Source organism: Ochrobactrum quorumnocens (assembly GCF_002278035.1).
Lineage (GTDB): Bacteria > Pseudomonadota > Alphaproteobacteria > Rhizobiales > Rhizobiaceae > Brucella > Brucella quorumnocens.
In genome coordinates this window covers 1,262,429-1,375,514 of sequence record NZ_CP022604.1, presented here as the reverse complement: position 1 = coordinate 1,375,514, position 113,086 = coordinate 1,262,429, and the positions used below count along the sequence as shown (strand labels likewise).

Below are 113,086 nucleotides of genomic sequence, written 5' to 3'. Positions count from 1 at the left end.
GCTCAATGCCCGCCACGCAGATAAAATGCGCAAGAAGAAGGTTGCACGCGACAAGATACAGGCCACCAAGACTGAAGAAAAAGGGCTTGTGATTATCAATACCGGCAAGGGCAAGGGCAAGTCGACGGCTGGTTTTGGCATGGTTTTCCGCGCGCTTGGCCATGGTATGAAGATAGGTATTGTTCAGTTCGTCAAAGGTTCATGGGATACCGGCGAACGTTGGGTGCTGGAGAAGTTTCCCGAGCAGGTGACGATTTCTGCGCTTGGCGAAGGCTTCACGTGGGAAACACAGGACCGTGTCCGCGACATTGAAATGGCGCGCGGTGCATGGGAGCAGGCCAAGGCGATGATCATGGATGAAAGCTATGACATGGTGTTGTGCGACGAACTCAACATCGTGCTGCGTTATGATTATCTGCCCGTTGAGGAAGTGATCGATGTGCTGAACGCCAAGCCGGAAATGAAACATGTCATTATCACTGGCCGCAATGCCAAGGATGAACTTATCGAAGCGGCAGACCTTGTCACCGAAATGGAAATGATCAAACATCCGTTTCGTTCGGGCGTGAGAGCACAAAAAGGTATCGAGTTCTGATTATGGTAGCGAGCTGGCAATTCTGGGCATTGATGTCGGCAGTCTTCGCGGCATTGACCGCGATTTTCGCGAAAATCGGTATTCAGGGCATCAATTCAGATTTTGCCACACTGGTCCGTACGCTGGTCATTATCGGTGCATTGTGCCTGTTCCTGACCATCACCGGACAGTGGCAAAAGCCCGGTGATATTTCCGCAAGGTCATGGCTGTTTCTTGTGTTGTCGGGCTTAGCCACCGGCGCGTCATGGCTTGCCTATTTCCGCGCCTTACAGATTGGTGATGCAGCGCGCGTTGCACCTGTCGATAAACTTTCGGTGGTGCTTGTTGCGCTGTTTGGTGCTGCCTTTCTTGGCGAGCGCATGACGGCCATCAACTGGTTTGGCATTGTGCTAATCGGCTGTGGCGTCGTTCTCGTAGCGTTGCGGGTTTAAAGGCCAAGCCATTGGCGTAGAGGATTGGTTCCGTCCATCAGCAGACGAACCGCGAGTGCTAAACTGACGACAATCAGCAATGGCTTGATGATGCGGGAGCCGATCTTCATGGCAAGGCTTGCGCCAATCTGCGCGCCTATGAACTGCGCAATGCCCATGCAGATGCCGATTTTCCAGTTGATGACGCCCACAAGTGCAAATGTGGCGAAGCCGCCGACATTGGATGCGCAGTTAAGTAGCTTTGTGTGGGCGGTGGCTTTCAGGACGCCAAAGCCCGCCAGCGCCACAAATGCCAGCATGAAAAACGAGCCCGTGCCGGGGCCGAACAAGCCATCATAAAAGCCGATCAGCGGGACAATTGTAACGCCAAACAGAAATGGACCGATGCGACGCGCGCGGTCGACGTCGCCTAAGCTTGGTTTCACGGCAAAATAGATTGCGATGGCAATCAAGAGCATTGGCAATGCAGCACGCATGATATCGACCGGCAGCACCGTCGCCAGCAATGCGCCAAAGATTGAGCCAATGAGCGATGCGAGAGCTTCCGGCCATAGCTCCCTGATATTCACGTGCCCCTTACGGGCATAAGCGATTGTTGCGGACGACGATCCAAACAGACCTTGCAGCTTGTTTGTCCCGAGTGCTTCAACAGGTGGAATGCCAGCTAACAGTAAAGCCGGGATCGTAATCATCCCGCCACCGCCTGCGATAGAATCGATGATGCCCGCAATAAAAGCGGCCATTGTCAGAAGGAGCGTTAAGGTGTCGAAGAATTCAAGCATGGGGGGATTCCGGGATGAGATGGCGCAACATAGAACAGACAATCCTGTTGCGCCAGCCGGAGTGCGACATAGAGCATTTCTGGATTAAAGGATTTCCAACAAAAAGTGCGAAGCGATTTTGCGTTGAATAATGCGTAAAAACAAACAGTTATAGCGGTTCCAACGATTCAGTCTTAACTGGAGCCGCGGTAAGTTTATTCATTATACCAAGGCGGCTCAAGATGCTGACGCATCACGCCTTGAAAAGGTTCAATCGCCACACGGGCTTAACCAAAGTCCGATGAGTCTTACTCAATGAACTTTGATATTAGAAATGCTCTATCTATTTGTTTTACGCACATCTCGGTCCGAAAACCGGTTCCCACTTTTCCGGATGTGCTCCAGGCGTTTCCGAAAATCCTTGGCTGTTGCATCGTGACGCTTGCGTTGTTTACTGGTTCGGGCATCATTAGAAAAAGTTGCTACTGCACAATTTAAACTGTTAGAGCTGCCTTTGTGCGCCCAACATGCGCGTGACGCTCTGATGCAATACGGGAGACGGTAGTCCATGAGTGAAAGCATTTTCGAACGCATCTCTGCGTTTCTCAGCAAAAAAAGCGCTGTGCAGCGTGTGGCCGAAGATCCGGCTCTCGCTTCGGAATTGCTTCTCCTGCTTCATGTGGTGTTCGCAGATGGCGACCGTCATCCAGCTGAAATCGCAGCTTTCAAAGCGATTGCTTCAGAGAGTTTCGGGATTTCGGCAGAGGAATTGCCGGAAGTGACTGAGTATCTGAAGGATTTCGGATATGAAACCACGACAAAGCAGGCGGCCAGTATGTTGGCTGAAATGGCACCTGAGCGCCGTGCTTCCTTGCTGCGCGATTTGATGAGAATTGCCTGCGCCGATAACCATATTGATCAATCTGAAACTGCAATGATCAAGCGTATTGCCGATGTTCTTGGCGTCACGGCTGATGATTTGCGTCAGGCGCAGCAAGCATCGCCCTGTGGCCTCTGACGCAACGCGCATTTTTTTGGGAATGGGCAGCTCCTCGGGTGTGAACCTTGAGGAGCTTGTTTCATTGGCGGACAGTGTTCTAGCGGCTGTAGGCGTTACAAAGCCCGATATGATTGCAACACTGGACACGAAACGGCGTGAGCCGGTGTGGTTGGCTCTTGCAGAGCATTACGAATGTAGTTTGCGCTTCTTTGCTGCAGCTAGGCTCGAGGAAGAAACATCTCGGATCAAGAACCCGTCGAAAGTGCCTTTCTCCGCAGTCGGTTGCCATAGTGTAGCGGAATCGGCCGCACTGGCTGCCGCCGGGCCAGAAGCTGTGCTTATGGTTGAAAAGACTGTAGGTGGCCGTGTCACCGCAGCGTTGGCGGCGACACGAGCCTAAAGCATGTCGCAGTTAAATGGATTCATTTGAGCCCCCCGCGAACATGCGACAATTAAACGAATCTAGAGCGAGCGCCATGGGTGCGATTAAGCGCGACACGCTCGAGTTAAAGCGGATCCAGTCAAGACTAGTTCGTCGGAACCGCTCTAACTATTTGTTTTTACGAGTTATCCTACGCAGAACCGATTCGCACTTTTGCTGGAAATGATTTAATAATCACACTATTTCGGCTTTGCGGCGTTGCACGATGTAAGTTGCAATGGTCGCAAAGATTAGCAGAAGAGCCGTTGCTAAGATCACTGCGACATAAGCATTCTCAAAAGAGGACGCCGCAAGTTTGGTCAACAAACTTGCGTCTTCAGGTGGCAATGATTGAGCCGCCAGCAATGCCTCATCAAGGCTGTCACGAGCGATGATCGGGATATTTCGGCCTGCCGGCAGTACGAGGCTTGCCGTGTAGAATGCCGAAAGAATGGTGCCGAAAATCGTCACACCCAGCGCATTGCCGAGTTCGAATGATACTTCTTCGACAGACGCTGCCATACCAGCCTTCTCTGCAGGGGCATTTCCCATGATAGAGGACGATGCACCGGTCATGGCACAACCGACGCCAAAACCGAGAACGGCCAGTCCCGCAAGATAGAACGGGGTGGAGAGCTTATAGGTCAGGATATAGATCACCACGCCAAGCGCTGTAATTCCAAGCGATGCCCACAATACCCTACCTGCGCCAAGGCGTGGCAATTGCATGCCAGCAATTGGACCGGCAACGAAAGCAGCCAGCGGGATAGGCAGGATAACAAGGCCAGCTTGCAAAGGGGACATGCCCTCGATCAACTGCATGCGCTGGCTGAAAACGAGTTCCATACCAGTCATTGAACCAGATGCGACAAGGGCCGCGAACACGCCCATTGAGAATAGCTTCGTCTTGAACAGTGAGAAATCGATCAGCGGTTCTGCGCTCGTAAGCTGCCTGCGGACGAAGACCGTCGTGGCGATAAGGCCAATGACGAGGGCTGCTGCGAAAATTGTCATGGATGCATCGCGCTTGGCGAGTTCCTTGACGGCATAGGTGAGCGCGATCAGGCCGATCATGATCTGGATCGAGCCGACGAGGTCCCATTTGCGCTTTGAGCCGAGTGGACGATTTTCAAGGTTGAAGGCGGACAAAGCGAAAGCCACCAGAACAACGGGCACGTTGATCAGGAATACTGAGCCCCACCAGAAATATTCGAGCAGAACACCGCCCGCGACAGGGCCGATGGCTGCACCACCCGAAGCGATTGCAGCCCAAATACCGATTGCAAGCGAGCGTTCTTTCTCATCAGTAAAGGTCAAACGAATGATCGACAGCGTGGCTGGCATCATCATTGCAGCACCGCAGGAAAGGAATGCACGGGCAGCGATCAGGACTTCGGGATTGGGCGAATAGGCTGCGCAAAGCGACGCAAGGCCAAACACGGCCAGACCATTCATGAACATGCGCTTGTGGCCGAGCTTATCGCCCAGCGTGCCGAGACCTGGCAAAAGGCCAGCCACCACCAACGGATAGATATTCATGATCCAGAGCTTTTCCGAAGCGCTGGCCGCCAGATCATGGGTGAGGCGTGGCAGTGCCGTGTAAAGGACCGTCATATCGACAACGATCAGGAACAACGCGCTGGAAACGATTGCGAGAACGAGCCAGCGATTTTGCGGCAACATCGAATTATACCTTTTCAATACGAGCGTATTCAAACTTGTCAGGGTGGCTGACATAATATAAATCCGCTCGTATGGAAAGTAAGAAATTGCAAAAAACTGGCCGTCCGCGTTCGATTGATCGCGACCATGTGCTGGATATGGCCGAAAAGATTGTGACAGAAGGCGGTATCGTCGCGCTGACTATGGATGCCGTCGCGCAGGCATCTGGTGTCACCAAGGGCGGTGTGCAGTATTGCTTCGGCAATAAGGATGGGCTTCTGAAAGCGATGATCGAACGGTGGGGCGATCGGTTTGATGATCAGGTAACAGCCCGCAAGCAGAATAAGAACGACGCGATTTCCCACATAGCGGCGCATATCGGCATAACCCGCCAGAGCAATGCTGAAGACGATTCCCGCTTTGCGGCGATGATGGCCAGCCTTATTCCAAATACTGAGTATCTCAATGAAACCCGTGCCTGGTATCGTAAGCAATGGGACGGTCTTGATGTGACGACACCGGAAGGGCGCAAAGCCCGTCTTGCCTTCATTGCCAATGAAGGTGCGTTTTTGCTCAGGAGTTTTAACTTCTTCGAGCTGACGCAGGAAGAGTGGCAGTCGATCTTCAATGATATTGAAGGGCTTTTGCCAAAAAACACCTGAAAGCAATTGACTTGTCTGCCACCTGACAGGCATTCGAAATGCCTGAATAGAGGAATAAAGTGTGACAGTTCACTTCATTGGAGCCGGCCCGGGTGCTGCCGATCTTATTACCGTTCGCGGTTTGCGATTAATCGAAAGCTGCCCGGTCTGCATTTATGCAGGGTCTCTGGTGCCAAAAGAAGTGGTCGCCTCAGCTCCCAAAGATGCCCGTCTGGTTGATAGCTCAGCACTTACGCTTAATGAAATCATCGCCGAAATAGAAGCGGCGTATGCAAAAGGTCATGACGTTGCGCGGGTCCATTCCGGTGATCCGTCAATTTACGGCGCGATGGCCGAACAGATGCGCAGGCTTGATGCGCTTGGGATTCCCTATGATGTCACGCCGGGTGTACCTGCATTTGTCGCGGCTGCGGCCGCGATGAAGCAGGAATTGACCATTCCAGAAATCAATCAAACTATTATTCTGACACGCACGTCGGTAAAATCTTCCGCCATGCCGGAAGGCGAGGATCTCGCCACACTTGGCAAATCTGGCGCGACTTTGGTCATTCACCTGTCGATCCGTAACCTTGCGAAGATCGAAACGGAGCTGACGCCGCTTTACGGTTCTGACTGTCCAGTGGTCGTTGCATACCGTATTGGGTGGCCAGATGAGCAGATTTTGCGCGGAAAACTGTCGGACATTGTGGCGAAAGTGGGGCTTTCTGGCGTCAAAAGAACGGCGATGGTGTTCGTTGGGCGCGGACTTGATCCAAAGAATTTTCGCGATTCAGCGCTTTATAATGATGCGCATAGCCATATTGCGCGATCAAAGCTTGAGGGCTGAGCGGGTAAAAGCTACGGCCTCTTCAATCGTCGCAATAACGATTTTGGCTGCGACTGGCGGGCGGGCAATCATCATGACAGGCACTGCGAGATCGCGCGCTGCTGTGATTTTGGCGTAGGATATGTTGCCGCCGGAATTGCGGCTGACAATCAGACCAATTTTGCGTGCAGCGAGGAACTGCTTCTCTGATTCATAGTTTCCGGGTTTTGCCAGAATAATTTCGCAATTTTCTGGCAGCTTTAATTGTGGTGGATCGATCATCCGAATGACGAAGTGAACATCATGCCGGTCAGCAAATGGCTCGATATGTTGTCGACCCAATGCAAGGAATACCCGCTCGCCTGCCGGGATCAGCGTTGCTGCCTGCGCTTCACTTGAAATACTAATCCAGTTATCGCCGCTCTGTATTTGCCAGGCAGGGCGTTCCAGCCTTATTAGCGGAACATCTGCTGCCTTGGAGGCTATGACTGCATTTAGCGAAATACGCGTCGCATAAGGATGCGTTGCATCGATAATGAGGTCGATGTGCTCTGTTGCAAGATAGGCTGCAAGACCTTCTGCGCCGCCGAAGCCGCCAATCCGAACCGCGCAGTTGATTGCAGCGGGGTTCGCCGTGCGACCCGCTAATGAAGTGATGGCATCGACGGGGAGGGCCTGTAATACGGAAGCAAGCTTTGAAGCCTCTGCCGTCCCGCCAAGAATGAGTATCTTAGAGGCGGGCAAGGATCGTCCCCTTGCGGTCCGTCACGATGATTTCGACTTCAACGGGTGCACCGCGTAAGGTTTCGAGTGCTGTTTCTTTGGCTTTTTGTGCGATGGGTGTCGCCATGTCGATGTCGATTGCTTGAGTCAATTCAAGCACTTCCATTGCAGTGTTGGCAAAGAGAATCCGATCCTTCATGTCCTCCGCAGCACCGGCCTTTTCGGCGATAGTCCACAGGAAGCTTTTGTCGACCTGCGAGCGCGATGAATGAAGATCGAGCGCACCCTGCGCAAGCTTTGTAAGCTTGGCAAAGCCACCGGCAATGGTAAGTTTATCGATAGGGTGTTCGCGCAGATATTTGAGCACGCCGCCTGCAAAGTCGCCCATATCGAGAATGGCAAAATCGGGCAGATCGTAAATAGCCTGCGCTGCATCTTCCGAAGTTGAGCCCGTCGCGCCAAGAACGTGTTTCTGTCCTGCCGCACGCGCAACATCAATGCCGCGATGGATCGAATGAATCCATGCCGAGCAGGAAAATGGATGCACAACACCTGTTGTGCCGAGAATGGAAATGCCGCCAACAATGCCGAGGCGAGGGTTCCACGTCTTTTGGGCAATCTCTTCGCCCCCCGGAACAGAAATCGTAATGACAAGATCGGCTGGCAGGCCATATTCCGCACAAATCTGCTCACAGATTTCTGTCATCATGCGGCGCGGAACGGGATTGATAGCCGCTTCGCCCGGCTGAATTTGCAGGCCCGGCCGCGTAACCGTGCCAACACCTTCGCCAGCCCGGAACAAAATACCGGTGCCGGGTGGGGCAGGGAAAACGGTGGAGATGATTGTGGCGCCATGGGTGACATCGGGGTCGTCTCCCGCGTCCTTGACGATGCCTGCCATGGCATAGCCATCACCAAGACCTTCATAGGCAAGCTGAAAATAGGGCACGTCGCCTTTGGGCAGGATAATGCCAACCGGGTCAGGGAATTCGCCAGTGATGAGCGCTGTCAGAGCTGCCTTTGTGGCTGCAGTGGCGCAAGCACCTGTCGTCCAGCCGCGACGCAACTCGGCTTTTTCTGGTGCTTTATTCGTTGGGGCGGTTTCATCGTTCATGGACGCCTTATAATGTATCTGATAGCTGTGCCGCTAGTGGATTGAATTTGACGTTTGTATTCCGACCGAAATAATTGCCGTATCAAACGTCAAATTCGAAAAATCCACTAGATTCATAAAGATGCTAGTGGTCCTTAACATTCCGAAAGTTGCTCAATGCCAGCAACTGAGGCATGCAAGTTTCGTAATTAGACAACTAGAGAGTGTCGCGTTTGATCGCACCCATGGTGCTCGCTCTAGATTCTTTTAATTGTCGCATGTTCGCGAACGTTAAATGAATCCATTTAACTGCGACATGCTTTAGATAGAATTATGGTTGATAAGATGAACAAGCGTGAACAAACGACTGCTTGCATTGTTTCGAGGAGCAAAGTGAACTTGCCTTCGATGCAGGCAGGGCATGTCTGGCTTGTCGGAGCTGGTCCCGGCGATCCCGGATTGCTGACACTTCATGCTGTCAATGCACTGCAACAAGCCGATGTGATCGTTTATGATGCACTGGTCGATGATGCCTGTCTTTCGCTGAAGCGAGATGATGCACTGATCGAATATGCAGGAAAACGTGGAGGAAAGCCTTCGCCGAAGCAGCGTGATATTTCGCTGCGATTGGTTGAACTTGCTAAGGAAGGCAAGAAGGTCTTGCGCCTGAAGGGTGGCGATCCTTTTGTTTTTGGGCGTGGGGCAGAAGAGGCGCTGACACTTGTTGAGCATTGCGTGCCCTTCCGCATCGTCCCCGGCATCACTGCGGGTATAGGTGGTCTAGCCTATGCAGGCATTGCCGCCACGCATCGTGATATCAACCAGTCCGTCACCTTTCTGACAGGGCATGACGCCACCGGATTGCTGCCTGACCGCATTAATTGGGAGGGCATTGCGCAGTCCTCTCCGGTTATTGTTATGTATATGGCGATGAAGCATATCGATCTCATCACATCGCGGCTGATGGCTGCCGGGCGCTCCCCTGATGAACCGGTAGCCTTTGTTTGTAATGCCAGCTTGCCGGAACAGGTGGTTCTGGAGACAACACTGGCAGGCGCCGTTGCAGATGTGGAAGCGGCTGGCCTTAATCCACCTGCAATCGTCGTTGTGGGTGAAGTTGTGCGATTGCGCTCTGGCCTCGATTGGCTCGGTGCTGAGGGCGGGCGTCAACTCATAAGTGATCCGCTTCATCTGAATCACGAAAAGCGTGGAGTGCAAAGCGCATGAATGGCTTCATGATTGCAGCCCCGGCATCGGGATCGGGTAAAACAACCATCACGCTTGGTTTGCTACGGGCGCTCAAGCGACGCGGCGTGTCTCTTGCTCCCGTCAAGGCAGGACCGGATTATATCGATCCTGCCTATCATAAGGCTGCGAGCGGGGCAGAATGCTTTAACCTTGATCCATGGACGATGCGGCCTGAACTTATCAGCGCGCTTTCTTCGCGTATGACCGAAGGTGGCAAGCTGCTTGTTGCTGAAGGCATGATGGGGCTGTTTGATGGGGCTATGGATGGCAAAGGCTCGTCTGCTGATCTTGCAAAAATGCTTGATCTGCCGGTGGTGCTGGTCGTGGATTGTGCAAAACAATCGCATTCCATCGCGGCGCTTGTTTCCGGATTTAGCCAATTTCGCAAGGACGTGTTGATAGCTGGTATCGTGCTGAACCGTGTGGGCAGTGCGCGTCATGAAATGATGCTGCGCGAAGCATTGAAGCCGCTTGGCATTACCGTTCTGGGTGCGATTCCACGCGATGAGGCACTCGTTTTGCCCGAACGCCATCTTGGGTTGGTGCAGGCAGGCGAACATGCCGACCTGGAGCGTTTTCTCGATCACGCTGCTGATGTTTTGGAGACGCGCATCGATTTTGCGGCTCTGACGCATATCTGGTCAGCGCCGAAACGTCATGCGGCGATGGCCAATGTGCCACGTCTCAAGCCATTGGGCAGCCGAATTGCAGTAGCGCGTGATGATGCATTTGCTTTCGCCTATGCGCATCTCTTTGAAGGCTGGCGCAGGCGTGGGGCTGAGATTTCGTTTTTTTCGCCGCTGGCCGATGAAGCACCGGATCAAAATGCCGATGCGATTTATCTACCCGGCGGCTATCCCGAACTTTTTGCGGGCAAACTGGCTTCTGCGAAAAACTTCCAGCTGGGCATGAAGGCTGCGGCAACGAAGGGCGTTGCAATCTATGGCGAATGCGGTGGCTATATGGTGCTCGGTGAAGCGCTGGAAGACGCTCAAGGCATGAACCATTCGATGCTCGGGCTTTTGCCGCTGGATACAAGTTTCGCCCAAAGAAAACTTCATCTTGGCTATAGATCGCTCACGCCGCTTGCCGGTTCGCCTTGGCAAATGCAGCTCAAGGCACATGAATTTCACTATGCGTCGATTGTCCGTGAAGGTGATTCAGAGCGACTTTTCAAAGTGCGCGATGCAGCGGGCGAAGATCACGGAGAGGTGGGCTTACGTGTTGGTTCCGTTTCGGGCTCATTCATGCATGTAATTGATTTCAGCGGAGATGATGCGTGAACACGCATATTGAACATGGCGGTGCGCTGGATCGTGCTATTGCGCGCTTTGGTGGCAAAGCCGAAGAGTGGCTTGACCTTTCGACAGGCATCAATCCTGAACACTTTCCTCTCCCGGATTTCACGCCAGCCCTGTGGAACCGATTGCCGGATGAGGGGCTTCTGCAGCGGGTTCTCGTGTCGGGACAGCGCTACTACAGTGTTGCGGATGAAGCGCCTATTGTGGCTGCGCCGGGAACACAGGCACTTATTCAGCTCATTCCGACGTTACTCGAACCTTCAACTGTCGCTATTTTAGGCCCGACCTATCAGGAACATGCTGCTTCTTTTAAAGCCACGGGCTGGAAGGTGGTCGAATGTGCGACGCTCGAAGATATTCCGCACGACGCGCGCGTTGTCACAATCGTCAGTCCAAACAACCCAGATGGACGAATTATCGCGCGTCCCGATCTGCTTGAGCTGGCAATGAGACTTGGCGAGCGCGGTGGTTTTCTCGTTGTTGATGAGGCTTTTGCTGATCCGCATGTCGAAGTCAGTGTTGCGGCCTATGCTGCTACAGCACCGATGATTGTGCTGAAGTCTTTCGGCAAGTTTTTCGGCCTTGCGGGCGTAAGGCTTGGTTTCTTGTTGTCAAGCGCGAAGATCGTGGAGAAGATAACTGAGCGGCTTGGTCCATGGGCGGTATCTGGACCGGCACTGGCGATAGCCGAACATGCTTTTGAAAGCGATGCGGCGTTAAAAGACTTTCGTGCGCGCATTGATTGGCGGCGGGCGGAGCTTGCCACCGTCCTGACGCGATGCGGTTTAAAGGAAGTGGGTGGCACAGCACTCTTCGCTTTGGTTGCGCACAGCGATGCTCATGCGATTTATGACGCCCTTTGTGGAAAACATATTCTGGTACGAAAGTTCGCCTATGCACCTCAATGGTTACGCATTGGACTTGCTGCCGATGAAGAGGCATTCGCGCGTCTGGAGCAGGCATTGCGTGAGATTCTGTGCTTGAAAGATTGATTCAGGGAAGTCTTGCAAGACTATGGAAATAAAGCTGATTGTTCTTTCATTAGCGCTTGTTCTGGATCGCATCGTCGGCGACCCGCCGCAACTTTGGCAAAGGTTCACGCACCCGGTCGTATTGTTCGGAAAAGCAATTAGCTGGGGTGAAAAGCGCTTTAACAATAATCACCTTTCGGTTGAATCACTGCGCCGCAACGGCATGTGGCTTACAATCGGGTTGGTGGCTCTTTGTGTGCTAATCGGATTGGCAATTGAATATTTTTTGCCTTTTTTGGGCAGCGCTGGCGCATTGATTGAGATTGTCATCGTTGCTGTGTTTTTGGCGCAAAAGAGCCTAGCCGATCATGTGAAAGCCGTGGCGAATGGTCTGCGTGAAGACGGTATCGAAGGTGGCCGCAAAGCGGTTTCAATGATTGTGGGACGCAACCCTGAACAGCTTGATGAAGGTGGTGTCAGCCGGGCTGCGGTTGAAAGCCTCGCTGAGAATGCGTCGGATGGCATTGTTGCGCCTGCGTTCTGGTTTCTCATTGGCGGGTTGCCGGGTCTGTTTGCCTATAAGCTCATTAACACCGCTGACTCGATGATTGGCCATCTGAACGAACGCTATCGTCATTTTGGACGTTTCGCAGCGCGCCTTGATGATGTGGTGAACTATATTCCCGCGCGGCTGACTGGCTTGTTGTCTGCTTTGGCTGCTGCATTCACGCACAATAGGGAAACGGGAAAGCGAGCTTTTGTTGTGATGTGGCGCGATGCGCGACTGCATCGTTCGCCGAATGCCGGCTGGCCGGAATCGGCTTTTGCTGGTGCGCTTGGATTGGCGCTTGCTGGTCCCCGACAATATGGGGCAGAGAAGGTCGAAGGGCCTATGCTCAATAGCGACGGTAAGCGCGACGCGAATGCCGAGGATATCGACGCGGCGATTCAGTTATTCTGGACAGTGATGAGCCTGATGACAGGGCTCTTGATCATCGCGAGCCTGATCGGGCTGATTAGTCAGCTGATATGAACTGTGTTCCATCATAGCGTTGCAGACGATTGGGATTGTCTGTCCGCATACCATTACCATCAAAATTGAGCGTACCAAGCGATGTCTCGAAAGAATTATCGCGCAAAATATCGATCAAAGGCTGCTTCTGGTCCGTCGCCTGTCTGATGGCCGCTTCTGCAAGTTCAATCGTGGCAAATCCGTTGATTGAATAGGCTTCAGCTAGTTTTCCAGCCTGATTGATTGCATCGACGGCTGTTTTTGCGGTCGAAAGATCTTGCGGCTTTAACGGCGCGATCATCAATGTGTCAGCGCTTAAAGGCTGCGTGCCTGGTGCAGCATTCAAAACACTGCCACCCGCGATCACCAGCGGATATTTAAGCGTCGTAGCGCTCGCACCAATGGCTGCAATATCATCACGCTCTCCGCCGACATATACATGCGTCGCGCCCGCACGGCGCAGACGGGCAACGAGTGCATTCTGGTTTTCGAGACCCGGTCGATATGTATCGGTAAAAACCGGCTGAAGCTGTTGTTCCCTGAGACTGGCCAGAACATGCGATGCGCGTTCACGGCCTTCAATCGTGCCGTCGTCAATGACGGCGAAGGGCTGGGAGCGCCAGAGGCTACCTAAAAAGCTACCGGTGGCGCGCGTTTCTTTATCCAGACCTGTGGTCAGGCGAAACACGGGGGGCGGAGTGGAAGAACGCTTTTCTGTCAGCGTTAAGTCACTGACACCGGAGGTAATGACGGGAATGTTGCGCCGGTTCAATAAAGGCAGCGCCGCTTCCAATGCTTCAGAGCAAAGAAAGCCAGTGGCTATCTGCACATTGTCTTTAATGAAGGTTTCTGCAGCCGTTTTACCACCTTCAGCATCACAGCGATCATCCGCGACGACAAGTTCAGCATTCTTGGCTGTTGCCGCCACACGTGCACCATCGACGAGCTGATTTCCGAGTGGAGCAAATCCACCGCTCAGAGGCGCTGCAATTCCAATGCGTATTACTGTTGAATTTTCCTGCGCCATGGTCGGCAGGCAAAGCATCGTGAAAGCCGATAAGGCCGTAGCAAATATCTTCGTGAAGTTGTGCATGCGCAATTCCGGGCGGAGAACCGCTTTATGTTTTCCCGGTAATGGCACTGGTTTGATCACGCGATTTATCTTCTTCAAACATTTCATGGCTAATTGAACGAAAAGTGGGTAGCGGTTTCCTCGCCTTTGTGCAATGCCCGTATATGTATACAGGTAAACAGACATTGGTCTGCGGAAGCCTGTCAGACAATACGGATGCTTGCTGACGTGCAAACAGATAAAAACATCATCTCAAATACTATGCCGGTAGAACCGAAGACTTATCGTGATGCGATGAGCCATTATGCGGGTGCGGTACAGGTTGTAACCACTGCCGGTTCTGCAGGAAGACGTGGACTTACTCTGACCGCTTCCTGCTCGGTCTCGGATAATCCGCCGACCGTTCTGATCTGCTTGCAGAAGACTCATGAAGAAAACCAACTGTTCATCAAGAACGCCGTGTTCGCGGTCAATACGCTGGCTGGATTGCACCAACAGCTTGCAGATGCATTTTCGGGCCGTATCGGTCTTACGCAGGATGAGCGCTTTGAGCTTGCTGCGTGGGACGTTCTCGCGACAGGTGCGCCAACGCTGATAGGTGCATTGGCCGTTTTCGACTGCCGCGTTATTAGCGTTCAGGATCATTCCACACATCACGTCCTGTTCGGTGAAGTGGTGGGATTGCGCTCGAATGCGGACGAAGAGGCTCTGATATATCTCAATCGTCGTTATCATACGCTTGAGCTTTGAATGTGCTTTTTGGGAGGGGCAATGCGCAAACGTGTAGGAATAGTTACAGCGTTTTTACTGGTATTTTCCAGTTCGGCGCATGCGCAAGGTCCACTTCCGCCTTTCAAAGACAATTATTTTGCCTATCCGGGTGTGTTGAGCAGCGCTGATAATGGCGATTATAAAGTCATTGATTACAACGAAATGCGCGACATCAATGGTCGCGATGCTGTTCCCGAAAAGCGCGTGAAGGATGCCTATGTTTCGCTGAAGGCGCGGGCCTATCAAAAAGATCTCACGTTTCAGACCGCTGCTGGTCCGGTAAAGGCGATGGCGGCCGGAAAGCAGCAAGGTGCGGCTTTTATCGTCATTTATCTGCATGGACGCGGCGGTAATCGTCTGCAAGGCATGAATGATTTTACCTTCGGCGGTAATTTCAACCGTGTGAAGAACTTAGCCGCACTCAATGGCGGGCTTTATTTGACGCCGGACTTCAAGGATTTTGCGGCTACAGGCGAGGCGCAGATCGCGGGACTTATTGAAGCTGCGAAGGTAATGTCGCCATCCGCGCCGGTTGTTCTTGCTTGTGGCTCACAGGGGGGGGCACTTTGCTGGCGGATCGCTTCGAATGATAAAACGGCTAATCAACTTTCTGGCCTGATCCTGTTAGGATCATTATGGGACAATGATTTTTTCAAATCACCTGCATTCAAGAAGCGTGTGCCGGTTTTTTTTGGACATGGTAGTCGCGATCCGGTTTTCGCAATCGACAAGCAGGAAGCTTTCTATCGGGATATACGCAAGAAAGCGCCGGGTTATCCGGTGCAGTTTCGTCGTTTTGAAAGCGGAAACCATGGAACGCCTATCCGCATGAGCGACTGGCGGGAGATGTTGAACTGGATATTCACGAAACAATGATGACGCTGTTGGGGATGCCCAACGAAAAACCAGCATTGTGGCCTTCCTGCCACTCGACAATCGGCAAAAACCGAATAGTTATCTCAGTTAAAATTTTACCTAATCAGCAGATCGTAAGAGGTTGATCATGTACGGACGCACCCGCATCGGAGCCCGTTTCTTTGTCATTGCTATGCTGGCTCCACTGGCTGCCGCTTGTACGACGACCACGCAGAATGCGACGGTTCCCGGCAAGTCCGAGGCACCGGTCACTGCATCAAGCATATCGCTGCCACGTTTCGTTCCGACCTCATCGGTAGATTCTTCGCTGGCTCAGCCATGTATCACTGCAGCTGCCAACAAGTATTTCCTGCCTGAACGCGTCATCAGCGCGGTTAATTCCCGTCCGGGCGCTGGCGGCGGTACGGATGTTGACCTGAAGGTGGATCTGCGCACGGCGGTTTGTCAGGTTTCTGCAAACGGTTCGGTTCGTTCGGTTATCGATACTTCGCCAAAGAGCGCAGACCAGATCGCAGCCGAAGCCGCTGCAGCTCAGACCGCATCGGCTGCTCCAGCTACACCGAAGAAGTCGAAGAAGAAATGATTCAATAAACGGATCTAAATTATTAAAAAGGCAGGGATTTCCCTGCCTTTTGTTTCTGTTTATTTGTCCGGATTCTCGCCATACCATCGCGGCGTATAAACCCATTCGCCGCCGTCCACGCGAGAAAAGCGCTCAGTATGGGACGAGCCGACAATCACCACAGTTCGCATATCGACGTCTTTGGGTGTGAGTTCACCCAGCGTTGTGACACGCGTAGTTTCGGCGGGCCTGCCAATATCGCGACCGAGCACGACTGGCGTTTCAGCAACACGATACTGCCGGAGAATTTCCAGCGCGCGACCGAGCTGATGCGGACGGGCTTTGGATATCGGATTGTAGAAAGCCATGGCGAGATCAGCTTGTGCTGCGAGCGCCAGACGCCTTTCAATGACATCCCAGGGCTTGAGATTGTCAGAAAGCGAGATAATGCAGAAATCATGCCCAAGTGGTGCGCCGATGCGGGAAGCTGCAGCCATAGCGGCTGAAATCCCCGGCTGAATCACGAGTTCAACACTATGCCATGCCGGATCAGACGATTCATGAAGCGCTTCGATAACTGCCGCTGCCATGGCAAACACACCGGGATCGCCTGACGAAACCATTACCACATCACGGCCTGAAGCAGCGAGTTCGAAGGCATGACGCGCGCGCTGCATTTCCTCGCGATTGTCAGTCATGTGGATGATCTGATCATCGCGAAATGGGCCAGCCATGCGCACATAGGTTTCATAGCCAAGCACATCTTCGGCGCGTTCCAGATCGCGCTGAACGGCTGGTGTCATTAGGTCTCGTGCACCGGGGCCAAGGCCAACCACAGTCAGCTTGCCGCGATTGCGTCCGATGAAGAGAACATCGGCTGGTGTTGCTGCAATGGCCAGTGTCAGCCTATCGGATTTGATAAGGTGCTGCGGGTTTTCGACGGATACCGTTGCCAGATCATCCACGCCCGAAACAATGCGCAGCGGTGCTTTGAGTATTTGTGCTGCCTGATGAATATGGGGTGAAGCGCAGTCTTTCTCGTGGACGAGAAGAAGAGCAAGTGAATCCTTTGATAGCTCTGAACTATCAAGTGTTTGCTCGATAAGGCTTACGAGGTTTTCGCCGGGCTTATCAATCGCCACGGCAACCGTTCGCGGATGGTATATCAGCTCGTTAGTCTGCGGCGCACGCGTTTCAGGCGTGATGCTGATTGTCAGTTGACCATTGTCAGATAACGGTAGTTTTGATGCGGTGAGCCAGCGCGAGCTGCCATTGACGCGCAAGTTTTCTCCCGCCAGCAGATTGGACATGAAGGTCTTGGCAGCTTCGGGATTGGCGAGGGTCAATTCAGCCGGTGGATGGAGCAGATTGATGCCAAACCGCAATTCGCCCGTCGTGGTGATAGCAGGGGGCACTTCAAGCGCCTGAGCGATGGTTCGCGCCAGATCATTGACGCCGGAAAGGCCGCCAAGCAATGGCACGACAGCGCTACCATCTTCTGCAACGGCCAGAACCGGAGGCTCTATCCGTTTGTTTTGCAAAAGAGGAGCGAGTGCGCGGATGATGATACCAGCGGCGCACAGCGCGATTATCGGACGACCTTCCTCATAGAGCGCACGTATCGTGTCGCCGAAATGTGTGAAATGCTTGTCTGCGCTCGTAACGCGATTTTCCAGCCCCAGAATTTCAGCATTTCTAAGTCTAGATTGTATGTTGCGTGCCGTGGAAGTTGCAGCTTCGCCAAGAACGAGAATGGCTGCTTTCATGCACCGTTCCACTTTTTGCCTGGAACCAGAATGATCGAGAAATAAGGACAGTCGCCGCCGCTGACTTCTGCCAAAGGCGCAATACGCTGGTTCTGCATAGTAGCACGCTCGATATAAAGCGCACGATCCATCAACCCAAGCTCGCTCAGAACATCGCGAACCTTGTCCAGATTTTTGCCGAGTTTCATGATGGCAGCGGCTTCACTGCCGGCGAGCCGCTGTTTCAACTCCTCAGCAGTCATAACTCCCGAAAGGATTGAAAGCGTCTGATTGCGATAGACGAGCGGTGCGCCAAGCACGGCAGCGGCACCCAAGACCGAGCAAACGCCCGGCACGACTTCGGTTTCGTATTTTTCGGCCAATCGGTCATGGATATACATGAACGAGCCGTAGAAGAACGGATCGCCCTCGGCGATTACAGCGACATCGCGGCCAGCGTCGAGATGGTTTGCGATTGTTGCAGTGATCTCTGCATAGAAATCGCTGACGATCTGCTCGTAATCCATATGAGCGGGCAGTTTTTCCGTCGTCACCGGATAGATGAGCGGCACCAGCGTCTGTTCAGGCGACAGATAGGTTTCCACAATCGTCAGCGCATTGCCCTTTTTACCCTTTGCCGCATGATAGGCGACTACGGGCGCGGATTTAAGCAGTCTGAGTGCCTTAAGCGTGATAAGTTCAGGGTCACCGGGGCCAACGCCCAGACCATAAAGCTTCCCTTTTGGCGCCATTATTCGCGCTCCGAAGCAAGTGCATTGACAGCGGCTGCGGTCATGGCGCTGCCACCGCGACGTCCGCGCACGATAACAAAGGGTACGCCACGGCTATTTTCAGCAAGCTCATCTTTGGATTCGGCTGCACCCACAAAACCGACCGGCATGCCGATGATGAGGGCTGGTTTAGGGGCACCATTGTCCAAAATTTCAAACAGGCGAAAGAGGGCGGTGGGCGCATTGCCGATGGCAACGATGCTGCCTTCAAGATGTGGAAGCCAGAGATCAAGGGCTGCGGCAGAGCGCGTGTTGCCGATCTTCTTCGCCAGTTCCGGCACGGACGGATCATTCAGTGTGCAGATAACTTCATTGTTGGCTGGCAGGCGTGAGCGAGTGATGCCTTCTGCGACCATGCGTGCATCGCAGAGGATTGGCGCGCCTTTAAAGAGTGCATCTCGCCCGGCTTGCCCTGCGCCATCCGAAAAGACGAGGTCTTCAACGATATCGACCATGCCGGATGCGTGAGCAACACGTACGGCAAGCTTTTCGAGATCGGGGGGAATGCGGCTCAAATCGGCCTCAGAACGGATGATGGCGAAGGAGCGGTCATAAATGGCCTGTCCATCGCGGATATAGTCTGTCATGGCGTCCGTTCTACCTATTTGTTTAACGCATATCTTGCCCGAAAATTGCTTCACACTTTTCGGGATACGCTCTTATAGATTTCGGGCGTTTAAAATAAACGCAGCCTCGTCAATGGTGATGTTTGAGGCCAATAGCTGCCCGAAACGCAATGGTCCAGCGCTGTCTTGCGAAAAGAGATCATAATGATCATCCGAACGCGCCAAAAGCGTGTGAGGCAGGGGAGAAAGTGCTGCGCAGGATTTGGCGCAACCCGTAATATGGACCTGCTTGTTGCCTGCGATGAGCATGCCAGCGAGACGCTCAGCATCGGTTAAAGTGTCCGCAAGGGCGGAAGCACAGCCAGCAGAGCCGGAACAGGCCCGAAGGCGCGCCTGTGGCGCTTCTGGCAATGTTGCCAACCCCAGTTCGTCCAATGTGGTTGTGATCCGGTTGCAGTCTGCCTGCTCGATGTTTGGCAGGAGAACGCCTTGCCATGGCGTGAGGCGAATTTCGCCGCCATTCGCGCTCTCCGCAAGCTGGGCCAGCTTATGCAATTGTTCCGTCTGCAATCTTCCGAGAAGTGGCATTGCACCTGCATAGAAGTGTCCACCCTTTTGCGAATGGGTTCCAAGCCATGAAAAGGGTTTTGGCGGCTTTCGTTTCCAAGTCGGAGCGGGGGAGAGTTCAAAAGGCAACTCTCGCAGAAATTGCTCTTGTGGCAAGGTTTCAAAAAGGTGCTTCATCCGCGTCACACCCGTTGCCGCGAGGCTCTGAAACAAATCAAGCAGCGCTTCGATCAAGGAAAGCGCTTCCGCTTGTGCGACCGTGCCGACAGGCGGGGTGTCTGGTGACGATGCCAGACCAACGGCATAATGGGCGCCGCCTTCCAGTGATGAGAGCCAGATATCTCCGGTATGCGAAATCATGGCACAGTCTTCGCCACCATCAATCTGGAAAGAAAACTTCGGCGATAGCGCGTGATATTTTTCCGTGCCTTCAAGCATTTTCAGCAACGAGGTCGCAAGGCGGGAGGTATCGGCAAGCTGTGTGCGATCGATTGATGCGGTGGGGCTTACCATTACATTGCGAATGTCATCGGCCGACGGATTATCCGCGCCAAAACCTGCATCATAGAGCGCTGTTATCGCTTTATCCCAATTGGAGGGCGCGATGCCGCGTATCTGGATGTTGGAGCGAATCGAAAGCTCGATAGTGCCGTTTCCAAACTCTTTTGCAATTTCGGCCAACGAACGTGCTTCGGTAGCATTGATCCGTCCCAAGGGAAGCTTGACGCGAGCGATTGCACCATCTTTTGCCATGACCATGCGCGATAGGCCGGGGCAGGCATTGCGCCTGTCTGCTCTCAAGGGAACGGTTGGGGCTGTTTGCTGGCTTAACATGACGGTCTTATACGCCTTCCTGCTTGCGCTTGCTACTGCGCCGCCATACGAACAGGAAAAAGGAGCAATGCTTATGGGCTGCTGGCTTACAGTTATCGGTATTGGCGAAGACGGTCTTGCAGGGCTGGGCGAGACAGCACGGAACGCCATTGCCAATGCGGACATCATTTTTGGCGGCAAGCGGCATCTGGCTTTTCTCGATGATGAGGTCAAAGCCGAGCGAGTTTCATGGCCAGTACCTTTCGATAATGCATTTCCAATGATCGAGGCGCAGCGCGGCAGACAGGTTGTGGTACTGGCAAGCGGCGATCCGATGTTTTTTGGCATGGGCGCATCCCTAAGCCGTCATTTCTCGTCTCAGGAAATGCACGTCATGTCATTTCCATCCTCATTGTCGCTGGCCGCAAACCGTATGGTTTGGGCATTACAGGAGGCGAGAACGGTCAGCGTGCATGGGCGTCCGTTTGAATTGCTAGTACCGCATATTTTACCGGGAGAGAAAATTCTTGTGCTCAGCAATGATGGCACGACACCTGCAAAAGCCGCCGCCCTTCTGAAAAACAAAGGCTTTGGTCAAAGTCGCCTGACGGTTCTTGAGCATTTGGGCGGACCAAATGAAAAGTGCATCAGCGGTCGGGCGGAAGACTGGTCGCATGTAAACTGTGCAGATCTCAACGTGATGGCAATTGAATGCATCGCCGCGTCAAATGCTGTTGTTTTCTCACCCGTCAGTGGATTACCCGATGCAGCTTTTGAAAATGACGGACAACTGACCAAACGCGATATTCGTGCTGTGACGCTGTCTCGGTTGCAGCCCCTTCCGGGGCAGCTTCTTTGGGATGTTGGCGCAGGTTGCGGCTCTATTGGTATTGAATGGATGCGTGTTCATCAGTCTTGCCGCGCCATCGCTATTGAGACCGATGAAAACCGGCCGAGCGTGATTGAGCGCAATGCACGCGCGCTGGGTGTGCCTGGCTTACAGCTTGTAAAAGGCGAAGCGCCGGGAGCGCTAGATGGCCTTGAAACGCCGGATGCAATTTTCATCGGTGGCGGTGTAACGGATGCCGGTGTGATTGAAGCCTGTTGGAATGCACTGAAGCCCGGCGGGCGTTTGGTTGCCAATGCGGTGACATTGCAAAGCGAAATGCAGCTTTTCAGCTGTCATCAACAGCATGGCGGTGAACTTACCCGCCTGCAGGTTGCACAAGCAGGCGTTCTTGGTTCTTTTGATGCATGGCGTCAGGCGCTGCCTGTCACAATTTATTGCGGCATCAAACCGCGCTGATCGAAAAAAGATGACTTGAATTGTCATCTTAAATTCAGGTAAGGCTTGCTCACCGTTAAAAATAGGAGAGCAGGCATGTCTGATTTGGGCCTGAACGCCAATACCCGTATCGCACTCAACAATCCTGATCGCATCGTTAATCAGTTGCTGGATCATTTTGTTGAACATGCTGACGTTGAACGCCAGGTGGGCAGCGCAAAGCTGGTTCTTAGCTTCGGTCAGGCAGATGTGCAGTGGGACGACGAGACTGTCAGTGTGGACGTAAAGAGCGGTGACGAAACCGGTCTTGCCTATATGAAATATTCCATCGCTGAACATGTGCTTGAGTTTCTTGAGAAGGGAAGCCCAAAGCCAAAGATCATCTGGGAAGGTGATGGTGCTGCTGGTTTGCCGCTGCCCTATTTCCGCGAAATGCAGGTTGTTGCCGTCAGCAATGTTACACCGCACATGCGTCGCGTACGGCTGAAGGGTAGCGAACTGGCTCGCTTCGCTCATACAGGCTTGCATATTCGCCTGCTGTTTCCTCCAAAGGGCCTTGCCAAGCCGCAATGGCCAGTCTCGGGCGAAGATGGTCGCCCTGTCTGGCCCGATGGTGATGCCAAGCTTGCTACCCGCGTTTATACGATCCGCCAGATTGATGCGAAGGCAGGCTGGGTTGATATCGATATGGTTGTTCATGGCGATGATTGCGATGCGCCGGGTTCCGGCTGGGCGATTAGCGCCAAGCCGGGCGATATTGTCGGGATGACAGGCCCCGGCGGCGGTGATGCAGCCGATGATGCAAATTGGTATTTGCTGGCCGGTGATGAAACAGCACTTCCGGCGATTGGCCGCATTCTTGAGCGATTGCCAGAAGGTGCCAAGGCAGTCGTCCGCATCGAAATCGACAGTGAGGCGGAAGAACAGGCGATTAAGTCCCGCGCCGACGTGGATATGCAATGGCTGCACCGCAAGGGAGCGGAAGCAGGCACAACGACCCTTTTGCAGGATGCGGTTCGTGCCGTGGAGCTGCCGGAGGGCGAAGAGAGCATTTATGTGTGGGCTGCTTGTGAGTTTAATGCATTCCGCTCGATCCGCACCTATATGCGCAAAGAACGGAACATCCCGAAGGATAAACAATTGATTGTTGCTTATTGGCGGCGCGGTCAGGATGGTGACAATGCGCGCCGCGGCTCAGACGAATAGTAAAAAGGGGACCTTCTGGTCCCCTTAATGTTTAGCGTCTAAAGCCTTCACTGGCTCGCATCAGGTTCTTGGTATAGTCGGCATTGATTTTGCCGCTTACCAATTCAGAAGCCTCCAGTTGCTCCACAACTTCGCCATTGCGCATGACCGCAAGCCGGTCACACATATGAGTAATGACTGCAAGGTCATGACTTACCATGACGAAAGTCAGCTTGCGATCACGACGTACTTGTTCAAGCAGGTTCAACACTTCCGCCTGAACAGAAGCATCAAGTGCCGAAGTTGGTTCATCAAGAAGCAGGATGGACGGTTCAACAATCAATGCCCGCGCAATTGCGATACGCTGACGTTGACCACCGGACAGCTGATGGGGATAGCGGAAACGGAAGCCTGAACCCAAGCCCACTTCATCCAATGCGCGGACAATACGTTTTTCGCTGTCTTCCACGCCATGAATGGCGAGTGGTTCGAGCAAAAGACGGTCGACTGTCTGGCGTGGGTGAAGGGAGCCGTATGGGTCCTGAAACACCATTTGAACAGTGCGATAAAACGCCTTGTCACGCGGTGTTTTGAGCAAACTCCCATCAATGCGGATTTCGCCATCATCAACCTGTGCAAGACCTGCGACTGCGCGCAGAAGGGTGGATTTACCCGAACCGGATTCGCCAACGAGCCCATAGGATTCGCCACGCGCCACATCAATGCTGACAGATTTTAACGCGTGGAAATGATCGAAGAATACATCGACCTTATCAATGCTGAGTGCTGATGCTGTGCTCATAGCCGCCATGCCTCCTGACGCTGCAAGGTAGGCAGGGGATGTTGATCCGCTCCGATCTTGGGCATGCAATTCAGCAGTCCTTGTGTATAGGGGTGTTTTGCGTTGGCGAGATCGCTTGCTGCAATCTCTTCAACGATCTTGCCCGCATACATCACGATGACGCGGTCGCAGAAGGACGAGACCAGACGCAGATCGTGGCTGATGAAGATCAGCCCCATGCCGCGTTCTGCCACCAGCTTGTCGAGAATGCCAAGCACTTCAAGCTGAACCGTCACGTCGAGTGCTGATGTCGGTTCATCGGCAATCAGCAGTTCAGGTTCTGCAACGAGCATCATGGCGATCATGACACGCTGTCCCATACCGCCCGAAACTTCGTGCGGATAGAGCTTCATGACGCGTTCAGCGTCGCGAATTTGTACCGCTTCAAGCATTGAAATCGAACGCTTGCGAATTTCACTGCTGCTATATTTGCCGTGGGCTTTGAGGGTCTCGGCGACTTGCTTGCCGATGGTCATTACCGGATTAAGCGAATATTTGGGGTCCTGAAGCACCATGGCAACGCGGCCACCGCGCAATGCGCGACGCTCGCGAGCCGAGATGTCCAACAGATCGATACCATCGAACTGCAATGTTTTTGCGGTGATCTGAGCGTGTGGAGGCGTGAGCCCCATGATCGCACGCCCGGTCTGAGATTTGCCCGATCCGGACTCACCCACGATACCCAAACGTTCGCGACCGAGCGTAAAGCTTACGCCACGTACGGCTTCAATCACACCGGTACGCGTGGGGAAGGTGACGCGCAGGTCATCAACTGTCAGAAGTGGCTTCATTGGTTGTTACCCCGCGGATCGAGCGCGTCACGCAGGCCGTCGCCGAGGAAGTTGAAGCCAAGGCTGACGATGAGGATCGCGATACCTGGCATGGCAGCAACCCACCATTGGTCGAGGATGAAGCGGCGACCCGATGCAATCATTGCACCCCATTCTGGCAATGGCGGCTGAGCACCGAGACCAAGAAAGCCGAGGCCAGCTGCAGTCAGGATGATGCCTGCCATATCAAGCGTCACACGAACGATCAGCGACGAAGTGCAGAGCGGCATGATATGCCGCAAAACGATGCGGAAAGGCGAAGCCCCCATCAGACGAACAGCGGAAATATAATCAGAATTGCGCACGGTCAGCGTTTCTGCACGAGCAATACGCGCATAAGGCGGCCATGAGGTGATCGCGATTGCGATGATGGCGTTTTCAATACCCGGTCCCAATGCCGCAACGAAGGCGAGCGCCAGAATAAGTTTTGGGAAGGCAAGAAAAATATCGGTGATGCGCATAAGAACGGCATCGACCCATCCACCAGCATAGCCTGCAACCGTCCCGACCAAAAGGCCGATAGGCGCCGCGATAACCGCGACGAGCAGCACCACGTAAAGCGTGATGCGGGAGCCGAAAATCAGGCGGGAGAGAATATCACGTCCCTGATCATCAGTGCCAAGCAGATAACCCGGTGTGCCTGGTGGCAGGAGACGCGCATTGGCGAGATCGCCTTGAGTCGGCGAATGTGGTGCGAGCACGTTTGCAAAGGCTGCAACCAGAACCAGTGCGATGATAATCATCAGGCCAATTACCGCGAGTTTATTCGCGGTAAATCGACGCCAGATCATGTAGGAACGACCCATGCGGGCCTGCATGCGGGATTGTGGACGCTCGGAAAGCAACCATTCGCGCCATGAAAGATTTGAAGTGTCTGTCATTTGACTCATCTTACGCGCGTCCTCGGATCAAGGAGCCGATACAGGAGATCGGACACAAGGTTGAGCGCGATAAAGACCGAACCGATGATAATGGTACCACCCAGAACGGCATTCATATCGGCATTTTGCAGCGAGTTCGTGATGTAAAGACCAAGGCCGGGCCACGCAAAGATGGTTTCGGTCAGAACCGAACCTTCGAGCAGACCTGCATAGGAAAGCACAATCACTGTCACAAGCGGCACGGCTGCATTGCGCAGAGCGTGGCCCCAGATGATCCGCGTTTCGGAAATGCCCTTGGCACGGGCAGCAATGATATATTCCTGCTCGAGTTCATTGAGCATGAAAGAGCGTGTCATGCGGCTGATATAGGCAAGGCTGAAATAGCCGAGCAGTGCCGATGGCAGAACGAGGTGGGAGATGATGTTACGCAATGCTTCCCAGTCGCGCTGAATGATCGCGTCGATGACGTAAAATCCGGTAATCGGCGTGAACGTGTATTCAAAGGTGATGTCGATGCGACCGGGACCGGATGTCCAACCAAGGCGGGCATAGAAAATCAGCAAGGCCAGCATGCCGAGCCAGAAAATCGGCACCGAATAGCCAACAAGGCCAATGATGCGTACGATCTGATCGATGATGCTGCCGCGTTTGACTGCCGCAAGAACCCCAAGCGGAATGCCAAACAGCGCGCCGATTATCGTGCCGATGGTTGCAAGCTCCATGGTCGCCGGGAAAACGCGGCGAATATCGGTCATGACCGGATTTGTGGTCAGAACAGATGTTCCGAAGTCGCCTTGCAGCACACCTTTCACATAGAGGTAAAACTGCTGATAATAGGGCAGGTTGAAGCCCATTTCCTGACGCACACGTTCAACAACGTGCGCAGGTGCGCGATCGCCGACGATTGCAAGAACAGGATCAATCGGGACAACGCGCCCAATGAAGAATGTCACGGCCAGAAGGCCAAGATAAGTTGTTGCTACGATCACCAGAAAGCTGGCGATAGCTGCTATAAGGGTTGAGGAGCGCCTTTTGGCGCTCCTCGGCTTGGTAATGGTATTGCCGGTTATACTCAATGTTTTGACCGTTCTTCAGATCAGTCTTTGCTGACTGGTGCAAGATAGTTGGAATCGAAGGTTGGTCCGAGCTTGTAACCCTTCACATTACCCGCGATTCCTGCCACTTCGACCTGCTGGAACAGCATGACGAATGGGCTCTGGTCGAGTGCTTCCTGCTGCAGCTTCTTGTATTGTTCAGCGCGCTTGTCGCCGTCACGTTCCAGCAATGCTGCCTGCGTCTGCTGTGTCAGCTCAGGAATAGCCCATGCATTGCGCCAAGCCAGCGTCTTGTTGGATGCATCGTCGCCATTGTCTGGGTTGGAGGTGAACGCTTCGGCATTCGAGTTTGGATCCCAGTAATCCATGCCCCACTGACCTATATAGAGATCATGGTTACGAGCGCGGTACTTGGTAAGCGTCTGCTTGCCATCACCTGGAACGATGCTGATGTTAATACCTGCTTTGGCTGCGCTCTGTTGGAAAGATTCGGCGATGCCCGTGACGGGCTGCGTGTTGCGCACGTCGAAAGTGATCGACAAACCGTCTTTAAGACCGGCCTTGGCCAGCAGTTCCTTGGCCTTGTCGATATCCAGCTTGTATGGATTGGCATCCAGCGAGCCAAGTACACCCTTTGCTTGATAGGTCTGTCGGACTTCGCCAATGCCCTTGATCAGGGTTGCGCCAATTGCATCGTAATCAACGAGATACTTGAAGGCTTCACGAACTTCCGGCTTGGCAAGTTCCGCATTCTTCTGGTTAAGCGAGATGTAATAGACAGTACCCTTCGGCGCATTGACTGTCTGGAGCTTCTCGTTCTTCTGAACGGCTTCGTAATCGCCTGGCTCAAGATTACGCGCTACGTCCACGTCACCCGATTCGAGCATCAGGCGCTGCGTGGCGCTTTCCTTGACGTGACGGTAGAACACGCGGGCAAGCTTTGCCTTTTCGCCGTAGAAGTTATCGTTGCGCTCAAGAACCACGACTTCATTGGCGCGCCAGTCGCGAATCTTGAACGGGCCGGAACCTGCATAGCCGGTTTTCAGCCATGCATTGCCATAATCGGTGTCGTATTTGTAATCGTCCGAAGGGGTGACTTTAGCCGCATGTTCTTCGAGCAATTTCTTGTCGACAATCGAGCCAACGGTGGCGGTCAGGCAGTTGAGCACGAAGCTTGGCGCGTAAGGCTTGTCGACGGTAAGAACAAAGGTTGTTTCGTCAACAGCCTTGGCCTTTTCCGTAACGTTTTCGCCGGTGAGGCCGAACTGGGTCAGGATGAAGGCGGGTGCCTTGTCGAGACGAACGCCACGTTCAAATGTGTAAGCGACATCGGCTGCGGTAAGCGGATTGCCAGAGGCAAACTTGGCATCCTTGCGCAACTTGAACGTATAAGTCAGACCGTCATCTGAAACTGTCCAGCTTTCTGCTGCACCCGGAATGACCTTCGATGTATCACTGATATCCAGCTGAATCAGACGGTCATAGGCATTGCCGAGAACTTCGGCAGGGCTGATTTCAAACGATTCGGCAGGATCAAGTGTAATGATATCGTCGATAGCCCATGCTTGGACCAGCGTATCGGCAGGTGTTGCCGACAATGCCGGATTTGCGGCCATAACAGCAGCAAGAGCAGCACCGGCTGCGAGAATACGAAAACGTCCGAAATGCATCATTTTAGTTCCCTTTCAGTTAGATTATTTTTGGGATTTTGTATGGGTCGTCAGGCTGCTTCGTGCCAGGCCTGTTTCAAGACCCTTATCCAGTTTTCGCGGCAAAGCTTCGACAGTTCTTGATCACTATAACCTGCATTGCTGAGTGCCGTGACGAGATTCTGCGTACCCGCTGCATCACCGATTTCATTCGGAATAGTTGCTCCGTCGTAATCGGAACCAAGTGCTACGCAATCGATGCCCATGCGCTCGACCATGTAATCAACGTGGCGAACCATATCTGAAAGCGGCGTATTGGCGTTTTCTTTGCCATCGCTGCGCAGCATGGTGGTCGCGTAGTTGAGGCCAGCAAGACCTTTGCTGTCACGGATCGCATCGAGCTGACGGTCGGTGAGATTGCGCGCAACAGGCGTGAGGGCGTGCGCGTTTGAATGGCTGGCAATCAGCGGCTGGTCGCTCAGCTTAGCCACATCCCAGAAGCCTTTTTCTGTGATGTGTGCGAGGTCGATCAGAATGCCCTTGCGATTGCATTCTTTGACGAGCCGCTTGCCCGCTTCGGTAAGGCCAGGGCCGGTATCAGGGCTCATCGGATAGGCAAATGGCACGCCGTGCGCGAAAATATTGTTCCGGCTCCAGACTGGACCGAGTGAGCGCAGGCCGACAGAATAGAACACGTCGAGGGCGGCGAGATCAGCATCGATGGCTTCGCAGCCTTCCATATGCAATACGGCGGCGAACGTGTTGCTGTTAAGCGTTTCATCCAGCTCTTTACCGTTACGGCAAAGCTTCCAACCACCAGCTTCTTCAAGGCGCAGCGCTAGAGAAGCGAATTCCATCGCAATGTCGAGCGACGGTGCGCGCTCCAGCGGTTGTGAAAGCGGGGTTTCATAGTGACCGTTTTCATCGGCTTTACCGAGCTCGATATGATGACCTGCTGGAATATAGATCGCACAGATACCACCAGCCAGACCGCCCTTTTGCGACCGGGGCAGATCGATGTGACCGATCTTTGTGCCGTTGATAAATTCCTTGATCGGGTCACCGCCATTACGCTGGTTTTCCCAAAGACGCAGAAGGACATCGTTGTGTCCGTCAAAAACGCGCTGCATTTTACATTCCTAGCTGAACGGTTGGGTAAGCTCACCGCCCAATTGAAAGCCCGTCCGCAATAGGGTGCCGACGCAAACGGAATTCAATTCAGAATTGCGGATGATGAGCGCCCCACTCGAACTCGTGATATATAAGATGTTGCCCGCTAATGGAGTCAAGCTCTCTGCTATCGAAGGCGGTATTTCTCAATTGGGAAACGGTGCAAAAACAAAAGGCTGCACGGTGAGTGCAGCCCTTTATGCAAAAATTGCATGCTCTAATGCTTAAACAGAATGAACTCCACCCAAAAGATATTAGAAGCGGTAGTTTACGCCTGCCTTGATCGAATGATTCTTCAGGTTGTTATACTGGGTAACGCCGTTTACCTTGGATTTAACGTCGTTAAAGCGCTGGAAGTCATATTCGGCCTTGATCGAGATCGGGCCGGAAATCGCCTGCTCAACACCTGCACCGATCAATGCGCCACCTTCCCAACCGGGAGCGGAAGTGGTTGCGTCTTTGGCTTTGAACTTGGTTACGCCGTAACCTGCGGTGCCGTAAACAAGGGTCTTGTCGAACGCGTAACCGACTTTGCCTTTTGCATTGCCGTTCCATGACTGCTGAAGGCTGCCACCGTTACCGATGCGGTGTTCAGCCTCTGCGAAGTTGCCTTCCAGCTCACCACCGAAAACGACGTTGCCGCTCTGCATGTTCTTACCGACAACTGCGCCACCGAGGAAGCCAGTGCGGTTTGTGAATGGGCCTGGAACTCTGGACGAAGAAGCGCCGATCTGAGCACCAATATAGTTGCCGGACCAGTCGTGCGGGCCTGACGCAACGGGTTCATTGTAGGTGTAGTCGGATCCGCCCATCATGTCGGCCGCGAAGGATGGACCGGCAAAGGCGACAATTGCGGCACCGAACGCCGCGGCGATGTATGAACGCTTCAACATTTTTTACTCCAGTTTTCCCGTCAAAAACGCCGGCGGGAAATATGCTTGAACTCTTCATTGAGGAGGCGATTTGACCAGCCCTCAAGCTGTGTGCTTCGTCGCTTGTGATTGTGTCCAAATTTAAGAAAATTCGAGCTAATTCGTAGGGGGAGGACTGCGTTTTCGTTCATATGCTTAATGAAAGGTAACGATCAGCAAGTCGAAATCAGAGCAAACGCGCTCTGATTATTTGTGCTCAGGCTTTTTGGAACGCGCTCTAAATCAGTTTCAACCCACGCATGCTGATATGACCGTGTTTACCGACGATGATGTGGTCATGCACCGCAATGCTCAACGCCTTTGCAGCGTCAATCAGCAGCTTGGTCATGTCGATGTCGGCGCGCGATGGTGTGGGGTCGCCCGATGGGTGGTTGTGGACGACAATAATTGCTGTGGCTGAAAGTTCGAGCGCGCGGCGCACGACTTCGCGCGGATAGACCGGGGTATGATCGACAGTTCCTTGTTGTTGCACTTCGTCTGCGATGAGGCGGTTCTTTTTGTCTAGGAACAATACCCGGAATTGTTCGCGCGTTTCATAGGCCATCGCTGTCGTGCAATATTGCACGACCTGGCTCCAGGAGCCGAGCACTTCGCGTTCCATCACCATGCTTCGGGCAGATCGTTTGGCAATTGCTTCGACGATTTTAAGTTCCAAGGCGATTGAAGGGCCGACACCAGGTGTTTCAGCAATCAGTTTTTCAGGCGCACCAAGAACTTCGGCCAGAGATCCGAAACGGGTAAGCAAAGACTTTGCGAGCGGTTTAGTATCTGCGCGCGGGATGACCCTGAAAAGTAGAAGCTCGAGCAGTTCATAGTCTGCCAATGCATCAGGTGCGTTTTTAAAACGCTGACGCAACCGGTCACGGTGACCCAAATGGTGCGGCTTCTCCAGCGAAGCCGCCATTTGTATGCCTTCATTGAAGCCGGGAATGTCGAGACGTCCAGGCTTTTTGTTGTTTGATGCCATTCTGTTTAAACCCCCGCAGAAACAGACAGACAGTATGTAATCCCATTTTACCGCATGGATGGCGGGCCGAAAACATTCTTTGGCGACAGCGTGAAGATTTCACAGCCGTCTTTGGTGACGCCGACAGTATGCTCATATTGAGCTGTAAGCGAGCGGTCACGTGTGACCGCAGTCCAGCCATCGGCCAAAACCTTCACGCCCGGCTTGCCGAGGTTGATCATTGGCTCAATCGTGAAGATCATGCCTTCCTTGATCTCGACGCCCTCATTGACGGTGCCGTAATGCAATATATTCGGAGCATCGTGGAAAAGCTGGCCGACACCATGGCCGCAGAAATCGCGCACCACGGAGCAACGTTCGCCTTCCGCATAGGTCTGGATCGCAGCGCCAATTGCACCGGTTTTTGCGCCGGGTTTGACTGCGGCAATGCCACGCAGAAGGCTCTCATACGTCACTTCAAGCAGTCGCTCGGCAGCACGTTTGATATCGCCAACAGCATACATGCGGCTTGAGTCGCCGTGCCAGCCATCCAGCAGATAGGTGACGTCGATATTGACGATATCGCCTTCGCGTAATGGCTTGTCGTCAGGAATGCCGTGGCAAACGACGTGATTGATCGAAGTGCAGGTTGATTTGGTATAGCCGCGATAGTTCAACGTCGCCGGGAAGGCGCCGTGGTCCATGCCGAATTCGAATACGAAGCGGTCAATTTCGTTGGTTGTGACGCCGGGTTTTACGACGTCATTCAATGCATCGAGACAACGGGCGGTGAGGTTGCAGACCTTGCGCATACCTTCAAAGGCATCTGGGCCATACAGCCTGATTTGCCCTGTGTATTTCATAGGTGCGCTTGTCGCTTCTATATAAGTCACCATCTCGATCCGTCTTTCCAGAGCGCATTTCGATCTGATTGGATCAGATCTGCGCCCTATCGTTTATTTCAACGCGTATCTTAGTCCGAAAACCGTTCCTCACTTTTCGGGATACGCTCTAATATTCTATTGGCACCACAGTTTCAGCGTCGATGCCGTTTTCCGTTATTTGGCATCGAATAGCCCAAGCCTCAACCCCGGCGGCTCGTGCGCGATCAAATGCGCGTGCATAAGTCGGATCGAGATCGCCCGAGATGCTGAATCTGTTGCAATCGCTTCGCTGGATAATAAACACCATCACGCCCCGATAGCCAGCGGATACCATATCAACAAGTTCATCAAGATGTTTAGCACCGCGCGCAGTGACGGTGTCGGGAAATTCTGCAAGGGTAGGTGTGCGAATGAAGTGCACATTCTTCACTTCTACATAAGCACGGGGCTGATCTCCTTCATCGAGAAGAATATCAATGCGGGAATTGCGCCCGTATTTCTGTTCACGCTTGAGAAGCCCGTAATTTTGCAAATCGGGAATCATGCCTGATAGAATTGCTTCTTCTGCAATTTTGTTGGGCAGACCCGTATTGACCCCAACAAGTGTGTTGTCGGCTTCAACGATCTGAAGCGTATGGGGGTATTTGCGATTAGGAGCATCCGACACGCTCAACCAGACACGAGAGCCGGGAGTGGTGAGGCCGAGCATGGAGCCGGTATTGGGAACCGACGCAGTAATAAAACGACCATCGTCGAGCGTAACGTCGGCAAGAAATCTCTTATAACGCCGCTCTAAACGGCCCGTAACGAGGGGAGTGGTGAAAAGCATGAGCCGATGTAGGCTCATGCATGCTTTGTTGCAAGTAGGTTGGCCGTATGGATCAGAACAGAACCTTGGCCACATCAGCCCAGCTCATATCTGCACCAAGAACCAGCATTGCTGCGATAAGACCTGCGCTTAGCAAAGTGAGGGTTGTTCTCGTTTCACTGGTCATTTCATCACCGCCAAATCATTTATCAGTTGGTGAGAATTTCGCGTGGGATTTAGCCTGCAATGTGATGTGAAGATGGCTATTCGGGGCATTTTGCGGGCAATTTATCGGAGGCGTAAATAAGCGCAAACGGAGCGCGTCCTGAAAAGTGTGAAACGATTTTCGAAAAACAAACAATTGAAGCGTCGATCTGATTCAATCAGAACGAAACGCGCTCGACAGCGAGTCGCGTTTAATCATACCCAGACGACGCGATTTAAGTCTTTGTTACTACGTATGCCGTTAACGGAAAACCGTTTTCTATTTTTCCGCGACATGCTTTAGCGCCTATTCTTTCACCCAGTTGAAAACCAGTTCCTCGCGGAACGCAAAGCGCACGATGTGGCTCGCAACGACGTCTTCCATAGAAGCTAAGTTTTCTTCAGGCGCTTCAACCGTAGTAACGAGGTTATCTGGATTGGCATCCATCAACACGACGCGATTCTCGCCAAGGTCTATTCGACCATGCTCGGGTGTGAACTCAACAGTGAACTTATGTGCCCAATGTTTGCAAAGCTGCTGCAAATAGCGGCTGGCATGCGCGGTGGGTACGATTGCTGTAGTTTTAGCCATAATCTTGCTGTCCATTTTCAAGTTTTACGGACAGTCCGTAACATTGCTGTCAAAGCGATGTCACTGATGAAAATATCAATTTTTCGGGAAAAAAAGAAAAACCAGCAAATGGTACGCCCAAGGGGAATCGAACCCCTGTCTGCGCCGTGAAAGGGCGCTGTCCTAACCGCTAGACGATGGGCGCCTGTTGCTGGTGTGAGTGGGCTTATATTCAGGAAGAACCTGACTCGCAAGCCCTTAATATAACTTTTCTAAAAAAAACTCATCTGAACGTCATAGTGTTCGAAAAATTCGTGATGAGGGAATATGTAAGTATATGTTATTTAACAAAAAAAACCGGTCTTTCGCTCCGATTTGATTTGCTGTGATTACTTTTTGCAACTCCAGTTCCAGTCGCGTTCTGGCCCCACATCCACATGTACTGACGTAGTATGGCAATAGGTGCCAACGCCACCGCGGCTCGGCATATTGCGGGCGAAGCGAGCGATTTCATGCTTTGAAACGCCATCGATCTGAATGTCGGCTGCGGCACAAATCATATGAAGTGATTTGCGGGCGCCGTTGACCTTGCGATTGTAGGATGGGCTGCGATAGCCCGATGTAACCATGACAGGCTTACGGAAGTGGCGTTCCATGGTTTTCAACATCGTAACGAGCTGGGGCTTGAGGCAGGCGACATCCACAGTTTCGCGCTGAACCTTGAGGCCGTTTGGCGCAAGACGTGCAAGACCAGGAGCTGATGCCAGCTGGACGCCCGCGTAATCATCATATTCGTTGGCGTCGATATCGCTGTCATCATAGATACTTTTACGATGCTTGATTTCAAAACCACCATTAGGGCGCACGCCCGGCAACGAATAATTATACTCATGCTTCGACTTGGCGCCGGGCCTTACAACCGCAAGCTTCTTATTCTGAGAGGTGCCTGAACCGCTTGCTGCTTCATCGTTGAAGAGGCGTGCAATGCTGCCTTGGCCAGCGGTGGTAGGACGTTGTGGCGAGGCATATGCGTTGGCATTCTTAGCAGAGCCGAAGAGAGATGTGACCTGAGTCGGCTTTTCTGATTCTGCGGGCTTAGGCGATTCAGCCTGTTTGGTTTCTTCTGCAGCAGGCGTGGCTTCAGGTTCAGCAGCTTGCTCTTTTGCTTGCTCTGGCTTTGCAGTTTCTGTTGCTTCAGGGGCAGGTGCGGGCGCAGCAGGAGATTCGCTTGGCTTTTTGCCAAACATACCAAAAAGAGAAGTCGACTTCGTCTGCGGGGCGAGGGCTGCGACTTGAATAGAGCCGTCTTGAGCTGATTCTGTTTCAGTTGCTGCGGTAGTTGTCGGCTTTTGTTCTTTATCGGCTGGCTTTACCTCGGCGACAGCGGTTTTGGCTGCATTAGTCGTCGTTTCGGCCTTTTGTGCCTCACTCTTACCGGCCTCTGCTGACGCTTCGGCTGCAACCGTCTGATCGGCCGCGCTCTGAAGTGTGTCGGCAATCATGGAACCATCGGCGCTGTTCGTCATTTGTAAAGGTGACGTGCCGTTGCCAGTAGACGTGCAGGATGACAGGACGAGCGCGAGGAGGGCTACGCTACCTGAAAGTAGTCTTCTGGCTGTCCGATGCGATGGTTCTGCGAATTTCAATGTCTGCTCCAGATCGACGTTTCAGCTTTTCGGCCTGCACCAGCCTGACGACCCGAAAAAAAACGGTGCCTAGCTGATTTCGGGAGATTTGTTCTCCCGTGTGAGTCTCGCTCAGACAAACGATGGCGAGTTTACTCACAGAAACCGGTCGTCTGGACCGGGGTAGATAATCCAAGAGTTTCAGCGCTTTATTACGGGTACATCATATCTGTAATCGCGTTTAAGCGTGAAGGTACAAATCACTGACTGATCATTTGTAACCAATTTTTAGGATTTTTAACTGCCAAACGCAACTATTGAAAGTACGAAGTGTTTCATGGCGGCATAGATTACACGCGCATTACAGCGATATAACGCAATATTACTATTTGTAATTTTTGGTTATACTTGTGACCAGCAACCGTTTCGCTCGGCGCTGAATGTCCGCAATCTCAACTCGCTTGTTGACATGACGCATCGACTTGGTGCTATCCATTTCACATTATATTATCTGTGTTGGGCTAGGTAACGCGCCTAGCGCATTCAAAACACCAGGATCGGGACCGGAAACATGACCAAGAGCACGCGGCAGATTGCCAATATTATGCTGGCAGCAACGGCCGTGGCGTTTCTTGCGGGCTGTGCCGGTGGCCCTGAATTTCAGGGTACACCGCAGGAAGGTGCCAAGCGTTCGGATACCTATCCAACCTTTGGCCGCATGCCAAAGGCCGCGACCACCCAGATCACCCCGGAAGAAAAAGCGCAGCTTACTTCAGGGCTTGATTCTGACCGCACACGTCTTGCGGCCACACGTTCTTCCAATACAGCGATGACGCCAGCTCAGGCTGCTGCCTTGCGCAAACAGGCGCAGGAAGAAACAGATGCGACCCTCAAGCAGATCGAAGCTGGAGCAGAGTAGCCTTTTTCGATAGAAAAAAGCTTCATTTCAAGACTGTAACAAGTCTCGACCCGATTCGATAACAGGTGTATAGCTCCTAACCCGGTGCATACGCGCCATTTCATTCAACCCCCTTCTGGAACAGGATCATGTCGGAAGAATTTCATAAAGTCCGTCGTTTGCCACCTTATGTCTTTGAACAGGTTAACCGCCTGAAGGCATCAGCGCGAGCGGCTGGCGCCGACATCATAGATCTTGGGATGGGTAATCCTGATCTGCCGACGCCAAAGAACATCGTCGACAAGCTTTGCGAGGCTGTTCAGGATCCGCGTGCACACCGTTATTCGTCGTCGAAGGGCATTCCCGGCCTTCGCCGCGCTCAGGCGCAGTATTATGCGCGCCGTTTTGGTGTGAAGCTCAATCCGGACACACAGGTTGTTGCGACACTCGGTTCCAAGGAAGGCTTCGCCAATATGGCGCAGGCCATCACGGCACCAGGCGATGTCGTGCTTTGTCCCGATCCAACCTATCCTATCCACTCATTCGGCTTCATCATGTCGGGCGGCGTGATACGTTCGATCCCTGCAAAGCCGGATGAAGAGTTTATCCGTGCGCTGGATCGTGCGGTGAAGCACTCCATTCCGAAGCCGCTGGCGCTCATCCTCAACTTCCCTTCGAACCCGACGGCTTATACCGCGACGTTGGATTTCTATAAGGATGTCGTTGATTTCGCCCGCAAGAATGATCTGATCATTCTGTCCGACCTTGCTTATTCGGAAATCTACTTTGATGACAACAATCCACCGCCATCAGTTCTTGAAGTACCGGGCGCGATGGATGTAGCTGTCGAATTCACTTCGATGTCGAAGACATTCTCCATGCCGGGTTGGCGCATGGGCTTCGCTGTTGGCAATGAGCGCCTGATCGCGGCATTGACCCGTGTAAAGTCCTATCTGGATTATGGTGCCTTCACGCCTATTCAGGTTGCGGCCACTGCAGCACTTAACGGCGACGGCTCAGACATCGCGTATGTTCGCAATGTCTACAAGCAGCGTCGTGATGTGCTTGTCGAAAGCTTTGGCCGTGCTGGTTGGGATGTTCCACCCCCAGCTGCGACCATGTTCGCATGGGTTCCGATTCCAGAGCGTTTCCGCGCCCTAGGTTCATTGGAATTCTCGAAGCTACTGGTTGAAATGGCCGATGTGGCCGTTGCTCCGGGTGTAGGCTTTGGTGAACATGGTGATGAATATGTTCGTATCGCGCTGGTTGAGAACGAGCATCGCATCCGTCAGGCCGCACGCAACATCAAGCGTTTCCTGTCCACGAAGGACGAGAACCTGCATAATGTGATTCCGCTCGAAGGTCGCCGCTAAGCGGCTTTACAGCGGTTCCAGTTGATATTGAATCGTTGGAACCGCTGTAACTATTTGTTTTTACGCATTTCCGAACGCAAAACCGGTTCCCACGTTTGCTGGAAATGCTTTAACCGAGTAAGCAGGGGCCGCGTTTTGTCGGCCCTTGTTTCCCACCATATTGAAATCCAACAATTCAGCCAACAATTCAGAAGGTCGAGATAATGAGTGATGCATTGCGGATCGGCGTTGCCGGACTGGGCACCGTTGGTGCTTCAGTGTTGCGTATCCTACGTGACAAGGCCGAAATGCTCACTCGTCAATGCGGCAAGCAGGTAACGGTTACTGCTGTCAGCGCCCGCGACCGAACTCGGGATCGCGGTATAGATCTTACCGGGATTGAGTGGTTTGATGATCCCATCGAATTGGCGAAGCAAGCCGATATCGATGTGTTCGTCGAACTGATCGGCGGCGACGAAGGTCCGGCTAAAGCATCGGTAGAAGCTGCACTGCGCGCAAGCCGACATGTTGTGACAGCCAATAAGGCTCTTCTTGCGAAGCATGGCGTGGCATTGGCCAAGATCGCAGAAGAAAAAGGCGTGCTTCTTAACTTCGAAGCAGCAGTTGCGGGCGGCATTCCGGTCATCAAGGCGATGCGTGAATCGCTGACCGGCAACACGGTTTCACGCGTTTACGGTATCATGAACGGCACCTGTAACTACATCCTCACCCGGATGTGGGAAGAGGGTATCTCATTCGAGGATTGCCTGGCGGATGCACAACGTCTTGGCTACGCCGAAGCTGATCCGACTTTCGACATTGAAGGCAATGACACAGCGCATAAGCTTGCGCTGCTCACAAGCCTTGCTTTTGGCACGCAGATTGCAGCCGACGATATTTATCTTGAAGGTATCAGCAATATCTCGTTGGCGGACATTCGTGCGGCCGATGAACTTGGCTATCGCATCAAGCTACTCGGTGTCGCACAGAAGACTGATACTGGCATTGAACAGCGCGTCCACCCAACCATGGTGCCGACCTCTTCGGTGATTGCTCAAGTGCATGGCGTGACCAATGCGGTCGCAATCGAGACCGATCTTCTTGGTGAACTGCTGCTTTCCGGTCCGGGTGCTGGTGGCAATGCGACAGCATCCGCAGTGATCGGCGATCTGGCTGATATTGCTAAGAGCCGTCCCGGTTTCCAGCACGGTCCGGTTTTCGGAACGCCTGCAAAGGCTTTGCAGCCTTATAAGCGCGCTAAAATGCGCAAACATGCCGGCGGCTATTTCATTCGCTTGACGGTCTATGATCGCATCGGTGCGTTTGCTGCAATCGCCAAGCGCATGGCCGAAAATGACATTTCGCTCGAATCAATCGTTCAGCGTCCTTTGATGGACAGTGACGTGAGTGACGGCATCAAGACTGTTATTCTCGTCACGCACGAGACGACGGAATCCGCAGTGAAAAAGGCGCTTGAAGCGATCTTCAAGGACGACCATCTGGTTAGCAAGCCGCAAATGATCCGCATCGAACGCGCAGGCTGAAACAATCCAATAAGGTTGCCGCTCTTGAAGGGCGGCAACGACTTTGCTAATAAGCACCCATCGGAATAGTCCGATTTAGAGACAAACACGGAAAAGGAGGGCTGTAGCATGGATGTGACGCGTCACGATTGTCATCGTCAGTATGGCCCTGACTTTGCCCTGCAGCAATAAATTGTGCAGGGCCGATTAAGACTTAAACAAGGGTCTTTTTCCGCCTTTTTCTGAAGGCGCAGCTTGAATTGCTGCCGCCTAACATTTGCAAGCACATAGATGAGCTGTTTGGAAACTGCTCATCAGTGCTTGGCAGAATTGGGCTTATTGCCATGTCTCTTATCTCTGTTCAGAATCTCTCACTTACGCTCCATGAAACCCTCTTCTCCAGCCTTGATTTCGTCGTGGGCGAAGGCGAGCGACTGGGAATTGTTGCAGCCAATGGGCGCGGAAAAACCAGTCTTTTTCGCCTTTTAGTGGGGGAGGGCGAGCCTACAAGTGGTGCCATCACGCGATCGCGTGGAGTGAAGATCGGCTATGTCAGCCAATATGTTTCTGCTGATCTCTTGGGCGTGTCGTTCTATGACGTCGTGCTCGGCGGATTGGATGAAGATGCGCGCGACTATGAAAGCTGGCGCGCCGACATTGTGCTCGATGATCTCAACGTTCCTGCTGAATTGCGTGAGCTGACCATGCGTCAACTCAGCGGGGGGTGGCAACGACTTGCGCTTTTGGCTCGCACATGGGTCTCCGAGCCTGACGTTCTCCTGTTGGACGAACCGACCAACCATCTTGATCTTGAGAAGGTGCATTTGCTGGAAAACTGGCTTGATGCGCTTCCTCGCTCGGTCGCAGTGATCGTGTGCAGCCATGATCGCGCTTTTCTCGATGTTGTAACGAAACGCACACTTTTTCTGCGCGCAGAGAGGTCGTTAGTTTTTGCTTTGCCCTATAGTCAGGCGCGCGTTGCGCTTGATGAGATTGATGCGGCTGACGCCCGCCAGTTCGAAAAGGACATGAAAACCGTCCAGCAGCTGCGCAAGCAGGCAGCCAAGCTTAATAATATCGGCATCAATTCCGGCAGCGATTTGCTGGTCGTTAAGACCAAGCAATTGCGGGCACGGGCCGAAAAAATTGAAGAGACTGCCAAGGCGGCCCACATTGATCGCTCCGCAGGCAAGATCAAGCTCGACGGTCGCGGCAGCCACGCCAAAGCACTGATCGTGATAGATCGGGCTGAGATTGCGACGCCAGATGGCCGGCATCTTTATAAAACCGGTCAACTCTGGATCAATCCCGGCGACAGAATAGTGCTGCTTGGTACCAATGGTACAGGTAAGACGCGGTTGCTGACACTGGTTCGGGAAGCCATATTGCAGCCGGAACAGTCGCTCGCCAACATTAAGGCAACGCCTTCACTTGTGTTGGGCTATAGCGATCAGGCACTTTCCGAATTGAAAGCTGATTGGACGCCGTTCGAGACAGTCATGAAACTTTTCGATGTCGGCGACCAGCGCGCTCGATCTTTGCTGGCCGGTGCGGGCATGACGCTGGAAATGCAGGTCAAGCCCTTGTCCCGGCTCTCGGGCGGGCAAAAGGCGCGCCTTGCCATCCTGGTTCTTCGGTTGACCAAGCCGAATTTCTATATTCTGGATGAACCAACCAACCATTTGGACATCGATGGCCAAGAAGCGCTGGAAGCCGAATTGCTGAGCGATGAAACCGCCAGCCTGATTGTCTCGCATGATCGCAGTTTTGTGCGCAATGTCGGCAATCGTTTCTGGGTGATCGACAGAAAAAAACTGATCGAAGTGGATAGTCCAGAGGTTTTCTTTGAAGCAGTTGCAGGTTGATCTCTCGAAACCTCTTCTGGTTGCTTTCGGGTTTTCTGATATCAATGGTCGGGTGTGTTTGTTCACGCCCGTCCATGACATGAAACCAAGCGTGTAGAGCTAAATCGATTAAGCGCTTGAGCACAAAATCTTTTTCCCGTTCTTTCTGTAATGGAGGCCTCTTTCTCTTGCGGAGAGTGGGGGACTTTGACAAAAGATTTGCATAATGTCGCTATAAGTAGCGACACTGGCGTTATACGAACGCAGCAACGTAATTCAAATTCGGGACTTTGTTCACATGGCTAAGAATGCAGAACAGCAACCTCATGGATTGGCCCATGGACTTGATCGTATTCTGACGCTTGAGCTGGTCCGCGTTGCCGAACGTGCGGCGGTTGCAGCAGCCCGCCTGCGTGGACGTGGCGACGAAATGGCTGCCGATCAGGCGGCAGTTGATGCCATGCGACAGGAACTGAACCGCCTACCAATTGCCGGTACAGTCGTGATCGGTGAAGGCGAACGCGATGAAGCGCCAATGCTTTATATTGGTGAAGAAGTCGGCACCAAGCAGGGGCCTGACGTTGATATCGCGCTCGATCCGCTGGAAGGCACGACGATTTGCGCAAAGAATCTGCCGAACTCGCTGGCCGTTATTGCCATCGCTGAGAAAGGCAACCTGCTTTACGCACCAGATGTTTACATGGAAAAGATTGCCGTTGGTCCGGGCTATCCTAGGGGCGTCGTCGATCTTGATGCGTCGCCGACTGACAACATCCATGCTATTGCCAAGGCAAAGGGTGTGAAGCCACACGAAATCACGGCTTGCATCATGGATCGTCCACGCCACGCGCGACTGATTGAAGAAGTGCGGGCAACTGGTGCCTCCATTCGGCTGATCGGCGATGGCGACGTTGCTGGTGTGATGCACACGACCAACCCCGATGAAACCGGCATCGATATTTATATCGGTATTGGCGGCGCGCCAGAAGGCGTGCTGGCGGCTGCGGCACTGCGTTGCATTGGTGGCCAGATGCAGGGACGCCTTCAGCTCAACTCCGATGAGAAGATCGCGCGCGCAGCCAAGATGGGTATTTCGGACCCCAAAAAGATTTATACGATGGAAGAAATGGCAAAGGGCGACGTATTGTTCGCAGCAACCGGCGTAACCGATGGCAATATGCTTTCGGGTGTCAAGTTCGCTCGTGACTATATCCAGACGCATACAATCGTCATGCGCTCAAGCTCGCAGACGGTTCGTGAAATCAAGGCAAGACATCAGGATTTGTCTAAGTTCTAAAATTACTCAAAGTTTAATCAATAAAGGCGGCATTGCAAAAATGCCGCCTTTTGTGTCTTTAAGAAACCATGACAACAGAACGCTTTTTTCTTGGTATCCGGAATTCTGTCACTGGCCAGAAGTGGATGGACCGGCTTGGCCCCCGTGAAGCCAATATAGCTCTCGCGATAGCCCAACATCACGGCATTTCCGATCTTGTATCGCGCGTTCTTGCCGGACGCGGCGTAAGCGTTGAGGGAGCGCCGGAGTTCATCGATCCAAGTTTGCGCAATCTCATGCCCGATCCGGCTATGCTCACCGATATGAATAAGGCTGCCAACCGTATTGCTGACGCCATAATGCGTCGCGAAACTGTTGCGATTTTCGGCGACTACGATGTGGATGGTGCATGCTCATCTGCATTAATGGCGCGTTTTCTCAAACATTACGGCATCACACATTCGATCTATATCCCGGATCGCATCTTTGAAGGTTATGGGCCGAACCCAGATGCCATGCGTGAACTGGTTGCGAAGGGCGCAACGCTGATCGTGACAGTCGATTGCGGCACCAACAGCGCGCCGTCGATCACAGCTGCAAAAGAGGCGGGCGCCGATGTTGTCGTCCTCGATCACCATCAGGTCGGTGGCAATCTGCCAGAAGATGCGGTGGCGATCGTCAATCCCAATCGTGAAGATGATATTTCGCAGCAGGAGCACCTTTGCGCTGCGGGGGTCGTGTTTCTTACTCTTGTTCAGGTTGCGAAAGTTCTGCGCGAACGCGGAAAAGGTGCAGGGCCGGATTTGTTAGGCATGCTTGATCTGGTTGCACTTGCAACGGTTTGTGATGTGGTGCCGTTGAAAGGCGTCAATCGTGCCTTTGTGGTCAAAGGTCTGTTGGTTGCACGCAGTCAGAGCAATGCCGGACTGGCAGCACTTGGCCGTGTGTCACGTATCGGCGAGCCGCTCAACGTCTTCCATCTAGGCTATCTTATTGGCCCGCGTATCAATGCGGGTGGTCGTATTGGCGATGCCGGACTGGGCGCGCGCTTGCTGACGCTTGAAGATTCAACTACCGCGGACCCGATTGCGGTTGAACTCGACCGGCTCAATCAGGAACGGCAGGCGATGGAAGCTGAAATGCTGATCGAGGCCGAAGCGGAGGCTTCACTTGAGATTTCCGGTGGCGCGGGCGCTTCAGTGATCGTGACTGCGAGTGACCACTGGCATCCCGGCATTGTTGGTCTTCTCGCCTCCCGTCTTAAGGAAAAGGCGCGCCGTCCGGCTTTCGCTATCGCCTTCAATGCCAATGGCACGGGCTCCGGTTCGGGACGCTCCATTGCGGGATTTGATCTTGGGAAGCTTGTTCGCAACGCGGTCGATAAGGGGTTGCTGATCAAGGGCGGTGGTCATGCCATGGCCGCTGGCATTACCATCGAGCGCGGCAAACTTGGTGCACTTCGGGCGTTTCTTGAAGAAGAATCTGCGGATATCGTTTCACGACTACGCCAAAATCAGAGTCTTTCCATCGACGGTGCAGTTGCGGCATCGGGTGCCACAGTCTCGCTCTATGAATCCTTGCAGAAGGCAGGACCTTTCGGGTCGGCGCATCCGCAGCCGGTGTTGGCTTTACCGCATCATGTGTTGGCAGATGTGCGCGGCGTGGGGCGTGATCATGTTCGGGTCGCGCTGCGTGGCGCAGATGGAAAGCGGGTCAATGCAATCGCCTTCAGAGCTGCTGAGGGCGATCTTGGACGGTTTTTGTTCAATAATATCGGCCAGAGCGTGCATGTTGTTGGCAATCTGTCGCTCAACCATTGGAATGGCTCGGTGACACCTCAGATTCAGATTTTGGATGCTGCTGTGCCTGCAGCATAACTCCTTAAACCTGAAACAGCTTAAGGTAAAATTATGCTGTAAGTTTAAGCATTTAGAACGACCTTTGCACGCCCAAGAGGGCGCACGGCGCTCTATTTGAAATTTCTCCATTTTTTTGACTTCACACCCTTGTGAACAGCAGGGGTGAATTCCCATATGATGTCGGACTAAAACATTCAGTGATCGTTCTAGTAAAATGAAATCGCTGAGACCGCTCTGATTATTTTTACGCATTATCCTATGCAAAAACGCTTCGCACTTTTAGCTGGAAATGCTCTCTTGGGAGATACTTATGCCGGGTTCCGGAAACCGCTTGACCAAACTGACCGCTGCAATGGTCCTTGGCCTTATAGCCTCTTTTGCCGCTGTTGATTTCGCCGAGGCTCGCCGTGCTGGTGGGGGCGGTTTTGGTAGCCGTGGTGCGCGTACTTATCAGGCGCCAGCGCCGACACGTACCGCGCCAAACAACGCAGCTCCAATGGAACGTTCAATGACGCCTAACCCAGGCACGAACACGCAGGCTAACCGACCTGCGGCTGGCGCACAGAACGCGGCCGCTGCAACGCGTTCAGGCGGCATGTTCGGCAATTTCGGCCGTTCCATGCTTGGCGGACTGCTTGTCGGTGGTCTGATTGGCATGATGCTCGGTAATGGCCTTGGTGGTCTTGCCGGCATGTTTGGTCTTCTTCTGCAGGTGGCCGTCATTGCGCTGATTGCGATGTTTGTCATGCGCATGTTTGCTAACCGTCGTCAGACGGCAGCTGCAAGCGCGGGTAATGCTGGTGCGAAGCCTTTTGGCGGCGCGCAGCCTTTCGGCGCTGCGAAGAGTGCGGCGCCACAGGCAGGCGTTGCTAGCCGTACGCCGTCGGTTAATCCGTTTGAAGCCAAACAGGCTGAAATCCCGGCGGCACCTGTCGTTGAAGAAGAGCCAATGGATGTTGGTCAGGAAGAACTCGACCGCTTCGAGCAGATGCTTTCGGAAATCCAGACCGCCTATGGCCGTGAGGATTATGCAGCTCTTCGCAAGCTCGCAACCCCAGAAGCCATGTCTTACCTCGCTGAAGAGCTTGGCGAGATCGCTTCCAGCGGGATGCGTAACGAAGTTAAGGACGTGAAGCTGCTTCAAGGTGATGTTTCTGAAGCCTGGCGTGAAGGCGACGTCGAATATGCGACGGTCGCTATCCGCTATTCGGCCATCGATGTCATGCTTGACCGCAACACGGGGGCAGTCGTTGAAGGCAATCCAGATGAGCCAGTTGAAAGCGTCGAAGTCTGGACCTTTACCCGCAAGGACGGCGGGGAATGGCAGCTCGCAGCCATTCAGGGAACTGAATAAGCTTAGTTACAGCGGTTCCAGTTAAGGCTGAATCTTTGGACCCGCTGTAACTATTTGTTTTTACGAATTATCCAACGCAAAACCGCTTTGCACTTTTGCTGGAAGTGCTTTATTGCAAAGAAAAGGCCCGGTCGAAAGACCGGGCCTTTTTCGTAATTACCAGCTGCCAATATTTTCAGCGGAAGCCCATGGCTCCTGTGGTGCAAGGCGCTCGCCTTTTTGGATCAGCTCAATGGAAATGCCATCTGGAGACTTGATGAAAGCCATATGGCCGTCACGTGGCGGACGGTTGATGGTGACACCGGCGTCTTTCAATTTCTGGCAAGTCTCATAGATATCATCGACCGCGTAGGCGAGATGGCCGAAATTACGACCACCGCTATAGGTTTCAGGGTCCCAGTTATAGGTGAGCTCCAGCTCTGGCGCGCGTTCTGCTTTGGCTTTTTCCTTATCGGATGGAGCGGCAAGGAAAATCAGCGTGAAACGGCCTTTTTCGTTTTCGGTGCGGCGAATTTCTTCAAGGCCAAACTTGTTGACATAAAAATCGAGCGATTCATCAATATCGCGAATTCTAACCATCGTGTGCAGATAACGCATAGTTTTCTCCTGGTTCATATGCTGACCCGGTCACAGAAGTTCAACGCATTCCAGGAGGAATGGTTCAGCTCAAGTCCCAGTTCATTTTGCAGAGCATTTAAGAGCGGTTTTGTGGATAGGCTGCTTGTGGGAAAACACAAGTAAACAAGTTGTCGAATTTTACTGCTGCCATATGTTTTTGATTGTGTTGCTGACAGGGCAATTTTGCATTTGAGAAATTTACGAATTAACGATGAAGGCACAAAGCCTGTGGTCATCCTCAAGACAGCATAAGTTTAGGCTTGCCGCATCCGGTTAAGGAAGTGTTATTCTTTGGTCAAGAATCAGGTCAGAATCGCAACGGAACAACAGAGGAGGGGCGAGCGCATGGCGGACAAATCTGTGTCGAGTGACCAGTTTCGCAGTCAGGCCTCCTCAGAAGAGCTAGGCGAACTTATTGAAGTGTCCGGCCACATTAAGTGGTTTGACGTTGCAAAGGGCTACGGCTTCATTGTTCCTGACCAGCCGGGTCTTTCCGATATCCTGCTGCATGTCACTTCGCTTCGCCGCGATGGCTTCCAAACAGCGCTTGAAGGAGCGCGCATTGTTTGTGAAGTTCGCAATGGTGACCGTGGCATGCAATGCTTCCGTGTTCTTTCCATGGATACGTCGACCGCTGTGCATCCAGCGCAGATGCCGCCGCAGCGCACGCATGTTACAGTTACGCCGTCCAGTGGTCTGGAACGTGTTATCGTCAAGTGGTTCAATCGCACTAAGGGCTTCGGCTTTTTGACACGCGGTGAGGGCACCGAAGATATTTTCATTCATATGGAAACACTACGCCGTTTCGGAATGATGGAACTGCGCCCCGGTCAGGTTGTCCTGATCCGTTTCGGCAACGGTGACAAGGGCCTTATGGCCGCTGAAATCCATCCGGATATCGGCACGGCGATTCCCGTTTCGCACTAATTTGACTTTCAGACGATGTCACAAGCCGGTGATGCCAGTGACTAAGCAGTGACTGGGCCTTGCCGCGTCTGGGCCTGATTGGTAATGTCCGCCGCTCAAACGCACCATTCGTGATTGTCTGTCAAAAGACACTCAACACGAGCACGTAGGACAAGAGCAGGTAATGGGCCGCATTCTTTTCGCATTTGCATTTATTTTCTTTGCGTTTTCCACCCAAGCGCAGGAAACCAAGCCCATACATTTGCCAATGGACAAAGAACCACTCACCTTCATGACCTCGAAAGGCAAAGTGTCATTTGGCTTGGAAGTTGCTGCGACGGACGAGGCGCGGATGCGCGGGCTGATGTGGCGCACCGACTTCCCAAAGGATCGAGCCATGCTTTTCGTATTCGGTGAAATGCGCAGTGTTATGATGTGGATGCAGAACACGCCTTCGCCGCTGGATATGGTTTTCCTTGATGACACAGGCCATGTATCCTCGATTCATGAAAACGCTGTCCCGTTTTCCGAAGATATTATTTCTTCGCAAGGGCCGGCGGCTTATGTCGTGGAACTTCTTGCCGGTACTGTTAAGCGGATCGGAATCAAGCGTGGTGACAGAGCGATCCACACAGCTATTTGTGGCGAGTGTCGCAGCTAGATTTTTCTAATTTTGCTGGAAACCCTCTAATTTGTTGTTTCTGTGCGAACCGCTTCGCATCTTTGCGGAAATGATTCCGACACCACGCATCTAAAAATCAAAAGGAATACAAAATTGAGCGCGCTCGATATCGAATATTTCGAACATGATGGTTTGCGTCTTGCGTATCGTCAGGACGGAGAAGGCGATCCGATCTTGCTCATTCATGGTTTTGCGTCCTCAAGCCTTGTCAATTGGGTGTCGCCCGGTTGGTTTCGGACGCTGACCGAAGCTGGATATCGTGTCATTGCGATAGATAATCGTGGGCATGGGTTTTCAGCGAAAAGCCATGAAGCCGATGATTATACGCCGAGCGCTATGGCGAGCGATGCGGCAGCGTTGCTTGACCATCTGGGCATCGAAAAAGCGCATGTGATGGGGTATTCGATGGGGGCGCGCATCAGCGCGTTTCTTACAATCGAGCATCCTGATCGTGTTCGTAGTGCTGTATTTGGGGGGCTTGGCATTGGAATGGTGACAGGTGCTGGCGATTGGGAGCCGATTGGCGAAGCATTGCTTGCTGAAGACCCATCGACGATCACCCATCCGCGCGGACTGATGTTCCGTAAATTTGCCGATCAGACCAAGAGCGACCGGATTGCTCTGGCGGCTTGTGTCATTACGTCTAAAGAACTGGTTTCTGCCGAGGCAATTGCGCGCATCATGCAGCCGGTCCTTGTAGCAGTTGGTACCACTGACGATATTGCAGGAAGTGCACAGGAACTGGCCGATATGCTGCCAAATGGCCAGGCACTCGATATCCCGGACCGCGATCATATGTTGGCGGTGGGCGATAAGGTCTATAAAAAGGGCGTCTTGGCCTTTCTTGAAGAAAATCCTCTTTGAGCCGATACGGTGGATTTCATTCAATTGCGTTAAACTGAGCGATAAGATTTATGCGGTGTAAAGGCACGGCATTTTGAGATATGTTATCCGCTGAACTCACATTGCGATGCAGGCAAACGGGCAAGGGGAGTGTTCAGACGCCGCATTGAGCAAAATTGGAGCATGCATAATGTCAGTTCGTACGAACGCGAAAGTATCCCCTTCTTTGGGGCAGGTTGATCCGATCTGGCACTCTGTCCGCGCCGAAGCGGAGGAAGCTGCCAAGAACGATCCCGTGCTTGGAACGTTTCTTTACGCAACGATTATCAACCAGTCGACGCTGGAAGATGCTGTGATGCATCGTATTGCGGAGCGTCTGGGACATGCGGATGTAAGCGCAGATATTCTGCGCCAGACCTTCGATGCAATGTTAGAGGCAAACCCTGAATGGTCGCATATCGTGCGGGTGGATATTCAGGCGGTTTATGATCGTGATCCGGCCTATAACCGTTTCATGGACCCGGTTCTTTATCTCAAAGGTTTTCATGCTATCCAAACGCATCGTTTGGCGCATTGGCTCTATAAAGAAGGGCGCAAAGACTTCGCTTATTATCTGCAAAGCCGCTCGTCTTCTATTTTTCAGACGGATATTCATCCCGCTGCGCTATTTGGCAGTGGATTGTTCCTTGATCATGCTACCGGACTTGTGGTCGGTGAGACCGCGGTGATCGAAGACAACGTCTCGATCCTGCATGGTGTTACCCTTGGTGGTACAGGCAAAGCCAGTGGCGATCGTCATCCAAAAATCCGTCACGGCGTGCTGATCGGTGCAGGTGCCAAAATCCTTGGTAATATTGAAGTAGGAAACTGCTCAAAGATAGCGGCCGGCTCTGTTGTGCTGAAATCTGTTCCACAGAATGCTACCGTTGCAGGTGTGCCTGCGAAGGTAGTCGGTGAAAGCGGTTGCTCTGAGCCTTCGCGTGTCATGGATCAGATGTTGAGCGAAGCTGCGTTCGGCGAACACATGTTTGGCGAAGGCATCTGATGCCTTATTGACCTGCTAAATTGTGAGAATTGCCAACCGCTGGTTTTTCAATCCGAGCGGCCTATATCACGCTTAGCGGTTCATAACTATTCGTGCATGGGCACATCAGCTCATGTGTTAGTGCTTTACATCACATAAGGGCGGGTGCATTAAACCGGCCTCAAATCAATCTCAGGAGAAGCCGGTTGAAACCCGAAGAACTCAAGAAACTCGACGCATATTTCAAGCGGACTTTTAACAATCCTGGCCTGCAGATTAAGGCGCGTCCACGCAAAGACGATTCCGCCGAGGTGTATCTGGACGATGAATTCCTGGGGCTCGTCTACAAGGATGAAGACGAAGGCGAACTTTCTTACAACTTCTCGATGGCCATTCTCGACGTGGATCTCTGAGATACGTTGCGATGAACAAGAACGCCCTTCCTGTTTTACAGGGAGGGCGTTTTTTGTTGGCGTAAAGCCGCATTTCGTTCTTACGATAAATAGCGCATCTTGCTTCGAGATTTTGTAATGGAGGAAAGCTCATGCCAATTTATGCGTATAACGGTCATCAACCGGAATTTGTCGACCGAGCCAGCAACTGGATCGCACCGGACGCGACGCTGATTGGCAAACTTGCGATCGGGGAAAATGCTGGCTTCTGGTTTGGATCCGTTTTGCGCGGTGATAATGAGCTGATCAATGTGGGAGCGAACACCAATGTGCAGGAACACACCATCATGCATACCGATATTGGTTTTCCGCTTACGATTGGCAAAGGCTGCACCATCGGGCACCGAGCGATTCTGCATGGCTGCACGATTGGCGAAAACACCCTGATTGGTATGGGTGCAATCATTCTCAATGGCGCGAAGATCGGTAACAATTGCCTGATTGGCGCTGGCGCGCTTATCACGGAAGGCAAAGAGTTTCCGGATAATTCTCTGATCGTTGGATCGCCCGCCCGCGTTATTCGGGAGCTTAATTCTTCAGCTATTGAGAAACTGAAACTGTCCGCACAGCATTATGTCGAGAAGGGGCGGTCCTTTATGCGTGGTTTGGAGCCCGTATAAATAAAAAAGAACGGGGAATGACGACCCGTCCTTTTCTTCATTAGGTTTATCGAAATCAGTTGCGAATGCTACTTACAAACTGATCGCTACCATTCTTGATCGACACCCATGCACCAGTATTGGCTGTGGATTGGCGCTTTAAGAATGTGTAGTCGGTTTCGTTCCAGATGCGCACACGCTTATCGAGATTGTCGAGAATGAAATCGCCGCGATCGGTGCGTACAGTCAAGACTGCATGGCCTTCACCATTTGGCTGACGAACAACGGTCATCAACAGTGTGTTGGCCGGAATACCTAGTGTCAGCAATTCACGGCGCTTGAGCAACATGTAGTCATCGCAATCGCCAGCAGTCGTTGGGTATTCCCAATATTCCTCTTTTCCCCAGACTTCCATGTCGGTGCGCGGCATGATTCGTTCGTTTACGCTGGCGTTAACGGCGATAATTTCTTGCCAGACTTTCTGATTTAGTGTGAGGGGCGCGCTGTTGTTGCTGGTGATCTTGCACTCGGCTTCGTGACGATCGCAAAATTCATAATGGCCGATTGGCTGCGAAGTGCGTTCGCCGGTTGGCATCCAATGCGAGCTTGATGCCGGGTTTGCAGCTTGTGCGAAAACCGTTCCCAAAAGGATCAGCATTGCTGCGATGATTGTCTGCTTTGTCATTCTTTTTGTCTCCCTGTTGGAAACAAGAATGCGTGCAAGACTTTGAGAGCGGGGAAATTCAGACGCGAAAATGCGAATCTAATTTGAATAAAACTGCACGAAACTCAGCAACGGTTTGTTCAGAAATAGCGCTATATGAGCCATAATAGCGCTATTTATGGCGTTTTGATGCCGACAAGGGCTCCAAAATCAATTTGCTAATCCGTAACCTTAGTGCGTGTTTACCTTTTAACACGCGCATCTAAAAGGTGCGTCAGGCTTTGCCACCGGTAATGACGCGCAGAGCGGGAATATCGCGCGTCGGCACCGGCGTTGCCCAGCGACGGGTGCTGCTTGCGGCATTTGTGCCGTTCATGGTGACAGCTGATGGCTTGCGGATTTCCTGTATCACCACGAGATCGGGCGCCAGCGGTTCGATGCTGTTGAGGTTACCCAGTACCAACGGATCTGCCCCGGCCCAGGCGACATCATTGAGCACAGAGATGCCGCCGAGCAGATTGAGCCTTCCGCCGTCACTCGATTCGAGCGGAGCAAGCAGCATTTCAAAAGACAGGCTGCGTCCTGAAAGGCTTATTCCATCGTTCTGACTTAAAGCGGGTACCAGCAGTGAATTGATGTTGCGCGCCAGTTCATTCAGGGCAGGGCGGTTGCGCTCCGGCCATAGTGAGAGAAAACGAGTGGTTTTCAGTTCCCGTCCGAACAGCGCGCAGATGCGGGTGCCTGCCAGGCGGAATATCAACTCACCGTTTTCGTCTTCTTCGAGAAAAAACAGATCCGACAAATGACGTCCAAGTTTGCGCGGCTGGATCGATTCGCGCTGCGGCGCACGCAAGCTGCCGCTCTGACCCAGAGCCAGTCGCTGCCATTCGCTGAAGATTGCGATCGTGCTGCGGTTTTTCATTTTGCGCTGCTTGTTGCTCTCTGGCCGTTCGTCTGGATTTGCGGGCAGTGCCCGTCGGTCAGCGCATTAAAATAGTATTAACGAGCAAGATGCCAGCTTAACCCTTTTTTCATCCACGACGCGCGCTTGTTAAGGTTAATAAGAAGTAATAGTTGCAAAAGTTCTTTTATAGCAGTTTGATGAGTTATCAGAAGAAGTCATTGTCTTGGTTGGCTTTTTCCTGATCTCCAGATTTTGTCTCGCAAATATCAGACATTTGCGACAAGGCCGTACGGGACCCTCCGGCGGCCTTTATTTTTAACGAATTGTCACTTATCAAGAATCCCAACATCTTAACATGTGCAATCAGCGCATCCGGTCTCTAGAGTATTTTCAATTTAAGTTGAGCCGTGAGAAATGCTCTATATCTTTGTATTTACGCGCATCTTGTTCCGAAAACCGTTTCACACTTTTCGGGATGCGCTCTAGCAGATGGAAAGCGGCAATTTATGAATACGCCTCAGCCTGAAATGCGCGGAAATGCCAATGATTCGAGACGATTGGGCGGTGGCGAGCCGATATTCAACATACCGAGCGTCATTCTCGCATTGATGGCTATTTGCGCGGGCGTTTACATTTATCAGAACTACATTATCAGCGAGCAGCAGAATTATGAGTTCATGCTGAACTTCGCTTTGATTCCAGCGCGATTCTCATTGGCAGGCGGTTTTTCCGATCCGGTAGCACTGTTCACGCTCATCAGTTACTCTTTCATGCATGGTGGTTTTGCCCATATCGCGGTCAACATGATCTGGTTCGCGGCTTTTGGTTCTCCGCTGGCAGGACGTATTGGCACCGGTCGAATGATTATCTTCTGGATTTTGACATCGGTGATTGCGGGGCTGACGCATTATGCCATTTACCCTGAAAGTGTGACGCCGCTTGTGGGGGCTTCCGGGGCGATTTCCGGCATGATGGGCGCTGCTGCACGTTATGGATTCCGCCGTGTTGGTGCTGGACGCCGATCAGAATTTGCCGGGCCGGTTTTGCCGATTGGCCTTACGCTGACATTGAAGCCCGTGCTGACCTTCGTAGGAATCTGGTTTCTGATCAATATTTTTACGGGACTTTATTCGACCGGCGGGGCTGATTTGTCGGGCATTGCCTGGGAAGCGCATATTGGCGGATTTATTGCTGGGTTCTTTGGCATTTCATTGCTGGATAAGCCGCGCAGCTACGACGCAGTAATCAGGCGCTGACCTGATCCCTCCCTATTTAGTCCGCTTGCAAAGCATTCATTGAAAGCGCACCATCTTGGGAACACAGCTGGAGGAGCTGCGTTACAATCATGCGGCAGAGCCGCAAGATAGATTGCTGAACCTTGGGAGGGACTTTGGCATGACTGTTAGATCGATTCTCGAGACAAAGGGCCGGGATGTTGTTGTTATCGGTCCCAATGACACGCTTTCACATGCTGTTGCTGTCCTGGCTCAACGCAAAATCGGTGCCTTGGTCGTCTGCGATGAATCCGGCCGGATAAAGGGTATTTTTTCTGAACGTGACGTGGTGCGCGCTATTGCGTCTATGCAGGAAAAGATCGCGGACCGGCTGGTGTCTGAGTTTATGACCACAAAAGTACAGGTATGTCGAGAACATCACACCGTGAATCAGGTGATGGAAATAATGACCCGCAACCGATTTCGCCACATGCCCGTCGAAGAAAACGGCAAGCTTGCAGGAATCATCTCCATTGGCGACGTTGTGAAACGGCGCATTGAAGATGTGGAGCGCGAGGCAGAAGATATTCGAACCTATATTGCGACCGCATGAATTGGCGAGATACAGCTATCAAAACATTATCTGGAGCGTATGAAACGCTCCAGATAATCGAGTTGGGCTGATTTTTTATGAAGGGCGGCGCGCGCGCAGATAGCGCTCGGCCGCGTAAAGTGAAACGGCGGCCGCATTGGAGACGTTTAGCGACTTGATTTCGCCTGGCATGTCGAGCCGTGCCAAAGCACTCACTGTTTCGCGGGTCTTCTGACGCAATCCCTTGCCTTCAGCGCCGAGAACAAGGGCTACGCGATCACCGGAGAGTGTCGATTCCATTTCTTGCGGCCCTTCCGAATCAAGGCCGATGGTCATGAATCCGAGAGAATGAAGTTCTTCGATGGCGTCTGCCAGATTGCGCACTTCGATGTGAGGAATCAGTTCGAGCGCTCCAGACGCAGCTTTCGCAAGCACGCCGCTTTCCTGCGGGCTGTGACGGCTTGTTGTGATCAGTGCGCCAGCACCAAAAGCCACAGCCGAACGAATAATAGCGCCGACATTATGCGGATCGGTCACCTGATCGAGAACCAGCAACAGCGGGCTTTCTTTCAGTTCTGACAGTTTCTTAGGCCGAAGCGGCTGCGCTTCAATCATAACGCCTTGATGCACGGCATCGGAGCCTGTCTCTTTGTCGATGTCTTTTGGTTCGACGATTTCAACAGGGAAGGGCAGAGTTTCCGCTTCGCCAATTTCAAGCCGAGCGAAGCCATTGCGTGTGGCGCGCATACGCAGAATGTTGCGCGCGGGATTCTCTACTGCAGCGCGTACGGTGTGCAGGCCGTAAAGACGGACTGTTCCTTCCGCTACACGACTTGCAGGTATCGGAGCGCGCTGCGGCTTGTGCGGAGCCTTGCCTTCTTGAACAGCCTTATGATCGCGATGTTCGCGACGCAGGCGCGCATAGTGAGAATCTTTTGGGGTACGGGGAGAGTTTTGATCGTTCATGATGCGCTTATATCCTGTCCACAGCAGGGAAGATAGTTGGATAGCAGTTAAATGAGCCCGGAAATTTGGACGCCCAATAGGCCTTAAGCCCTGATTTCCGGCGGTTCTGCCTGAACCTCAATCGGCTGTCACCTGCAACTATTGGAAGGATATGCATTCTTTTCACTTTTACCCTGTTGACAGGACGAGCGCATATCGGCATAAGCCCCCTCGCAGAACAACGGAAGGCCCACACAGCCCACTAGAAATTCTGCAGAAAATGCCTAGTTACTCGACTCTGCTGATAGTGATATTAGGAGGAATGCCCGAGCGGTTAAAGGGGACGGACTGTAAATCCGTTGGCTAAGCCTACGTTGGTTCAAATCCAACTTCCTCCACCACTGTCGGATAAGAGTTTAGAGTATGCGGGTATAGCTCAATGGTAGAGCAGCAGCCTTCCAAGCTGAATACACGGGTTCGATTCCCGTTACCCGCTCCAGTTTTCAAGAGCGGATAGGCGTGTAAGGAATCATCGACGGGCGGTTCGCCGTTCCGTTTTGGCATAAATGTCGGCCTGAAAGTCTGTTAGATTTTCGTGCTGGCGCTCGAGCGGTTCTAGAACAAAGAGAACAACGGCGATGGCAAAAAGCAAGTTTGAACGTAATAAGCCCCACGTAAACATCGGCACGATTGGTCACGTTGACCATGGCAAGACGTCGTTGACAGCAGCAATCACGAAGTTCTTCGGTGAATTCAAGGCATACGACCAGATCGATGCTGCACCAGAAGAACGCGCTCGCGGTATCACCATTTCGACGGCACACGTTGAATATGAAACTGCAGCTCGTCACTATGCACACGTCGACTGCCCAGGCCACGCTGACTATGTCAAGAACATGATCACCGGTGCTGCACAGATGGACGGCGCGATCCTGGTTGTTTCGGCAGCTGACGGCCCGATGCCACAGACCCGTGAGCACATCCTGCTCGCTCGTCAGGTTGGTGTTCCTGCGATCGTCGTGTTCCTGAACAAGTGCGATCAGGTTGACGATGCTGAACTTCTCGAGCTCGTAGAACTCGAAGTTCGTGAACTGCTTTCGAAGTACGACTTCCCAGGCGACGAAGTTCCAATCATCAAGGGCTCGGCTCTTGCTGCTCTGGAAGATTCTTCGAAGGAACTCGGCGAAGACGCAATCCGCAACCTGATGGCTGCAGTTGACGACTACATTCCGACGCCAGAGCGTCCGATTGACCAGCCGTTCCTGATGCCAATCGAAGATGTTTTCTCGATTTCGGGTCGTGGTACTGTTGTTACCGGTCGTGTTGAGCGCGGTATCGTTAAGGTTGGCGAAGAAGTCGAAATCGTTGGCATCAAGGCCACCGGCAAGACGACTGTTACCGGCGTTGAAATGTTCCGCAAGCTGCTCGATCAGGGCCAGGCTGGCGACAACATCGGTGCACTGGTTCGCGGTGTAGGCCGTGACGACGTTGAACGTGGTCAGGTTCTCTGCAAGCCAGGTTCGGTTAAGCCGCACACCAAGTTCAAGGCAGAAGCCTACATTCTGACCAAGGACGAAGGTGGCCGTCATACGCCATTCTTCACCAACTACCGTCCACAGTTCTACTTCCGTACGACTGACGTGACCGGTGTTGTTACCCTGCCAGAAGGCACGGAAATGGTTATGCCTGGCGACAACGTTACCGTTGACGTTACGCTGATCGTCCCGATCGCAATGGAAGAGAAGCTCCGCTTCGCTATCCGTGAAGGTGGCCGTACCGTCGGTGCAGGCATCGTCGCTTCGATCATCGAGTAAAGAATTTGACTGGCGGTACTGCCGCCAGTCTGGCATCCTGAATACCAAATAGGGGTATAGCTCAGTTGGTAGAGCGACGGTCTCCAAAACCGTAGGTCGCGGGTTCGAACCCTGCTGCCCCTGCCATTTTAAACGAGTGCTCATGGCTTGACTATGAGCGCTCGTTTTCTGTATTGTAAGTAGAGTGTCATGCGCCCTCCTGGGTGCACAAAGCACGATGCTATAGGCGGAATTTCGTGCCTATTCGATATGCGCTTGAGTTCGTTTTGATTTGAAACGGTCTCGATGCGAGATCGGAGAAAATAACTTTCTGCCGGAACTTGTTGGCCGGGCAGGGAGGGTCGCTACCGCCAAATTATACGGATGTGTAATTGAATGGCTGGTTAAGCGAGTTTAGCAAGGATCGGTTATCTCCGATAAGCCTGTATGGTATTCTTTTAACCAATGGGCTTGTTTTTTTTGAGAATCGATTCTATGTAACGTCAACAGACACGCGGTGCGTGGGGCTGAATCTTCAGCTTTGCGTACCGTATACGCGTGGGTTCCCGTTTTTGATTCGTTTTTGGGTCGGAAATGGTGGTTCACCAAGCAAATAGAGTGGCAGATGGCATCCAAGACGAATCCGATCACCTTTTTCCAGCAGGTTCGCGCCGAAACGGCGAAAGTAACTTGGCCTACACGGCGTGAAACGATCATCTCCACGATCATGGTGGTGGTCATGGCGTTTCTGGCTGCTATTTTCTTTTTTCTTGCCGATCAGCTTATGGCCTATGGCGTAGAATTTATACTTGGCCTTGGCCGCTAAGCAGGATTGGGGAGTTACGAGATGACAGCGCGCTGGTACATCGTTCACGCCTATTCCAACTTCGAAAAGAAGGTGGCCGAGGACATCGAAATCAAAGCTGCTCAGAAGGGTCTTTCCGGCCTGATCGAGCAGATCGTTGTGCCTACCGAGAAGGTTGTTGAAGTTCGCCGCGGCCGCAAGGTCGATGCTGAGCGCAAGTTTTTCCCGGGTTATGTACTTGTACATGCCACGCTGACTGATGCTGTGTTTTCTTTGATTAAGAATACGCCGCGCGTGACTGGTTTCCTTGGCGATTCAAAGCCTGTTCCAGTTTCTCAGAAGGAAGTCGATCAGATTCTGAACCAGGTTCAGGATGGTGTTGATCGGCCAAAATCATCAATCACGTTTGAGATTGGTGAAAACGTTCGCGTTTCCGATGGTCCGTTTGCTTCGTTCAACGGTATCGTTCAGGAAGTCGATGATGAGCGTGCCCGTCTCAAGGTTGAAGTTTCCATCTTCGGGCGTGCTACGCCTGTGGATCTTGAATACAGTCAGGTCGACAAGCTCTGATTGTTTGCCCGCAAGGGTGTCCGCTGTCAAAAGTGGAAAAGGTGGAAGGATAGGCGGCTTAGCCGGTCGCTGATTTCGCACCACCAAACTGCCAGTCAGTTTATCTGACGTCAGTCGAGAGCCGGGTTTTCCGGCATTAATCGAGAACGCCGGTTTCCGGTATTTTTATGAAGGCAGAATGCAATGGCTAAGAAAATTGCAGGCCAGCTGAAGCTCCAGGTAGCAGCAGGTGCGGCCAATCCATCGCCTCCGATTGGCCCAGCATTGGGTCAGCGCGGCATCAACATCATGGAATTCTGTAAGGCATTTAACGCTGCCACACAGGAACTGGAAAAAGGTTCGCCGATTCCAGTCGTGATCACATACTACCAGGACAAGTCTTTCACTTTTGTGATGAAGACTCCTCCGGTAACCTACTTCCTTAAGAAGGCTGCCAACCTCAAGTCGGGCTCAAAGGCGCCTGGCAAGGAAAAGGCAGGCACAATTGCGCGTGATAAAGTTCGCGAAATTGCTCTTGTTAAGATGAAGGATCTGAACGCATCTGACGTGGAAGCGGCAATGCGTATGATCGAAGGTTCTGCCCGTTCGATGGGCCTGGAAGTGGTGAGCTAAGACCATGGCAAAGATTTCCAAGCGTGTAGCTAAGATCCGCGAAGGCGTTGACGTCAACAAGCTCTATGACCTGTCCGATGCAATCGGTCTGGTTAAGGAACGTGCAGTTGCCAAGTTCGACGAAACCATCGAAATCGCAATGAACCTCGGCGTCGATCCGCGACACGCCGACCAGATGGTTCGTGGCGTTGTCAACCTTCCAAACGGCACCGGCCGTACCGTTCGCGTTGCTGTTTTTGCACGCGGCGACAAGGCTGAAGAAGCCAAGAAGGCTGGCGCCGACATCGTTGGTGCAGAAGAACTGGTCGATATCGTCAATGGCGGCAAGATCGAATTCGATCGTTGCATTGCAACCCCTGACATGATGCCACTCGTTGGTCGTCTCGGTAAGGTACTCGGCCCACGCGGCCTGATGCCAAACCCTAAGGTTGGTACTGTGACCGTCGACGTTGCAGCTGCAGTTACCGCTTCCAAGGGCGGCGCAGTTGAATTCCGCGTTGAAAAGGCTGGTATCATCCACGCCGGTATCGGCAAGGTTTCCTTCGATAGCCAGAAGCTCGAAGAAAACATCAAGGCCTTTGCTGACGCAGTTATCAAGGCAAAGCCTTCGGCTGCTAAGGGTGAATACGTTAAGCGCGTATCGATCTCTTCGACCATGGGCGTTGGCGTCAAGGTCGATCCGGCAACCGTTAAGGTCGTCGCTTAAGTTGTTTTGGCTCCGGTTCGCCGGAGCCTGAGCTTTCCCGAAAGGGAAGGTGCATAGGCCGCACGCCAGCACTGCGAAAGTAGTCGAAAGTGCAAAAATTCCGGATCGCAAGATCCGGATAGCCGGACGAAAGTCCGGTTATCCTGTCCGAGATTGCAGGCGGACCATCATCTTTGGGTGGTAGTCCTTAAACATACGGCCTGCATGAGACGTGGAATAACCTTGTTTCGCACGAAAGTGCATGCGTGGTTTGAACCGTAGTTGCCTTTGAGTGAATTCCGCTTTTGCGGGCGAAGCTGAAGGGGACAGGATCCTCGAACGTCAGATGGGCCGCAAGGTTTATCTGGCAAAGGCAACCCGGCAGGACCAGTTGGTCCTGTCTACTGGAGAGACACAGTGGATAGAGCGGAAAAGCGCGAATTTGTCGCGTGGCTGAACGGCGCTTTCAAAGAGTCCGGTTCGGTCGTCGTGGCCCACTATACCGGTCTCACCGTTGCGCAGATGAGCGATCTTCGTTCCAAAATGCGTGACGCTGGTGGCACCGTTAAAGTCGCGAAAAACCGCCTTGCCAAAATCGCTCTTCAGGGCACGGAATCGGAAGGTATTGCTGATCTGTTTACAGGTCAGACGGTCGTTGCTTATGCAGACGACCCGATTACCGCTCCGAAAGTAGCCGTCGAGTTCGCCAAGATTAACGACAAGCTCGTTATTCTTGGTGGTTCAATGGGTGCAACGACACTTAACGCCGATGGCGTAAAGTCGCTTGCTTCGCTCCCATCGCTCGACGAACTGCGCGCAAAGCTGGTTGGAATGATCCAAACCCCGGCTCAGCGTCTTGCAGTACTTACCAGCGCTCCAGCGGGCCAGATTGCCCGCGTTATTGGCGCGCACGCCCGGAAGAACGAGGCGGCTTAAGGCCGTTTCTCATTTCAAACAGTTCAAACCTTAAACTAAGGAAATACCAAAATGGCTGATCTCGCAAAGATCGTTGACGACCTTTCGGCTCTGACAGTTCTGGAAGCTGCTGAGCTTTCGAAGCTTCTCGAAGAGAAGTGGGGCGTTTCTGCTGCTGCTCCTGTAGCAGTTGCTGCTGCTGGCGCTGCTCCAGCTGCTGCTGCAGAAGAAAAGACTGAATTCGACGTTGTCCTCGCTGACGGTGGCGCTAACAAGATCAACGTGATCAAGGAAGTTCGCGCAATCACCGGTCTCGGCCTCAAGGAAGCTAAGGACCTCGTTGAAGCCGCTCCTAAGGCTGTCAAGGAAGGCGCTTCCAAGGACGAAGCTGAAAAGATCAAGGCACAGCTCGAAGCAGCTGGCGCTAAGGTTGAACTTAAGTAAGTTCATTATTCTGGCGGATGGAAACCATCCGCCAGTTTAACTCCGGGCTTGCATCTGGAGTAAATGCATGAAAAGAAACGAAAAGCGCGGAAATAGGTTCTCTTTATGCAAATCATAGTCAGAGCGATTTTAACTACAACGTTCTGATCCTTTTAAACCCTTTTTCTGATGGCCTCGACCAGGCTTTCAGAAAACGGGTTTAGCCCGTTAGAAGGACCGCCGTGAGGCGGCGCACGATAAAGGCCGCAAGGCGTGAGCAAGCCGTTAAGGCTATAGAACGAGGAGCGACGATGGCTCAGACCCATTCTTTCAATGGTCGCAAGCGCGTACGCAAATTTTTCGGCAAGATCCCCGAGGTCGCGGAAATGCCTAACCTCATTGAGGTTCAAAAGGCATCATACGACCAGTTCCTCATGGTTGAGGAACCAGCTGGCGGGCGTTCTGAAGAGGGTTTGCAGGCGGTTTTCAAGTCTGTTTTCCCAATTCAGGATTTCTCCGGCTCTTCAATGCTGGAATTCGTTCGCTACGAATTCGATGCACCGAAGTTCGACGTTGACGAATGCCGTCAGCGCGATTTGACGTATTCGGCACCTCTCAAGGTGACGCTGCGTCTGATCGTATTTGATATTGATGAAGATACTGGCGCGAAGTCCATCAAGGACATCAAGGAGCAGGACGTTTACATGGGCGATATGCCGCTCATGACAGACAACGGCACCTTTATCGTGAACGGTACGGAACGTGTTATCGTTTCGCAGATGCACCGCTCGCCGGGCGTGTTCTTCGATCATGACAAGGGCAAGACGCACTCCTCGGGCAAGCTTTTGTTCGCTGCTCGCGTCATTCCTTACCGTGGTTCATGGCTTGACATCGAATTCGATGCCAAGGACGTGGTCTATGCACGTATCGATCGTCGCCGCAAGCTTCCAGCAACGACGCTGCTTATGGCGCTCGGTATGGACGGCGAAGAGATTCTGTCAACGTTCTACAACACCGTCACCTATTCGCGTGATGGTGACAACTGGCGTATCCCTTACTCGGTAGACCGTTTCAAGGGCATGAAGATCATTTCTGATCTTATCGATGCGGATACTGGTGAAGTCGTTCTCGAAGCTGGCAAGAAGCTGACCGCTCGGTCTGCGAAGCAGCTTGCTGAAAAGGGCCTCAAGTTCATCAAGGCCACTGAAGACGATCTCTTTGGTTCGTACCTTGCTGAAGATACCGTCAATTATGCCACCGGTGAGATTTATCTCGAAGCCGGAGACGAAATTGATGAGAAGGTTCTCAAGACGCTTCTTGATACCGGTGTTGAAGAGATCAACGTTCTCGATATCGATCATATCAATATTGGCGCGTATATCCGCAACACGCTGGCTGTCGACAAGAACGAAAGCCGTCAGGAAGCGCTGTTCGACATCTACCGCGTTATGCGCCCAGGTGAGCCGCCGACAATGGACTCGGCTGAAGCCATGTTCCATTCGCTGTTCTTCGATTCGGAACGCTATGACCTGTCCGCTGTTGGTCGCGTGAAGATGAACATGCGTCTCGACCTCGATGCAGAAGACACCGTACGTGTTCTGCGCAAGGAAGACATCCTTGCTGTGGTTAAGATGCTCGTTGAACTGCGCGATGGCCGTGGTGAAATCGACGATATCGACAACCTGGGCAACCGTCGTGTCCGCTCGGTCGGCGAGCTGATGGAAAATCAGTATCGCGTCGGTCTTCTGCGTATGGAACGTGCGATCAAGGAACGTATGTCCTCGATCGAAATCGACACGGTCATGCCGCAGGATCTGATCAACGCGAAGCCTGCTGCCGCGGCTGTACGTGAATTCTTCGGCTCCTCGCAGCTGTCGCAGTTCATGGATCAGACCAACCCGCTTTCGGAAATCACCCACAAGCGCCGTCTTTCGGCTCTTGGACCTGGTGGTTTGACCCGCGAGCGCGCTGGCTTCGAAGTCCGCGACGTGCATCCAACGCATTATGGCCGTATCTGCCCGATTGAAACGCCGGAAGGCCCCAACATCGGTCTGATCAACTCACTCGCAACTTTTGCCCGCGTCAACAAGTACGGCTTTATCGAAAGCCCGTACCGTAAGGTTGTCGATGGCAAGGTAACGTACGACGTTGTCTACCTCTCGGCCATGGAAGAAGCGAAGCACTCGGTTGCTCAGGCAAACGTTGAGCTGGATGAGCATGGCAGTTTCGTTGACGAATTCGTCATCTGCCGTCATGCCGGTGAAGTGATGATGACTCCGCGTGAAAACGTGGATCTGATGGATGTTTCGCCGAAGCAGCTGGTTTCGGTTGCTGCAGCACTTATTCCGTTCCTTGAAAACGACGACGCGAACCGCGCTCTCATGGGCTCGAACATGCAGCGTCAGGCCGTGCCTCTGGTACGCGCTGAAGCTCCGTTCGTCGGAACAGGTATGGAAGCAATTGTTGCTCGTGACTCTGGTGCCGCTATTGCCGCTCGTCGCGGTGGTATCGTCGATCAGGTTGACGCAACACGTATCGTTATCCGCGCTACCGAAGACCTCGATCCTTCGAAGTCTGGCGTTGATATCTATCGTCTGCAGAAGTTCCAGCGCTCGAACCAGAGCACCTGCATCAATCAGCGTCCGCTTGTACGCGTTGGTGATCCTATCGGTAAGGGCGACATCATCGCTGATGGTCCGTCGACTGATCTGGGCGACCTGGCTCTTGGCCGTAACGTGCTCGTCGCGTTTATGCCTTGGAACGGCTACAACTACGAAGATTCGATTCTTCTTTCCGAGAAGATCGTTTCGGACGACGTCTTTACCTCGATCCACATCGAGGAATTCGAAGTTGCTGCTCGTGACACGAAGCTTGGACCTGAGGAAATCACACGCGACATTCCGAACGTTTCGGAAGAAGCACTGAAGAACCTCGACGAAGCTGGTATCGTTTACATCGGTGCTGAAGTGCATCCTGGCGACATTCTTGTCGGCAAGATCACGCCGAAGGGCGAAAGCCCGATGACGCCGGAAGAAAAGCTTCTGCGCGCCATCTTCGGTGAAAAGGCGTCCGACGTTCGTGACACCTCCATGCGCATGCCTCCAGGCACGTACGGTACCGTTGTTGAAGTTCGCGTTTTCAATCGCCATGGCGTTGAAAAAGACGAACGCGCAATGGCTATCGAACGCGAAGAGATCGAACGTCTTGCGAAGGACCGTGACGACGAACAGGCTATCCTGGATCGTAACGTCTATGGCCGTCTCGCTGACATGATCGACGGTAAGATTGCTGCTGCTGGCCCTAAGGGCTTCAAGAAGGGCACAACCATTACTCGCGAAATCATGACCGAGTATCCGCGTTCGCAATGGTGGCAGTTCGCCGTTGAAGACGAGAAGCACCAGGGTGAACTGGAAGCTCTTCGTGGCCAGTACGACGAATCCAAGAAGCTGCTCGAAGCACGCTTCATGGATAAGGTCGAGAAGGTACAGCGCGGCGACGAGATGCCTCCAGGCGTCATGAAGATGGTCAAGGTCTTTGTTGCTGTGAAGCGCAAGATCCAGCCGGGTGACAAGATGGCTGGCCGTCACGGCAACAAGGGTGTGGTTTCGCGCATTCTGCCTGTCGAAGACATGCCATTCCTCGAAGACGGTACGCATGCCGATATCGTTCTTAATCCGCTTGGCGTGCCGAGCCGTATGAATGTGGGCCAGATTCTGGAAACACATCTTGGCTGGGCTTGCGCAGGTATGGGCAAGAAGATCGGTGAGCTGATCGACGTTTATCGCAAGACGGCTGACATTCAGCCATTGCGCGATACGCTGGAGCACATCTACCCAGACAACGATCGCAACGAACCGGTCCGGTCCTATGATGACGATTCCGTCCTCATGCTGGCCAGCCAGGTCAGGCGCGGCGTGTCGATCGCAACGCCGGTATTCGACGGCGCTGTAGAAGCTGACATCAATGCGATGTTGACGGATGCAGGTCTCGCGACCTCGGGTCAGTCGACGCTGTATGATGGCCGTACGGGTGAGCCGTTCGATCGTCAGGTGACCATGGGCTACATTTATATGTTGAAGCTCCACCACCTGGTCGACGACAAGATCCACGCTCGTTCGATCGGACCTTACTCGCTCGTCACTCAGCAGCCGCTTGGTGGTAAGGCGCAGTTCGGTGGCCAGCGCTTCGGCGAAATGGAGGTTTGGGCTCTGGAAGCATACGGTGCGGCTTACACGCTGCAGGAAATGCTTACAGTCAAGTCGGACGACGTTGCAGGCCGTACCAAGGTCTACGAAGCGATTGTTCGTGGCGATGATACGTTTGAAGCTGGTATTCCAGAAAGCTTCAACGTTCTTGTCAAGGAAATGCGTTCGCTCGGTCTCAACGTTGAGCTGGACGATACACGCGACGAGCAGCAGCCGGCACTTCCGGACGCGGCGGAATAAAAAACATCAAGGCGCGCCATGGTATCGCCGTGGCGCGCCCGTAAGGTGTTTCCAGCAAAAGGCTAAAGACGCTTCGCGCACGGAAACGCTGAACGGAATGTGCAGTTCCAGACTGCGTAATACCGCGAATTCTTTTCAAGATGGCAGGGACTTTCAGCTTGTCATCGACGACACACAGGGCGGCGGATCGCCCTCAAGGAGAACGGCATGAACCAAGAGGTCATGAATCTTTTCAATCCTCAGGCTCCGGCACAGACGTTCGATTCCATCAGAATCTCGATTGCCAGCCCTGAGAAGATTCTGTCCTGGTCATACGGCGAGATCAAGAAGCCGGAGACGATCAACTATCGTACGTTCAAGCCTGAACGCGATGGTCTCTTCTGCGCGCGTATCTTTGGCCCGATCAAGGATTATGAATGCTTGTGCGGCAAGTACAAGCGTATGAAATACAAGGGCATCATCTGCGAAAAGTGCGGCGTGGAAGTCACGTTGTCGCGCGTTCGCCGTGAGCGCATGGGCCATATCGAACTGGCCGCACCGGTTGCACATATCTGGTTCCTGAAGTCGCTGCCAAGCCGTATCGGCACGCTGCTGGACATGACGCTCAAGGATATTGAGCGCGTCCTGTACTTCGAGAACTACATTGTTACCGAACCGGGTCTGACTTCCCTTAAGGAGCATCAGCTTCTGTCGGAAGAAGAATACATGATTGCCGTCGATGAGTTCGGCGAAGATCAGTTCACAGCCCTTATCGGCGCAGAAGCTATTTTCGAGCTTCTGGCTTCGATGGAACTCGAAAAGATCGCAGCGGATCTGCGCGTTGATCTGGCTGAAACGACTTCAGAACTGAAGACGAAGAAGCTGATGAAGCGTCTCAAGATCGTTGAGAACTTCCTTGAGTCCGGTAATCGTCCTGAGTGGATGATCATGAAGATCGTTCCGGTTATCCCACCGGATCTGCGTCCTCTGGTTCCACTGGATGGCGGTCGTTTTGCGACTTCGGATCTGAACGATCTGTATCGTCGTGTGATTAACCGTAACAACCGTCTGAAGCGTTTGATCGAACTGCGCGCACCGGGCATCATTATCCGTAACGAAAAGCGCATGCTGCAGGAAGCTGTTGATGCGTTGTTCGACAACGGTCGTCGTGGCCGCGTTATCACGGGTGCTAACAAGCGTCCGCTGAAGTCGCTCTCCGACATGCTCAAGGGTAAGCAGGGTCGTTTCCGTCAGAACCTTCTTGGTAAGCGCGTCGACTATTCAGGTCGCTCGGTTATCGTGACAGGTCCTGAGCTGAAATTGCACCAGTGCGGTCTGCCTAAGAAGATGGCGCTCGAACTCTTCAAGCCATTCATCTACGCTCGTCTTGACGCCAAGGGTTATTCCTCGACCGTCAAGCAGGCGAAGAAGCTGGTTGAAAAGGAACGTCCGGAAGTTTGGGATATCCTCGACGAAGTCATCCGTGAGCATCCGGTTCTTCTGAACCGTGCGCCTACGCTGCACCGTCTTGGTATTCAGGCATTCGAACCCACGCTGATCGAAGGCAAGGCCATTCAGCTGCATCCGCTCGTCTGTACAGCGTTCAACGCTGACTTCGACGGTGACCAGATGGCTGTTCACGTTCCGCTGTCGCTTGAAGCTCAGCTTGAAGCACGCGTGCTGATGATGTCGACCAACAACATCCTGCATCCTGCAAACGGCGCACCGATCATCGTTCCTTCGCAGGACATGGTTCTCGGCCTCTATTATCTGTCGATCGTGGCAGAGAAAGAACCCGGCGAAGGTATGATGTTTGCCGATATGGGCGAACTTCAGCATGCGCTTGAGAACAAGGTTGTCACGCTGCACACCAAGATCAAAGGCCGTTTCAAGACGGTTGATGCGGAAGGCAATGTCGTTTCCAAGGTTTACGACACCACGCCTGGCCGTTTGATCACTGGCGAGCTTCTGCCGAAGCACGTCAATGTGCCGTTCGACATCTGTAATCAGGAGATGACCAAGAAGAACATCTCCAAGATGATCGACCACGTCTACCGCCATTGCGGTCAGAAAGAGACGGTTATCTTCTGCGATCGCATCATGCAGCTCGGCTTTGCCCATGCATGTCGCGCCGGTATTTCGTTCGGTAAGGATGACATGGTCATTCCTGACTCGAAGGCAAAGATCGTTGCAGATACCGAAGCACTGACGACCGAATACGAACAGCAGTACAATGACGGCTTGATCACTCAGGGCGAAAAGTACAACAAGGTCGTTGATGCCTGGGGTAAGGCGACTGACAAGATCACCGAAGAGATGATGGCCCGTATTAAGGCTGTTGAATTCGATCCGGTGACCGGACGTCAGAAGCAGATGAACTCGGTCTACATGATGTCGCATTCGGGTGCCCGTGGTTCGGTCAACCAGATGCGTCAGCTTGGCGGTATGCGTGGTCTTATGGCCAAGCCGTCGGGTGAAATCATCGAAACACCGATCATCTCGAACTTCAAGGAAGGCTTGACCGTTAACGAGTACTTCAACTCGACACACGGTGCCCGTAAGGGTCTTGCCGATACCGCTTTGAAGACCGCTAACTCGGGATACCTGACACGTCGTCTCGTTGACGTTGCACAGGATGCGATTATTTCGGAAGTCGATTGTGGCGCCGAAATCGGTCTCACCATGCAGCCGATCGTCGATGCCGGTCAGATCGTTGCTCCAATCGGACAGCGCGTTCTGGGCCGTACGGCACTTGATCCGATCATCAATCCAGCAACTGGCGATGTTATCGTCGAAGCTGGCCGCATGATCGAGGAAAAGGACGTCGAAATCATCGAGAAGGCTGGTATCCAGTCCATCCGTATTCGCTCGGCACTGACCTGTGAAACCCGCAACGGCGTTTGCGCCAAGTGCTATGGTCGTGACCTTGCACGCGGTACTCCGGTCAACCAGGGTGAAGCTGTTGGCGTTATCGCCGCACAGTCGATCGGGGAGCCTGGCACTCAGCTGACCATGCGTACCTTCCACTTGGGTGGTACTGCTCAGGTTGTTGACTCGTCGTACCTCGAAGCTTCGTATGAAGGCACCGTCAAGCTGCGTAACCGTAACGTGGTTCGCAACTCCGATGGTAACCTCGTGGTCATGGGCCGTAACATGGCGGTTCTGATCGTCGATGCTACCGGCAAGGAACGTGCCGTTCACCGTGTAACCTACGGTTCGCGTCTGTTCATTGACGAAGGTGATGCAGTCAAGCGCGGTCAGCGTATTGCTGAATGGGATCCATACACCCGTCCAATCCTTACGGAAGTGGAAGGCTACGTCGAGTTCGAAGATCTCGTCGACGGTCTTTCGGTTTCGGAAACGGCGGACGAGTCGACCGGTATCACGAAGCGCGTCATCATCGATTGGCGTTCGACCCCACGTGGTGCGGACCTCAAGCCTGCGATGATCATCAAGGACAAGAGCGGCAAGATCGCAAAGCTGTCGAAGGGTGGCGAAGCTCGCTTCTTGCTTTCGGTAGAAACGATCCTTTCGTTCGAACCGGGTGCTCACGTTAACGCTGGTGACGTCATCGCTCGTCTGCCGATGGAAAGCGCGAAGACCAAGGATATTACCGGTGGTCTGCCTCGCGTTGCGGAACTGTTCGAAGCTCGTCGTCCGAAGGACCATGCCGTCATCGCAGAGATCGATGGTACCGTTCGTTTCGGTCGCGATTACAAGAACAAGCGCCGCATCATCATCGAGCCAAACGATGACACGATCGAGCCTGTTGAGTATCTGATTCCTAAGGGCAAGCCGTTCCATCTTCAGGACGGTGACGTTATCGAAAAGGGTGAATACATCCTCGACGGTAATCCAGCGCCGCACGACATTCTGGCCATTAAGGGCGTAGAAGCTCTTGCTTCTTACCTCGTTAATGAAATCCAGGAGGTCTATCGTCTTCAGGGCGTTCTGATCAACGACAAGCACATCGAAGTGATTGTTCGTCAGATGCTCCAGAAGATCGAGATCACGGAATCGGGCGATACCGGTTACATCACCGGTGATCATGTCGATCGCATCGAACTCGATGAGGTCAATGATCGTCTGATTGAGGAAGGCAAGAAGCCAGGTTCGGGTAATCCGGTTCTGCTTGGTATTACCAAGGCTTCGCTGCAGACTCCTTCGTTCATCTCGGCTGCGTCGTTCCAGGAAACCACTCGCGTGCTTACCGAAGCGGCTGTTGCCGGCAAGATGGACATGCTGCAGGGTCTCAAGGAAAACGTTATCGTCGGTCGTCTCATCCCGGCCGGTACTGGTGGCATGACCAACCAGATCCGTCGTATTGCTACGGCTCGCGACGAACTGATCATCGACGAGCGCCGCAAGTCGACCGGTTCGGCAGCAGCCAATGCGATGCTGACAGACATGACCAACAACGCAGCCGAATAAGGTAGCGTTCAGGAAAAAGAAAAGGCCGCCTTTCGAGGCGGCCTTTTTGTTTGTGCTGTTTTTTCGAGATTGTGCAGTCGTTGTTCGTGCGTTGACGAGACGTGCCACAAAAGGAGAGGGCGGGCTGAATATTCCAGACCGCCCTTACTCAACTTCTTATTCTTCTTCCTCGTCATCGCCTTCAAATTCGATAAGGGCAACTTCACCAGTGAGGGCGGTGTGCCATGCACTCTTGTGAGGCTCTTCTTCAGGCTCTTCGGTGATGGTGCCCATCTCGACGAGTTCGGCTTCGTGGTAGCCTTCTTCCGCCAGGATCGCGAGGACCGTCTGAACGAGGTCTTCGTCTTCGTCGGATTTCAGTAGAATATGTACTTCTACAGATTCCTCTTCGCCTTCGTTCCAGACGTCGGCAATGACCAGATGAACGATTGGCGAATCGTTATCTGCAATCGGGGTAGTGGATGACATTGAGAATCCCTTAATATTCTGTTGTGTTTCGACTCGGATGTGTTTCAATAGCGGCTGTTCGGGTCTGGCGCTATGCTGGCACACGAAAATGACAGTTTTGTCTGCGAAATAATCGCGAATTGACGTCGAATACGGCGCAATAACCTGTCCGGGTGGTACCAAAACGCGGCTATACGGCCTTTTGGTGAAGAAACTTAATGTCCTGCCCTTGACGAAACGCCTCCAAACACGTATCAGCAGCCCATCTGAGCCGATGTGAGGCTGGCTGTTTCGGAGCGACACGCTCTGAAGTTCGCCTCAAACAGGGTTCGTTTTACGATCGAAATGCAACTTGCCGTTCGCATGAAGCCTATGCTTCCTCTGCTTTTGTTCGGGGTGGCCACATACTGTGTGGCTGGTCCCGAATTTGTGCATGAGCACTCCGGTGAAACGGCCCTCATGGGGCGCTGATACGAGATTTTTTATAGAGGAAGGTTCAATGCCTACCGTAAACCAGTTGATCCGCAAGCCGCGCACTGCGCCGGTGAAGCGTAATAAGGTTCCTGCTCTGCAGGCAAACCCACAGAAGCGCGGCGTTTGCACCCGCGTTTACACGACAACCCCTAAGAAGCCGAACTCGGCTCTCCGTAAGGTTGCCAAGATTCGTCTGACCAATGGCTTTGAAGTCATCGGTTATATCCCGGGTGAAGGTCACAACCTTCAGGAGCACTCCGTGGTTATGATCCGCGGCGGCCGCGTCAAGGATTTGCCGGGTGTGCGTTATCACATCATCCGCGGCGTTCTTGATACCCAGGGTGTTAAGAACCGCAAGCAGCGTCGTTCCAAGTACGGTGCAAAGCGTCCTAAGTAAGAATTTTCCGGGGATACCGGCCGCCAGAATGGCGAGTTGAGCCCGATGTAATTGAAAGTTGAGACGAAATGTCCAGACGCCATAAAGCAGAGAAGCGCGAGATTAACCCGGATCCAAAGTTCGGCGATCTCGTGATCACAAAGTTCATGAATGCAGTCATGCTTCATGGCAAGAAGTCGGTTGCAGAAAGCATCGTTTACGGTGCGCTTTCGGCAATTGAAGCCAAGGCGAAGTCAGAGCCGGTCGCGCTGTTCCATCAGGCGCTCGACAATGTCGCTCCGCACGTTGAAGTCCGTTCGCGCCGCGTTGGTGGTGCAACCTACCAGGTTCCGGTCGATGTGCGTTCAGAACGCCGCCAGGCGCTTGCCATTCGTTGGCTGATCAATGCAGCTCGTGGTCGTAACGAAACCACAATGATTGATCGTCTTTCCGGTGAATTGCTTGATGCTGCAAACAATCGTGGTTCTGCTGTGAAGAAGCGTGAAGACACGCACCGCATGGCTGAAGCCAACCGCGCATTCTCGCATTACCGCTGGTAATCGTCGAACCCTATTCAAAGAGCAAAAACATGGCCCGCGAATATAAAATCGAAGACTACCGCAATTTCGGTATTATGGCTCACATCGACGCCGGTAAGACGACGATGACCGAGCGTATCCTGTTCTATACCGGTAAGAACCACAAGATTGGTGAAACCCATGACGGTGCTTCCACCATGGACTGGATGGAGCAGGAGCAGGAACGTGGTATCACGATTACCTCTGCTGCAACGACCACGTTCTGGCAGGGTCAGGATGGCAAGAAGCGTCGCTTCAACATCATCGACACGCCGGGCCACGTTGACTTCACCATCGAAGTTGAGCGTTCGCTCCGCGTTCTCGACGGCGCAATCGCTCTTCTCGATGCGAATGCTGGCGTAGAGCCGCAGACTGAAACTGTTTGGCGTCAGGCTGAGAAGTACCATGTTCCACGTATGGTCTTCGTCAATAAGATGGACAAGATTGGTGCCGATTTCTACCGTTGCGTAGAAATGGTTGGCTCGCGTCTTGGCGCAATCGCTCTTCCAGTTCAGCTGCCAATCGGCGCTGAAAATGAGTTCGAAGGCGTTATCGATCTTATTGAAATGAAGGCTCTGACCTGGGACGGCACCATTGGCGCAGCAGCGACCGTTGGCGAAATTCCTGCAGATCTGCGTGATCAGGCTGAAGAATACCGTGAAAAGCTCATCGAGTTGGCCGTGGAAATCGACGAAGCTGCTATGGAAGCTTACCTCGAAGGCACCATGCCTACGAACGAACAGCTCCGTGCACTGATCCGTAAGGGCACTATCGACGTTAAGTTCCATCCGGTTCTTTGCGGTACTGCGTTCAAGAACCGTGGCATTCAGCCACTTCTCGACGCTGTTGTTTCTTTCCTTCCAGCTCCAACCGATGTTCCTGCAATTAAGGGCATCGACGTTAAGACGGAAACCGAAACGACCCGTGAGTCTTCGGATGAAGCACCGCTATCGATGCTTGCATTCAAGATCATGAACGATCCGTTCGTTGGTTCGCTTACCTTTGCTCGTATCTACTCGGGCAAGATGACCAAGGGCATTTCGCTCGAAAACACTGTTAAGGGCAAGCGTGAGCGCATCGGCCGCATGCTGCAGATGCACTCGAACAGCCGTGAAGACATCGAAGAAGCCTATGCTGGCGACATCGTTGCTTTGGCTGGCCTCAAGGAAACCACAACTGGCGATACGCTCTGCGATCCGCTGAAGCCGGTTATCCTTGAACGCATGGAATTCCCTGATCCGGTTATCGAAATCGCGATTGAACCAAAGACCAAGGCTGACCAGGAAAAGATGGGCATCGCGCTCAACCGTCTGGCTGCTGAAGATCCTTCGTTCCGCGTTAAGTCTGATGAAGAATCTGGTCAGACTATCATCGCTGGCATGGGTGAACTTCATCTCGACATTCTCGTCGACCGCATGAAGCGTGAGTTCAAGGTAGAAGCAAACGTCGGCGCGCCGCAGGTTGCTTACCGTGAATCGATCACACGTCAGGCTGAAATCGATTACACCCATAAGAAGCAGTCGGGTGGTTCGGGTCAGTTTGCTCGCGTCAAGATCATTTTCGAACCGCATGAAGGCGATGACTTCATCTTCGAATCCAAGATCGTTGGTGGTGCTGTTCCTAAGGAATACATCCCAGGCGTTCAGAAGGGTATCGAAAGCGTCATGGGTGCGGGTCCGCTTGCTGGCTTCCCGATGCTCGGCGTGAAGGCAACCTTGATCGACGGCGCATATCACGACGTTGACTCCTCGGTTCTCGCGTTCGAAATCGCTGCCCGTGCAGCGTTCCGTGAAGGCGCACAGAAGGCTGGTGCACAGCTTCTCGAGCCGATCATGAAGGTTGAAGTCGTAACTCCTGAAGATTACGTCGGTGACGTAATTGGCGATCTGAACTCACGTCGTGGTCAGATCTCGGGTACGGAAGCTCGTGGCATTGCTACGGTCGTCAACGCAAACGTTCCCCTGGCCAACATGTTTGGTTACGTGAACAACCTGCGTTCGATGTCTCAGGGTCGTGCACAGTACACCATGCAGTTCGACCATTATGAGCCGGTTCCGACCGCGGTCGCACAGGAAATCCAGAAGAAGTTCGCGTAATCTTCGGTTACGCCAAATAGTAAAAAAGCCTGAGCAGGCTAGATATTAGGAGAGCTCAGATGGCAAAGAGCAAGTTTGAACGTAATAAGCCCCACGTAAACATCGGCACGATTGGTCACGTTGACCATGGCAAGACGTCGTTGACAGCAGCAATCACGAAGTTCTTCGGTGAATTCAAGGCATACGACCAGATCGATGCTGCACCAGAAGAACGCGCTCGCGGTATCACCATTTCGACGGCACACGTTGAATATGAAACTGCAGCTCGTCACTATGCACACGTCGACTGCCCAGGCCACGCTGACTATGTCAAGAACATGATCACCGGTGCTGCACAGATGGACGGCGCGATCCTGGTTGTTTCGGCAGCTGACGGCCCGATGCCACAGACCCGTGAGCACATCCTGCTCGCTCGTCAGGTTGGTGTTCCTGCGATCGTCGTGTTCCTGAACAAGTGCGATCAGGTTGACGATGCTGAACTTCTCGAGCTCGTAGAACTCGAAGTTCGTGAACTGCTTTCGAAGTACGACTTCCCAGGCGACGAAGTTCCAATCATCAAGGGCTCGGCTCTTGCTGCTCTGGAAGATTCTTCGAAGGAACTCGGCGAAGACGCAATCCGCAACCTGATGGCTGCAGTTGACGACTACATTCCGACGCCAGAGCGTCCGATTGACCAGCCGTTCCTGATGCCAATCGAAGATGTTTTCTCGATTTCGGGTCGTGGTACTGTTGTTACCGGTCGTGTTGAGCGCGGTATCGTTAAGGTTGGCGAAGAAGTCGAAATCGTTGGCATCAAGGCCACCGGCAAGACGACTGTTACCGGCGTTGAAATGTTCCGCAAGCTGCTCGATCAGGGCCAGGCTGGCGACAACATCGGTGCACTGGTTCGCGGTGTAGGCCGTGACGACGTTGAACGTGGTCAGGTTCTCTGCAAGCCAGGTTCGGTTAAGCCGCACACCAAGTTCAAGGCAGAAGCCTACATTCTGACCAAGGACGAAGGTGGCCGTCATACGCCATTCTTCACCAACTACCGTCCACAGTTCTACTTCCGTACGACTGACGTGACCGGTGTTGTTACCCTGCCAGAAGGCACGGAAATGGTTATGCCTGGCGACAACGTTACCGTTGACGTTACGCTGATCGTCCCGATCGCAATGGAAGAGAAGCTCCGCTTCGCTATCCGTGAAGGTGGCCGTACCGTCGGTGCAGGCATCGTCGCTTCGATCATCGAGTAATTAGATTTGTGCAGGAGCGTCTCTCCGGAGGCGCTCCGCGTAACAAGGAACAGATCAAATGAACGGTCAAAACATCCGCATTCGCCTTAAGGCGTTTGATCATCGGATCCTTGACGCTTCGACGCGGGAAATCGTGTCGACTGCCAAGCGTACCGGTGCCAACGTGCGCGGACCGATCCCACTTCCAACGCGGATCGAAAAGTTCACAGTAAACCGGTCGCCGCACATCGATAAGAAGAGCCGCGAACAGTTCGAGATGCGCACGCACAAGCGTCTTCTCGATATCGTTGACCCAACCCCGCAGACAGTTGATGCGCTGATGAAGCTTGATCTGTCCGCCGGTGTTGATGTCGAGATCAAGCTTTAATCGGCTTGAGGACGGAAGGAACGAACCCGATGCGTTCAGGTGTTATTGCACAAAAGCTGGGCATGACCCGCGTCTATAACGACGCCGGTGAACATGTACCAGTGACAGTTCTCCGCATGGAAGACTGCCACGTGGTAGCTCAGCGTACAGTTGAAAAAAACGGTTATACGGCTGTTCAGCTTGGCGTTGGACTTGCCAAGGTAAAGAACACGACCAAGGCTCTGCGCGGTCACTTCGCGAAGGCTGAAGTCGAGCCTAAGGCGAAAGTTGCGGAATTCCGCGTTTCACCGGATAACCTTCTTGAAGTTGGCTCGGAGATTCTTGCCGAGCATTTCGTCGCCGGCCAGAAGGTCGACGTGACGGGCACTTCGATCGGTAAAGGTTTTGCCGGTGTTATGAAGCGTCATAACTTTGCTGGTCATCGTGCTTCGCACGGTAACTCAGTTACCCACCGCGCTCACGGTTCGACCGGTCAGCGTCAGGATCCGGGTAAGGTGTTCAAGGGCAAGAAGATGGCTGGTCACATGGGTCAAACCCGCGTGACAACACAGAACATCGAAGTTGTCTCTACAGATAGCGATCGTGGCCTTATTCTGGTTCGCGGCGCGGTTCCTGGCTCCAAGGGTGCCTGGATCCTCGTTCGTGATGCAGTCAAGGTATCGCTGCCTGAGAATGCACCTAAGCCGGCTGCCCTGCGTTCAAGCGCAAACAATGCAGCTGCGGATGCAGTCGCGACTGAGGGAGCCGAATAATGGATCTCACAATTACAACTCTTGAAGGCAAGGATGCCGGCAAGGTCAAGCTGAACGAAGATATCTTCGGCCTCGACCCACGCGACGACATTCTTCAGCGCGTCGTGCGCTGGCAGCTGGCAAAGCGCCAGCAGGGCTCTCATGACGCCAAGGGCCGCAGCGATATCAGCCGCACCGGTTCGAAGATGTACAAGCAGAAGGGTACGGGTCGCGCTCGTCACCATTCGGCTCGTGCACCACAGTTCCGTGGTGGTGGTCAGGCTCACGGACCAGTTGTCCGTACGCACGATCATGATCTGCCAAAGAAGGTTCGCGCTCTTGGTCTTCGTCATGCTTTGTCTGCAAAGGCAAAGGCTTCGGACCTGATCATCATCGATGATCTGGCCTCCAAGGAAGCAAAGACGAAGGAACTCGTGTCGCAGTTCGCCAAGCTCGGTCTGCAGAATGCACTCCTTATTGGTGGTGCTGAGATCGACGTGAACTTCCAGCGCGCTGCTTCGAACATTCCAAACATCGACGTTCTGCCAGTGCAGGGCATCAATGTTTACGACATCCTGCGTCGTGGCAAGCTCGTGCTTTCCAAGGCAGCTGTCGAAGCACTCGAGGAGCGTTTTAAATGACCGATCTTCGCCACTACGACGTGATCGTCAGCCCAGTCATTACCGAGAAGTCGACCCTTGTTTCCGAACATAACCAGGTTGTCTTCAACGTAGCTCGCAAGGCGACGAAGCCGGAAATCAAGGCTGCAATCGAGGCGCTTTTCGGCGTCAAGGTAAAGGCCGTTAACACCACTGTGCGCAAAGGCAAGGTGAAGCGGTTCCGCGGCATTGTCGGGCGCCAGAGCGATGTCAAGAAAGCGATCGTTACTTTGGCTGAAGGTCAGAGCATCGACGTTTCGACAGGTCTCTGAGAGGCCATGGAGTAAAGACAATGGCACTCAAGCACTTTAATCCGACCACGCCAGGCCAGCGTCAGCTGGTCATCGTGGACCGTTCGGAACTCTACAAGGGCAAGCCGGTCAAGTCATTGACCGAAGGTTTGTCCAAGAAGGGTGGCCGTAACAACACCGGTCGTATCACTGTTCGCTTTCAGGGCGGCGGTCACAAGCGTTCTTACCGTTTCATCGACTTCAAGCGTCGCAAGCATGACGTTGTCGCAACGGTTGAACGTCTGGAATACGATCCAAACCGCACCGCGTTTATCGCGCTGATCCGCTACGAAGACGGCGAGCTGAGCTACATTCTGGCTCCGCAGCGTCTGGCAGCCGGCGACAAGGTCATTTCTGGCCAGTCCGTCGACGTTAAGCCAGGTAACGCAATGCCGCTTTCGTCCATGCCTGTAGGCACCATCATCCACAATGTGGAGATGAAGCCAGGCAAGGGTGGTCAGATTGCTCGTTCGGCTGGTGCATATGCACAGCTCGTGGGTCGTGACCAGGGTATGGCTATCCTGCGTCTGAACTCCGGCGAACAGCGTCTGGTTTCCGGTGCATGCTTTGCAACGGTTGGCGCAGTATCCAACCCAGAGCACAGCAACATCAATGACGGTAAGGCCGGTCGTTCGGTCTGGCGCGGTAAGCGTCCACACGTTCGCGGTGTTGCAATGAACCCAGTTGACCACCCGCATGGTGGTGGTGAAGGCCGCACTTCTGGTGGTCGTCATCCGGTCACGCCTTGGGGCAAGCCTACGAAGGGTAAAAAGACCCGTTCGAATAAGGCGACCGATAAATTCATCATGCGTTCGCGTCATCAGCGCAAGAAGTAAGAGAGGTAGTCTGAAGTGGCTCGTTCAGTTTGGAAAGGTCCGTTCGTCGATGGCTATCTTCTCAAGAAAGCTGAGAAGGTACGCGAGGGCGGTCGTAATGAAGTCATCAAGATGTGGAGCCGTCGCTCCACTATCTTGCCGCAGTTCGTTGGCCTGACCTTCGGTGTGTATAACGGCAACAAGCATGTGCCGGTATCGATCTCCGAAGAAATGGTTGGACATAAGTTCGGTGAATTCGCGCCGACACGTACCTATTACGGTCACGGCGCGGACAAGAAGGCAAAGAGGAAGTAACAGATGGGCAAGGCCAAGGCTCCCCGCCAGCTTAAGGATAACGAGGCGAAAGCCGTCGCCCGTACGCTTCGCGTCAGCCCGCAGAAGCTTAATCTTGTCGCGGCATTGATTCGCGGCAAGAAAGTTAACGCGGCACTTGCTGATCTGACGTTCTCGCGCAAGCGGATCGCGGAAACAGTGAAAAAGACGCTCGAATCGGCTATCGCCAACGCTGAGAACAATCATGATCTCGATGTTGACGCGCTGATCGTTGCTGAAGCTTATGTTGGCAAATCAATTGTCATGAAGCGTTTCCACGTTCGTGGACGTGGTAAGGCAAGCCGCATCGAAAAGCCGTTTTCGCATCTCACCATTGTTGTCCGCGAAGTTGCGGAAAAAGGGGAGGCCGCATAATGGGCCAGAAGATTAATCCGATCGGTTTTCGTCTCGGCATCAACCGCACTTGGGATTCGCGTTGGTACGCAAATACCGGTGAATACGGCAAGCTGCTGCATGAAGACGTCAAGATCCGTGAGTATCTTAAGAGCGAACTCAAGCAGGCTGCGATTTCCAAAATCGTAATCGAGCGTCCGCACAAGAAGTGCCGCGTGACGATCCACTCGGCTCGTCCGGGTATCATCATCGGCAAGAAGGGTGCAGACATCGAAAAGCTCCGCAAGAAGCTTTCCGAAATGACGAATTCCGATACGTCCCTCAACATCGTTGAAGTTCGTAAGCCGGAAGTCGATGCTACGCTGATCGCTCAGTCGATCGCTCAGCAGCTCGAACGCCGTGTGGCATTCCGTCGCGCCATGAAGCGTGCCGTTCAGTCGGCAATGCGTCTTGGTGCCGAAGGTATCCGTATCAACTGCTCCGGTCGTCTGGGCGGCGCTGAAATCGCACGTATGGAATGGTATCGCGAAGGTCGCGTTCCGCTTCACACGCTGCGTGCCGATATCGACTACGGTACGGCAGAAGCGCAGACCGCTTACGGCATCTGCGGCGTGAAGGTTTGGGTATTCAAGGGCGAGATCCTTGAGCACGATCCAATGGCTTCTGAACGTCGTGCGGTTGAGGGTGACAATCAGGGTTCCCAGCAGAACCGCCGCCGCGAAAACGCTTAAAAAGCGGGTCGCGGGCGAGAAAATTGGAGTAGAGAACAATGATGCAGCCTAAGCGCACCAAGTTCCGTAAGCAGTTCAAGGGCCGTATCCACGGCAACTCGAAGGGCGGTACGGATCTTAATTTCGGTGCATTCGGTTTGAAGGCTCTGGAGCCTGACCGCGTCACAGCACGACAGATCGAAGCGGCTCGCCGCGCGATCACCCGCCACATGAAACGTGCGGGCCGTGTATGGATCCGAATCTTCCCGGATCTGCCAGTTACATCGAAGCCTACCGAAGTCCGTATGGGTAAAGGTAAGGGTTCAGTTGACTACTGGGCATGCCGCGTGGCACCAGGCCGCGTAATGTTTGAGCTTGACGGCGTACCCGAAGATGTGGCACGCGAAGCCTTAAGACTCGGCGCTGCAAAGTTGTCGGTCAAGACGCGCTTCATTCAGCGCATCGCAGAGTAAGAGAGGCAGTCATGAAAGCCGCAGACGTTCGGGCGAAAAGCCTCGATCAGATCACTGATGAGTTGGGCGCACTGAAGAAAGAGCAGTTTAACCTGCGCTTCCAGAAGGCAACCGGCCAGCTCGAAAAAACCGCGCGCGTGAAGCAAGTTCGTCGCGACATTGCGCGTATCAAGACCATCGCCCGCCAGAAGGCGGCCGAAAGCAAGGCATAAGGAACAAGTATAATGCCTAAACGCGTTCTGCAGGGCGTTGTCGTCAGCGACAAAAACGATAAGACTGTTGTGGTTAAGGTTGAGCGCCGCTATTCGCATCCGCTCCTCCAGAAGACCATTCGCCAGTCTAAGAAGTACAAGGCGCATGACGAAAACAACCAGTTCAAGATTGGCGATCAGGTTTCCATTGAGGAATCCAAGCCAATTTCGAAGGACAAACGCTGGGTCGTTCTTTCGAACGAAGTAGCGGGCTAAATTACAAACACGCAGCTTAGGTAGGGCAGGAGCCCTTAACCAGCTGAAGGAAAAGAAGGCGGCCAGTCATGATTCAGATGCAAACAAACCTCGACGTGGCGGATAACTCCGGCGCACGTCGTGTCATGTGCATCAAGGTGCTGGGCGGCTCGAAGCGGCGTTACGCTTCCGTTGGCGACATTATTGTGGTGTCGATCAAGGAAGCTATTCCGCGCGGCCGCGTCAAAAAGGGTGACGTGATGAAGGCGGTGGTCGTACGGACCGCCAAGGACATCCGTCGTCCGGACGGCAGCGTAATTCGTTTTGATAACAACGCAGCTGTTCTCATCGATAATAAGAAAGAGCCTATCGGTACGCGTATCTTCGGACCGGTTCCACGCGAACTTCGCGCGAAGAGCCACATGAAGATCATCTCGCTGGCTCCGGAAGTTCTGTAAGGAAGCAAGACGATGCAAAAGATTCGCAAAGGCGACAGCGTTGTCGTGCTGTCCGGTAAGGACAAGGGCCGTACAGGCGAAGTTCTTCAGGTTATGCCTAAGGACGAAAAAGCACTGGTTCGCGGCATTAATGTTGTAAAGCGTCACCAGCGCCAGACTCAGACACAGGAAGCCGGCATCATCTCGAAAGAGGCGGCGATCCATCTGTCCAATCTGGCCATTGCTGATCCAAAGGATGGCAAGCCAACTCGCGTTGGTTTCCGTGTTGAAGATGGCAAGAAGGTTCGCGTTGCAAAGCGTTCGGGAGCGGTGATCTGATGTCTGAAGCAAAGGCACTTCCACGCTTCAAGAAGATTTATCAGGACACGATCCGTAAAGCTCTTCTTGAAGAATTCAAATACGACAACGAGATGCAGATTCCTCGCATCACCAAAGTTGTCCTGAATATGGGTGTAGGCGAAGCAACTGGCGATTCGAAGAAGCCAACTGTTGCTGCAGCAGATCTGGCCTTGATTGCCGGACAGAAGGCTGTCATTACTCGCGCCCGTAATTCGATCGCAACTTTCAAGTTGCGTGAAGACATGCCGATCGGTACGAAGGTAACACTTCGTTCGGATCGTATGTACGAATTTCTTGATCGTCTGATCACGATCGCGCTTCCGCGCGTTCGAGATTTCCGCGGTCTGAATCCGAAGAGCTTTGATGGTCGCGGCAACTTTGCCATGGGCGTTAAGGAACACATCGTGTTCCCAGAAATCAACTACGATAAAGTTGATCAGATCTGGGGCATGGACATCATCGTTTGCACGACCGCTAAGACGGATGATGAAGCCCGCGCTCTTCTGCGCGCCTTCAACTTCCCATTCCGGCAGTAACGGCAAGCGTAGCGAGGTATAATAATATGGCCAAGACTAGCGCAGTCGAAAACAATAAGCGCCGCGAAAAGTTGGTTAAGCGTCATGCTGAAAAGCGTGCACGTCTGAAGGCGATCGTAATGGATCAGAGCCTTCCGCTGGATGAGCGTTTCCGCGCTTCTATTCAGCTCGCCGAACTGCCGCGCAATTCCGCTAAGGTTCGTATTCGCAATCGTTGCGAAGTTTCGGGTCGTCCGCGTGGTTATTACCGTAAACTGAAGATGTCGCGTATTGCGCTTCGCCAGTTGGGTTCGCTCGGACAGATTCCGGGCATAGTTAAGTCGAGCTGGTAAGGAGTAGCATATGTCTGTGTCAGATCCTATCGGCGATATGCTGACCCGTATTCGTAACGCAGTAGGCCGCAAGAAGACCAAGGTTTCGACCCCGGCTTCTAAGCTGCGCGCTCGCGTTCTTGATGTCCTTCAGTCTGAAGGCTACATCCGCGGATACACGCAGAGTGAATTCGTGAACGGCAAAGCCGAGATCGAAATCGAACTGAAGTACTATGAAGGCGTTCCAGTCATTCGTGAACTGACCCGCGTTTCGAAGCCAGGCCGTCGCGTTTACGTGTCGGTCAAGTCGATCCCGCAGGTTGCGAATGGTCTTGGCATCTCGATCCTGTCCACACCTAAGGGTGTAATGGCGGATCATGAAGCCCGTGAACAAAACGTTGGTGGTGAGCTGCTCTGCCGCATCTTCTGATGCGGCTGACAGTGAACAGATAGAAGACAGGTATAAAAATGTCTCGTATCGGTAAAAAACCCGTGCCGGTCCCGGCAGGCGTGACCGCCAGTGTTGATGGGCAGATCGTCAAGGCTAAGGGCGCGAAAGGCGAATTGTCTTTCGTGGTGCACGATGAAGTTCTGGTTAAGCTCGAAGACGGCGCTGTAAGCGTCGATCCTCGTGACCAGTCCAAAGAAGCTCGCTCCAAGTGGGGCATGTCGCGTTCGATGATCGTTAACATCTTCGAAGGCGTCGAGAAGGGCTTCGAAAAGAAGCTTGAGATTAGCGGCGTTGGTTATCGTGCGGCTATGCAGGGCAAGAATGTCCAGCTCTCTCTCGGCTTCAGTCACGAAGTGGTCTATGACGTGCCTGCTGGTATCACTGTTGCTGTACCTAAGCCGACGGAAATCGTCGTCACTGGTATCGACAAGCAGCAGGTCGGTCAGGTCGCGGCTGAGATCCGCGAATATCGCGGCCCCGAGCCTTACAAGGGCAAGGGCGTCAAGTATGCTGGCGAGAAAATCGTCCGCAAAGAAGGCAAGAAGAAGTAAGGGAAGCGCGTCATGGCATCGCCAAAAGAAACTTTGCAGCGTCGCGCTGCTCGTGTACGCCGTCAGGTCAAGGCCGTCGCAAATGGCCGTCCACGTCTCAGCGTGCACCGCTCTTCCAAGAACATCTACGTTCAGGTTATCGACGACGTTCGCGGTGTTACCATCGCAGCAGCGTCGACACTGGATGGCGACCTGAAGGGCCAGCTCAAGACCGGCGCCGACTCCGCAGCAGCTGCTGCAGTAGGCAAACTGGTTGCAGAGCGTGCCGTTAAAGCAGGCGTCAGTGAAGTAGTGTTCGACCGTGGTGCATTTATTTACCACGGCCGTGTGAAGGCCCTCGCCGAAGCTGCCCGCGAAGGCGGACTGAGCTTCTAATAGCATTTTGTGCTTCCGGAAAAAAATAAAGGAATAGGATATGGCACAGAGAGAACGTAACCGCGAGGATCGCGGTCGTGAGGAGCGCGACAGCGAATTCGTTGACAAGCTCGTTCACATCAACCGCGTTGCCAAGGTCGTTAAAGGTGGCCGTCGCTTCGGTTTCGCTGCGCTCGTCGTAGTTGGAGACCAGAAGGGTCGCGTAGGCTTCGGTCATGGCAAGGCACGTGAAGTGCCTGAAGCTATCCGTAAGGCTACTGAAGCTGCTAAGCGCGATATGATTTTCGTACCACTGCGTTCGGGTCGTACACTGCATCACGATGTGCAGGGTCGTCACGGCGCTGGCAAGGTTCTGCTTCGTGCAGCTCCTGCTGGTAAGGGTATCATTGCTGGTGGTCCTATGCGTGCTGTGTTCGAGACGCTTGGCGTTCAGGACGTTGTTGCTAAGTCGCTTGGCTCGTCGAACCCTTACAACATGGTTCGTGCAACCTTTGACGCTCTGAAGCATCAGATGCATCCAAAGGACATTGCTGCACAGCGCGGCATCAAGTACTCGACTCTTCAGGCTCGTCGCCATGATGTGGTCGGTTCGGAAGAATAGCCGATAGTTTGTGCCAGTCCGGTGCAATAGCACCGGATACGCCATAGACAAGGGATTTGAGTGATGGCTGAGAAGAAGGGTAAGACGGTTACGGTCGAACAGATCGGAAGCCCTATCCGTCGTCCAGCCGAACAGCGTGCAACGCTGATCGGACTCGGACTTAACAAAATGCACCGCCGCCGCACGCTGGAGGATACTCCTTCAGTTCGTGGTATGATCGCCAAGGTTCAGCATCTCGTCCGCGTTGTGGACGAGGCTTGATAACGCAGGGGATAGAGACATGAAACTCAACGATCTGCGTGACAAGCCAGGTTCTGTAAAAGCGCGTAAGCGCGTTGGCCGTGGTATCGGCTCCGGCACCGGCAAGACCGCTGGCCGCGGCGTCAAGGGACAGAAGTCCCGTTCTGGCGTAGCGATCAACGGCTTTGAAGGCGGCCAGATGCCAATCTACCGCCGTCTGCCAAAGCGCGGCTTCACGAACATCTTCGCAAAAAGCTTCAACGTCGTTTCGCTCGGTCGCGTTCAGACCGCAATCGACGCAGGCAAGCTCGATGCAAAGGCTGTTGTGAACCTTGATACGCTGAAGGCTGCTGGTGTGATTCGTCGCGCCAAAGACGGCGTCCGTCTTCTTTCGGACGGTGAATTGAAGGCTAAGGTAGCCTTCGAGGTTGCTGGAGCTTCCAAGGCTGCGATCGAAAAGATCGAAAAGGCCGGCGGCAGCGTCAAGCTTCCCGAAGCAGCTGCTGAATAAGACTTCGATATACAAAATAAAAAGCGGCGGCCCTAGTGCCGCCGCTTGCACCTTTATGCCAATGCGCATATCTGGGTAGGGTCTTCTTTGTCTGAGGGTGCGGGTCTCAGGGATTCGTGTCGGCAGAGGGGGAGGGCCGGAGACTTTTCACCGGAGAAATTTAATGGCATCGGCTGCTGAACAGCTAGTTTCCAATCTCAATTTTTCGGCTTTCTCGAAAGCTGAAGAACTCAAGAAGCGCATCTGGTTTACACTGGGCGCTTTGCTCGTGTACCGGTTTGGAACGTATATTCCGCTTCCCGGGATCAATCCTGAAGCGCTTGCGCAGGCATTCCAGCAGCATAGCCAGGGTGTTCTTGGGCTTTTCAACATGTTCGCCGGTGGTGCTGTTGGTCGTATGGCCATTTTCGCACTTGGCATCATGCCCTATATTTCCGCTTCCATCATCGTGCAGCTCATGACGTCGGTTGTTCCGACCCTTGAAGCGCTGAAGAAGGAAGGCGAGTCGGGCCGCAAGATCATCAATCAGTACACGCGCTACGGTACAGTGCTTCTAGCACTTGTGCAGGCTTACGCGATTTCGGTTGGTCTTCAGTCGGGTAACGGCATCGTTACAAATCCTGGACCAATGTTCTTGGTTTCGTCGGTCATCACGCTCGTTGGTGGCACGATGTTCCTGATGTGGCTGGGTGAGCAGATCACTGCGCGCGGTATCGGTAACGGTATTTCGCTCATAATTTTCGCCGGTATTGTCGCAAACCTTCCACACGCTATTTCCGGTACGCTGGAACTGGGCCGTACGGGCGCTCTGTCCACAGGTCTGATCCTTGGCGTTATCATTTTGGCTATCGCGCTTATTGCGATCATCGTCTTTGTTGAACGTGCACAGCGTCGCCTTCTGATCCAGTATCCGAAGCGCCAGGTTGGTAACCGCATGTTCCAGGGCGATACATCGCATCTGCCGCTCAAGCTAAACACGGCTGGCGTTATTCCTCCGATCTTTGCTTCGTCGCTTCTGCTGTTACCAGCGACTGTTGCAGGTTTCGCAAATACGGCCGAAATGCCGGCGTGGGGTACGACCATTCTCAATGCTCTCGGTCATGGTCAGCCACTTTATATGCTGTTCTATGCTGGGTTGATGGCATTCTTCTGCTTCTTCTACACGGCTATCGTGTTCAATCCCAAGGACACGGCTGACCAGCTTAAGAAGCATTCCGGCTTTATTCCGGGTATCCGCCCGGGCGAACGTACAGCAGAGTATATAGACTATGTGTTGACACGCATTACGGTTGTCGGCGCCATCTATATCGTGCTTGTCTGTCTTCTGCCGGAATTCCTGATTTCCGCGACCGGTGTGCCATTCTATCTTGGCGGTACTTCGCTGCTGATCGTGGTCAGCGTGACACTCGACACAGTTGCGCAAATTCAGGGACATCTTGTTGCCCATCAGTATGAAGGGTTGATCAAGAAGTCCAAACTCAGAGGTGGGAAACGTAATAAATGAGACTGATACTTCTTGGGCCGCCCGGAGCAGGTAAGGGGACGCAGGCTGGACTTCTTACCAAGAAGCATGGAATACCACAGCTTTCGACTGGCGACATGCTGCGTGCAGCAGTCGCTCAGCAAAGCGAAATCGGGAAGCGCGCCAAGGCCGTTATGGATGCGGGTCAGCTGGTTTCCGACGAGATCGTTAATCAGATCGTATCCGAGCGCATTGATGCGCCAGATTGCGCAGCTGGTTTCATTCTCGACGGTTATCCTCGTACTGTGCCTCAGGCACAGGCACTTGGTGAAATGCTCGTTGGTAAAGGTCTCAAGCTCGATGCAGTAATCGAGCTCAAGGTCGATGAGAACGCATTGGTCAACCGGATGGAGAACCGGGTGGCTGAAACGATTGCAAAGGGTGGTCAGGTTCGTTCTGACGATAACCCGGAAGCTTTCCGTAAGCGTCTTGTTGAATATCGCGAAAAGACATCACCGCTTTCCAGCTATTATGCAGGAACCGGTGAACTCCGGGTCATCAATGGTATGGCTCCGGTTGAAGAAGTTACTGCCGAAATCGAGAGAATTCTTGTTCCGGCGTAAGGCTTGAAAATACCACCAGAGTGCCTACTGGTCTGATTTTATCAGATCGGCGCTCTGGTTTTTATTGAAGCATAATCTTATCGACCCTCGTTTCGCTTCGGTTGGATTGTGCTCTTAAGAATTGCGGACAGAAGTGCATTTTATGTTTTTCGGTCCGCTTATCGCTTTCAAAAGTTTCTTTTAATGTCTGCGAAGTTGCTTTGGCAGCTTTACGGACAGTTAAGAGTTGACTTTTTCTGGCGATTCCGTCAAAGACTGCGCCACTTCAATGGTTTTTGAATGGTCGGCTGCGGCGGAAATTGAAAAAGGCCGTTGCCGGTCAATTTATGCTGTCTCGGGGATAAGTCCCTTAGGTGGAATTTATTACAACTCAAGGAGAACAGACGTGGCACGTATCGCTGGCGTCAACATCCCGACGAACAAGCGCGTTGTTATTGCGCTTCAGTACATCCACGGGATTGGACCGAAATTTGCTCGGCAGATCGTAACGAAGGTTGGCATTGCCGACGATCGTCGCGTTAATCAGCTGTCGGATGCTGAAGTACTTCAGATCCGTGAAGCAATCGATGCTGACTACCGGGTCGAAGGTGACCTGCGTCGTGAAGTTTCGATGAATATCAAGCGCCTGATGGACCTTGGCTGCTACCGCGGTCTGCGTCATCGTCGTTCGCTGCCGGTTCGCGGTCAGCGTACGCATACCAATGCACGTACCCGTAAGGGTCCTGCAAAGGCTATCGCAGGTAAGAAGAAGTAATATCGACGGAACGTTTTCGTTCCGTCGGACTCAGCCGGTACGCCGGTCGGGTTCGGTGCTGGTCCTTGAGCTTGTCTTCAATGGACCGGTGTAGCCGCTGGAACTACGGCGGTGTAGAGATCGATTTGAGAGGACTATTATGGCTAAGGAAGCCCAGCGCGTTCGCCGCCGCGAACGTAAAAACATCTCGTCGGGCGTTGCCCACGTAAATTCGACGTTTAACAACACCATGATTACCATCACGGATGCACAGGGCAATGCAATTGCCTGGTCTTCCGCAGGTGCTCAGGGTTTCAAGGGTTCGCGTAAGTCGACCCCGTTTGCCGCACAGATCGCTGCTGAAGATTGCGCCAAGAAGGCTCAGGAACATGGCATGCGCTCCCTCGAAGTCGAGGTTTGTGGACCGGGCTCTGGCCGTGAATCTGCGCTGCGCGCCCTTCAGGCTGCCGGCTTTGTGATTACGTCGATCCGCGATGTTACGCCGATCCCGCACAACGGCTGCCGTCCGCGCAAGAAGCGCCGGGTCTGATTTTCGTTTTTATGCCGCATGAGCCCTGGATTAAGTCAAATTAGTTCCGGGGCTCCTCTGCGGTTCTTCACAAGATCGCTACGATAGGATGGTAGCGACGGTTGATAGAGGAAAACCACATGATCCAGAAGAACTGGCAGGAACTGATCAAGCCGAACAAGGTGGAGTTCAACACCAACGGCTCTCGCACGCTTGCAACCGTCGTTGCTGAGCCGCTGGAACGCGGTTTTGGTCTGACGCTTGGTAACGCACTGCGTCGCGTGCTTCTGTCGTCGCTGCGCGGCGCTGCCGTGACCGCCATTCAGATTGATGGCGTTCTGCATGAATTCTCTTCCATTCCGGGTGTCCGCGAAGACACCACGGATATCGTTCTGAACGTCAAGGAAATCGCCATCCGTATGGAAGGTGAAGGCCCGAAGCGCATGGTTGTCCGCAAGGAAGGCCCGGGCGTTGTTACGGCTGGTGACATTCAGACCGTTGGCGATGTCGAGATCCTTAATCCGGATCACGTCATTTGCACGCTGGATGAAGGCGCTGAAATCCGCATGGAATTCACCGTTAACACCGGTAAGGGCTATGTGCCTGCCGACCGTAATCGTGCGGAAGATGCTCCAATCGGCCTTATTCCGGTTGACAGCCTTTACTCGCCGATCCGCAAGGTATCGTACAAGATTGAGAACACCCGTGAAGGTCAGGTTCTCGATTACGACAAGCTGACGCTCAACATCGAAACCAATGGTTCCGTGAGCGGTGAAGATGCAGTTGCTTATGCAGCGCGCATTCTTCAGGACCAGCTCGCGGTCTTCGTCAACTTCGAAGAGCCACAGAAGGAAGCTCCGCAGGAACAGGTTGCGGAACTGGCTTTCAACCCGGCTCTGCTCAAGAAGGTAGACGAGCTCGAATTGTCGGTACGTTCGGCAAACTGCCTGAAGAACGACAACATCGTCTACATCGGCGATCTGATCCAGAAGACGGAAGCCGAGATGTTGCGGACTCCGAATTTCGGCCGCAAGTCGCTCAACGAGATCAAGGAAGTTCTGGCATCGATGGGTCTCCATCTTGGTATGGAAATCCCAGCCTGGCCGCCAGAAAACATCGAAGATCTCGCCAAGCGCTACGAAGACCAATATTAAGACCGGCATATCCCGGTACGTTACGAATTAAAGGAGAAGGCCATGCGCCACGGTAATGGACAGCGTAAGCTGAACCGCACTGCCTCGCATCGCAAGGCAATGTTCGCCAACATGGCGGCTTCGCTCATCGAGCATGAACAGATTGTGACCACGCTTCCTAAAGCTAAGGAAATCCGTCCAATCGTAGAAAAGCTTGTCACTCTCGGCAAGCGCGGTGACTTGCATGCACGTCGTCAGGCGATTTCCGCCATCCGCGACGTACAGCTCGTTGCTAAGCTGTTCGACACACTTGCTACTCGTTACGCAACCCGTAACGGCGGCTACATCCGCATCATGAAGGCTGGCTTCCGTACTGGTGACAATGCGCCAATGGCAGTTGTCGAATTCGTTGAGCGCGATGTCGATGCAAAGGGCAAAGCTGATCGTGCACGCGTTGAAGCTGAAGCTGCTGCAGAAGCAGAAGCAGCGTAATCTTACGCGACAGAGCATATAAAGAGGGTCGCCTAGTGCGGCCCTTTTTTTGCGTTTGCAGCTCGTTTCGATTTGACTGAATCGGATTGGCGCGTCTCAATTATTTGTTTTCACGCGCAACTTTTCCGAAGATCGTTTTGCACGTTTCGGAATGCGCTCGAGAAGCATTTTGATCTTCCTATCATGGCGCCCTGATAGTCGGTCATAATTCATTACCAAGCTGTAATGCGTTTCGCCTTAATCCAGCCCTTTATACTTGGCCTTGTTACCTCCATATTGCCGGTATTGCTCCGAGGAATCGGAGGCTGGATTAAGGAAACTGGAGTTTGCGAATGAATTGGCGACGTTATGGGATTACGGGTCTGGTTCTTGCTTCCATCAGCACGGTCACATTGCCTGTGATGGCGCAGGAAACTGCCGTTCCGGCTCAGGGCACACAGATACCTCTTAGTCGTGCAGATATGCAGCTTTCCTTTGCTCCTCTTGTGAAGGCAACAGCACCAGCCGTCGTCAATGTTTATGCGGCACGCCAAGTGCAGCAACAGCAATCACCGTTTGCTGGCGATCCGTTTTTCGAACAATTCTTTGGCAAACAATTTGGCGGCGGTGGCAAATCACGAACCGAACAATCCCTCGGCTCAGGCGTCATCGTCGATGCATCGGGTATCGTGGTGACTAATAATCACGTCATCAAGGATGCTGACGAGATCAAGGTCGCGCTGTCGGACGGGCGTCAGTTTGAGAGCACGGTTCTTTTGCGTGACGAAACCACAGATCTGGCTGTGCTGAAAATTGAAGCAAAGGAGAACTTTCCGGTTCTGGCGCTTGGAAACTCCGATGAAGTTGAAGTAGGCGACCTGGTTCTGGCGATCGGTAATCCATTTGGGGTTGGTCAGACGGTGACAAGCGGTATCGTTTCGGCTCAGTCGCGCACGCAGGTTGGGGTTTCGGACTTCGACTTTTTCATCCAGACAGATGCTGCGATCAATCCCGGTAACTCTGGTGGCGGTCTCATCGACATGCGCAGTCGTCTGATCGGCATCAATACGGCAATTTTCTCGCGTTCAGGTGGTTCTGTGGGCATTGGCTTTGCCATTCCATCGAACATGGTGCGCGCAGTTGTTGATGCTGCATTGAGCGGTAGCACGAGTTTTGAACGCCCTTTCATTGGTGCAACCTTCCAGAATATTACACCTGATGTTGCCGAAAGCCTCGGCATGGATAAGTCGTTCGGCGTGCTTGTAACGGCTGTGATCAAAGGTGGTCCGGCAGAAGAAGCAGGACTGAAGGTCGGTGACGTTGTCATGTCGGTTCAGGGTGTGCGGGCCGACAATGTTGATGTGCTCGGGTATCGTCTATCGACAGCTGGCATTGGAAACACCGTCACGCTGGATATCGTTCGCAATGGCAAGGATAGCAAATTGCCGGTGAAGCTTGCGAAGGAACCTGAGACAAAGCCACAGCAAAAGCAGACAATCAAAGGCGACAATCCATTTGAAGGTGCTGTGGTTGAAGAGCTTACTGCGTCGATGGCTTCGAAGATGCGGATGCGTGATGGGGCACGTGGCGTCATCGTTACAGACGTGATTGTTAACTCACAAGCAGCGCGACTTGGTCTACGTCAACGCGACATTATTCGCGGTATTAACGGTAATCCAATCCGCACGATTAATGATCTGACTGCCGCGTTAAACAGTGGACGCGGTTTGGCATGGCGGCTTGAGGTGGAACGCAATGGCGCATTGATCCGCCAGTTTGTACGCTAGAGCATTTCCTGTTTAAGATGAATCGTTAGAAATGCCTCTACTATTTGTTTTAGCGCATGTCTTTATCTCAAAAACCGGGTCCCACTTCTGGGAGACATGCTTTAATACCAAACCCCAAACTGTTGCATGTCGTTTCAGGCGGGACTATGCCTGAAACGACATTTGTTTTTGAGCATCGAGCGAAGCGTAATGAGCGACCTTTTTTCCAATGCGGTGGATCCGCAGGCGGACCGTAACAGGCCGCTTGCTGATCGTTTGCGCCCGCGTCATCTATCGGAAGTGACAGGGCAGGAACATCTGACCGGACCGGAAGGTGTGCTAACACGAATGATCGCCTCTGGTTCGCTTGGGTCTATGATCTTCTGGGGACCTCCGGGAACCGGCAAGACAACAGTTGCACGATTGCTTGCCGGTGAAACCGAGCTTGCCTTTGAGCAGATTTCGGCAATTTTTTCCGGCGTGGCTGATCTGAAGAAGGTGTTTGAATCTGCGCGTGCGCGGCGCATGTCGGGTCGTCAGACCCTGCTGTTTGTGGACGAAATTCATCGCTTCAATCGCGCGCAACAGGATAGTTTCCTGCCTGTGATGGAAGATGGTACGGTTATCCTGATAGGTGCCACGACAGAAAACCCTTCGTTTGAACTGAATGCCGCTTTGTTGTCGCGGGCGAGGGTGCTGACATTTCATCCTCACGACGGAACAAGCATTGCGACGCTTCTCACGCGCGCGGAAGAGCAGGAAGAACGTCCGCTGCCGCTCGATGAGGATGCACGGGCAAGCCTCATTCGGATGGCCGACGGTGACGGCCGCGCGGCGTTAACGCTCGCTGAGGAAGTGTGGCGTGCCGCTCGACCCGATGAAGTGTTTGATGCGGAGAAGTTGCAGGAGGTGGTTCAACGCCGCGCTCCTGTTTATGACAAGGGGCAGGATGGGCATTACAACCTGATTTCGGCTTTGCATAAGTCGGTGCGTGGGTCTGATCCGGATGCTGCACTCTATTATCTTTGTCGCATGTTCGATGCAGGCGAAGACCCACTTTATCTGGGGCGTCGGCTGGTTCGAATGGCTGTGGAGGATATTGGTCTTGCTGATCCGCAGGCGCTTGCAATTTGCAATGCGGCCAAGGATGCTTATGACTATCTTGGCTCGCCGGAAGGTGAGCTCGCTTTGGCGCAAGCCTGCGTTTATCTCGCGACAGCACCTAAATCCAACGCGGTTTATATGGCTTACAAAGCCTCTATGCGCGCCGCCAAGGAAAATGGATCACTGCTCCCACCCAAGCATATACTGAATGCACCGACCAAGCTTATGAAGAATGAAGGCTACGGAGATGGTTATGCTTATGACCATGATCAGCCAGATGCGTTCTCAGGTCAGGACTACTTCCCGGAAGCGATGGGGCGACAGGTTTTTTACGATCCGCCGGAGCGTGGTTTTGAGCGAGAAATTCGCAAAAGGCTCGACTACTGGTCACGTCTGAGAGCAGAGCGCCTGGGTAGGCGCTGAAACTACCGCGACAACTGCGCTTCGATGGCCGATTTGTCGATGACGGACCAAACTTTATCGATTTTGTAATCGACGAATTCGTAAAAGACATTCTCCGAAAACTGGATCTTTTTGCCGTTGACCGGCAGATTGAGAAAACTTCCGATTGGCGTGCAGTCAAAATCAAGACGACTGGCAATAATCGGCGGTTCAGCAACCAGCAATCCGATGTTGAAGCGAAGATCAGGTATTTGCTGATAGTCGCGGATAAGCATTTCCCGATACCCAGTAAGACCCAAATGTCGACTGTTATGCTGGGCTGTTTCTGCAACGAAATGATGTAGCGACGGCCAATCCTGAGCATTCAGGCAGGAAACATATCCGTTGTAAGCGGCGCGAAGCTTTTGCACGTTCATTGCTATTCCTCCAGCCAGCTTGTTCCTGCGTTTTTATAGCGAAATATTGCTCACTTGGCCTCTCATTCAAGAGCGCCAATCATTGCCCAGACGGTATAGGTCACAATTCGGCCTTCATCGAGCACGGTAAACTGCTGTTCTGTGCAATCGCTAGTCGTACTCCACAATCAAAGACAGGGCTTGATTTATCAATGATTTCAACAATCCGGCAACCTTGAGAAGTGACGGTAAACTTTACAGTAACCATAATAAATTCAACGTTTTAATTTAATTCCTCTTTAATATTTACGTTTTATCAATTTTTAAAAGCAACGAGGTTTCCCCATGACGCGCGTTTTGTTTCTCGTCGCGCTCGTTATTCTTGGTGGCTGCGCGACCGCCCCACGGCAGGTCAGTAATGTTTGCGCAGTCTTTGATCAACGCGACGGCTGGATAAATAATTGGCAGAAGGACGCGGCCCGCACTTCGCGTGAGTTCGGTGTGCCGGTCCATGTTCTGATGGCGACAATCTATACCGAATCCGGATTCCGCCCTTATGCGCGTCCGCCGCGCACCAAGCTGCTCGGATTTATCCCATGGAAGCGCGCTTCCAGTGCCTATGGTTATTCTCAGGCACTAAATGGAACGTGGGATCGCTATAAGCGGGAAACCGGGCGCTGGACTGCATCACGAAGCAATTTCAGCGACGCTATTCACTTCATCGGCTGGTATCATTACCAGAGCTACCAGAAGAATGGCATTAACCGGGCAGATGCGTACAGTCTCTATCTCGCTTACTATTCCGGGCATGGAGGCTATTCGCGCGGTGTCTGGCGTGGCAACGCAACCGCGCTGAATGGTGCGAAACGTGCGCAGTCGATGGCCAATCGTTATGCCACACAGTTGCGTTCTTGTGGGCGCATTGGGTAAGGCACTAGCGATCAATTGATCGGTGATCTGTTGCAATCAGAACAAAACGCGTTTTAAAAGTCGCGGATGGGGATTTAAAGACACCATCCGGCCTTAATCGAAGTTATCATTCGCGACGAATCGACAATTGAGGATGACCTATACATGCTGAAAAAAATCGGGATTGCCCTTATCGGTGCCACATTTCTGGCAGGCTGCACTACCGACCCTTATACTGGTGATCAGAAGGTGTCGAACACCGCTGGCGGTGCTGCAATTGGTGCGGCTGTCGGCGCGCTCGGCGGCTTGATGGTCGGTGGTTCCAGCCGCGCACAGCGTAACGCTGTTCTGATCGGTGCTGGTATTGGCGCGCTGGGTGGCGGCGCTATCGGCAATTACATGGATCGCCAGGAATCCGAGTTGCGCAACCAGCTGCAGGGAACCGGCGTTTCGGTTACGCGTAATGGCGATCAGATCATCCTGAACATGCCATCGGCCATCACTTTCGATACCGATCAGGATCAGGTTAAGAGCCAGTTCTACCCAACGCTTAATTCCGTTGCGATCGTGCTGCGCAAGTTCAACCAGACTCTTGTCGACGTTCTCGGTCACACCGACTCAACCGGTAGCGCAAGCTATAATCAGGGTCTGTCGCAGCGCCGCGCTTCTTCGGTTGCAAGCTATCTTGGTTCGCAGGGTATCGATCCACGTCGCTTTGCAGTCATCGGTTATGGTGCGAGCCAGCCAGTCGCTACCAACGCAACGCCAGACGGACGCGCGCAGAATCGTCGCGTAGAAATCCAGATTTCGCCGCTGCGTGGCGCTAGCTCCTAAATTAGAGAATCGGATTTAATCCGTATCGTGACGCAGCTCTTTGCAAGAAGGGCTGCGTTTTTTATGCGTAGATTGCGAATCGAACCGCCCGACCACACATTTTTTAGAACTAAAGCGTGGACAGTCTTGCAAATTACAAGTTTCTAATTAAATGGAACAATAATAGAACAAAAATATTAAACATATAGAAATCAATATCTTGTCCTTATTGCAAAATGAGAACAAAACAGATACAAATAGATATTGGCAATGAGCCCGCCGGGCTTCTAGCGAGACAAGAGGATGGTGTAAGATGTCTCAGAATTCATTGCGACTTGTTGAGGAAAATTCAGTGGACAAGACAAAGGCTCTCGATGCGGCTCTGTCGCAGATCGAACGGGCGTTCGGCAAAGGCTCGATTATGCGCCTTGGTCAGAATGATCAGGTTGTAGAGATTGAAACGGTGTCGACCGGTTCGCTTTCTCTCGATATTGCATTGGGCGTCGGCGGTCTGCCCAAGGGACGTATCGTAGAAATTTATGGTCCGGAAAGCTCGGGTAAGACGACGCTTGCGCTCCATACGATTGCAGAAGCTCAGAAAAAGGGCGGCATCTGTGCATTTGTGGATGCGGAACATGCGCTTGATCCGGTGTACGCCCGCAAGCTTGGTGTGGATCTTGAGAATCTGCTGATCTCGCAGCCTGATACTGGCGAACAGGCGCTTGAAATCACGGATACGCTTGTGCGTTCCGGCGCCATTGATGTTCTGGTTATCGACTCGGTTGCAGCTCTGACACCACGTGCGGAAATTGAAGGTGAAATGGGCGATTCTTTGCCTGGCCTTCAGGCACGATTGATGAGCCAGGCATTGCGTAAGCTCACCGCTTCGATCTCACGTTCGAACTGCATGGTGATCTTCATCAACCAGATTCGTATGAAGATCGGTGTCATGTTCGGTTCGCCTGAAACGACGACTGGCGGTAATGCGCTTAAGTTTTACGCATCGGTGCGTCTCGATATTCGCCGTATTGGTTCGATTAAGGAGCGTGACGAAGTTGTGGGCAACCAGACCCGCGTGAAGGTGGTCAAGAACAAGCTTGCACCTCCATTCAAGCAGGTTGAATTCGACATCATGTATGGTGCAGGCGTTTCCAAGATGGGCGAATTGGTCGATCTTGGCGTCAAAGCCGGTGTTGTTGAGAAGTCGGGCGCATGGTTCTCCTATAATTCCCAGCGTCTGGGGCAGGGCCGTGAAAATGCCAAGCAGTATCTCAAGGATAATCCGGAAGTTGCGAAAGAAATCGAAACGACGCTCCGTCAGAATGCTGGGCTGATTGCCGAGCAGTTCCTTGAAGATGGCGGTCCAGAAGCGGATGATGGTCCGGAAGCTGCAGAAATGTAAAATTCGTCTTGTGACGAAACAGATGAAAGCCCTGCGCATAGCGCGGGGCTTTTGCTTTTGAGCTTATAGCGGTTCCAGCGAAAGCTGAATCTTTGGAACCACTGTAACGAGTTGTTTTTGAGCGTTATCCTACGCAAAAGCGCATCGCGCTTTTGCTGGAAATGCCACAAACACTGTTGCATAGTTGTCGTTTTCATACTTTCCGGGAGAAATTGCTTTTATAGCGCACACTGCTTATCTGGACAGAAAAGCGGTGCCCCGTTAAAAGCGGTCAACCGAAACTCCACCTCACGGACTTTCCATGATCGGGCAGTCGAAGCCTGGCGGCATGAAAGTGCCGGACATCGTTGCAACCTTGCGGGTGGTGAAAAGATAATCGATGCGCCTTGTTGAGAGGTGCTTCTCATGCAGGGCAGAAAATGTCCAAGGGTGAATTATGGCTGGCGTCAACGAGATAAGGTCCACATTCCTCGACTATTTCCGCAAGAACGGACACGAGGTTGTTTCATCAAGCCCGTTGGTGCCGCGCAACGACCCAACACTCATGTTCACCAATGCGGGCATGGTGCAGTTCAAGAACGTCTTTACCGGTCTTGAACAGCGCCCATACAGCCGCGCGACCACTTCGCAGAAATGCGTGCGTGCCGGCGGCAAGCACAACGATCTGGACAATGTCGGCTACACGGCTCGTCACCACACGTTCTTTGAAATGCTCGGTAATTTCTCCTTTGGCGACTACTTCAAGGAAGAAGCGATCAGCCATGCGTGGAACCTGATCACAAAAGAGTTTGGCCTCAACAAAGATAAGCTCCTTGTCACCGTTTATCACACAGATGACGACGCTGCGAATTTCTGGAAGAAGATCGCCGGTCTTTCGGATGATCGCATCATCCGCATTGCGACGAGCGACAATTTCTGGGCAATGGGTGATACCGGCCCCTGCGGTCCTTGTTCGGAAATCTTCTACGATCATGGCGATCATATCTGGGGTGGCCCTCCCGGCTCCGCAGATGAAGACGGCGATCGTTTCATCGAAATTTGGAATCTTGTTTTCATGCAGTTCGAGCAGCTCTCTCCTGAGCAGCGCATCGATCTGCCACGTCCGTCGATTGATACGGGCATGGGTCTGGAACGCGTCGCGGCGGTTCTGCAGGGTGTGCATGACAATTACGATATCGATCTTTTCAAGGCATTGATCCGCGCATCGGAAGACGCGACTGGCGTTAAGGCGGAAGGCGATTTCCGTGCGAGCCATCGCGTTATCGCCGATCACTTACGCGCATCAAGCTTCCTGATTGCCGACGGCGTTCTGCCGTCGAATGAAGGTCGCGGTTATGTACTGCGCCGCATCATGCGCCGTGCCATGCGCCATGCGCAGCTGCTCGGTGCAAAAGAACCATTGATGTGGCGTCTGCTGCCAGCGCTCATCCGTGAAATGGGTCAGGCCTATCCGGAACTGATCCGCGCTGAAGCGCTGATCTCCGAAACCCTCAAGCTTGAAGAAACTCGTTTTCGCAAGACGCTTGAACGCGGCCTTGGCCTGCTTTCGGATGCTTCCGAAAAGCTCGTTGAAGGTGATCGTCTTGATGGTGAGACTGCTTTCAAGCTCTACGACACTTACGGCTTCCCTCTCGATCTCACGCAGGATGCGCTGCGTCAGCGTGGTGTGACTGTCGATACCGACGGTTTCAAGGTCGCCATGGAACGTCAGAAGGCCGAAGCACGCGCCAACTGGGCCGGTTCGGGCGAAGCTGCAACTGAAACCATTTGGTTTGGTATCAAGGATAAGGTCGGTGCGACCGAATTCCTTGGCTATGAAACTGAAATCGCTGAAGGCGTGATCACTGCGCTTGTCCGTGACGGTGCGGAGGTTCCAGCGGCTGCGGAAGGCGAAACCGTTTCTGTAATCGTCAATCAGACACCGTTCTACGGCGAGTCCGGTGGCCAGCAGGGCGATACCGGAACGATTTCCGGCGAAGGCTTTGCGATTGCTGTCAAAGACACGCAGAAGAAGGGTGAGGGCGTTTTCGTTCATACTGGCGAAGTCACCAAAGGTTCGGCCAAAGTCGGCGACGCAGTCGAATTAAAGGTCGACGCGGTGCGTCGTACACGCATCCGCTCCAACCATTCAGCAACCCATCTTCTGCATGAAGCGCTGCGCGAAACGCTCGGCTCGCATGTTGCTCAGAAGGGCTCGCTTGTGGCTCCTGATCGTCTGCGTTTCGACTTCTCGCATCCGAAGCCGATTTCGGCTGAGGAGCTGACGGCTGTCGAGAATCTCGCCAATGAGATCATCCTGCAGAACGCACCGGTTTCGACGCGTTTGATGGCGGTTGATGATGCGATTGCTGAAGGTGCAATGGCGCTGTTCGGCGAAAAGTATGGCGACGAAGTTCGTGTTGTTTCAATGGGGACGGCTACGCACGGCGAAAAGGCTGACAAGGCTTACTCTGTTGAGCTTTGCGGTGGCACGCATGTTCGCCAGACGGGTGATATTGGCCTCGTGCGTATTCTGTCCGACAGCGGTGTCGCTGCCGGTGTTCGCCGTATGGAAGCGCTGACGGGTGAGGCAGCTCGCCTGTACCTCGAAGAACAGGACGAGCGCGTCAAGGCAATCGCCGGCGTTCTTAAGACGACGCCATCAGACGCACTTGAGCGTGTCAACGCTTTGGTTGATGAGCGTAAGAAGCTGGAACGCGAGCTTACCGAAGCCCGCAGACAACTGGCGCTGAGCGGTGGTGCGTCTGATGGCGGCAGTGCTGTGGAAGCCGTCAATGGCGTCAACTTCCTCGGCAAGGTCGTGACCGGTGTTTCGCCGCGCGATCTCAAGCCACTTGCTGACGAAGGCAAGAAGCAGGTTGGTTCCGGTGTTGTTCTGTTCATCGGTGTCGGTGAAGACGGCAAGGCCAGTGCGGTTGCTGCTGTGACTGAAGATCTGGTTGGTTGTTTCAGTGCGGTTGATCTGGTGCGTGCTGCATCTGGTGCCCTTGGCGGTGCAGGCGGTGGCGGACGTCCGGATATGGCGCAGGCCGGTGGCCCAGATGGTACTAAAGCAAACGAAGCAATCGCTGCAGTGAAAGCGTTGATCGTTTGATCAAATCGAGATCGAAATCGAAAAGGCCGGGTTTCGCCGGCCTTTTCTTTATGCAGCATGCGCATTCCGACTATCGTTTGGAGCTTCTTCGCGTTCATTCAGACCGTAATCGCGCGAGATGTCTGCAATGCGCAGGCGGTAGTTTTCAAAAACGCCAGCGCGCCCCTTGGTCTGAGCAATCCGGTGTGTCGGCAAATTACGCCACCGCTTCACAGCGTCTTCGTCACGCCAGAACGACAGAGATAAGAGTTTCTGAGGCTCAACCAGGCTTTGAAAGCGCTCAATGGATATAAAGCCATCAATTTGAGACAGATCGGCGCGCAGGCCTGCGGCTATATTGAGATATTGCTCGCGCCGCTCATCGTCCGCAGGCCAGACTTCAAAAATAACAGCGATCATTGCTTGATAAACTCCGCGTGGGGGGCTGACTGTAGCTGGAGAAAAATACGCTCTTCCGAGCGGATGAATTGTTCGCGTTTTGCGAATTCATAGTTCTCTCGACCAATCGGGTCGGCTGCAAGTCGAGCACGAAATGCTTCATAGTTGGCAAGATTTTCTACGGAATAGACCCCATAGGCTGTGGTGGTTGAGCCTTCATGTGGGCCGAAATAGCCAATCAGGTTCGCGCCACAGCGGGGACTTGCCTGACCCCAGTTGCGCGCATACTCCGCAAAAGCGTCTGCTTTGAACGGTTCAATCTGATAGCGGATGAAGCATGTAATCATCGTGGTCTCCTGCATTTGATGTGTTGGTTGGAGACTGTTTAGCGTATTGAAATGCGTCCATGCTTCGGTTAGCATCGAAGTATGAAAGATGGTCCGATTATAGCTTCCGTTGCAGCTTTGCTGGGCGATCCGGCACGCGCCAACATGTTGACCGCGCTTATGGACGGTCGCGCTTTGACGGTGAGTGAGCTTGCTTCCGCTGCAGGTGTAACGATTCAAACTGCAAGCGGCCATTTGTCCAAGTTGGATGTTGCCAATCTGCTCGTCGCTGAAAAGCAGGGACGGCATCGCTATTTCCGTCTTTCGGGCGTAGATGTTGCGCAGGTTCTTGAAGGACTTATGGGGCTTGCACAACGCACCGGCGCAGTACGTGTTCGTACCGGACCGAAAGATCATGCGCTGCGTAAGGCGCGAATTTGCTACGATCATCTGGCAGGCGAGCGCGGCGTTGAAATGCTCGAGGCATCCTACAAGCTTGGTCTGATCGGTGATGCCAGCGAGCCTCTGCTTACCGATGAAGGGAAGTCATTTTTCTCTTGCCTCGGCATTGATGTGGATATGTTGCAAAAGGGTAAGCGACCGCTTTGCCGACATTGTCTTGACTGGAGCGAGAGGCGTAACCACCTCGGCGGTGCATTGGGCGCGGCGCTTTTGAAAAACTTCATCGATAAAGGCTGGGCGCGTCGGGAAGAAGGCCGGGTTATTGCCTTCTCACCCAATGGAGTCCAAGCTTTTGCAAAGACTTTCCAGCTCTGATTATTTCTTGGTAACCGCCGCTGCTGCGTCGTCGAGTTCATTGGCGCGTTTCATGGCCGGACGATCTTTCAAACGATCCCAATAGGCCGTAAAGGCAGGTTTTGGCGGCAATGTGCCAAAACGCAATCCCCAACCAATATGTGAGCCGACATAGACGTCGGCTGCAGTGAACCGCGTGCCGGTAATATAGGGGTGGCGGGAGACGGCATTCTCCAGCGTACTTACGACGGTATCGTAATTGCCATAACCCACCATGCCTTGTTTGTCGGCGGGCACTTCATAGCCAAGCGCGTGGTTGGAGAGAGCTGCTTCGACCGGACCTGATGTGAAGAACAGCCAGCGATAGAAATCAGCACGCTCGTCGGGATGCGGGGCCAGTCCGGCCTCTGGGAAGGTCGTCGCGAGATAGGCGCAAATGGCTGCGACTTCGGTCACAATATCCTTGCCATGGCGAATTGCTGGAACCTTGCCCATTGGGTTGATGGAACAGTAATCGTGCCCTTTCATCGGTGGGCCAAAATCGAGGATCTCTACATCGTAAGGTTTGCCGATTTCCTCTAACATCCAGCGCGCAATGCGTCCGCGTGACATGGGGTTGGTGTAAAGCTTCAAATCGCTCATTGGTCATCCTCCCTGCAGGCTTGGCAACAGGATGCTCTTTCTCTCGCCAAAAAGAAACGGAAAACCGGCTTTTTTATAAGGCCTTACGATATTGAATGAATCCAGACTGTTGCGCGATGCTGTCATAGAGGCGGCGTGCAGTTGCATTGCTTTCATGCGTGAGCCAATAGAGCCTCCCTGCGCCTTCTTCGCGCGCCAGATCAGCCACAGCGTCGATCAGGGCTGCGCCGGTGCCTTTTCCGCGCTGGCTGTTCTCGACATAGAGGTCTTGAAGATAGCAGGTCCATTTCGGTAGCCAGCAGGAGCGGTGAAAGATCGCATGCACGAAACCGACAAGACGTCCGTCGTCATCAAATGCACCTAAGACATGCATGGGTTCCGAAGCGTCGTGAAAACGCTCCCATGTGAGGTTCGTGGTTTCAGCTGGAATGTCGACTTCGTAAAATACCTGATAAGCGCCCCACAATGGTTCCCATGCAGTCCGGTCTTGCGGCGTTAATACCCGAATTGTCGACATATAGTCCTCCCTATTTCAACAGAGACAGACTATCTGGCAGGTCGACTGCTTGCGAGGGCAAATTGCTACGAACCAATAAAAAACGGCGGGAAAATCCCGCCGTTTTATCGTTTACCAGATAGGCTTACAGCGGCTCCAGTTCAGACTGAAGCGCTGAAGCCGCTGTAACTATTTGTTTTTATGCATTATCTAACGCAAAACTGCTTCGCGTTTTTTTGCTGGAAATGCTTTAAGCAGCCATTGCCTTCTGGAGGTTTTCGTCGATCTTGTCGAGGAAGCCGGTGGTCGAGAGCCAAGGCTGATCTGGACCGATAAGCAGCGCCAAATCCTTGGTCATGAAGCCGGATTCAACGGTGTCTACGCAGACCTTTTCAAGCGTGTCGGCAAAACGCTTCAGCTCAGCATTCTCGTCAAGCTTTGCACGGTGAGCAAGGCCGCGGGTCCATGCGAAGATCGAAGCGATCGAATTGGTCGAGGTTTCCTCGCCCTTCTGGTGCTGACGATAGTGACGGGTCACGGTGCCGTGTGCAGCTTCAGCTTCAACGGTCTTGCCATCTGGTGTCATCAGAACTGAGGTCATCAGGCCGAGCGAGCCGAAGCCCTGTGCCACGATATCGGACTGCACGTCGCCGTCATAGTTCTTACATGCCCAAACATAGCCGCCGGACCACTTGAGGGCCGAAGCAACCATGTCGTCGATCAGGCGATGTTCGTACCAGATCTTGGCTGCCTTGAACTTTTCAGCGAATTCAGCCTGGTAGACTTCTTCGAAGATGTCCTTGAAGCGACCATCATAGGCTTTGAGGATGGTGTTCTTGGTCGAGAGATAGACCGGGTAATTGCGCTGCAGGCCATAGTTCAGCGAGGCGCGCGCAAATTCACGGATCGATTCGTCGAGGTTGTACATGGCCATTGCCACGCCAGCCGCCGGAGCCTGATAGACTTCGTGCTCGATGGTCTCACCATCTTCACCGACAAACTTGATCGACAAGGTGCCCTTGCCGGGGAATTTGAAGTCGGTCGCGCGGTACTGGTCACCGAAAGCATGACGGCCCACGATGATCGGCTGCGTCCAGCCTGGAACCAGACGAGGAACGTTCTTGCAGATAATCGGTTCGCGGAAGATAACGCCACCGAGAATGTTGCGGATGGTGCCGTTTGGCGACTTCCACATCTTCTTGAGCTTGAATTCTTCAACGCGTGCTTCGTCCGGCGTGATGGTTGCGCATTTTACGCCGACGCCATGTTCCTTGATGGCATTGGCCGCATCAATGGTAACCTGGTCATTGGTTTCATCACGATGTTCTACTGACAGATCGTAATATTTCAGATCGATGTCGAGGTAGGGATGGATCAGCTTGTCCTTGATGAACTGCCAGATGATGCGGGTCATTTCATCGCCGTCGAGTTCAACGACCGGGTTCGCAACCTTGATTTTTGCCATTGATAAAGCCTCTCATTTAATGCGTCGCGACCGTATAGCATCGGTAACCGCGAAGGCAAAGTGTCAGAGGCTTATTCTTTGGCCTATAGCCAGATTCTCAGGTCAAAATTTTGGGAATTGCTATTTTAGGCAGCATGATGTGCGGGCTTTCGCCATGCTGAGTGCTGATCGCGATAGGATTCTCGTTCGTGCAGCAGAATTGCATCTGCGTCGAGCGTCGAAATTGCTGTTGCTTTGTCTGTTGGGACAAGACCACTGACCTGCAGTGCCAGATATCGGCCACAGCAAACACGCAGGAACGATGCAAAATTATCCAGATCATGGCCCTCGGCGCGCGATTCACCATAGAGACGACCAAGCAGGCGATTAACGGTAAGATCATCGCGCGCAGCAATATCTTCCAGTGCCCACCAGAAGAAGTTTTCGAGCCGCACACTGGTTACCACCCCATCAATACGCAACGAGCGTGTGACGCTTTGCCAAAGTTCCGGGTCTGCCCCGATGAACAATCTGCACATGGTTTCCTCCCGAAATCTCTCCAACCATAATGTCGCGTAGATTTTGTCTGCCTGCAACCGGATTAGAGTTGCAGGCAGAAATTCAACTAACTGTGCGTGATTTTGGTGCCGAGTACTTTGAGAAATTGCGACAACCATACTGGGTGGGCAGGCCAGGCAGGTGCTGTCACCAGATTGCCGTCTGTAATGGCCTGATCAACGGGGATATCCGCATACGTGCCGCCTGCGAGTTCTACTTCTGGGCGACAGGCAGGATAGGCCGAGCAGGTACGGTCTTCGAGAACGCGGGCGGCGGCTAGAAGCTGAGCGCCATGGCAGACAGCCGCAACAGGTTTGTTGGCTTCAAAAAAATGTTTGACGATTGCTATGACTTTATCATCGAGGCGCAAATATTCCGGTCCTCGCCCACCGGGAATGACGAGCGCGTCATAGCTTTCAGCCTTCACGTCGGCGAATGTTGCGTTGAGGGTGAAGTTATGGCCCGGCTTTTCGGTATAGGTCTGGTGGCCCTCGAAGTCGTGAATGGCTGTCGCAATGGCATCGCCTGCCTTTTTGCCGGGGCATATAGCATGGACCTTATGGCCAACGGCGAGAAGCGTCTGGAACGGAACCATTGTTTCGTAATCTTCGCAGAAATCGCCGCAGATCATGAGAATCTTTTTGCCGGACATGATTTTCCTCCCTGTAAACTTCGATGTCGGTGCCAACAGTCTGGCATGGATGGGAGGCAGACTGGTGTTATTCCGCTACTACACCTGAATTTCCAGATCGGATGTAAGGGGAATCTTTGCGATTTTCTGTCAATTATGTCAGGGAAGCGCCACGATCCTAAAGCATCAGAGCGTATCGCACTTAATTTTACCGGATTTGATAGCTCTGATTTCTTACAATTGTCGCATGGTCGCGGACGCTGAATGAGACTTTTAGCTGCGCCATGCTTTAGCGGAAAATATCATGGCAGGAACAGACAAACAGCGCACGCTGATCACCGAAGGACCGGCGATCATTCTGGTGAACCCGCAATTGCCGGAGAATATCGGCATGGTAGCGCGCGCCATGGCGAATTTTGGTCTTGCCGAGTTACGACTTGTCCAACCACGTGAAGAATTTCCGAGCGAAAAAGCGCGTGCTGCTGCCAGCAAAGCGGATCATATCATCGATAATGCGGTCGTGTACGAGGATCTGCCCTCGGCGATTTCTGACTTGAACTTCGTTTACGCAACCACGGCACGCGAACGCGATGGCTTCAAGCAAGTGCGTAGTCCTGTGGAAGCGAATGGTGAGTTGCGCCGTCGTTTTACTGCTGGAGAGAAGACGGGTATTCTATTTGGTCGCGAACGTTTCGGCTTGAGCAACGAAGAAGTTGGCCTTGCCGATGAGCTGGTGACTTTCCCTGTTAATCCGGCATTTGCCTCACTCAATATCGCGCAAGCTGTGCTGCTGATGTCTTATGAGTGGATGAAGTCTGGTCTCCAAACCGAAACCGATACGGTTTTCCGTGGACCGGAAATGGAAGCGGCGCCCAAGCTGGAATTGCAGAGTCTTTTCAATCATCTGGAAGAAGCACTTGATATTCGGGGTTATTTCCGCCCCGAGGCGAAGAAAGAAATCATGGTCAACAATCTGCGTTCGGTGCTGACGCGCGCAGGTTTTGCATCCGCAGAACTCAAGCTTCTGCGTGGCGTCATCACCTCGCTTGATGTTTTCACACCCAAAAAGCCGCGCGGTTCAGGTGCACCGGAAAGCCGGGCCCGCAAGCCCGCAACAGAGGACAAGGCTGAATGAAACACGCTCCCGCAGCTGATCGTTTCGAAACGGCGACCGCCACGTATGAAAAACCCATATTGGTATTCGATAGTGGCATTGGCGGCTTGACGGTTTTGCGGGAAGCGCGGGTGCTGATGCCTGACCGTCGGTTTGTCTACATTGCGGACGATGCCGGTTTTCCTTATGGCGGATGGGAAGAAGAAGCGTTGCGCGCGCGCATTGTTGAGCTTTTTGGCAAATTCATCGCGGAGCACAATCCAGAAATTGCGGTCATTGCCTGCAATACCGCGTCGACTTTGGTGTTAGATGATCTGCGCCGTGCTTATCCGGACGTGCCTTTTGTCGGTACTGTTCCTGCGATCAAGCCCGCCGCTGAGCGCACATCATCTCGGCTGGTTTCCGTTCTGGCTACGCCTGGGACAGTGAAGCGCGCCTATACTCGCGATCTGATCCAATCGTTTGCCACGCAATGTCATGTGCGACTGGTTGGAGCTGACCGGCTTGCTGCGGTCGCTGAGGCGCATATTCGCGGTGAAGAAATCGACGAGGCGCTGGTTATTGAACAGATTACGCCGTGCTTTGTTGAAAAAGATGGCGAGCGCACGGATATTGTTGTGCTCGCCTGCACGCACTATCCATTTCTCGCAAATGTGTTTCGGCGACTGGCTCCCTGGCCGGTTGACTGGCTTGATCCTGCGGAAGCGATCGCACGGCGCACCGTATCGCTTTTGCCATCACGTGAGATCAATAAAGAGTTGCATCATCACAATGATCTTGCGGTCTTCACCTCTCAAAAGCCTGACTATGCCATTCGTCGATTGATGCAGGGCTTTGGATTGCAGTTCGCTTAGAGCCTGTTTCGATCTAACTGAATCGGATCGGCGCTATATCTCTTTGTGTTGTCGCGCAACTTATCCAAAAATCGTTTCTCACTTTTTGGGATGCGCTCTAATGTAGCCTATGTTCTTTGTGACAGTCGCAATCCATGAACGAGGCAAACCATGACCGGAACAATTCCCCATGTGAAACTGGCTTCGGACATGCTCGTGCCAGCGCTCGGGCAGGGCACCTGGTATATGGGCGAAGATGCGCGGCAGCGACGACTGGAAGTCGAGGCGCTGCAATGCGGTATCGAACTTGGCATGACGCTGATCGACACTGCCGAAATGTATGCCGATGGTGGCGCGGAAGAAGTAGTGGGCGAGGCGATCAAAGGTCATCGAGATGCCGTCTTTCTCGTCAGTAAAGTGTTGCCCTATAACGCCTCTCAAGAGGGTACGATTGAAGCGTGTGAGCGTAGTCTCATGCGGCTTGGCACAGAAAAGATTGATCTTTATCTCTTGCATTGGCGTGGGCGGTATCCGCTGGAGGAGACCTTGTCTGCCTTTGAAAAATTGCAGCAGGCGGGCAAGATCGGTGCATGGGGTGTCAGTAATTTCGACGTTGCCGATATGAAAGAACTGATTGATCTAACAGGCGGGAAAGCGGCAGCCACCAATCAGATACTTTATAATTTGATCCGGCGTGGGCCAGAATTTGATTTGATGCCGTGGTGTGCAAGTCAGAAAATTCCGCTGATGGCTTATTCACCGATCGAACAAGGCAGGTTGTTGGGAAACAGTGTACTGCATGAAGTTGCCGATGAAGTCGGAGTTTCCCCAGCGGCTGTCGCGCTTGCGTGGACCATGCGCAATGGCAATGTGATTGCGATTCCGAAGACATCAAAGCTCGGCCATGTTCGTGAAAATCGCAACGCGGCGGATATAAAGCTCACCGAAGAGCAACTGACTTTGCTGGATCGAACCTTCGCGCCACCAACGCGCGAAACAGCCTTGGAAATGCTGTAATCTATTTTATAAGAAACGACTTTAGTATATTGTTTTTAATGCTTTTATTTTTCTCCTGGAAGACTGTATTCCTTCCAGGAGAAGCTTCGTTGAGATTTAACTCGCAGCTTCCTGTCGAGAGTCGCGCTTTGCCTGAGCGACACTGGCGGCCTTTTTCAGGCGACCACGCTCCATTGGCCGGATGAGACTATCGGCCTTCTCGTTGGGTATATTTCGCATACCATGTCGCGCATGACGGGTATTAAAAGTCTTATCATTCTTTTCATTGGCTTTCTTCGTTGCCAGCGCTTTCTGCGCATTCGCAATCAGGTCATTGCTCGCCGACATGCTGCGGCGGCGATCAACTTCTGCGTTGATACGGCGCATCGCCATGGCCAGAACCGACACTTTTAGATGCGAACCGTCATCGGCCTTGGATGCGGAAGCACCACGCGCAACTGCCTTACCGCGCATTTCGCGGCGGCGCTGGTGGGCCTGATCACGTGCTTTGCTGCGGCGATCACGTAACAGCTTGGCCAGTTGTGAAAGCTCTGAATCAGGAACATCCTGAAGAAGCGGATGGTGTGATTTTTCTACCAGCTCTTTTTCCTCAGTGTTCAACGCACGAGCTTCTTCTTTTCGAGTTATGGCCATACAAATCTCCTTCCGATTTTCTCTCCTAGTTTGCATATAGGTCGATCGTTCGCGCGGGAAAGAGCGAGTGCTTACAGCTCAATCACTTTGACTGCTTGGGTTCACGTGAAGCGCCGGGATAGTGGCCTTCGGTTTCCAGATGCTTGACCATGGCTTTCAATTTATCCAGTGGCAGATGCTCAGCGCCAATTGTCTCACTTTTAAGAATACAGAGGTGGTTCAGAATTTCATCGAGCTTGGCTTGTGTCGCGCTTGCTTCGCGGTCCTGTGAATTCTGGATCAAAAACACCATCAGGAACGTAATAATCGTCGTTGAGGTGTTCACAACCAGCTGCCACGTATCAGAAAAGTCAAAAAAGGGGCCACTTACACCCCAAATCAGGATGAACACTGCCGCGAGAATAAAAGCAGCATAATGCCCGGCTAGTTCAGCTGCCTTCTCGCTTAGTTGTGTAAAAAACTGAGACATCATGTCCTCCCACAGTTTGTCTGAAAACGCTCCAGCGTGAGACCGGTTCCTTTTCGGGAACTATCGGCGCGGATTACCGTTGTTTCAGGAGGTGAAACGCGGAGGTAAAGCTATGGAAATTGTTGAAACACGTGTCAGTTCGCTTGGCGGGTTTGCGACCTACATGGTCGAATTCGTAACCGAGAGCGAAGAGAGAATTACGGTCAAGGTTGAGAATGATACGGGTAACGAGCTCGCACGGGATGCTGTGATACGCAAGGCAGCGCTCAAGCTCGGAGAGGCCTTAAGTGTCGCCTGTACTGAGTGCGGTATTGAACCTGCAAGCTTGTTGACCACTCCAAGTGCGCGTCGGTCGGGCGACAAAACTGAGCTGGAGCGCCAGTTGGATGAAGGGCTGGAAGACACATTTCCAGCAAGCGATCCAGTATCGGTTACCAGCTCCACGATTGCTGGGTTTGCAGGCCCGAAGAACTGATAGGATATTAGTAATGAAGCCGGGCTCTTCGTCCGGCTTCTCAAGAGGCTCAGAAAATGAGTCTCTTTTCTCGTTTATCTATCTGATTGTGTTCATTGATTTCGGCGTTTGCCTTCCATGAGGTCAAGCACTGCGCGTGCGCAATCGAGCACATTAGAGCCGGGGCCGAATACAGCCGATACGCCGTGGTCGAACAGGTATTGATAATCCTGACGCGGGACGACACCGCCACAAACGACGATGATATTTTCGGCACCTTTTTTTCGAAGTGTATCTACGAGCTGGGGCAGCAGCGTCTTATGGCCAGCAGCCAAAGATGAAACGCCCAACACATGAACTTTGGCCTTGATGGCCATATCAGCTGCTTCTTCCGGCGTTTGAAATAGTGGACCAGCAAGCACTTCAAAGCCAATGTCACCGAAGGCTGACGCGATGACTTTCGCGCCTCGATCATGGCCATCCTGACCAAGCTTGGCCACCATAATACGGGGCTTGTCGCCCGTATGCTTGGAGAACTCTTCCAGACGTTCCACGAGCGTCAGATATTCCGGCTCGTCCTCGTAGGCTGCGCCGTAGACTTTTCTCACGACCTTAGGCACCGCAGTATGGTCACCAAAGGCGCTGCGCATGGCGTCGGAAATTTCGCCGACTGTTGTGCGGGCACGCGCTGCTTCAACCGCTGCTGCCAGAATATTTCCTTCGCCAGTTTTCGCCACCTTCTCCAGTTCAGCCAAGGCTCCTTCAACTCTTGCCCTGTTGCGTGTTTCTTTGATCCGGTTCAGGCGGACGATCTGGGATTGGCGAACTGCTGTGTTGTCGATGTCGAGAATATCGATTGGGTCTTCCTGTTCCAGACGGAACTTGTTGACGCCGACGATGACTTCTTCGCCTTTATCTACCGCAGCCTGTCGTCTGGTTGCGGCTTCCTCAATCAGACGCTTAGGCAGACCGCTTTCGACAGCCTTGGTCATGCCGCCTAAGCTTTCGACTTCCTCAATCAGGGCCCATGCTTTTTCTGCGAGTTCATTGGTCAGGCTTTCGATGTAGTATGATCCAGCGAGTGGATCGACAACCTTGCTGACGCCGGTTTCGTTCTGCAAAATAAGCTGCGTGTTACGCGCGATGCGGGCGGAGAATTCTGTCGGCAAAGCAATGGCTTCATCGAATGAATTGGTGTGCAGTGATTGGGTGCCGCCGAGTGCCGCGGACATGGCCTCAAAAGCTGTGCGGACAATGTTGTTGTAGGGGTCTTGCTCCTGCAACGATACGCCGGATGTCTGGCAATGCGTGCGCAGCATTAGCGATCCGGGCTTCTTCGGGTCAAATTCTTTCATGATCCGCGACCAGAGCAGGCGGGCCGCACGCAGCTTGGCGATTTCCATAAAGAAGTTCATGCCGATGGCGAAGAAGAATGACAACCGCCCAGCAAACTCATCAACATTGAGACCTTTGTTGAGTGCCGCGCGTACATATTCGCGGCCATCAGCAAGAGTGAAAGCCAGTTCCTGCACTAACGTGGCGCCTGCTTCCTGCATGTGATAGCCGGAGATGGAGATCGAATTGAACTTCGGCATTTCGGTCGCGGTATAGGCGATGATATCGGCGATGATCCGCATAGATGGCTCAGGCGGATAAATATAGGTGTTGCGGACCATAAATTCTTTCAGAATATCGTTCTGAATGGTGCCGGAAAGCAGATCACGCGACACGCCTTGTTCTTCGCCCGCCACGATGAAATTGGCGAGGATCGGGATCACCGCGCCATTCATAGTCATGGAGACTGAGATTTTCTCAAGCGGGATGCCGTCGAAAAGGATTTTCATGTCTTCGACGGAGTCTATCGCCACGCCTGCCTTGCCGACATCGCCCTCAACGCGAGGATGATCACTGTCATAGCCGCGGTGAGTGGCGAGGTCGAAGGCCACCGACACGCCTTGCTGACCGGCAGCAAGGGCCTTGCGATAAAAGGTGTTGGAAGCCTCAGCGGTGGAGAAGCCCGCATATTGACGGATGGTCCAAGGACGGCCCGCATACATGGTGGCGCGTGGGCCGCGTAAGAATGGCTCAAATCCGGGTAGGGTGCCGAGATGCCCGACCTGATCGAGGTCATCCTCGGTGTAGAGCGGTTTGACGTTTATGCCTTCAGGTGTGTGCCAGACAAGGCTATCTGCGGGGCGTTTCAGTTCCTTTTCGGCCAATGCCTCCCAATCCGTGCGGGTCTTCTGCGTCATTGGCTTATTCTCCATCCCATACGCTTTTCTCTCCCCCAGTCTTTCGAGACGCCATCTTCGATAGCTCATCCTGACGAGGCGCGAAGCGCTGTCTCGAAGGGTCACTCAAATTCCATAATGAGTTCATCGACCGCAAGGCTTGCGCCTTCCTCCGCAGCGATGCGTTTTACGGTAGCACGGCGTTCTGCGCGCAGCACGTTTTCCATTTTCATAGCTTCTACCGTGGCAAGTGGTTGGCCAGCCTCGACCGTCTCGCCATCCTTCACGAGCACAGAGGTTATGACGCCGGGCATCGGGCAAAGCAGCATCTTCGACGTATCGGGCGGCAGCTTGACGGGCATGAGTTTTGCCAGTTCTGCCACGCGCGGTAAGCGCACATGCGCAACGACATCCATGCCACGCCAGCGCAACCGCCAACCGGTTCCTGAACGCAAAACCTTTACGGCAACTGACTTGCCGCCAACTGTGAATGATCCAAGCTGATTACCCGGATGCCAGTCGCTGGCGACCGGCAGGCTTAGCCCATCGACAAAGTTGATTGTCGTGCCGCCTTCGCCTTCAGCGATCCGGAAGGCCAAGCTGAAGCCACTGAATGTAACAACCCAGTCGGTTGCCACCGACTGCACTTGTGTTGAAAGTCTGCCGGAAATTTGGCTGTTACGCTGCTCAACAACCATGTTGATTTGTGCTGCAACGGCTGCAAGCACGTGCGCGTCTTCTTCCGACACTGTGACGCCTGCAAACCCGTCAGGATATTCTTCCGCGATGAAGGCTGTGGTCAGCCTACCTGCCCGAAAACGCGGATGATCCATAACCGCTGAAAGGAACGGCAGATTGTGGCCGATGCCTTCCACTTCAAACGCATCGAGCGCTTCGCCCATGGCGCCGATTGCGCTCAATCGATCTGGTCCCCATGTGCAGAGCTTTGCAATCATGGGGTCATAATACATTGAAATTTCGCCGCCCTCGAAGACGCCCGTATCGTTGCGGATGACACAGCCATTTTTGCTGTGACCTTCAACCGGAGGGCGATAGCGGGTCAGCCTGCCAATGGATGGCAGGAAGTTGCGATAGGGATCCTCGGCATATAGGCGGCTTTCTATGGCCCATCCATTAAGCTTCACATCGGCTTGTGTGATGCGTAGTTTTCCGCCCGACGCAACGCGTATCATTTCTTCAACCAGATCAATGCCGGTGATGAGTTCTGTAACCGGATGTTCAACCTGCAGGCGCGTATTCATTTCGAGGAAATAGAAATTGCGGTCGCCATCGACGATGAACTCTACGGTGCCCGCTGAGTAATAGCCAACCGCTTTGGAAAGCGCGACAGCCTGTTCGCCCATGGCTTTTCGGGTTGCTTCATCGAGGAAAGGCGAAGGTGCTTCCTCAATGACCTTTTGATTGCGGCGCTGGATGGAGCATTCGCGTTCGCCCAGATAGATGACGTTGCCGTGTTGATCGCCAAGAACCTGAATTTCGATATGGCGCGGCTGAGTGACAAATTTTTCTATAAAGATGCGGTCATCGCCGAAGGAAGACTTGGCTTCATTGCGCGAGAGCTGGAAGCCTTCGCGGGCTTCTTCGTCGTTCCATGCAATGCGCATACCCTTGCCGCCGCCGCCAGCAGAGGCCTTGATCATCACCGGATAGCCGACTTTGCTTGCGATTTGGACCGCCTCATCGGCGTCTTCGATTAGCCCCATATGGCCGGGGACGGTGGAGACACCCGCCCGGGCTGCGAGTTTCTTTGAGGTGATTTTGTCACCCATAGCCTCGATGGCGTTTACTGGCGGGCCGATGAAGGTAACATTGGCCGCTTTCAATGCCTCGGCGAAGCGTGAATTTTCCGACAGAAAGCCATAGCCGGGGTGTACGGCATCAGCCCCCGTTTCTTTGATTGCGGCAAGTATTTTATCAATGACGATATAGGACTGATTCGAGGGCGCGGGTCCAATATGCACCGCTTCGT

The 113,086-nt window shown here is 53.1% G+C and carries 119 protein-coding genes and 4 tRNA genes (2 of these 123 cut by a window edge); 84 read left to right on the top strand and 39 right to left on the bottom strand.

What is annotated here, in order from left to right; genetic code table 11:
* Nucleotides 1–595, top strand: the 3' portion of a protein-coding gene (gene cobO, locus CES85_RS16190) for a cob(I)yrinic acid a,c-diamide adenosyltransferase (RefSeq protein ID WP_095446873.1). The gene continues 44 nt to the left of window position 1, outside the view; the window shows 595 of its 639 coding nt (coding positions 45–639); its start codon lies off the left edge, out of view; its stop codon occupies nt 593–595.
* Nucleotides 596–597: 2 nt separating this feature from the next.
* A complete protein-coding gene (locus CES85_RS16185; protein WP_095446872.1) occupies nt 598–1,026 on the top strand; it encodes an EamA family transporter in 429 nt (142 codons plus the stop codon).
* Here the strand turns inward: CES85_RS16185 and CES85_RS16180 are convergent.
* Complete coding sequence (locus CES85_RS16180; protein WP_095446871.1) at nt 1,023–1,808, bottom strand: TSUP family transporter; 786 nt, start codon at nt 1,806–1,808, stop codon at nt 1,023–1,025. The genes CES85_RS16185 and CES85_RS16180 overlap by 4 nt on opposite strands.
* 547 nt (nt 1,809–2,355) lie before the next feature.
* Between CES85_RS16180 and CES85_RS16175 the strand changes: the two genes are divergently transcribed.
* Together CES85_RS16175 and CES85_RS16170 are read left to right on the top strand one after the other, a co-directional pair.
* Nucleotides 2,356–2,805 carry a tellurite resistance TerB family protein gene (locus CES85_RS16175; protein ID WP_095446870.1) on the top strand — a complete coding sequence of 150 codons (450 nt, stop codon included), beginning with the start codon at nt 2,356–2,358 and terminating at the stop codon, nt 2,803–2,805.
* Between the two features lie 64 nt (nt 2,806–2,869).
* Nucleotides 2,870–3,187: a cobalamin biosynthesis protein gene (locus tag CES85_RS16170; RefSeq protein ID WP_434063355.1), complete on the top strand. Its 318-nt coding sequence runs from the start codon at nt 2,870–2,872 to the stop codon at nt 3,185–3,187.
* Nucleotides 3,188–3,403: 216 nt separating this feature from the next.
* Here CES85_RS16170 and CES85_RS16165 read toward each other — a convergent pair whose 3' ends face one another.
* Nucleotides 3,404–4,891: an MFS transporter gene (locus tag CES85_RS16165; RefSeq protein WP_095446869.1), complete on the bottom strand. Its 1,488-nt coding sequence runs from the start codon at nt 4,889–4,891 to the stop codon at nt 3,404–3,406.
* A gap of 86 nt (nt 4,892–4,977) precedes the next feature.
* Between CES85_RS16165 and CES85_RS16160 the strand changes: the two genes are divergently transcribed.
* Together CES85_RS16160 and cobM are read left to right on the top strand one after the other, a co-directional pair.
* A complete protein-coding gene (locus tag CES85_RS16160; protein ID WP_235901867.1) occupies nt 4,978–5,532 on the top strand; it encodes a TetR/AcrR family transcriptional regulator in 555 nt (184 codons plus the stop codon).
* Between the two features lie 61 nt (nt 5,533–5,593).
* Nucleotides 5,594–6,358, top strand: a complete 765-nt coding sequence (cobM, locus tag CES85_RS16155) for a precorrin-4 C(11)-methyltransferase (RefSeq protein WP_095446867.1) — start codon at nt 5,594–5,596, stop codon at nt 6,356–6,358.
* Here the strand turns inward: cobM and CES85_RS16150 are convergent.
* On the bottom strand, nt 6,341–7,081 hold the full coding sequence (locus tag CES85_RS16150; protein ID WP_095446866.1) for a cobalt-precorrin-6A reductase: 741 nt from the start codon (nt 7,079–7,081) through the stop codon (nt 6,341–6,343). The genes cobM and CES85_RS16150 overlap by 18 nt on opposite strands.
* On the bottom strand, nt 7,068–8,174 hold the full coding sequence (locus CES85_RS16145) for a cobalt-precorrin-5B (C(1))-methyltransferase (protein WP_095446865.1): 1,107 nt from the start codon (nt 8,172–8,174) through the stop codon (nt 7,068–7,070). Before CES85_RS16145 ends, CES85_RS16150 begins: the two co-directional genes overlap by 14 nt.
* 324 nt (nt 8,175–8,498) lie before the next feature.
* On the opposite strand from CES85_RS16145, the gene cobA reads away from it, so the two are divergent.
* From cobA to cbiB, 4 genes are read left to right on the top strand one after another with little or no spacing between them, the layout of a single operon-like run.
* The gene (gene cobA / locus CES85_RS16140) at nt 8,499–9,380 is read left to right on the top strand and encodes a uroporphyrinogen-III C-methyltransferase (protein WP_095447918.1); all 882 of its coding nucleotides are present in this window, start codon (nt 8,499–8,501) and stop codon (nt 9,378–9,380) included.
* Nucleotides 9,377–10,684 carry a cobyrinic acid a,c-diamide synthase CobB gene (locus CES85_RS16135; RefSeq protein ID WP_095446864.1) on the top strand — a complete coding sequence of 436 codons (1,308 nt, stop codon included), beginning with the start codon at nt 9,377–9,379 and terminating at the stop codon, nt 10,682–10,684. The genes cobA and CES85_RS16135 overlap by 4 nt, the downstream gene beginning before the upstream one ends.
* Entirely contained in the window at nt 10,681–11,694 is a 1,014-nt protein-coding gene (cobD, locus tag CES85_RS16130) for a threonine-phosphate decarboxylase CobD (RefSeq protein ID WP_095446863.1), read from the top strand. The genes CES85_RS16135 and cobD overlap by 4 nt, the downstream gene beginning before the upstream one ends.
* A 22-nt stretch (nt 11,695–11,716) precedes the next feature.
* Nucleotides 11,717–12,706, top strand: a complete 990-nt coding sequence (gene cbiB / locus CES85_RS16125) for an adenosylcobinamide-phosphate synthase CbiB (protein WP_095446862.1) — start codon at nt 11,717–11,719, stop codon at nt 12,704–12,706.
* On the opposite strand, the gene CES85_RS16120 is transcribed toward cbiB, so the two are convergent.
* The gene (locus CES85_RS16120; RefSeq protein ID WP_421521961.1) at nt 12,690–13,943 is read right to left on the bottom strand and encodes a branched-chain amino acid ABC transporter substrate-binding protein; all 1,254 of its coding nucleotides are present in this window, start codon (nt 13,941–13,943) and stop codon (nt 12,690–12,692) included. The genes cbiB and CES85_RS16120 overlap by 17 nt on opposite strands.
* Nucleotides 13,944–13,985: 42 nt before the next feature.
* Between CES85_RS16120 and CES85_RS16115 the strand changes: the two genes are divergently transcribed.
* The 3 genes from CES85_RS16115 (at nt 13,986) to CES85_RS16105 (ending at nt 15,987) form a co-directional block, all read left to right on the top strand.
* Entirely contained in the window at nt 13,986–14,507 is a 522-nt protein-coding gene (locus CES85_RS16115; protein ID WP_095447917.1) for a flavin reductase, read from the top strand.
* A 21-nt stretch (nt 14,508–14,528) separates the two neighbouring features.
* Entirely contained in the window at nt 14,529–15,404 is an 876-nt protein-coding gene (locus CES85_RS16110) for an alpha/beta hydrolase (RefSeq protein ID WP_095446860.1), read from the top strand.
* A gap of 127 nt (nt 15,405–15,531) precedes the next feature.
* Complete coding sequence (locus tag CES85_RS16105) at nt 15,532–15,987, top strand: hypothetical protein (RefSeq protein WP_095446859.1); 456 nt, start codon at nt 15,532–15,534, stop codon at nt 15,985–15,987.
* 59 nt (nt 15,988–16,046) lie between these two features.
* Here CES85_RS16105 and cobJ read toward each other — a convergent pair whose 3' ends face one another.
* The 4 genes from cobJ to cobG form a co-directional block, all read right to left on the bottom strand.
* The gene (cobJ, locus tag CES85_RS16100) at nt 16,047–17,732 is read right to left on the bottom strand and encodes a precorrin-3B C(17)-methyltransferase (RefSeq protein ID WP_095446858.1); all 1,686 of its coding nucleotides are present in this window, start codon (nt 17,730–17,732) and stop codon (nt 16,047–16,049) included.
* Nucleotides 17,729–18,463 carry a precorrin-2 C(20)-methyltransferase gene (locus CES85_RS16095; RefSeq protein ID WP_095446857.1) on the bottom strand — a complete coding sequence of 245 codons (735 nt, stop codon included), beginning with the start codon at nt 18,461–18,463 and terminating at the stop codon, nt 17,729–17,731. The genes cobJ and CES85_RS16095 overlap by 4 nt, the downstream gene beginning before the upstream one ends.
* A complete protein-coding gene (locus CES85_RS16090; RefSeq protein WP_095446856.1) occupies nt 18,463–19,089 on the bottom strand; it encodes a precorrin-8X methylmutase in 627 nt (208 codons plus the stop codon). The genes CES85_RS16095 and CES85_RS16090 overlap by 1 nt, the downstream gene beginning before the upstream one ends.
* Before the next feature lie 72 nt (nt 19,090–19,161).
* On the bottom strand, nt 19,162–20,469 hold the full coding sequence (gene cobG, locus CES85_RS16085; RefSeq protein WP_095446855.1) for a precorrin-3B synthase: 1,308 nt from the start codon (nt 20,467–20,469) through the stop codon (nt 19,162–19,164).
* A gap of 73 nt (nt 20,470–20,542) precedes the next feature.
* Between cobG and cbiE the strand changes: the two genes are divergently transcribed.
* Both cbiE and CES85_RS16075 read left to right on the top strand, forming a co-directional pair.
* Nucleotides 20,543–21,754, top strand: coding sequence for a precorrin-6y C5,15-methyltransferase (decarboxylating) subunit CbiE (cbiE, locus tag CES85_RS16080; RefSeq protein ID WP_095447916.1), 1,212 nt, complete (start codon nt 20,543–20,545; stop codon nt 21,752–21,754).
* Nucleotides 21,755–21,829: 75 nt separating this feature from the next.
* Nucleotides 21,830–22,939 carry a siderophore-interacting protein gene (locus tag CES85_RS16075; protein WP_095446854.1) on the top strand — a complete coding sequence of 370 codons (1,110 nt, stop codon included), beginning with the start codon at nt 21,830–21,832 and terminating at the stop codon, nt 22,937–22,939.
* A gap of 31 nt (nt 22,940–22,970) precedes the next feature.
* On the opposite strand, the gene CES85_RS16070 is transcribed toward CES85_RS16075, so the two are convergent.
* The 13 genes from CES85_RS16070 to CES85_RS16010 all read right to left on the bottom strand — a co-directional run bounded on the left by CES85_RS16070 (nt 22,971) and on the right by CES85_RS16010 (nt 35,335).
* On the bottom strand, nt 22,971–23,720 hold the full coding sequence (locus tag CES85_RS16070) for an ABC transporter ATP-binding protein (protein WP_095446853.1): 750 nt from the start codon (nt 23,718–23,720) through the stop codon (nt 22,971–22,973).
* Nucleotides 23,717–24,550 (bottom strand): ABC transporter ATP-binding protein, encoded by an 834-nt coding sequence (locus CES85_RS16065; protein WP_095446852.1) that lies wholly within the window; start codon nt 24,548–24,550, stop codon nt 23,717–23,719. Before CES85_RS16065 ends, CES85_RS16070 begins: the two co-directional genes overlap by 4 nt.
* A complete protein-coding gene (locus tag CES85_RS16060; RefSeq protein ID WP_024898948.1) occupies nt 24,547–25,479 on the bottom strand; it encodes an ABC transporter permease in 933 nt (310 codons plus the stop codon). Before CES85_RS16060 ends, CES85_RS16065 begins: the two co-directional genes overlap by 4 nt.
* A complete protein-coding gene (locus CES85_RS16055) occupies nt 25,476–26,525 on the bottom strand; it encodes an ABC transporter permease (RefSeq protein WP_095447915.1) in 1,050 nt (349 codons plus the stop codon). The genes CES85_RS16060 and CES85_RS16055 overlap by 4 nt, the downstream gene beginning before the upstream one ends.
* Nucleotides 26,526–26,566: 41 nt before the next feature.
* Nucleotides 26,567–28,198 carry an ABC transporter substrate-binding protein gene (locus tag CES85_RS16050; RefSeq protein WP_095446851.1) on the bottom strand — a complete coding sequence of 544 codons (1,632 nt, stop codon included), beginning with the start codon at nt 28,196–28,198 and terminating at the stop codon, nt 26,567–26,569.
* A gap of 47 nt (nt 28,199–28,245) precedes the next feature.
* Complete coding sequence (locus CES85_RS16045; protein WP_095446850.1) at nt 28,246–29,304, bottom strand: dipeptidase; 1,059 nt, start codon at nt 29,302–29,304, stop codon at nt 28,246–28,248.
* A gap of 294 nt (nt 29,305–29,598) precedes the next feature.
* Nucleotides 29,599–30,237: an outer membrane protein gene (locus CES85_RS16040; protein WP_095446849.1), complete on the bottom strand. Its 639-nt coding sequence runs from the start codon at nt 30,235–30,237 to the stop codon at nt 29,599–29,601.
* 256 nt (nt 30,238–30,493) lie between these two features.
* Nucleotides 30,494–31,243, bottom strand: coding sequence for a RadC family protein (gene radC / locus CES85_RS16035; RefSeq protein ID WP_095446848.1), 750 nt, complete (start codon nt 31,241–31,243; stop codon nt 30,494–30,496).
* A 47-nt stretch (nt 31,244–31,290) separates the two neighbouring features.
* Nucleotides 31,291–32,118, bottom strand: coding sequence for a type I methionyl aminopeptidase (gene map, locus CES85_RS16030; protein ID WP_095446847.1), 828 nt, complete (start codon nt 32,116–32,118; stop codon nt 31,291–31,293).
* A gap of 115 nt (nt 32,119–32,233) precedes the next feature.
* Nucleotides 32,234–32,935: a DNA/RNA nuclease SfsA gene (sfsA, locus tag CES85_RS16025; protein WP_095446846.1), complete on the bottom strand. Its 702-nt coding sequence runs from the start codon at nt 32,933–32,935 to the stop codon at nt 32,234–32,236.
* 490 nt (nt 32,936–33,425) lie between these two features.
* Nucleotides 33,426–33,710, bottom strand: coding sequence for a DUF2218 domain-containing protein (locus CES85_RS16020; protein WP_095446845.1), 285 nt, complete (start codon nt 33,708–33,710; stop codon nt 33,426–33,428).
* A 109-nt stretch (nt 33,711–33,819) separates the two neighbouring features.
* Nucleotides 33,820–33,894 (bottom strand) — tRNA-Glu (locus CES85_RS16015).
* Nucleotides 33,895–34,078: 184 nt separating this feature from the next.
* A complete protein-coding gene (locus CES85_RS16010) occupies nt 34,079–35,335 on the bottom strand; it encodes a YcbK family protein (protein WP_095446844.1) in 1,257 nt (418 codons plus the stop codon).
* 550 nt (nt 35,336–35,885) lie between these two features.
* Here CES85_RS16010 and CES85_RS16005 point away from each other — a divergent pair.
* The 7 genes from CES85_RS16005 (at nt 35,886) to CES85_RS15975 (ending at nt 45,420) form a co-directional block, all read left to right on the top strand.
* Complete coding sequence (locus tag CES85_RS16005) at nt 35,886–36,233, top strand: hypothetical protein (protein WP_095446843.1); 348 nt, start codon at nt 35,886–35,888, stop codon at nt 36,231–36,233.
* A gap of 128 nt (nt 36,234–36,361) precedes the next feature.
* Nucleotides 36,362–37,585, top strand: coding sequence for an LL-diaminopimelate aminotransferase (locus CES85_RS16000; RefSeq protein ID WP_095446842.1), 1,224 nt, complete (start codon nt 36,362–36,364; stop codon nt 37,583–37,585).
* Nucleotides 37,586–37,788: 203 nt separating this feature from the next.
* On the top strand, nt 37,789–39,108 hold the full coding sequence (locus CES85_RS15995; protein ID WP_095446841.1) for a homoserine dehydrogenase: 1,320 nt from the start codon (nt 37,789–37,791) through the stop codon (nt 39,106–39,108).
* A 323-nt stretch (nt 39,109–39,431) separates the two neighbouring features.
* Nucleotides 39,432–40,952, top strand: a complete 1,521-nt coding sequence (locus CES85_RS15990; protein ID WP_095447914.1) for an ABC-F family ATP-binding cassette domain-containing protein — start codon at nt 39,432–39,434, stop codon at nt 40,950–40,952.
* A gap of 277 nt (nt 40,953–41,229) precedes the next feature.
* Complete coding sequence (gene glpX / locus CES85_RS15985; RefSeq protein ID WP_095446840.1) at nt 41,230–42,228, top strand: class II fructose-bisphosphatase; 999 nt, start codon at nt 41,230–41,232, stop codon at nt 42,226–42,228.
* 68 nt (nt 42,229–42,296) lie between these two features.
* Complete coding sequence (recJ, locus tag CES85_RS15980) at nt 42,297–44,084, top strand: single-stranded-DNA-specific exonuclease RecJ (RefSeq protein WP_095446839.1); 1,788 nt, start codon at nt 42,297–42,299, stop codon at nt 44,082–44,084.
* A gap of 292 nt (nt 44,085–44,376) precedes the next feature.
* Nucleotides 44,377–45,420 (top strand): Tim44 domain-containing protein, encoded by a 1,044-nt coding sequence (locus tag CES85_RS15975; protein ID WP_095446838.1) that lies wholly within the window; start codon nt 44,377–44,379, stop codon nt 45,418–45,420.
* Nucleotides 45,421–45,576: 156 nt separating this feature from the next.
* Here the strand turns inward: CES85_RS15975 and gloA are convergent, their stop codons facing one another.
* The gene (gloA, locus tag CES85_RS15970; protein ID WP_095446837.1) at nt 45,577–46,017 is read right to left on the bottom strand and encodes a lactoylglutathione lyase; all 441 of its coding nucleotides are present in this window, start codon (nt 46,015–46,017) and stop codon (nt 45,577–45,579) included.
* Nucleotides 46,018–46,383: 366 nt separating this feature from the next.
* On the opposite strand from gloA, the gene CES85_RS15965 reads away from it, so the two are divergent.
* The 6 genes from CES85_RS15965 to CES85_RS15940 all read left to right on the top strand — a co-directional run bounded on the left by CES85_RS15965 (nt 46,384) and on the right by CES85_RS15940 (nt 50,565).
* Nucleotides 46,384–46,965, top strand: coding sequence for a cold-shock protein (locus CES85_RS15965; protein WP_095446836.1), 582 nt, complete (start codon nt 46,384–46,386; stop codon nt 46,963–46,965).
* A gap of 163 nt (nt 46,966–47,128) precedes the next feature.
* Nucleotides 47,129–47,605 carry a DUF192 domain-containing protein gene (locus CES85_RS15960; RefSeq protein WP_095446835.1) on the top strand — a complete coding sequence of 159 codons (477 nt, stop codon included), beginning with the start codon at nt 47,129–47,131 and terminating at the stop codon, nt 47,603–47,605.
* Between the two features lie 114 nt (nt 47,606–47,719).
* Entirely contained in the window at nt 47,720–48,490 is a 771-nt protein-coding gene (locus tag CES85_RS15955; protein WP_095446834.1) for an alpha/beta fold hydrolase, read from the top strand.
* Nucleotides 48,491–48,659: 169 nt separating this feature from the next.
* Nucleotides 48,660–49,514: a serine O-acetyltransferase gene (gene cysE, locus CES85_RS15950; protein WP_095446833.1), complete on the top strand. Its 855-nt coding sequence runs from the start codon at nt 48,660–48,662 to the stop codon at nt 49,512–49,514.
* Between the two features lie 185 nt (nt 49,515–49,699).
* Nucleotides 49,700–49,906, top strand: a complete 207-nt coding sequence (locus CES85_RS15945; RefSeq protein ID WP_095446832.1) for a DUF3126 family protein — start codon at nt 49,700–49,702, stop codon at nt 49,904–49,906.
* 131 nt (nt 49,907–50,037) lie between these two features.
* Nucleotides 50,038–50,565 (top strand): gamma carbonic anhydrase family protein, encoded by a 528-nt coding sequence (locus CES85_RS15940; RefSeq protein WP_095446831.1) that lies wholly within the window; start codon nt 50,038–50,040, stop codon nt 50,563–50,565.
* 55 nt (nt 50,566–50,620) lie between these two features.
* On the opposite strand, the gene CES85_RS15935 is transcribed toward CES85_RS15940, so the two are convergent.
* Entirely contained in the window at nt 50,621–51,229 is a 609-nt protein-coding gene (locus CES85_RS15935) for a transglutaminase-like cysteine peptidase (RefSeq protein ID WP_095446830.1), read from the bottom strand.
* A gap of 253 nt (nt 51,230–51,482) precedes the next feature.
* Entirely contained in the window at nt 51,483–52,130 is a 648-nt protein-coding gene (locus CES85_RS15930) for a PAS domain-containing protein (protein ID WP_095446829.1), read from the bottom strand.
* A gap of 488 nt (nt 52,131–52,618) precedes the next feature.
* Between CES85_RS15930 and CES85_RS15925 the strand changes: the two genes are divergently transcribed.
* Nucleotides 52,619–53,368, top strand: coding sequence for a rhomboid family intramembrane serine protease (locus CES85_RS15925; RefSeq protein WP_095446828.1), 750 nt, complete (start codon nt 52,619–52,621; stop codon nt 53,366–53,368).
* Between the two features lie 139 nt (nt 53,369–53,507).
* The gene (locus tag CES85_RS15920; protein WP_095446827.1) at nt 53,508–53,939 is read left to right on the top strand and encodes a CBS domain-containing protein; all 432 of its coding nucleotides are present in this window, start codon (nt 53,508–53,510) and stop codon (nt 53,937–53,939) included.
* A gap of 75 nt (nt 53,940–54,014) precedes the next feature.
* On the opposite strand, the gene rlmB is transcribed toward CES85_RS15920, so the two are convergent.
* The gene (rlmB, locus tag CES85_RS15915; RefSeq protein ID WP_095446826.1) at nt 54,015–54,884 is read right to left on the bottom strand and encodes a 23S rRNA (guanosine(2251)-2'-O)-methyltransferase RlmB; all 870 of its coding nucleotides are present in this window, start codon (nt 54,882–54,884) and stop codon (nt 54,015–54,017) included.
* Nucleotides 54,885–55,179: 295 nt separating this feature from the next.
* Between rlmB and CES85_RS15910 the strand changes: the two genes are divergently transcribed.
* The 12 genes from CES85_RS15910 to rpoC all read left to right on the top strand — a co-directional run bounded on the left by CES85_RS15910 (nt 55,180) and on the right by rpoC (nt 69,521).
* Nucleotides 55,180–55,264 (top strand) — tRNA-Tyr (locus tag CES85_RS15910).
* Nucleotides 55,265–55,288: 24 nt separating this feature from the next.
* Nucleotides 55,289–55,362 (top strand) — tRNA-Gly (locus tag CES85_RS15905).
* 139 nt (nt 55,363–55,501) lie between these two features.
* The gene (tuf, locus tag CES85_RS15895; RefSeq protein ID WP_095446817.1) at nt 55,502–56,677 is read left to right on the top strand and encodes an elongation factor Tu; all 1,176 of its coding nucleotides are present in this window, start codon (nt 55,502–55,504) and stop codon (nt 56,675–56,677) included.
* Nucleotides 56,678–56,727: 50 nt separating this feature from the next.
* A tRNA-Trp gene (locus tag CES85_RS15890) sits at nt 56,728–56,803 on the top strand.
* A 478-nt stretch (nt 56,804–57,281) separates the two neighbouring features.
* A complete protein-coding gene (gene secE / locus CES85_RS15885; RefSeq protein ID WP_095446825.1) occupies nt 57,282–57,482 on the top strand; it encodes a preprotein translocase subunit SecE in 201 nt (66 codons plus the stop codon).
* Nucleotides 57,483–57,503: 21 nt separating this feature from the next.
* Entirely contained in the window at nt 57,504–58,031 is a 528-nt protein-coding gene (nusG, locus tag CES85_RS15880; RefSeq protein WP_095446824.1) for a transcription termination/antitermination protein NusG, read from the top strand.
* 183 nt (nt 58,032–58,214) lie between these two features.
* Nucleotides 58,215–58,643, top strand: a complete 429-nt coding sequence (gene rplK, locus CES85_RS15875; protein WP_007875441.1) for a 50S ribosomal protein L11 — start codon at nt 58,215–58,217, stop codon at nt 58,641–58,643.
* Between the two features lie 4 nt (nt 58,644–58,647).
* Nucleotides 58,648–59,349 (top strand): 50S ribosomal protein L1, encoded by a 702-nt coding sequence (gene rplA, locus CES85_RS15870; protein WP_095446823.1) that lies wholly within the window; start codon nt 58,648–58,650, stop codon nt 59,347–59,349.
* 396 nt (nt 59,350–59,745) lie between these two features.
* A complete protein-coding gene (gene rplJ / locus CES85_RS15865) occupies nt 59,746–60,264 on the top strand; it encodes a 50S ribosomal protein L10 (RefSeq protein ID WP_095446822.1) in 519 nt (172 codons plus the stop codon).
* 51 nt (nt 60,265–60,315) lie between these two features.
* On the top strand, nt 60,316–60,687 hold the full coding sequence (gene rplL, locus CES85_RS15860; protein ID WP_024898616.1) for a 50S ribosomal protein L7/L12: 372 nt from the start codon (nt 60,316–60,318) through the stop codon (nt 60,685–60,687).
* Between the two features lie 290 nt (nt 60,688–60,977).
* Nucleotides 60,978–65,111, top strand: coding sequence for a DNA-directed RNA polymerase subunit beta (gene rpoB / locus CES85_RS15855; protein ID WP_095446821.1), 4,134 nt, complete (start codon nt 60,978–60,980; stop codon nt 65,109–65,111).
* A 207-nt stretch (nt 65,112–65,318) separates the two neighbouring features.
* A complete protein-coding gene (rpoC, locus tag CES85_RS15850; protein WP_095446820.1) occupies nt 65,319–69,521 on the top strand; it encodes a DNA-directed RNA polymerase subunit beta' in 4,203 nt (1,400 codons plus the stop codon).
* 156 nt (nt 69,522–69,677) lie between these two features.
* Here rpoC and CES85_RS15845 read toward each other — a convergent pair whose 3' ends face one another.
* Entirely contained in the window at nt 69,678–70,037 is a 360-nt protein-coding gene (locus tag CES85_RS15845) for a hypothetical protein (RefSeq protein ID WP_094577498.1), read from the bottom strand.
* A gap of 430 nt (nt 70,038–70,467) precedes the next feature.
* Here CES85_RS15845 and rpsL point away from each other — a divergent pair, with 430 nt between their 5' ends.
* The 33 genes from rpsL to CES85_RS15675 all read left to right on the top strand — a co-directional run bounded on the left by rpsL (nt 70,468) and on the right by CES85_RS15675 (nt 92,522).
* Nucleotides 70,468–70,839: a 30S ribosomal protein S12 gene (rpsL, locus tag CES85_RS15835; RefSeq protein ID WP_006168377.1), complete on the top strand. Its 372-nt coding sequence runs from the start codon at nt 70,468–70,470 to the stop codon at nt 70,837–70,839.
* A 68-nt stretch (nt 70,840–70,907) separates the two neighbouring features.
* On the top strand, nt 70,908–71,378 hold the full coding sequence (gene rpsG / locus CES85_RS15830; RefSeq protein ID WP_007875422.1) for a 30S ribosomal protein S7: 471 nt from the start codon (nt 70,908–70,910) through the stop codon (nt 71,376–71,378).
* 29 nt (nt 71,379–71,407) lie between these two features.
* Nucleotides 71,408–73,492 carry an elongation factor G gene (fusA, locus tag CES85_RS15825; protein WP_095446818.1) on the top strand — a complete coding sequence of 695 codons (2,085 nt, stop codon included), beginning with the start codon at nt 71,408–71,410 and terminating at the stop codon, nt 73,490–73,492.
* A gap of 59 nt (nt 73,493–73,551) precedes the next feature.
* Entirely contained in the window at nt 73,552–74,727 is a 1,176-nt protein-coding gene (tuf, locus tag CES85_RS15820) for an elongation factor Tu (RefSeq protein ID WP_095446817.1), read from the top strand.
* A 58-nt stretch (nt 74,728–74,785) separates the two neighbouring features.
* Nucleotides 74,786–75,094: a 30S ribosomal protein S10 gene (rpsJ, locus tag CES85_RS15815; RefSeq protein ID WP_002964363.1), complete on the top strand. Its 309-nt coding sequence runs from the start codon at nt 74,786–74,788 to the stop codon at nt 75,092–75,094.
* Nucleotides 75,095–75,123: 29 nt separating this feature from the next.
* Complete coding sequence (gene rplC, locus CES85_RS15810; RefSeq protein ID WP_007875345.1) at nt 75,124–75,846, top strand: 50S ribosomal protein L3; 723 nt, start codon at nt 75,124–75,126, stop codon at nt 75,844–75,846.
* A complete protein-coding gene (rplD, locus tag CES85_RS15805; RefSeq protein ID WP_095446816.1) occupies nt 75,846–76,466 on the top strand; it encodes a 50S ribosomal protein L4 in 621 nt (206 codons plus the stop codon). Before rplC ends, rplD begins: the two co-directional genes overlap by 1 nt.
* Nucleotides 76,463–76,756: a 50S ribosomal protein L23 gene (locus CES85_RS15800; RefSeq protein WP_007875343.1), complete on the top strand. Its 294-nt coding sequence runs from the start codon at nt 76,463–76,465 to the stop codon at nt 76,754–76,756. Before rplD ends, CES85_RS15800 begins: the two co-directional genes overlap by 4 nt.
* Before the next feature lie 20 nt (nt 76,757–76,776).
* Nucleotides 76,777–77,610 carry a 50S ribosomal protein L2 gene (gene rplB / locus CES85_RS15795; RefSeq protein ID WP_095446815.1) on the top strand — a complete coding sequence of 278 codons (834 nt, stop codon included), beginning with the start codon at nt 76,777–76,779 and terminating at the stop codon, nt 77,608–77,610.
* A gap of 15 nt (nt 77,611–77,625) precedes the next feature.
* A complete protein-coding gene (gene rpsS / locus CES85_RS15790; protein WP_070997411.1) occupies nt 77,626–77,904 on the top strand; it encodes a 30S ribosomal protein S19 in 279 nt (92 codons plus the stop codon).
* Nucleotides 77,905–77,907: 3 nt separating this feature from the next.
* Nucleotides 77,908–78,297 carry a 50S ribosomal protein L22 gene (gene rplV, locus CES85_RS15785; protein ID WP_007875336.1) on the top strand — a complete coding sequence of 130 codons (390 nt, stop codon included), beginning with the start codon at nt 77,908–77,910 and terminating at the stop codon, nt 78,295–78,297.
* Nucleotides 78,297–79,007, top strand: coding sequence for a 30S ribosomal protein S3 (gene rpsC / locus CES85_RS15780; protein ID WP_024897014.1), 711 nt, complete (start codon nt 78,297–78,299; stop codon nt 79,005–79,007). The genes rplV and rpsC overlap by 1 nt, the downstream gene beginning before the upstream one ends.
* A 38-nt stretch (nt 79,008–79,045) precedes the next feature.
* Nucleotides 79,046–79,459, top strand: coding sequence for a 50S ribosomal protein L16 (rplP, locus tag CES85_RS15775; protein ID WP_095446814.1), 414 nt, complete (start codon nt 79,046–79,048; stop codon nt 79,457–79,459).
* 11 nt (nt 79,460–79,470) lie between these two features.
* A complete protein-coding gene (gene rpmC, locus CES85_RS15770; RefSeq protein WP_095446813.1) occupies nt 79,471–79,671 on the top strand; it encodes a 50S ribosomal protein L29 in 201 nt (66 codons plus the stop codon).
* Nucleotides 79,672–79,683: 12 nt separating this feature from the next.
* The gene (rpsQ, locus tag CES85_RS15765; protein WP_095446812.1) at nt 79,684–79,926 is read left to right on the top strand and encodes a 30S ribosomal protein S17; all 243 of its coding nucleotides are present in this window, start codon (nt 79,684–79,686) and stop codon (nt 79,924–79,926) included.
* Between the two features lie 68 nt (nt 79,927–79,994).
* Nucleotides 79,995–80,363 carry a 50S ribosomal protein L14 gene (gene rplN / locus CES85_RS15760; protein WP_094577439.1) on the top strand — a complete coding sequence of 123 codons (369 nt, stop codon included), beginning with the start codon at nt 79,995–79,997 and terminating at the stop codon, nt 80,361–80,363.
* A 12-nt stretch (nt 80,364–80,375) separates the two neighbouring features.
* Entirely contained in the window at nt 80,376–80,681 is a 306-nt protein-coding gene (gene rplX / locus CES85_RS15755; RefSeq protein ID WP_095446811.1) for a 50S ribosomal protein L24, read from the top strand.
* Entirely contained in the window at nt 80,681–81,238 is a 558-nt protein-coding gene (gene rplE / locus CES85_RS15750; RefSeq protein WP_095446810.1) for a 50S ribosomal protein L5, read from the top strand. The genes rplX and rplE overlap by 1 nt, the downstream gene beginning before the upstream one ends.
* 26 nt (nt 81,239–81,264) lie before the next feature.
* Nucleotides 81,265–81,570, top strand: coding sequence for a 30S ribosomal protein S14 (gene rpsN / locus CES85_RS15745; protein WP_095446809.1), 306 nt, complete (start codon nt 81,265–81,267; stop codon nt 81,568–81,570).
* 10 nt (nt 81,571–81,580) lie between these two features.
* Nucleotides 81,581–81,979 carry a 30S ribosomal protein S8 gene (rpsH, locus tag CES85_RS15740; protein WP_007875325.1) on the top strand — a complete coding sequence of 133 codons (399 nt, stop codon included), beginning with the start codon at nt 81,581–81,583 and terminating at the stop codon, nt 81,977–81,979.
* Nucleotides 81,980–82,017: 38 nt separating this feature from the next.
* Nucleotides 82,018–82,551: a 50S ribosomal protein L6 gene (gene rplF / locus CES85_RS15735; protein ID WP_095446808.1), complete on the top strand. Its 534-nt coding sequence runs from the start codon at nt 82,018–82,020 to the stop codon at nt 82,549–82,551.
* Between the two features lie 12 nt (nt 82,552–82,563).
* A complete protein-coding gene (gene rplR, locus CES85_RS15730) occupies nt 82,564–82,926 on the top strand; it encodes a 50S ribosomal protein L18 (protein WP_094577434.1) in 363 nt (120 codons plus the stop codon).
* Nucleotides 82,927–82,966: 40 nt separating this feature from the next.
* The gene (gene rpsE / locus CES85_RS15725; RefSeq protein ID WP_024897023.1) at nt 82,967–83,527 is read left to right on the top strand and encodes a 30S ribosomal protein S5; all 561 of its coding nucleotides are present in this window, start codon (nt 82,967–82,969) and stop codon (nt 83,525–83,527) included.
* Between the two features lie 63 nt (nt 83,528–83,590).
* Nucleotides 83,591–83,788, top strand: coding sequence for a 50S ribosomal protein L30 (gene rpmD / locus CES85_RS15720; protein WP_007875314.1), 198 nt, complete (start codon nt 83,591–83,593; stop codon nt 83,786–83,788).
* A 19-nt stretch (nt 83,789–83,807) separates the two neighbouring features.
* A complete protein-coding gene (rplO, locus tag CES85_RS15715) occupies nt 83,808–84,278 on the top strand; it encodes a 50S ribosomal protein L15 (RefSeq protein ID WP_095446807.1) in 471 nt (156 codons plus the stop codon).
* 163 nt (nt 84,279–84,441) lie between these two features.
* Nucleotides 84,442–85,782: a preprotein translocase subunit SecY gene (gene secY / locus CES85_RS15710; protein ID WP_095446806.1), complete on the top strand. Its 1,341-nt coding sequence runs from the start codon at nt 84,442–84,444 to the stop codon at nt 85,780–85,782.
* Nucleotides 85,779–86,363, top strand: coding sequence for an adenylate kinase (locus CES85_RS15705; protein ID WP_095446805.1), 585 nt, complete (start codon nt 85,779–85,781; stop codon nt 86,361–86,363). The genes secY and CES85_RS15705 overlap by 4 nt, the downstream gene beginning before the upstream one ends.
* Before the next feature lie 385 nt (nt 86,364–86,748).
* Complete coding sequence (gene rpsM / locus CES85_RS15700; RefSeq protein ID WP_094577430.1) at nt 86,749–87,117, top strand: 30S ribosomal protein S13; 369 nt, start codon at nt 86,749–86,751, stop codon at nt 87,115–87,117.
* A 139-nt stretch (nt 87,118–87,256) separates the two neighbouring features.
* Nucleotides 87,257–87,646, top strand: a complete 390-nt coding sequence (gene rpsK, locus CES85_RS15695; RefSeq protein WP_094577429.1) for a 30S ribosomal protein S11 — start codon at nt 87,257–87,259, stop codon at nt 87,644–87,646.
* Between the two features lie 119 nt (nt 87,647–87,765).
* On the top strand, nt 87,766–88,779 hold the full coding sequence (locus CES85_RS15690; RefSeq protein ID WP_024897029.1) for a DNA-directed RNA polymerase subunit alpha: 1,014 nt from the start codon (nt 87,766–87,768) through the stop codon (nt 88,777–88,779).
* A 42-nt stretch (nt 88,780–88,821) separates the two neighbouring features.
* Nucleotides 88,822–89,250 (top strand): 50S ribosomal protein L17, encoded by a 429-nt coding sequence (gene rplQ, locus CES85_RS15685; RefSeq protein ID WP_095446804.1) that lies wholly within the window; start codon nt 88,822–88,824, stop codon nt 89,248–89,250.
* A gap of 332 nt (nt 89,251–89,582) precedes the next feature.
* On the top strand, nt 89,583–91,016 hold the full coding sequence (locus CES85_RS15680) for a DegQ family serine endoprotease (protein WP_095446803.1): 1,434 nt from the start codon (nt 89,583–89,585) through the stop codon (nt 91,014–91,016).
* Nucleotides 91,017–91,205: 189 nt separating this feature from the next.
* Nucleotides 91,206–92,522 carry a replication-associated recombination protein A gene (locus CES85_RS15675; protein WP_095446802.1) on the top strand — a complete coding sequence of 439 codons (1,317 nt, stop codon included), beginning with the start codon at nt 91,206–91,208 and terminating at the stop codon, nt 92,520–92,522.
* Between the two features lie 2 nt (nt 92,523–92,524).
* Here CES85_RS15675 and CES85_RS15670 read toward each other — a convergent pair whose 3' ends face one another.
* Nucleotides 92,525–92,917 (bottom strand): ester cyclase, encoded by a 393-nt coding sequence (locus CES85_RS15670; protein ID WP_095446801.1) that lies wholly within the window; start codon nt 92,915–92,917, stop codon nt 92,525–92,527.
* Nucleotides 92,918–93,241: 324 nt separating this feature from the next.
* Between CES85_RS15670 and CES85_RS15665 the strand changes: the two genes are divergently transcribed.
* From CES85_RS15665 to alaS, 4 genes are all read left to right on the top strand, one after another.
* Nucleotides 93,242–93,826: a transglycosylase SLT domain-containing protein gene (locus CES85_RS15665; RefSeq protein WP_095446800.1), complete on the top strand. Its 585-nt coding sequence runs from the start codon at nt 93,242–93,244 to the stop codon at nt 93,824–93,826.
* Between the two features lie 144 nt (nt 93,827–93,970).
* Entirely contained in the window at nt 93,971–94,639 is a 669-nt protein-coding gene (locus CES85_RS15660) for a YiaD family glycine zipper/OmpA-like lipoprotein (protein ID WP_094577423.1), read from the top strand.
* 292 nt (nt 94,640–94,931) lie between these two features.
* Nucleotides 94,932–96,020: a recombinase RecA gene (gene recA, locus CES85_RS15655; RefSeq protein WP_024897036.1), complete on the top strand. Its 1,089-nt coding sequence runs from the start codon at nt 94,932–94,934 to the stop codon at nt 96,018–96,020.
* A 436-nt stretch (nt 96,021–96,456) separates the two neighbouring features.
* Nucleotides 96,457–99,114 carry an alanine--tRNA ligase gene (gene alaS / locus CES85_RS15650; protein ID WP_095446799.1) on the top strand — a complete coding sequence of 886 codons (2,658 nt, stop codon included), beginning with the start codon at nt 96,457–96,459 and terminating at the stop codon, nt 99,112–99,114.
* 48 nt (nt 99,115–99,162) lie between these two features.
* Here alaS and CES85_RS15645 read toward each other — a convergent pair whose 3' ends face one another.
* Together CES85_RS15645 and CES85_RS15640 are read right to left on the bottom strand one after the other, a co-directional pair.
* A complete protein-coding gene (locus tag CES85_RS15645; protein WP_095446798.1) occupies nt 99,163–99,513 on the bottom strand; it encodes an antibiotic biosynthesis monooxygenase family protein in 351 nt (116 codons plus the stop codon).
* Nucleotides 99,510–99,839 (bottom strand): NIPSNAP family protein, encoded by a 330-nt coding sequence (locus CES85_RS15640; protein WP_095446797.1) that lies wholly within the window; start codon nt 99,837–99,839, stop codon nt 99,510–99,512. The genes CES85_RS15645 and CES85_RS15640 overlap by 4 nt, the downstream gene beginning before the upstream one ends.
* Before the next feature lie 81 nt (nt 99,840–99,920).
* On the opposite strand from CES85_RS15640, the gene CES85_RS15635 reads away from it, so the two are divergent.
* Nucleotides 99,921–100,595: an ArsR/SmtB family transcription factor gene (locus CES85_RS15635; protein ID WP_095446796.1), complete on the top strand. Its 675-nt coding sequence runs from the start codon at nt 99,921–99,923 to the stop codon at nt 100,593–100,595.
* Here CES85_RS15635 and CES85_RS15630 read toward each other — a convergent pair whose 3' ends face one another.
* The 5 genes from CES85_RS15630 to CES85_RS15610 all read right to left on the bottom strand — a co-directional run bounded on the left by CES85_RS15630 (nt 100,596) and on the right by CES85_RS15610 (nt 104,366).
* Nucleotides 100,596–101,216, bottom strand: a complete 621-nt coding sequence (locus CES85_RS15630) for a glutathione S-transferase family protein (RefSeq protein WP_095446795.1) — start codon at nt 101,214–101,216, stop codon at nt 100,596–100,598.
* Between the two features lie 73 nt (nt 101,217–101,289).
* Nucleotides 101,290–101,733 carry a GNAT family N-acetyltransferase gene (locus CES85_RS15625; RefSeq protein ID WP_095446794.1) on the bottom strand — a complete coding sequence of 148 codons (444 nt, stop codon included), beginning with the start codon at nt 101,731–101,733 and terminating at the stop codon, nt 101,290–101,292.
* Nucleotides 101,734–101,962: 229 nt separating this feature from the next.
* Complete coding sequence (locus CES85_RS15620) at nt 101,963–103,177, bottom strand: NADP-dependent isocitrate dehydrogenase (RefSeq protein ID WP_095446793.1); 1,215 nt, start codon at nt 103,175–103,177, stop codon at nt 101,963–101,965.
* A gap of 125 nt (nt 103,178–103,302) precedes the next feature.
* On the bottom strand, nt 103,303–103,695 hold the full coding sequence (locus tag CES85_RS15615; protein WP_095446792.1) for a ribbon-helix-helix domain-containing protein: 393 nt from the start codon (nt 103,693–103,695) through the stop codon (nt 103,303–103,305).
* A gap of 86 nt (nt 103,696–103,781) precedes the next feature.
* Nucleotides 103,782–104,366 (bottom strand): DJ-1/PfpI family protein, encoded by a 585-nt coding sequence (locus tag CES85_RS15610; protein WP_095446791.1) that lies wholly within the window; start codon nt 104,364–104,366, stop codon nt 103,782–103,784.
* 283 nt (nt 104,367–104,649) lie between these two features.
* Between CES85_RS15610 and CES85_RS15605 the strand changes: the two genes are divergently transcribed.
* The 3 genes from CES85_RS15605 to CES85_RS15595 all read left to right on the top strand — a co-directional run bounded on the left by CES85_RS15605 (nt 104,650) and on the right by CES85_RS15595 (nt 107,309).
* A complete protein-coding gene (locus CES85_RS15605; RefSeq protein ID WP_095446790.1) occupies nt 104,650–105,480 on the top strand; it encodes an RNA methyltransferase in 831 nt (276 codons plus the stop codon).
* Nucleotides 105,477–106,313, top strand: coding sequence for a glutamate racemase (murI, locus tag CES85_RS15600; protein WP_095446789.1), 837 nt, complete (start codon nt 105,477–105,479; stop codon nt 106,311–106,313). The genes CES85_RS15605 and murI overlap by 4 nt, the downstream gene beginning before the upstream one ends.
* A 150-nt stretch (nt 106,314–106,463) precedes the next feature.
* On the top strand, nt 106,464–107,309 hold the full coding sequence (locus CES85_RS15595; RefSeq protein ID WP_095446788.1) for an aldo/keto reductase: 846 nt from the start codon (nt 106,464–106,466) through the stop codon (nt 107,307–107,309).
* Nucleotides 107,310–107,405: 96 nt separating this feature from the next.
* On the opposite strand, the gene CES85_RS15590 is transcribed toward CES85_RS15595, so the two are convergent.
* Together CES85_RS15590 and CES85_RS15585 are read right to left on the bottom strand one after the other, a co-directional pair.
* Entirely contained in the window at nt 107,406–107,942 is a 537-nt protein-coding gene (locus tag CES85_RS15590) for a hypothetical protein (RefSeq protein ID WP_095446787.1), read from the bottom strand.
* Nucleotides 107,943–108,024: 82 nt separating this feature from the next.
* Nucleotides 108,025–108,414 (bottom strand): low affinity iron permease family protein, encoded by a 390-nt coding sequence (locus tag CES85_RS15585; protein WP_244923297.1) that lies wholly within the window; start codon nt 108,412–108,414, stop codon nt 108,025–108,027.
* Nucleotides 108,415–108,523: 109 nt separating this feature from the next.
* On the opposite strand from CES85_RS15585, the gene CES85_RS15580 reads away from it, so the two are divergent.
* On the top strand, nt 108,524–108,886 hold the full coding sequence (locus tag CES85_RS15580; protein WP_095446785.1) for a hypothetical protein: 363 nt from the start codon (nt 108,524–108,526) through the stop codon (nt 108,884–108,886).
* 92 nt (nt 108,887–108,978) lie between these two features.
* On the opposite strand, the gene scpA is transcribed toward CES85_RS15580, so the two are convergent.
* Entirely contained in the window at nt 108,979–111,117 is a 2,139-nt protein-coding gene (scpA, locus tag CES85_RS15575) for a methylmalonyl-CoA mutase (RefSeq protein ID WP_095446784.1), read from the bottom strand.
* Nucleotides 111,118–111,218: 101 nt separating this feature from the next.
* On the bottom strand, nt 111,219–113,086 hold the 3' portion of the coding sequence (locus CES85_RS15570; RefSeq protein WP_095447913.1) for an acetyl-CoA carboxylase biotin carboxylase subunit. The gene runs 136 nt beyond the window's last position; only the last 1,868 of its 2,004 coding nucleotides appear in the window; its start codon lies beyond the right edge, outside the window — the gene reads right to left on this strand; it ends in the stop codon at nt 111,219–111,221.

Excerpts from the sequence above, each read along its gene's own strand:
- rplD (WP_095446816.1), top strand. The coding sequence starts at position 75,846 with ATGGATCTCACAATTACAACTCTTGAAGGCAAGGATGCCGGCAAGGTC.
- CES85_RS15585 (WP_244923297.1), bottom strand. The coding sequence starts at position 108,414 with ATGATGTCTCAGTTTTTTACACAACTAAGCGAGAAGGCAGCTGAACTA.
- CES85_RS15690 (WP_024897029.1), top strand. The coding sequence starts at position 87,766 with ATGATCCAGAAGAACTGGCAGGAACTGATCAAGCCGAACAAGGTGGAG.
- CES85_RS15975 (WP_095446838.1), top strand. The coding sequence starts at position 44,377 with ATGCCGGGTTCCGGAAACCGCTTGACCAAACTGACCGCTGCAATGGTC.
- rplP (WP_095446814.1), top strand. The coding sequence starts at position 79,046 with ATGATGCAGCCTAAGCGCACCAAGTTCCGTAAGCAGTTCAAGGGCCGT.
- CES85_RS16070 (WP_095446853.1), bottom strand. The coding sequence starts at position 23,720 with ATGAGCACAGCATCAGCACTCAGCATTGATAAGGTCGATGTATTCTTC.
- rplA (WP_095446823.1), top strand. The coding sequence starts at position 58,648 with ATGGCAAAGATTTCCAAGCGTGTAGCTAAGATCCGCGAAGGCGTTGAC.
- CES85_RS15610 (WP_095446791.1), bottom strand. The coding sequence starts at position 104,366 with ATGTCCGGCAAAAAGATTCTCATGATCTGCGGCGATTTCTGCGAAGAT.
- rpsG (WP_007875422.1), top strand. The coding sequence starts at position 70,908 with ATGTCCAGACGCCATAAAGCAGAGAAGCGCGAGATTAACCCGGATCCA.
- rpsK (WP_094577429.1), top strand. The coding sequence starts at position 87,257 with ATGGCTAAGGAAGCCCAGCGCGTTCGCCGCCGCGAACGTAAAAACATC.
- CES85_RS15935 (WP_095446830.1), bottom strand. The coding sequence starts at position 51,229 with ATGACAAAGCAGACAATCATCGCAGCAATGCTGATCCTTTTGGGAACG.
- rpmD (WP_007875314.1), top strand. The coding sequence starts at position 83,591 with ATGGCTGAGAAGAAGGGTAAGACGGTTACGGTCGAACAGATCGGAAGC.
- CES85_RS15930 (WP_095446829.1), bottom strand. The coding sequence starts at position 52,130 with ATGAAAAACCGCAGCACGATCGCAATCTTCAGCGAATGGCAGCGACTG.
- murI (WP_095446789.1), top strand. The coding sequence starts at position 105,477 with ATGAAACACGCTCCCGCAGCTGATCGTTTCGAAACGGCGACCGCCACG.
- rplF (WP_095446808.1), top strand. The coding sequence starts at position 82,018 with ATGTCTCGTATCGGTAAAAAACCCGTGCCGGTCCCGGCAGGCGTGACC.
- cbiE (WP_095447916.1), top strand. The coding sequence starts at position 20,543 with ATGGGCTGCTGGCTTACAGTTATCGGTATTGGCGAAGACGGTCTTGCA.
- CES85_RS15800 (WP_007875343.1), top strand. The coding sequence starts at position 76,463 with ATGACCGATCTTCGCCACTACGACGTGATCGTCAGCCCAGTCATTACC.
- rplQ (WP_095446804.1), top strand. The coding sequence starts at position 88,822 with ATGCGCCACGGTAATGGACAGCGTAAGCTGAACCGCACTGCCTCGCAT.
- rpmC (WP_095446813.1), top strand. The coding sequence starts at position 79,471 with ATGAAAGCCGCAGACGTTCGGGCGAAAAGCCTCGATCAGATCACTGAT.
- CES85_RS15595 (WP_095446788.1), top strand. The coding sequence starts at position 106,464 with ATGACCGGAACAATTCCCCATGTGAAACTGGCTTCGGACATGCTCGTG.
- rplK (WP_007875441.1), top strand. The coding sequence starts at position 58,215 with ATGGCTAAGAAAATTGCAGGCCAGCTGAAGCTCCAGGTAGCAGCAGGT.
- rpsJ (WP_002964363.1), top strand. The coding sequence starts at position 74,786 with ATGAACGGTCAAAACATCCGCATTCGCCTTAAGGCGTTTGATCATCGG.
- radC (WP_095446848.1), bottom strand. The coding sequence starts at position 31,243 with ATGGCATCAAACAACAAAAAGCCTGGACGTCTCGACATTCCCGGCTTC.
- recJ (WP_095446839.1), top strand. The coding sequence starts at position 42,297 with ATGACAACAGAACGCTTTTTTCTTGGTATCCGGAATTCTGTCACTGGC.
- CES85_RS16060 (WP_024898948.1), bottom strand. The coding sequence starts at position 25,479 with ATGAGTCAAATGACAGACACTTCAAATCTTTCATGGCGCGAATGGTTG.
- cobG (WP_095446855.1), bottom strand. The coding sequence starts at position 20,469 with ATGTTAAGCCAGCAAACAGCCCCAACCGTTCCCTTGAGAGCAGACAGG.
- rplE (WP_095446810.1), top strand. The coding sequence starts at position 80,681 with ATGTCTGAAGCAAAGGCACTTCCACGCTTCAAGAAGATTTATCAGGAC.
- rpsE (WP_024897023.1), top strand. The coding sequence starts at position 82,967 with ATGGCACAGAGAGAACGTAACCGCGAGGATCGCGGTCGTGAGGAGCGC.
- CES85_RS15675 (WP_095446802.1), top strand. The coding sequence starts at position 91,206 with ATGAGCGACCTTTTTTCCAATGCGGTGGATCCGCAGGCGGACCGTAAC.
- CES85_RS16095 (WP_095446857.1), bottom strand. The coding sequence starts at position 18,463 with ATGGCGCCAAAAGGGAAGCTTTATGGTCTGGGCGTTGGCCCCGGTGAC.
- CES85_RS16040 (WP_095446849.1), bottom strand. The coding sequence starts at position 30,237 with ATGTTGAAGCGTTCATACATCGCCGCGGCGTTCGGTGCCGCAATTGTC.
- cobJ (WP_095446858.1), bottom strand. The coding sequence starts at position 17,732 with ATGAAAGCAGCCATTCTCGTTCTTGGCGAAGCTGCAACTTCCACGGCA.
- rpsL (WP_006168377.1), top strand. The coding sequence starts at position 70,468 with ATGCCTACCGTAAACCAGTTGATCCGCAAGCCGCGCACTGCGCCGGTG.
- rpsC (WP_024897014.1), top strand. The coding sequence starts at position 78,297 with ATGGGCCAGAAGATTAATCCGATCGGTTTTCGTCTCGGCATCAACCGC.
- rpoC (WP_095446820.1), top strand. The coding sequence starts at position 65,319 with ATGAACCAAGAGGTCATGAATCTTTTCAATCCTCAGGCTCCGGCACAG.
- scpA (WP_095446784.1), bottom strand. The coding sequence starts at position 111,117 with ATGACGCAGAAGACCCGCACGGATTGGGAGGCATTGGCCGAAAAGGAA.
- CES85_RS15665 (WP_095446800.1), top strand. The coding sequence starts at position 93,242 with ATGACGCGCGTTTTGTTTCTCGTCGCGCTCGTTATTCTTGGTGGCTGC.
- CES85_RS15925 (WP_095446828.1), top strand. The coding sequence starts at position 52,619 with ATGAATACGCCTCAGCCTGAAATGCGCGGAAATGCCAATGATTCGAGA.
- glpX (WP_095446840.1), top strand. The coding sequence starts at position 41,230 with ATGGCTAAGAATGCAGAACAGCAACCTCATGGATTGGCCCATGGACTT.
- CES85_RS16045 (WP_095446850.1), bottom strand. The coding sequence starts at position 29,304 with ATGCAGCGCGTTTTTGACGGACACAACGATGTCCTTCTGCGTCTTTGG.
- CES85_RS16180 (WP_095446871.1), bottom strand. The coding sequence starts at position 1,808 with ATGCTTGAATTCTTCGACACCTTAACGCTCCTTCTGACAATGGCCGCT.
- CES85_RS15615 (WP_095446792.1), bottom strand. The coding sequence starts at position 103,695 with ATGTGCAGATTGTTCATCGGGGCAGACCCGGAACTTTGGCAAAGCGTC.
- CES85_RS15625 (WP_095446794.1), bottom strand. The coding sequence starts at position 101,733 with ATGTCGACAATTCGGGTATTAACGCCGCAAGACCGGACTGCATGGGAA.
- CES85_RS15670 (WP_095446801.1), bottom strand. The coding sequence starts at position 92,917 with ATGAACGTGCAAAAGCTTCGCGCCGCTTACAACGGATATGTTTCCTGC.
- gloA (WP_095446837.1), bottom strand. The coding sequence starts at position 46,017 with ATGCGTTATCTGCACACGATGGTTAGAATTCGCGATATTGATGAATCG.
- CES85_RS15680 (WP_095446803.1), top strand. The coding sequence starts at position 89,583 with ATGAATTGGCGACGTTATGGGATTACGGGTCTGGTTCTTGCTTCCATC.
- CES85_RS15920 (WP_095446827.1), top strand. The coding sequence starts at position 53,508 with ATGACTGTTAGATCGATTCTCGAGACAAAGGGCCGGGATGTTGTTGTT.
- CES85_RS16175 (WP_095446870.1), top strand. The coding sequence starts at position 2,356 with ATGAGTGAAAGCATTTTCGAACGCATCTCTGCGTTTCTCAGCAAAAAA.
- CES85_RS16165 (WP_095446869.1), bottom strand. The coding sequence starts at position 4,891 with ATGTTGCCGCAAAATCGCTGGCTCGTTCTCGCAATCGTTTCCAGCGCG.
- CES85_RS16000 (WP_095446842.1), top strand. The coding sequence starts at position 36,362 with ATGTCGGAAGAATTTCATAAAGTCCGTCGTTTGCCACCTTATGTCTTT.
- CES85_RS16075 (WP_095446854.1), top strand. The coding sequence starts at position 21,830 with ATGTCTGATTTGGGCCTGAACGCCAATACCCGTATCGCACTCAACAAT.
- map (WP_095446847.1), bottom strand. The coding sequence starts at position 32,118 with ATGGTGACTTATATAGAAGCGACAAGCGCACCTATGAAATACACAGGG.
- CES85_RS15630 (WP_095446795.1), bottom strand. The coding sequence starts at position 101,216 with ATGAGCGATTTGAAGCTTTACACCAACCCCATGTCACGCGGACGCATT.
- rplB (WP_095446815.1), top strand. The coding sequence starts at position 76,777 with ATGGCACTCAAGCACTTTAATCCGACCACGCCAGGCCAGCGTCAGCTG.
- CES85_RS15645 (WP_095446798.1), bottom strand. The coding sequence starts at position 99,513 with ATGATCGCTGTTATTTTTGAAGTCTGGCCTGCGGACGATGAGCGGCGC.
- CES85_RS16050 (WP_095446851.1), bottom strand. The coding sequence starts at position 28,198 with ATGATGCATTTCGGACGTTTTCGTATTCTCGCAGCCGGTGCTGCTCTT.
- CES85_RS16135 (WP_095446864.1), top strand. The coding sequence starts at position 9,377 with ATGAATGGCTTCATGATTGCAGCCCCGGCATCGGGATCGGGTAAAACA.
- rplR (WP_094577434.1), top strand. The coding sequence starts at position 82,564 with ATGGCATCGCCAAAAGAAACTTTGCAGCGTCGCGCTGCTCGTGTACGC.
- CES85_RS15960 (WP_095446835.1), top strand. The coding sequence starts at position 47,129 with ATGGGCCGCATTCTTTTCGCATTTGCATTTATTTTCTTTGCGTTTTCC.
- CES85_RS15705 (WP_095446805.1), top strand. The coding sequence starts at position 85,779 with ATGAGACTGATACTTCTTGGGCCGCCCGGAGCAGGTAAGGGGACGCAG.
- sfsA (WP_095446846.1), bottom strand. The coding sequence starts at position 32,935 with ATGCTTTTCACCACTCCCCTCGTTACGGGCCGTTTAGAGCGGCGTTAT.
- rplC (WP_007875345.1), top strand. The coding sequence starts at position 75,124 with ATGCGTTCAGGTGTTATTGCACAAAAGCTGGGCATGACCCGCGTCTAT.
- rplN (WP_094577439.1), top strand. The coding sequence starts at position 79,995 with ATGATTCAGATGCAAACAAACCTCGACGTGGCGGATAACTCCGGCGCA.
- tuf (WP_095446817.1), top strand. The coding sequence starts at position 55,502 with ATGGCAAAAAGCAAGTTTGAACGTAATAAGCCCCACGTAAACATCGGC.
- CES85_RS16090 (WP_095446856.1), bottom strand. The coding sequence starts at position 19,089 with ATGACAGACTATATCCGCGATGGACAGGCCATTTATGACCGCTCCTTC.
- rplL (WP_024898616.1), top strand. The coding sequence starts at position 60,316 with ATGGCTGATCTCGCAAAGATCGTTGACGACCTTTCGGCTCTGACAGTT.
- rplO (WP_095446807.1), top strand. The coding sequence starts at position 83,808 with ATGAAACTCAACGATCTGCGTGACAAGCCAGGTTCTGTAAAAGCGCGT.
- fusA (WP_095446818.1), top strand. The coding sequence starts at position 71,408 with ATGGCCCGCGAATATAAAATCGAAGACTACCGCAATTTCGGTATTATG.
- CES85_RS15590 (WP_095446787.1), bottom strand. The coding sequence starts at position 107,942 with ATGGCCATAACTCGAAAAGAAGAAGCTCGTGCGTTGAACACTGAGGAA.
- nusG (WP_095446824.1), top strand. The coding sequence starts at position 57,504 with ATGACAGCGCGCTGGTACATCGTTCACGCCTATTCCAACTTCGAAAAG.
- CES85_RS16065 (WP_095446852.1), bottom strand. The coding sequence starts at position 24,550 with ATGAAGCCACTTCTGACAGTTGATGACCTGCGCGTCACCTTCCCCACG.
- CES85_RS15660 (WP_094577423.1), top strand. The coding sequence starts at position 93,971 with ATGCTGAAAAAAATCGGGATTGCCCTTATCGGTGCCACATTTCTGGCA.
- CES85_RS15640 (WP_095446797.1), bottom strand. The coding sequence starts at position 99,839 with ATGATTACATGCTTCATCCGCTATCAGATTGAACCGTTCAAAGCAGAC.
- cysE (WP_095446833.1), top strand. The coding sequence starts at position 48,660 with ATGTCAGTTCGTACGAACGCGAAAGTATCCCCTTCTTTGGGGCAGGTT.
- alaS (WP_095446799.1), top strand. The coding sequence starts at position 96,457 with ATGGCTGGCGTCAACGAGATAAGGTCCACATTCCTCGACTATTTCCGC.
- CES85_RS15580 (WP_095446785.1), top strand. The coding sequence starts at position 108,524 with ATGGAAATTGTTGAAACACGTGTCAGTTCGCTTGGCGGGTTTGCGACC.
- CES85_RS15965 (WP_095446836.1), top strand. The coding sequence starts at position 46,384 with ATGGCGGACAAATCTGTGTCGAGTGACCAGTTTCGCAGTCAGGCCTCC.
- rpsQ (WP_095446812.1), top strand. The coding sequence starts at position 79,684 with ATGCCTAAACGCGTTCTGCAGGGCGTTGTCGTCAGCGACAAAAACGAT.
- CES85_RS15620 (WP_095446793.1), bottom strand. The coding sequence starts at position 103,177 with ATGGCAAAAATCAAGGTTGCGAACCCGGTCGTTGAACTCGACGGCGAT.
- CES85_RS16185 (WP_095446872.1), top strand. The coding sequence starts at position 598 with ATGGTAGCGAGCTGGCAATTCTGGGCATTGATGTCGGCAGTCTTCGCG.
- CES85_RS16120 (WP_421521961.1), bottom strand. The coding sequence starts at position 13,943 with ATGTCTGTTTACCTGTATACATATACGGGCATTGCACAAAGGCGAGGA.
- rpsH (WP_007875325.1), top strand. The coding sequence starts at position 81,581 with ATGTCTGTGTCAGATCCTATCGGCGATATGCTGACCCGTATTCGTAAC.
- CES85_RS16145 (WP_095446865.1), bottom strand. The coding sequence starts at position 8,174 with ATGAACGATGAAACCGCCCCAACGAATAAAGCACCAGAAAAAGCCGAG.
- cobA (WP_095447918.1), top strand. The coding sequence starts at position 8,499 with ATGAACAAGCGTGAACAAACGACTGCTTGCATTGTTTCGAGGAGCAAA.
- CES85_RS15940 (WP_095446831.1), top strand. The coding sequence starts at position 50,038 with ATGCCAATTTATGCGTATAACGGTCATCAACCGGAATTTGTCGACCGA.
- CES85_RS16020 (WP_095446845.1), bottom strand. The coding sequence starts at position 33,710 with ATGGCTAAAACTACAGCAATCGTACCCACCGCGCATGCCAGCCGCTAT.
- rlmB (WP_095446826.1), bottom strand. The coding sequence starts at position 54,884 with ATGAACGATCAAAACTCTCCCCGTACCCCAAAAGATTCTCACTATGCG.
- recA (WP_024897036.1), top strand. The coding sequence starts at position 94,932 with ATGTCTCAGAATTCATTGCGACTTGTTGAGGAAAATTCAGTGGACAAG.
- CES85_RS16110 (WP_095446860.1), top strand. The coding sequence starts at position 14,529 with ATGCGCAAACGTGTAGGAATAGTTACAGCGTTTTTACTGGTATTTTCC.
- rpsN (WP_095446809.1), top strand. The coding sequence starts at position 81,265 with ATGGCCAAGACTAGCGCAGTCGAAAACAATAAGCGCCGCGAAAAGTTG.
- rplV (WP_007875336.1), top strand. The coding sequence starts at position 77,908 with ATGGGCAAGGCCAAGGCTCCCCGCCAGCTTAAGGATAACGAGGCGAAA.
- CES85_RS16005 (WP_095446843.1), top strand. The coding sequence starts at position 35,886 with ATGACCAAGAGCACGCGGCAGATTGCCAATATTATGCTGGCAGCAACG.
- CES85_RS15635 (WP_095446796.1), top strand. The coding sequence starts at position 99,921 with ATGAAAGATGGTCCGATTATAGCTTCCGTTGCAGCTTTGCTGGGCGAT.
- CES85_RS16105 (WP_095446859.1), top strand. The coding sequence starts at position 15,532 with ATGTACGGACGCACCCGCATCGGAGCCCGTTTCTTTGTCATTGCTATG.
- secY (WP_095446806.1), top strand. The coding sequence starts at position 84,442 with ATGGCATCGGCTGCTGAACAGCTAGTTTCCAATCTCAATTTTTCGGCT.
- CES85_RS15990 (WP_095447914.1), top strand. The coding sequence starts at position 39,432 with ATGTCTCTTATCTCTGTTCAGAATCTCTCACTTACGCTCCATGAAACC.
- secE (WP_095446825.1), top strand. The coding sequence starts at position 57,282 with ATGGCATCCAAGACGAATCCGATCACCTTTTTCCAGCAGGTTCGCGCC.
- CES85_RS15995 (WP_095446841.1), top strand. The coding sequence starts at position 37,789 with ATGAGTGATGCATTGCGGATCGGCGTTGCCGGACTGGGCACCGTTGGT.
- CES85_RS15605 (WP_095446790.1), top strand. The coding sequence starts at position 104,650 with ATGGCAGGAACAGACAAACAGCGCACGCTGATCACCGAAGGACCGGCG.
- rpoB (WP_095446821.1), top strand. The coding sequence starts at position 60,978 with ATGGCTCAGACCCATTCTTTCAATGGTCGCAAGCGCGTACGCAAATTT.
- rplX (WP_095446811.1), top strand. The coding sequence starts at position 80,376 with ATGCAAAAGATTCGCAAAGGCGACAGCGTTGTCGTGCTGTCCGGTAAG.
- cbiB (WP_095446862.1), top strand. The coding sequence starts at position 11,717 with ATGGAAATAAAGCTGATTGTTCTTTCATTAGCGCTTGTTCTGGATCGC.
- tuf (WP_095446817.1), top strand. The coding sequence starts at position 73,552 with ATGGCAAAGAGCAAGTTTGAACGTAATAAGCCCCACGTAAACATCGGC.